The sequence below is a fragment of the Planotetraspora thailandica genome, from assembly GCF_016863335.1.
GTDB lineage: Bacteria > Actinomycetota > Actinomycetes > Streptosporangiales > Streptosporangiaceae > Planotetraspora > Planotetraspora thailandica.
In genome coordinates this window covers 281,478-393,218 of the sequence record NZ_BOOR01000004.1, presented here as the reverse complement: position 1 = coordinate 393,218, position 111,741 = coordinate 281,478, and the positions used below count along the sequence as shown (strand labels likewise).

Here is a 111,741-nt window from a genome sequence, read left to right as displayed (position 1 = left end):
TGCGCGCGCGCTACGTCGTTGGCTGCGACGGCGGCCGCAGCACGGTGCGCAAGCTGCTCGGCGTCGGCTTCCCCGGCGAGCCCACCAGGGTCGACACGCTGCTGGGCGAAATGGAGCTGACCGCGCCGCCGGAGGAACTGGCCGCCGTGGTGGCCGAAGTGCGCAAGACCCAGAAGCGGTTCGGCGCCGGGCCACTCGGGGATGGGGTGTATCGCGTGCTCGTGCCCGCCGCGGGGGTGACAGAGGACCGCACGATCCCGCCGACCCTCGAGGAGTTCAAGCAACAGCTGCGGGCGTTCGCCGGCACCGACTTCGGCGTGCACTCACCGCGCTGGTTGTCCCGCTTCGGCGACGCCACCCGGCTGGCCGAGCGCTACCGGGTCGGCCGGGTCCTGCTGGCCGGCGACGCGGCGCACATCCACCCGCCGACCGGTGGGCAGGGGCTCAACCTCGGCATCCAGGACGCGTTCAACCTCGGCTGGAAATTGGTCGCCGAGGTCCGCGGCTGGGCACCGGAGGGGCTGCTGGACACCTACCACGCCGAACGGCACCCGGTGGCCGCCGACGTGCTGGCCAACACCCGCGCGCAGATGGAACTGCTGTCCACCGAGCCGGGCCCCCAGGCAGTGCGCCGGCTGGTGTCGGAACTGATGGACTTCGAGGACGTGAACCGGTACCTGATCGAGAAGATCACTGCGATCGGGGTCCGCTACGACTTCGGGGAGGGGCATGAACTGCTCGGCCGGAGGATGCGGGACGTGGAGCTGAAGCGGGGGCGCCTCTACGCGCTGATGCACGGCGGCCGCGGACTGCTGCTCGACCAGACCGGCCGGCTTTCGGTCGCCGGATGGGCGGATCGGGTCGACCACGTCGTCGACGTCAGCGAGGAACTGGACGTGCCCGCCGTGCTGCTGCGACCGGACGGCCACGTGGCGTGGGTCGGCGAAGATCAGCAGGATCTGCTCGGCCGGATGCCCAAGTGGTTCGGCGCGCCCATCGACTGAAGCGCGATCTGGCCCCAAGCCCAGGGCACCGGGAAGACCGTGGTGACGCTGCGCCGCGTCATTCTGTCAGGAGTCCTTAGCGGGGCAGCCCTCGGCCGCTTGGGTGATTTTGAACATGATCCGGTGAAGCACGGCCATTTCGTCGGGGCCGACATGTTCCATGACGCGCGCCCGCACGCTGGCGAGATGGCTCGGGTACGCCTCTTCGAGCCGCTGGAACCCGGCGTCGGTCAGAACGGCGAAGGACACCCGGCCGTCCTCCGCGCACTTGGTGCGCTCGACGAGCCCTTCGGCGACCAGGCGGTCGACGAGCCTGGTCATGCCGGCGGGGGTCAGATTGCGCCCCGATGCCAGCTCACTCATCCGCAGGCGGCGGCCGGGCGCCTCGGAGAGGTTGGTCAGCACGCCGTACTCGTTGATGGTCATGCGCTGGGCATGCACCAGGTCGGCGTCCAGTGCGCGGGGCAGGACGATCAAGGCGCGGGCCAGTGCCCGCCAGGCGGCTTCTTCCAGTGGCGAGAGCGGCTGGAGATCGGTGGCTCCCATGACGCCCACTCTACTTCTTTGACGAAGCAAGTACCGTGCTACGGTTTACTTAGCTAAGCAACTAGTTGGAGTTCCGGTCGTTCGGCTTCCCTCGAACCCCGAATCGGGAACGCCGGGCCGGGTGACGCTCCAGCCCGAAAGAAAGCGCACATCCCGTGACCAAGATTGCGATCATCCTTGGCAGCACGCGCCCCGGCCGCAACGGCGAGGCAGTGGCCAAGTGGGTTCTTGAGCAGGTCAGCACCCGCACGGATGCGGAGTTCGAGCTGGTCGACCTGCTGGACTACAAGCTGCCCCACCTCGACGAGGCGATTCCGCCGTCGATGGGCCAGTACTCGCAGCCGCACACCAAGGAGTGGTCCGCCAAGATTGCGTCGTTCGACGGCTACATCTTCGTGACGCCGGAGTACAACCACTCCACCTCGGGCGCCCTGAAGAACGCCATCGACTTCCTCTACAGCGAGTGGAACAACAAGGCGGCCGGCTTCGTCAGCTACGGCAGCGTCGGCGGCACTCGGGCGGTTGAGCACCTCCGCCTGATCGCGGGCGAGCTCCAGATCGCCGACGTGCGCGCGCAGGTCTCCTTCACGTTCATGCACGACTTCGAGAACTGGTCGGTCTTCAAGCCGTCCGCCCACCACGCCGACACCCTGCAGACCATGCTCGACCAGCTGGTCTCCTGGAGCACCGCGCTGGCGGGCGTGCGGAACGCCAACGTCGCCGTCTGACCGTAGTTCCCTGCCGACGCCCTGCCCCGGTGTTCCGGAGCAGGGCGCCGTCATCTGAGGAATCGGCCGGGGTGCTCATCGCCCGGCACCTCCGCCTCTGCGGGCCAGCCGGTCTGCCAGGGCGTCGGCGTCGTCGACGAACCAGGTCTGCCTGCCCGCATTGCTTTCACGGACGAAATCCCGCAAGGCATCGCTGTCCCCGATAAATCCAGAAATGTCGCCGAGTACGGCCAGGCCCAGCCGGTAGTTGGCGAACTTCTGGACGATCTCGCCCGCGACCCGCGTGCGCAGGCGGAAGAAGTCGCCGGCGAGCCGGTTCGCCGGAACGGCGACCCACTCGGCCCCGGCCCACGACGCCTGGCCGATGAGATCCAGAGCGTCCCGTTCGCTCCGCAGCGGCTCGCCGTACGGTTCGACCATGAGGACGGGCACGCCGCCGAGGTGCTGCACCGAGTCAGGCATGCCGGCGGGCCCCTTCCTCAACCTGGAGGAACGCCAGAATGCGCTCGGTCTGGCTCGGGAGCAGATGGCCGGCCTCCGGCAGAAGGTCGACGGTCGCGTGGGGCACGTCCTCCCGCATGCGGCGGCTCGTGCCGTACGAGTCGAGCATGACGTCCCGGCCGCCGACGATGACCAGGACGGGCATGGCCAGCCGTCGCAACGCGTCGTCGCCGAAGACGGGCAGCCGCTCCTTCCTGGGGCGGAAACTCCGGTCGATGAGCGCCACGTAGTCGGCGAAGGCCTGCCTGGCCGGGTCGGCATGCGCCATCGCGGACGCGGGAATCCCCAGCACGTGCCTCATCAGGGTGCGGCGGCCCCTCTTCCCGAAGGGGAGGAGCAGCAGTGCGACGAAGAGGAACCCCGTCTTCTGACGTCCGATGCCGCCGGGGCACATCAGGGCCATGCGGTCGACGCGATCGGGGCGCCGGGTCGCGTAGTCGACGGCCAGCCATCCGCCCAGAGAGGTCCCGACCAGCGACACGTTCCGGGCGCCGATGCCGTCCAGCAGGTCGTCGAGCCACAGGGCGTAGGAGTCGGACGCCAGATCGGGCCGTGATGGCGCGCTGAGCCCGGGTTCGCCGATCATGTCGACGGCGTAGACGCGGAAGTGCCGCGACCACACGGCGGCGTCGTCCGCCCACATCACGGTGTTCGCCATCGAGCCGTGCAGGAGCACCAGTGGCGGGGCGTCTTTCGGTCCGCAGGCCACGACGAACGTCTCGCCCTCACGGGTGGGGAGACGCAGGTGCTCGCTGGGAACCGGCCATGCGTCCAGGTATTCGCGGTAACGCGACTCGACCGCGCGTGCGCCCTCGGCCGAGGTGTAGATCCCGGTCATGGCCGCTCCTCCGCGAGGACGTTGATGATCTTCAGCATCTCGGCCGAGGCGTCGAGCGCGCCCAGCAGGATGATCTTCATACTGGCCCTCTCCTCGTCATAGACGATCTCTACGTGAAGGCGCTCGCCCCCGTGGGCGATCGCCGCCGTGATCAGGTTGCTCAGGCGGGACATGGTCGCCGGGTCCACCGCGTCGACCTGGACGATGCTCGACACCTCGGCGCGACGACGGCGGGGGGTCGTCTCGCGGGCGGTGCCCGCCACCGGGTGCCCGGCGAACGCCTCGAGGTCGTCGCGGGTGATCCGGTATCGCTTGCCGATGCGAACCGCCTTGAGCCGGCCGTCGCGCACGTAACCACGCACGGTCTTCACATGGAGGCCCAGCAGGTCGGCGACCTGGTCTACCGAATAGAACTGCTCCGGCACTTTCACTCCCTCATCTTCCCTTTGAATGGGAACTATAGAGGACGATAGGGAGTGATACGGAAGTCCTGAGGATCGCGAAGTGATAAACCACTCGACGATCACTTACGGTTTTTGGTAGACCCCTGAGGGCGAAGGCCGGTCACCGGCACGACCGTCGATCACAGTTGACTCTCCCGTCGCGGGAGGGTCGAGACTGTCCGAGCCGGATCTCCCGGACGCGAACCACCGCACCATTTCCGCTCGTCAACGCAGGCTCTCGAAGCCGTCTGAACGGAGAATCTCAGTGATCATCGAGGCGCACGGGCTGCGCAAGACGTTCACCGCCAAACGCGGCCGCGGCAAGACCGAGCAGGTGGAGGCCGTCAGAGGCGTCGACCTGGAGGTCGAGACCGGTCAGATCTTCGCCGTGCTCGGGCCGAACGGTGCGGGCAAGACCACCACCATCAGGATGCTCGCCACCCTCATTCCGCCGACTTCGGGCACCGCGAAGGTCGCCGGCCACGACATCACCACGAATCCCGACAAGGTACGGGAGAACATCGGGTACGTCGGCCAGGCGGGCGGCGTGGACGAGAACTCCCCGGGACGCGACGGAATGATCCTCGCCGCCCGGCTCGGCGGAATGTCACGCAAGCAGGCGGAGACCCGCACCGAGGAGCTGCTCACCGCCTTCGCCCTCACCGAGTTCGCGGACCGCCCGATCCGGACGTTGTCCGGCGGCCAGAAGCGGCGGTTCTCCCTCGCGATCGGGCTGGTCAACCGGCCTCCGCTGTTCTTCCTGGACGAACCGACCACCGGCCTGGACCCGCAGAACCGGGCCAACCTCTGGGACGAGGTGCGCGCCCTCCGCAAGCAGGGCACCAGCGTGCTGCTGACCACCCACTACCTGGAGGAGGCCGACGCCCTCTGCGACCGGCTGGTCATCATCGACCACGGCCAGGTCGTCGCCGAGGGCCGCCCCGACGACCTGAAGAAGGAGGTCGCGGGCGACGTCATCACCGTCAGGGTGGGGGATGACGCCACCGGGGAGGCGCGGACGCTCCTGTCGGCCGAGCCGTACGTCAAGGAGGTGCGGCCGGAGGACGAGAAGTTGCGCGTCTACGTCGACGACGGCGAGCACAACCTGCCGCATCTGCTGCGCGCCATCGAGGCGGGCGGCCTCGCCATCCAGTCGATCGCCCTGGAGCGGGCCACGCTCGACGACGTCTTCCTGCGCCACACCGGGCGATCGCTGCGCGACGCCGACTAGAAAGACGCCGACTAGAAACCCGCGCCCTCTTCCGGACTCGATAGGACCCTCAATGCTCCGACACACGTTGCTCTTCCTCGGCTACGAGCTCAAGAACACGCTGCGCAACCCCATATGGCCGTTCTTCGGGCTCTTGCAGCCCGTGCTCTACCTGCTGCTTTTCGCCCCGCTCGTGGCCAACACGACGGTCGGCGGAAACCTCGGCGACACCCTCGAGATGTTCACACCCGGCGTGATGATCATGATCGCGCTGTTCGGCTCGCTGTTCGTGGGCTTCGGCATGATCAACGAGATCCGCAACGGGTACCTCGAGCGACTGGCGGTCAGTCCCGCCTGGCGGCCCGCCATCGTGCTCGGCAGGACGATGCGGGACATGATTGTGCTGGTCGTGCAGGCCGTGCTCATCGTCGGCCTGGCCGCGCTGATGGGCATGCGGGCCAGCGTCGGCGGGGTCGCCTTGATGCTGGTGCTCATGGCCGCGACCGGGCTGCTCGCCTCCGGGCTGTCGTACGGCCTGGCCCTGGCGCTGCGGGACGAGAACGGCATGAGCCAGATCATGCAGTTCTTCGCCCTGCCGCTGATTCTGCTCACCGGCATCATGCTGCCCATGTCGCTCGCGCCCCAGTGGATGCAGACGGTCGCCCATTTCAACCCGCTGTATCACGCGGTCGAGGCCGGCAGGTCCCTGTTCAACGGCGACTTCTCCAACATCTCGATTCCCCTGGCCTTCGGCCTCACCCTGGCCCTGGGGGCCTTGACACTGACCTGGTCCGTCAACTCGATGAAGAAGCTCGCCAATTAGCCTGCCCCGCCCCACCCCCTTGGTGGTGATCACCGCCAAGGGGGACCACCCAGCGTTCCCGCATTCCCGCCCTGGTGAGCCGCCCCGTCGTCCTGCTCGCGCGGCGTTTGCCGTACGTGCGGATGCAAGATACCGTCGCCATCAAGATGGTGACGTCATCTGAATGACACCCGCATGACGCTGCCATTTCTGCGGAGCACGCAGACGACACGGAGCGTCGAGGCGCCAGGCGCGATCCCTTGCCGCACCGGATCCGGCTCGCACAACGTGGTGAGGAGACGTTTTCCGAGTGGCACGCATCGGTGACAGCGGCTTTCTACTGAAGTGTTCGTTCTGCGCGAAGAGCCAGAAGCAGGTACGCAAGCTCATCGCAGGCCCGCAGGGCGTCTACATCTGCGACGAGTGCGTCGAGCTCTGCAACGAGCTCATCGAGGAGGATCTCGTCGAGGTCGCCGAGGAGGCGCAGCCGAGCCTGCCGAAACCGCGGGAGATCTTCGCGTTCCTCGAGCAGTACGTGATCGGGCAGGAGAACGCCAAGAGGGCGTTGTCGGTGGCGGTCTACAACCACTACAAGCGGGTCCGGGCCGACGCGGCCGCCCCCAAGCGCAAGCTCCCCACGGGCGAGGAGCAGGTCGAGCTCGGCAAGTCCAACATCCTGCTGATCGGCCCGACCGGCTCCGGCAAGACCTACCTCGCGCAGACGCTGGCCAGGATGCTGAACGTGCCGTTCGTGATCGCCGACGCGACCGCGCTGACGGAGGCGGGTTATGTCGGGGAGGACGTCGAGAACATCCTGCTGAAGTTGATCCAGGCCGCCGACTACGACGTCAAGAAGGCCGAGACGGGGATCATCTACATCGACGAGGTCGACAAGATCGCCCGTAAGAGCGAGAACCCGTCGATCACGCGGGACGTCTCGGGCGAGGGTGTGCAGCAGGCGTTGCTGAAGATCCTGGAGGGGACGACGGCGAGTGTGCCGCCGCAGGGCGGGCGTAAGCATCCGCACCAGGAGTTCATCCAGATCGACACCACCAATGTGCTGTTCATCGTCGGCGGCGCGTTCGCCGGTCTGGAGCAGGTGATCGAGCAGCGTACGGGGGCGAGGGTGGCCGGGTTCGGCGGCACGATCGGTGATCTGGACGCGGACCGGCAGCAGGACGTCCTGTCCCGGGTCATGCCGGAGGACCTGCTGAAGTTCGGCCTCATCCCGGAGCTCGTCGGCCGGCTGCCGGTGCTGTCGACGTTCCGGCAGCTCGACAAGGAGGCGCTGACGCGCATCATCACCGAGCCCCGCAACGCGCTCATCAAGCAGTACCAGCGGCTCTTCGAGCTCGACGGGGTGGAGCTGGAGTTCACCGACGGCGCCGTCGAGGCGATCGCCGAGCAGGCGCTGCTTCGCCGTACGGGGGCCAGGGCGACCCGCGCGATCCTCGAAGAGGTCCTGCTCAACGTGATGTACGAGGTGCCGAGCCGCGAAGACGTGGAGAGGGTCGTGGTCGACCGCGACACCGTGCTCGAAAACGTCAACCCGACGCTCGTGCCGCGCGACCAGAACGGCCGCGGGCACAAGCGCCGGGAGAAGTCCGCCTGAGCCTCAGCGCGGGGCCGAGGCCGCCCTGCGCTTGGTCCACACGTCGAACGCCACTGCGGCCAGCAGCACGACGCCCTTGACGAGCATGACTCGCTCGCTCGGCGAGCCGATCAGGGACATGCCGTTGTTGATGACGCCCATGATGAGACCGCCGGTGACCGCGCCGACCACCTTGCCCACCCCGCCCTGTACGGCGGCGCCGCCGATGAACGCGGCCGCGATCGCGTCGAGCTCGAAGGAGTTGCCCGCGGTGGGCCCGGCCTGGTTGAGACGTCCGGCGAAGATGATGCCGGCGATGGCCGACAACACGCCCATGTTGACAAAAATCCAGAAGATGACCGACTTGACCTTAATGCCGGACAGGAGAGCGGCCTGCAGGTTGCCGCCGATGGCGTAGATCCGGCGGCCGAACACGGCCCGGTTGGTCAGCAGCGAATAGCCGAGCACGAGGGCGGCCAGCAGCACGAGCACCCACGGCAGGTTCTTGAACCGGGCGAGCTGGACGACCACGAAGAGGATGACCGCGGCGGCCAAGACGATCTTCAGGAGGAAGACGGGCAGCGGGTCGACGGTCTGGCGGTAGCCGAGCCGGGCGGCGCGGGTGCGCCACTGCGTGAGCGCCATGCCCGCGATCGCGATGATGCCGATCAGCAGGCTGAACAGGTCGGCTCCGCCGAGGGGGCCGAGCCCGATGTTGCCGAAATAGCCGTCGGTGAACCCGTTCGACAGGGTCCGCACCGCGTCGGGGAAGGGGCCGATGCCCTGGTTGCCCAGCACGGTCAGGGTCAGCGCGCGGAAGAGCAACATGCCGGCGAGCGTGACGATGAACGCCGGGATGCCGAAGTAGGCGATCCAGTACCCCTGCCAGGCCCCGATCAGGCCGCCGGCGATCAGCGTGATGAGCAGCGCCAGCGGCCAGGGCACGCCGTAGTTGACCATCAGGACGGCGGCGATGGCGCCGGTGACGGCGACGACCGAGCCGACGGACAGGTCGATGTGCCCGGCGATGATGATGAGGATCATCCCGATCGACAGGATCAGGATGTAGGAGTTCTGGACGATGATGTTCGAGATGTTCTGCGGCTGGAGCAGCGCCCCGTCCGTCAGAATCGTGAACAGCAGGACGATCAGCGCGAACGCGATGTAGATGCCGCTCTGCCGTATGTTGATCGACAGGCCTGTCGACCTCGCGGGCGCGTCCGTGGCGCCGGCCGCCGGCGCGACGTCGGTCGGTGAGGTGCTGCTCATCAGGTCTCGTCCAGTCCCTTCGTCATGTACTGCATGATCCGCTCCTGTGTGGCTTCGCTTCGCTGGACTTCGCCGGTGATCCGGCCGGCCGAGAGCGCGTAGATGCGGTCACACAGGCCCAGGAGTTCCGGCAGCTCCGAGGAGATGACGAGGATGGCCTTTCCCGCGTCCGCGAGCCGGTTGATGATCGAATAGATCTCGTATTTGGCGCCGACGTCGATGCCCCGCGTCGGTTCGTCGAGGATGAGGACGTCGGCGTCCGTGAAGATCCACTTGGCCAGCACGACCTTCTGCTGGTTGCCGCCGCTGAGCTTGCCGGTGATGCTCGACACGCCCGGAGCCTTGATGTTCATGCTCGCGCGGTACTCGTCGGCGACGCGGTATTCCTCGTTGTCGTTGACCCAGCCGCGGCGGGCCAGCTTGGACAGAGCCGCCGCCGAGACGTTGCGCTTGATGTCCTCGATCAGGTTGAGGCCGTAGCGCTTGCGGTCCTCCGTGGCGTAGGCGATGCCGTTGCGGATCGCCTCCCGCACGGTCCGCGCCTCGATCGGCTTGCCGTTCTTGTAGAGCTTGCCGGTGATGTCGGTGCCGTAACTGCGGCCGAAGACGCTCATCGCGAGCTCGGTGCGGCCGGCGCCCATGAGCCCGGCCAGGCCGACGATCTCGCCCTTCCTCAGCGTGAGGTTCGCGTTGGAGACCACCTCGCGCCCGCGCTGCGTGGGGCTGTGCACCGTCCAGTTCTCGATGCGCAGCGCCTCCTCGCCGATGTTGGGCTCGTGCGGCGGGAAGCGGTTCTCCAGCGCGCGGCCCACCATGCCCGAGATGATCCGGTCCTCGGTCACCTCGCCGGTCGCCATGTCCAGCGACTCGATGGAGCGGCCGTCGCGCAGGATGCTGATCGAGTCGGCGATCGCCATGACCTCGTTCAGCTTGTGCGAGATGATCACGCAGGTGATGCCCTCGTCACGCAGGCCGCGCAGCAGGTCGAGCAGGTGCGCGGAGTCCTCGTCGTTGAGCGCGGCCGTGGGCTCGTCGAGGATGAGCAGCCGCACCTTCTTCGCGAGGGCCTTGGCGATCTCGACGAGCTGCTGCTTGCCCACTCCGATGTCGGAGATCGTCGTCACCGGGTTCTCGTGCAGGCCCACGCGGTTCAGCAGCTCGGCCGCCTCGGCGTTGGTCCTGTTCCAGTCGATCAGTCCCCGGGCGGACTGCTCGTTGCCGAGGAAGATGTTCTCGGCGATCGACAGCTGCGGGCACAGCGCCAGCTCCTGGTGGATGATGACGATCCCGCGGTGCTCGCTGTCGCGGATGTCGCCGAACCGGCACAACTCGCCGTCGAAGAAGATCTCACCCTCGTACGACCCGTGCGGGTAGACGCCGGACAGCACCTTCATCAAGGTCGACTTGCCGGCGCCGTTCTCGCCGCAGATCGCGTGGATCCCGCCCCGTCGCACGGAGAGGTTCACGTCCTGGAGCGCCTTGACTCCGGGGAACGTCTTGGTGATCCCACGCATCCGCAGGATGTCATCGGTCATTGTCGCTCATGGCCTCTCGGTGAGCTGTGAAGGAGGTGCGGCCCCCGTCCAGGGCCGCACCTCGTTGCGGGTCAGCCGCCGAGCTGGGCCTGGGTGTAGTAACCGGTGTCGACGACTTCCTTCTGGTAGTTCGTTTTGTTCACGATCACCGGGTCCAGCAGGTACGACGGGACGACCTTGTTGCCGTTGTCGTAGTCCTTGGTGTTGTTGACTTCGGGCTGTCCACCCTTGAGTACGGTATCCGCCATCTTGACCGTGATGTCCGCCAGCTGACGGGTGTCCTTGTAAATGGTGGAGTACTGCTCACCGGCGATGATCGACTTGACCGACGCGAGCTCGGCGTCCTGGCCGGTCACGATCGGGTACGGCTGGTCGGCCGTGCCGTAGCCGTTGCTCTTGAGCGCCGACAGGATGCCGATCGAAAGGCCGTCGTAGGGCGACAGGACGCCGTCGACCTTCGTGCCGCCGCTGTAGGTCTTGGTCAGCAGGTCCTCCATGCGCTTCTGCGCCGTGGCGGGGTCCCACCGGAGGATGGCGACGGTCTTGAAGTCCGTCTGACCGCTCTTCACGACGAGCGTCTTGTTGTCGATGTACGGCTGGAGCACCGACATGGCGCCGTTGAAGAAGAACGTCGCGTTGTTGTCGTCGGGGGAGCCGCCGAACAGCTCGATGTTGAACGGCCCCTTGGCGGTGCCGTCGGTGCCGTCCTCGTTCTTGAGCTTCAGGCCGACCAGCAGCGAGGTGGCCTGCTGGACGCCGACCTTGAAGTTGTCGAACGTGGCGTAGTAGTCGACGTTGGGGCTGTTGCGGATCAACCGGTCGTAGGCGATGACCGGGATCTTCTTGTCCGCGGCCTCCTGCAGCTGCGTGGTGATCGCGGTGCCGTCGATCGAAGCGATGATCAGGAGCTTGGCGCCCCGGGTGATCTGGTTCTCGATCTGGTTGACCTGGGTGGGGATGTCGTTCTCCGCGTACTGGAGGTCGACCTTGTACCCCAGCTTCTCCAGACCGGCCTTGACGTTGTCGCCGTCGTGGATCCACCGCTCCGACGACTTGGTCGGCATGGTGACGCCCACAAGGGCTCCGTTGTTGTTGCCCGACGTGGTCTGCACGTCGACCGTCTTCTCGCTCGAACCGCACGCCGCGGCGAGCACGGCAATGGCGACGGCGGGAACCACCGCTGCCAATCGTCGGAATCTCATTTTCTCTCCTTGCCCATGGGGGTGGCCGGATGCGGCACGGGGCGACGGTCTGGCCCGAGATAGGTCGCCAGCTGCGAAGGCTCGGGCTGTCGTCTGATCCTGGGATCGGTAGTGTTATCGCTAACATTCCTACTGTCAATAGACCGCGATAACGTCGCCGTAACAAGGGGGCAATCATTCACTACCCCTCTTCGTAACCTGAACGTAATCAACGTCCCGCTTGACTCGACAGGTTGTTAACGCTCACAGTCGTGGTCTAGCGACCGCGGTTTATTGACGGGCGCCGGCCGGTGGACACTGTTCAGTGGGCGTTCGTCTCCCCGGCGGGCGCGCTTCGGTGATCATGGATCATCGGGCGGGGGGCCAGGTGGTCGATCGGGCGCGAAAGGAGCCGGTGTTGGGATCGAGTGCGGGAGGTCGCCCGCCGGTCATGGCCGATGTGGCCAAGGCCGCAGGTGTGTCGCACCAGACGGTCTCGCGGGTGCTCAACGAGCATCCGAACGTCCGCGCCGAGACCCGCGATCGGGTCCTCAAGGCGATCGACCGGCTCGGGTACCGCCGCAACATGGTCGCGCGCGCCCTCGTGACCCGCCACTCGCGCACGCTGGGCGTGGTCAGCTTCGACACCATCCTGTACGGCCCGGCCAGCACCGTCTACGGCATCGAGCAGGCCGCCAGAGACGCCGGCTACTTCGTCAGCATCGTCAGCCTGCGCACCATCGACAGGGCCGGCGTGCGTGACGCCATCGACTATCTGACCGAGCAGGGCGTCGACGGCATCGTGGTCGTCGCGCCGCAGCGGTCGGCGGCCAGCGCGCTGGAGGACCTGCCCCGGGGCATTCCCGTGGTCGCCGTCGAAGGCGGTCACGGAGGCGCGGCCCCGGTGATCTGCGTCGATCAGGCCGAGGGAGCGAGACTCGCCACCGCCCACCTGCTCGACTTCGGGCACGAGACGGTCTGGCATGTAAGGGGTCCGCAGGACTGGCTGGAGGCCGAGGGCCGCATCGAGGGGTGGGAGGCCGCGCTGACCGCCGCCGGGCGGGAGATCCCCGACGTGTTGTCCGGCGACTGGAGCCCGCGCTCGGGCTACGAGGCGGGCAAGCGGCTTGCCGCGATGGCCGACGAGGTGAGCGCGGTGTTCGTCGCCAACGACCAGATGGCGCTCGGTGTGCTTCGCGCCTTCACCGAGGAGGGGGTGCGGGTGCCCGACCAGATCAGCGTGGTCGGCTTCGACGACATCCCCGAGTCGGAGTTCTTCTCCCCGCCGCTGACCACCGTGCGCCAGGATTTCGGCGCCGTCGGCCGGCACAGCATCGACGTGCTCCTCAAGCAGATCGAGGCCGAGGGGCGGGGCGAGACGGAGCGTTTCGTCGTGCCCCCCGATCTCGTGGTCCGGGCCAGCAGCGCTCCCCGGAACTCCTAGCACCGCAGACGTGACCCGGCAAGCAGTCCCCGTCCCCGTTGGAGTAAATGTGAGCGATAACAACGAGCGCTATGTGATCGGTGTCGATTTCGGCACGCTTTCCGGCCGCGCCGTCGTCGTGCGGGTGAGCGACGGGGCCGAGTTGGGCAGCGCGGTCCACGAATACACCCACGGAGTCATCGAAGACGTCCTTCCCGGCACCACGGTCAGGCTGGGGCCCGACTGGGCGCTGCAGTCGCCGGAGGACTGGCGCGACGTGCTGCGCATCGCCGTCCCCAAGGCGCTGGCGGTCGCCGGAGTCGCCCCGGCCGACGTGATCGGCATCGGCACCGACTTCACCGCCTGCACGATGTTGCCCACCACGGCCGACGGCGCGCCCCTCAGCGAACTGCACCCCGACCGGCCGCACGCCTGGCCCAAGCTGTGGAAACACCACGCGGCTCAGGCGCAGGCCGACCGCATCAACGCCCTCGCCGCCGAGCGCGGAGAGCCGTGGCTGCCGCGCTACGGCGGAAAGATCTCCTCCGAGTGGGAGTTCGCCAAAGGTCTGCAGGCGCTCGAAGAAGACCCGGAGATCTACGGACTGGCCGAGCGCTGGATCGAGGCCGCCGACTGGATCATCTGGCAGCTCACCGGAGTGGAGACCCGCAACATCTGCACGGCGGGATACAAGGGCATCCACCAGGACGGCCGCTATCCGAGTCAGGACTTCCTCGGCGCGCTCAATGCGGGCTTCGCCGGATTCACCGCCACGCTCGGGCGGGAGCTCGCCCGCCTCGGCGGGCTCGCCGGACGGCTGACCGCGCAGGCCGCGCAGTGGACCAGGCTGCCCGAAGGCATCGCGGTCGCCGTGGGCAACGTCGACGCGCACGTCACGGCCGCCGCCGCCGACGCCGTACGGCCAGGCCAGATGGTCGCCATCATGGGCACCTCGACCTGCCACATCATGTCCTCCGGCGAGCTGGCCGAGGTCCCCGGCATGTGCGGCGTGGTCCGCGATGGGATCGTGCCCGGCCTGTGGGGCTACGAGGCCGGGCAGTCGGCGGTCGGGGACATCTTCGCCTGGTTCGTCGAGACCTCGGTGCCCGCCGCCTACAGCGAGCGCGCCGCCGAGCTCGGCATCAGCGTGCACGACCACCTGACGGCGCTCGCCGAGCGGCAGGAGGTGGGCGCGCACGGGCTCGTCGCGCTCGACTGGCACGGCGGCAACCGGTCGGTGCTCGTCGACCACAACCTGTCCGGGGTGATCGTCGGCCAGACGCTCGCGACGGCACCCGAGGACGTCTACCGCGCGCTCATCGAGGCCACCGCGTTCGGCGCCCGCGTCATCGTGGAGACCTTCGAGGCGTCCGGCGTGCCCGTCGAGGAGTTCATCGTCGCGGGCGGCCTGCTGAAGAACCGGTTCCTCATGCAGGTCTACAGCGACGTGCTGCGCCGCCCGCTGTCGGTGATCGGGTCCGACCAGGGCCCCGCCCTCGGCTCGGCCATCCACGCGGCCGTCGCGGCCGGCGCCTACGCCGACATCACCGAGGCCTCCGCCGCGATGGGCAAGCGCACATCCGGCGCCTATGTCCCCGACCCGCGTCGAGCCGACGCCTACGACCGGCTCTACGCCGAATATCGCCACCTGCACGACCATTTCGCGGACGGCGGGCTGCTGCACCGGCTCCGCGCGATCAGAAACGAGGCCACGGCATGATCGAGCAGCTCCGGGAGGCCGTGTGCGGCCTGCACGCCGAGCTGGTGCGCTACAACCTCGTCGCCTGGACGGCGGGCAACGTCTCCGGCCGCGTGCCGGGCGAGGACCTGTTCGTCATCAAGCCGAGCGGTGTCTCCTACGACGACCTCACCCCGGCGTCGATGGTGGTCTGCGACCTCGACGGCGAGGTCGTCGAGGGCGACTACGCGCCGTCAAGCGACACCGCGGCGCACGCCTACGTCTACCGCCACATGCCCGAGGTCGGCGGCGTCGTGCACACCCATTCGACCTACGCCTCGGCGTGGGCGGCGCGGGCCGAGCCGATCCCCTGCGTGCTCACCGCGATGGCCGACGAGTTCGGCGGCGAGATCCCCGTTGGGCCGTTCGCGCTGATCGGCGGCGACGACATCGGCAGGGGAGTGGTCGAGGTGCTCTCCGGTCACCGCTCGCCCGCCGTCCTCATGCAGAATCACGGCGTCTTCAGCATCGGCGACTCCCCGAAGGCCGCGGTGAAGGCCGCGGTGATGTGCGAGGACGTCGCCCGGACCGTGCACGTCTCACGCCAGCTCGGCGACCCCGTGCCGATCAAGCAGGACGACATCGACCGTCTCTACGACCGCTACCAGAACGTTTATGGGCAGAGGAGCTCGCGTTGAAGATCTGGTTTCTGACCGGCAGCCAGGGCTTGTACGGCGAGGACACGCTCAACCAGGTGGCCGAGCAGTCCCGCGAGATCGCGCGCGAACTCGGGGAGGCGCTGCCGTTCGAGCTGGTCTGGCTGCCCGTGCTCACCGACGCCGCCGCGATTCGCCGGGTGTGCCTGGAGGCCAACTCCGACGACGAGTGCATCGGGCTGATCGCGTGGATGCACACGTTCTCGCCCGCGAAGATGTGGATCGCCGGCCTCGACGCGCTGCGCAAGCCGCTGGTGCATCTGCACACGCAGGCCAACCGTGAGCTGCCATGGAGCACCATCGACATGGACTTCATGAACCTCAACCAGGCGGCGCACGGCGACCGTGAGTTCGGCTACATCCAGACGCGCCTCGGGGTCGCGCGCAAGACCGTCGCCGGTCACGTCAGCGACCCGTCGGTGGCCGCGCGCATCTCGGTCTGGGCACACGCGGCGGCCGGGCGCGCCGAGGTCGCCTCGCTCAAGCTCGCACGCTTCGGCGACAACATGCGCGACGTGGCCGTCACCGAAGGCGACAAGGTCGAGGCCCAGCTCAAGTTCGGCGTTTCCGTGAACACGTACGGCGTCAACGACCTCGTCGAGGCCGTGGACGCCGCCGCGGACGCGGATGTGACGGCGTTGGTCAAGGAGTACGAGGAGCTCTACCAGGTGGCGCCCGAGCTGCGGGCGGGCGGCGACCGGCACGACTCGCTGCGCTACGCGGCCCGCATCGAGCTGGGACTGCGGGGCTTCCTGGAAGCGGGCGGCTTCAAGGCGTTCACCACCAACTTCGAGGACCTCGGCGGCTTGCGGCAACTGCCCGGCCTGGCCGTACAACGCCTGATGGCCGACGGCTACGGCTTCGGCGGCGAAGGCGACTGGAAGACCTCGGTGCTGCTGCGCACCCTGAAGAAGACGGCCGAGGGACTGCCCGGCGGCACCTCCTTCATGGAGGACTACACCTACAACCTCACGCCAGGGGAGGAGCTGATCCTCGGTGCTCACATGCTGGAGGTCTGCCCGACCATCTCCGGCGGCACCCCGTCGTGCGAGATCCACCCGCTGGGCATCGGCGGCAGGGAGGACCCGGTGCGCCTGGTCTTCGACGCCGCCCCCGGCCCCGCCGTCGTGGTGGGCCTGGCCGACATGGGGGACAGGTTCCGCCTGGTCGCCAACGAGATCGACGTGGTGGCGCCGCCGGAGCCGCTGCCGAAGCTCCCCGTCGCCCGCGCGGTCTGGAAGCCCCGGCCCGACATGCGCACCTCCACCGAGTCGTGGCTGACCGCCGGAGGCCCGCACCACACCGTGTTGTCGGCCGCCGTCGGAGCGGACGAGCTCACCGACCTGGCCGACATGCTCGGCGTGGAGCTGGTCGTCATCGACGCAGAGACCACCGCGCGCGGCTTCGCCAAGGAGCTGCGCTGGAACCAGGCCTACTACCGCCTCGCGCGCGGCCTGTAACGCATTTCCCTCGTACGGCCGGCTGAGCCGGCCCAGCCGTACCCGCCGGGCGGGGCCATCGTGGATGGGTCCCGCCCGGCGTCATTCGTCCGGCCGATCAATCGGCTGTCACGGAGCGCCGGCGCCGCTCCTGAAGGAAACGGACGACGACGAAGCCGATGCTCGCGGCGGCCCCTGTCCACACGATCGTCTTCCCTATGGTCTCGACCACCTCGTTCCTGCCGGGTGGGAGCACGACCATCTGTACGGCGGCGCCGACCGGCACGGTCAGTCTCGCGAACAAGCCGATCGCTCCCGGTCGCCTGACGCATGCACCGACGGCGCCCAAGGGTGCTCCGAAGATGACGCCGGCGACCCACCACACGGGCTGTTGGGACTCGTACCAGGGGCCGCCGCTGCGGATGGTGTCGGCGACGCTGTAGGCGGCCGTGGCCGCGAGCAGGGCCAGCACACCGGCGGCAGCACCCTGCGCCGGCGCCGCGCGACGGCTCCCCTCGGCGCGGGTGAGCAGCCACCCCGCTGCGACCGCCAATCCCGCCCAAGCCCAGCCGGAGTCGAGCAGCACGCTCACGATTTCCGCGGCCGACCACCCGCTGGTGGTATAGGCACTGCTTTCAAGGTCGGCGGAGTTGTGGGAGACGGCGTTCACGAGGGAGGTCGCCGCACCGAATCCCGCTCCGACCGCCAGGGCCTGTACCAGGATCACCACGAGGCGGGTCACAGGCGAGCGGGCCTGCCGTCGACCGCCATGTCGCTGGTCGTCAGTCACGATGCCTTCAGGTCTGCGGGCGCCTCCGGGAGGCCCGCCGGCGCCGTGGGGAACAAGAGAAAGCGGGTCGCCATCCCGTCTCCAACCGGGCATGGAATGCGCGAACCATCCCGAACCGTAGCAGTGATGATCAATACCAGGCGGCGGAACCCGCGTAATCGCAGGCCGGACGAAAATCCGCTGGCGTCCGCGGCGACGGCAGAGACTGAGTGGCGGGGTGCCGGCACCTGCCCGGCATGTCAGGCGGCGCCGGTTCGCTCCGCGGTGACCACCAGCGTGGCGAAGGGCATCGTGAAGCCGCCGCCCATCGCGTCGATCGCGGCCCCGACGCGCTCCAGCACCTCCGCCAGCTTGTCCGGCGGAAGCAGGGTGAGGGCGCCGGACGTGGGCAACTGGTCCAGCCATTCATCGCGGGTGTAGGTCCGCTCCCCGTCGAATCGCCACTGTTCGGGGTCGCCGAACCCGCCCACTTCTCGGATCCCGTCGGCGGCCTTGGTGAGCAGCGACTGATGGGAGTCCAGGGCCGACCTCGTCGCCCGGAAGGTGAACGGCGAGTTGGGCATCACCCGCCGGTAGACCGCGGCGAAGGCCTCCGACACGGCGGGCGGGGGCTCGGACACGTGCCAGAACGCCGCCAGCCGGCCGCCGGGACGCAGCACCTGTGCCGCCTTGGCCGCTCCGGCGAGCGGATCGACCCAGTGCCATGGCGTCCCCGCGATGACCGCGTCGAATTCCCGGCCGGCGGGATCCCAGGCTTCGAACGTCGCGACCTCGACCTCGAGCCCGCCGCGCCGAGCGAACTCGGCCATCCGTTCGTCGGGTTCGACGCCCAGCACATTGCAGCCCGCTGCGTGGAACTGCCGGGCTGCTATGCCCGTGCCGCAGCCCACGTCGAGCACGTCCGGTCCGGGGGAGGCGGCGACGATCCGCTCCACCATGGCGCCGGGATAGCGGGGCCGGACGCGATCGTAGCGTTCGGCGTCCACGCCGAACGACTCCGCCATCTGCCTGGCCTTATGAGGCTCGTTCTCGGAGGGGTGTGATTGGTCCGACCGTATAGTGGTCATGCGCCCACCATAGTGGGCGCTCGCCCACTATCCAATGGGTTTCGCCGAGCGAAGAAGGGCAGGACGCGCAGTGCCGACAGGGGTAGCGCTCCGCGACGTGCGCGAGCAGTTGTTCGATGCCGCCGAGCGCATACTGCTCAGGGACGGGCCGAGTGCGCTGACCAGCCGGGCGGTCACCATGGAGGCAGGCTGCGCCAAGGGCGTCCTGCACCGGCACTTCGACGACTTCGACGCGTTCCTCGCCGAGTTCGTGTTCGACCGCATCCACCGGATGGACGCCCACGCCGCCGCCCTGCGCGACCTCGCCGGGACCGGCACCGTCGCCGACAACCTCACCGACGCGCTGACGGCCCTGTTCGGGTCGGTCGCCGTGGCGATCGTCCCCCTCCTCACCTTCCGGGACGAGGTGCGCGCCCGGCTGCGCCGGGCATGGCCGGCCGGCGTCCCGGTCCTGACGGAGGCCTGCACCATGATCGCCTCCTACCTCGCCGCGGAGCGCGACCTCGGCCGCATCGCGGCCGAGGCCGACATCGAGACGCTCGCCCCCACGCTGATCGGGGCCGGCCACCTGCTGTTCGCCGACCGCAAGGGCGCCCCACCGGAGGCCGGCGCCGTACGCAAGATGGTGTCCACGGTCCTCGCCGGCGTCGTCGTGCAGGAACCGCTGTTCTGACCGGCGACCTCAGGGCACGTCGCTGTCGCCGCCCAGGTTGGCGATCATCCGGCGAAGGACGCCGAGCGCGGCCACGTACTCGTCCGTCGTGATGCCGTCATGGATCTGCCGGTTGACCTCGGCCAGCCTGGCGTGGGAGCGGAGCCGTCCCTCCTCCCCGGCGTCGGTGATCGTCAAGGCTTCGCCCTGCTCCGTCACCCATCCTCGCGCCATCAGGTCGTCGAAGACCGTCGCGAAGTCGATCCCGAGGTCGTCGTAGGGTGCCAGGCGCTCGGTGAGCCGGGCGCGGCTCCATTCGCCGGGCGCTCCCGCGATGTGGTTGAGCGTCCACCAGTGCGGCTGGGTGAGCTGCTCGACGGCCAACTCCGAGCGGATACGCCCCACCACCGCCCGATAGGCCGCCCCGCTCCAGTAACCGATGGGCTGGGCGGCCAGTTGCTCCTTGGGGTAGTCGCGAATGGTGACGATGACTGCCTCCCACGTGTGACGACGCGAACACCGTAAAACGTGAACCTTGGTTGAGGTCAAGGACGTCCCGGTCTCCGCCAGGGGGCGTCAGAGCGACAGGGCGTTCTTGGCCCGCTCGACCGACTCCCCGGCGGGCGGGCCGCCGGGGTTCTCCGTGGCCAGCGCCTGGTTGAGCTCGACGAACGGCCGCATGCGGTCCTCGTAGCGGCCCTCCCGAAGGCTGGCGGAGCCGCCTGGAACTGGGCGCGCAGAAGCTGTGGACCGTCTTCCGCAGGCACCCGTGGCTGGCCCAGCTCGGCTCGCTCACCCGCCCCCTGCTGCTGCCCAACCTGATGACCCACGCGGAGTGGGCGCTGAGCGCGCTGGAAGGCCACGGCCTCGACCCCGTGACCATGCTGGACGTGCACGCGCTGCTGTACTGCTACGTCGAGGGCGTCGCGGTCAACCTGGAGCGGGAGACGCAGGCGGCGGCCGCGACCGGGTTGTCGGGCGACGAGTGGATCGAGCAGCAGGCCGCCGCCTTCCCCGTCGCCGTCGACGAGACCCGGCGTCCGGCCCTCTTCAAGGTGTTCAAGGCCGTGGAGTCCGCCGACGGCTACGACCTGCGCCTGGACGCGTTGTTCACGCTCGGCCTGACCTCGCTGCTCGACGGCCTGGCCGCCGTCGTCGAACGACCGGCGTCCTGATCCTCCCGCTCGCCCTTGGACGTCAGGTTTCGTCCTTCGCGTCGCGGACACGGTCCTCTTCGGCGCCGATCGATGATCGGCGTGTAGATCGGCCAAGGGGGTTTTCGATGGTCGACATCCATCACCGCACGACGAAGGTCGGCGGCCACGAGGTCTTCTACCGGGAGGCGGGCCTGCACGACGCGTTCCCCGTGGTCCTGCTGCACGGCTTTCCGGCCAGCTCGCACATGTTCCGGCGGCTCATCCCCGCGCTCGCCGACCGTTACCGGGTGATCGCGCCCGACTACCTCGGGTTCGGCTATTCCGCCGCCCCGTCGCCGAAGGAGTTTCCGTACACCTTCGACGCGCTCACGGAGGTCACGCACGGCCTGCTCGAACAGCTCGGCCTGCACGGTTACGCGATCTACGTGCAGGACTACGGGGCCCCGGTCGGGTGGCGGCTGGCCCTGGAACCGTCGGCTCCGGTGCGCGCGATCGTCACTCAGAACGGCAACGGTTACACCGAGGGTTTCGTCGAGCCGTTCTGGGCTCCGATCTGGGCCTACGCCGACGACCCCGGCCCGGACAACGAGGAGCCCGTACGGCAGGCCTTCACGCTGGAGGCGATCCGCTGGCAGTACGAGCACGGCGTGCCCGACCCGTCGCTGATCAGCCCGGACGCCTGGACGCACGACCACACGCGGATCAGCCGCCCGGGCAACGACGAGATCCAGCTCGCCCTGTTCCGCGACTACGTCAGCAACCTGGAGGTGTACCCGAGGCTCCATGAGTACTTCCGCACGAGCCAGGTGCCGCTGCTCGCCGTGTGGGGGGCGGGCGACGGGATCTTCGGCCCGGACGGCGCGCGGGCGTTCGCCCGTGACCTGTCCGACGCTGAGATCCACCTTCTCGACGCGGGGCACTTCGCTCTGGAAAGCGAGCTGGACACGATCGCGGGCTACATGAGGGGATTCCTCGGCAGGGTCGTCGGCTGATCACCGGTCCCGAGCGCGGCGGCGAGCATGGTCACCCGGCCGGACACGGCGGGTGAGCGACTCGTTCCTCATCACCGGCGGGATGCCCAAGCCGAAGAGGCGGTACGTCAGTCTCTCCCTCGGCAAGGCAGGGGTGCGCACGCTGGTCACCCTGCTCGACCGTTGTGAGAACGCTAGCTGCGTACCGCAGCCAGGCCCTCGTCGTACAGGTCAAGAATGTCGCCCTGCCCGTTGCCCTCGAGCCACGTCGCAGTGGCGGCGTCGAAGCACGCGAACGCTGTCGCAACGATGGCGCGGGCTTGCCCTCTGTCCGTCCCCGAGGGCGCCAGTCTGGCTTCGAGCAGTGGCAGTAGCTCCTCCTGGCAGCGCACGCGCTTCCCAAGATAGGCGGCGCGCAGCGAGTCGGTGTGGTGCACCAAGCGGAAGCGCTCTAGCGCCTGCTCGGGACTTGTATGGAGGGAGAGCGCGGCCTTGAATGCGGCACGCAACGCCTCCCACGCGCCGGCATCGACGGGCTGCTTGCGGACGGTTTCCGTCAGGAGGGTGACGAACCCCTCCTCGCTGCCGCCGATGAGGTCTTCCTTGGTGCCGAAGTAACGGAAGAGGGTGCGCTGGGAGACGCCGGCCTCGCGGGCGATCTGCGCGATGGTCGTCTCGTCGTACCCCTGCTGCGTGAACAGGCGCAACGCGGTTTGGAGGATCTCTTGGGCGGCCAGTTGCCGCGTCCGATCCCACAGCGTGGACGTAGTCGCCCCTTTGCCTTGTGTTCCCTGCGTCATGTCATCAGCTTAGCCTTGCCTGCCAATCTGGCATTCGCAAGCGGTTTGGCAGTCGCTGCCAACCGGGCGTACGCTGTCGTGGAAGCGGCACCGGGCACCTGCACGGCGCTTTGCCTACCAGTTCCTTTCCGACTACGGCGACAGGGCTGGAGGCGCCCCCGCGCGATCAGCAAGGAGAACAACCGTGACAGCAAAGACAGCACTCATCACCGGCGGAACCAGCGGGATCGGCAAGGCCACCGCAGAACTCCTCCACTCGCGCGGCTATCGCGTCATGGTCACCGGCCTCGGCGACATCGATGGCGCCGGCCTTCCCGGAGACGTCATCGCTGTCGAGGCCGACGCCGGCTCCCTGACCGACATCGACCAGGCCGTGGACCAGGCGCGCGAGCACCTGGGCTCCCTCGACCTGCTCTACCTCAACGCGGGCATCTCTCGGCCCGGCCCGATCGAGTCCATCGACGAGGCCGCCTTCGACGCCCTGTTCAACATCAACGTCAAGGGCAACTTCTTCACACTTCAAAAGGCGCTCCCCCTGCTGAACGAAGGCGCGTCCGTGGTGTTCACCGTCGGCGCCGGCGAGGGACTCGGCGCCGCCATGACCGCTGCCAAGGGAGCTCTGCTGCCTCTCGTGCGCTCCATGGCCATCGAACTCGCACCACGCCGCATCCGGGTCAACGCGGTAAGCCCCGGCCTGGTCAACACCCCCGCGTACAGCAAGATGGGTATCTCCCAGGACACGATCGCCTCCTGGGGCGAAGGCGTTCCCCTCGGCCGCGTCGGAGCCCCTGCCGACATTGCCGAAGCCGTCGCCTTCCTCGCATCCGACGGCGCCAGCCTCATAACGGGCGACAATCTGATCGTCTCCGGCGGCATCGGCGTCCACACCCGCCCTATGTAGGTGATGGCGGCGGCCGCGAGCCGATCAGCGCCCTCGTGAGCTTCTGACGCTCCGCCGTCGTCCTCGTCCAGCTCCGATGCGTCCGGATCCCGCAAGGGACGTAAGGCGGAGGCGGAGGCGGTGAAGCTGTAGCGGCCGAGCAGGTTGAGGTCGCGGAGTGGATCGCGAAGGACCGAACCCGCACTCAGACCCTGCGCCAGACCCCCGGTTACGGCTTCGGAAGAACAGGGCCGGGACCGGGAGGCTACGGCGGCTGACGGTTTTTTGTCGGTCGCCTGTGTCAGCATCACGCGATGGGCCAATCACTGAAAGGGAAGATCGCACTCGTCGCCGGTGCCACACGCGGCGCGGGCCGGGCCATCGCGGTGCAACTCGGGGCGGCGGGAGCGACCGTCTACGTCACCGGGCGCAGCGTTCGCGGGCGCCGCTCGGAGATCGACCGGCCGGAGACGATCGAGGAGACGGCCGAGATGGTGAACGCCGCCGGCGGCGAGGGGATCGCCGTCCAGGTCGACCACCTCGAGTCCGAGCAGGTCCGTGCCCTGGTGGAGCGCGTCGACCGCGATCACGGCCGTCTCGACGTGCTGGTGAACAACATCTGGGGCGGCGAACTGATGTTCAGCTGGGACAAGCCCCTGTGGGAGCACGACCTGGAGACGGGTCTGCGGATCCTGCGTCTGGCCGTCGACACGCACATCATCACCAGCCACCACGCGCTGCCGCTGCTCATCAGGAACCCGGGCGGCCTCGTCGTCGAGATCAACGACGGCACCGCCGACTACAACGCGGAGCACTACCGCGTCTCCTTCTTCTACGACCTGGCCAAGACGTCGGTGAACCGGCTGGCGTTCGCCCAGGCCACAGAACTGGCCTCACACGGCGCGACCGCGGTGTCGCTGACGCCGGGCTGGATGCGCTCCGAGATCATGCTGGATGCCTACGGCGTCACCGAGGACAACTGGCGGGACGCGCTGACGGCGCAGCCGCACTTCGCCATCTCGGAGTCGCCCTCCTACGTCGGGCGTGCCGTCGTGGCGCTCGCCGCCGACCCCGGCGTGCACCGCTGGAACGGGCAGTCGTTGTCCAGCGGGCAACTCGCCAAGGTCTACGGCTTCACCGACATCGACGGCAGCCGGCCTGACGCGTGGCGTTACATGGTCGAGGTCCAGGACGCGGGCAAGCCCGCCGACGTGACGGGCTACCGCTGAGCCCGGACACGCCGGCGGGTGGTGCGGAACCGCTTACAGCCGCCGTGCGCCCGGCGTGCCGTTGTTGGTCACGAATGTGGCGAGGGTGTACAGCGGAGCATCCGGGACCGAGACGCTGTCGGACACGCGGAACTCGGCCCGCCACTGCTCCGGCGTGACCTCGACCCGGATGTAACCGCGCTGCCCGTTCTGGAGCATCATGTGCGGGTTGTCCGTGGTGGGGCCGTACACGGTCGAGTTGGGGTTGCCGTCGCCGCCGCTGCTGATCGACGTGCCGAGGTACTCGGTGGCCACGGTCTCGGAGTTCGGGTCGTTGAAGTCGGCCTTGAGGTTGAACACCCAGTTCTTGTGCGCGTCGCCGGTGATGATGACCGGGTTGGACGGCCGGTGCGCGGCGATGTACTGGAGCAGTTGGTCGCGGTCGGCGACGTAGCCTTCTCCCCAGTTGTCCGTGCCGCTGTAGTCCAGGCCGGGTCCGACTCTGCGGTCGTACGGCGCGAACTTCGTCTGGTTTCCGAGGATGTTCCAGCGGGCGGTCGACGTGGCCAGACCCTCCTGGAGCCACTGCTCCTGCGCGTCGCCGAGGATCGTGCGGTTCGGGTCGAGTTCACCGGGGGAGTAGCCGTTGACGGCGGTGGCGGCGCTCCACTTGGCCTGCACGGACCGGTACTGCCGGGTGTCGAGCATGTGGAACAGGGCGAGGTCGCCGAAGCGTACGCGCCGGTAGAGCCGGATGTCCGGACCGACCGGCAGCGACGAGCGCCGCAGCGGCATGTTCTCGTAATACGCCTGATAGGCCGCCGCGCGTCGGGCGAGGAACTCCTCGCCCGACTGGCCGCCGCCGGTGTCGCCGGCGTAGTTGTTGGTCACCTCATGGTCGTCGGGGACGACGAGGAAGGGCAACGTGCTGTGGGCGGCCTGCAGCAGCGGGTCGGCCTTGTACTGCGCGTGCCGGATCCGGTAGTCGGCCAGCGTCGTGATCGTCTTGGCCGGCACGTGAGAGCGGCCGATGGTGCTGGGGCCGGGGCCCTCATAGATGTAGTCGCCAAGGAAAACGACCAGGTCCAGGTCTGAGGCGACGATGTCGCGATAGCTGGGGAAGTAGCCATTCGAGTAGTTCTGGCAGCTCGTGACGGCGAGCCGTAGCCGTTCGACGGACGCGTCGAAGGCGGGTGCCGTCTTCGTACGGCCGACCGGGCTGATCGTCGGCCCGAACCGGAACCGGTAGAAGTACTCCCGGGCTGGCTTCAGCCCGGACAGTTCCACGTGTACCGAGTGACCGAGTTCCGGCGTGGCCTCGACCGCACCGCGGCGGACGATCCGGGCGAACTTCTCGTCCTCGGCGACCTCGTAGCGGACCCCGAACGTCTCCGCGGGCATGCCGCCGTTGCCGTCCTCGGCGAGTGGATCAGGGGCGAGGCGGGTCCAGAGGACGACGCCGTCCGGCAGGGGGTCGCCGGAGGCCACGCCTAGGCTGAACGGGTGGTCGAAGAAGGGCGGGCTGGCCGCTGCCCGCTGCGGCCTGGTGGCCGCGTCGCCGACGATCGCGGCTGCTGTCAGGCCTCCCAGGGCCAGAACGTGACGTCGGTTCAGCCGGCCCGAGGTGGGGTGTGAGGCATCGGGATTACTCATGGTCTTTGAGGGCTCTTTCCGGTCATGTCCGAAATGGCGGACATGACCGTGTCACCCGACCATGCATATTCGATCAATGGGATGCCACGAGGGGGGGAACTTTGGCTTGAGAAGGATCTTTATGCGCTCGCCGGCGTGCACCTGCGATTCACGTTGCGGTGAACCTTGACTGATCGAGCGGTGACGTGTCCGCGGTGATCTGTCCTGAAAGGGGCGATGATCAGTTGCTGGCCGAGCGGTCGCCGCCGGTCGTGCCACGCCGTGCCGATCATCGGGTCCGGAATCGCCGGCGGCGCGATGGTGATCAGCGCATCGGCGACAAATCTCCCGCGCCATTTTCGTTGATCACGTCACCTGCCCGGCTGTCGGCGGCCCTGGCAGCGTTGACGTGGGGCGCATCGACGGCGCCTTCACCGACGAAAAAGGGGGACGGCATGACGACGGGTGCTTCGGTCACCGGGCTGGGAGCCACCACGCCGCTGGGCGGAGATGTGGCCTCCACGTGGGCCGCCATGCTCGAGGGGCGATCCGGCATCAGCCTGATCGAGGACGATTGGGCACACGATCTGCCCGTACGCATCGCGGGGCGCATGCGTGTCGATCCCGCCGAGGTGCTCGGCCGGGTCAAGGCCAGGAGGCTGGACCGCTGCCAGCAGGCCGCCCTCGTCGCGGCGCAGCAGGCGTGGGCGGACGCGGGCGCGCCCGAGGTCGAGCCCGAACGCCTCGCGGTGGTCATCGGCACGGGGGTGGGCGGCATGCTGACCACGCTCGCTCAGGACGACCTGATGGAGGCGGACGGGCCGAAGAAGGTGTCACCGTACACGGTGCCGATGCTCATGCCGAACGGCCCCGCAGCCACAGTCAGCATCGAATTCGGCGCCAAGGGTGGCGCGCACACGCCGGTGAGCGCGTGCGCGTCCGGCGCCGAGGCGATCGCGATGGGCCTGGACCTCATCCGGCTCGGCCGCGCCGACGTGGTGATCGCCGGTGGGGCGGAGGCGTGCGTGCACCCGCTGACGCTGGCCGGCTTCGCGCAGGCCAGGGCGCTGTCCAGGCGCAACGACGCCCCGCAGGAGGCTTCCCGGCCGTTCGACGCCGGGCGTGACGGATTCGTGCTCGGCGAGGGAGCCGCGGTGGTCGTGCTGGAACGCGAGGGCTTCGCCGCGGCTCGTGTCGGCCAGGGTGGCGCCCGGGTGCACGCCACGCTGGCCGGCGCGGGCACCACGTCCGACGCCCACCACATCACGGCGGCCGACTCGGCCGGGCAGGTGCGCGCGATGAGGCTCGCCCTGGCCTCGGCGGAGCTCAGCCCGCTCGAGGTCGGGCACGTCAACGCGCATGCCACCTCCACCCCGAGCGGCGATCTGACGGAGACCCTGTCGATCACCAAGGCGCTCGGCACGCATCCGGCGGTCACCGCCACCAAGTCGATGACCGGGCACATGTGCGGGGCCGCGGGGGCGATGGGCGCGATCGCGACGATCCTCGCCCTCCGCGACGGCGTCGTCCCCGCCACCGTCAACGTGGACGACCTCGACCCTGAGGTGAAGCTCGATGTCGTCATCGGAGGGCCGCGTCAGGGCGGGTGGACGGCGGCGATGACCAATTCGTTCGGCTTCGGCGGGCACAACGCGTCGCTGGCCTTCATTCGCTGATCTGGTTCGACGGATCGGAGACCGGCGAAATCACGGCCACTGGTGACATGCGCGACAAATCGCTTTACGATCACCAACCGTGTGGGGCCGATGATCCGCGCTTCACCATCAACGGTCGCAAAATCCCCTACCGAACCGCCCTGCCGCAGGGTCGCATCCGCACCATAGCCGTCATCAGCCTCCACCGCTGAAATCACCCCCCAAATTCCGCGGAGCTGTGATGTCCCAAACCGAACTACGGGCGAGTGCCGGATCGACGGCCCTCGCCGGGAACCGCCTCGGCGTTCCCTCCGTCGTCTTCTTCGTCATCTCGGCAGCGGCGCCGCTGACCGTCGTCGCGGGCGTGGTGACCACCGCCTACGCCGCGACCGGTGTCACCGGTGTGCCGCTGGCCTTCATCCTGCTCGGCGCGATCCTCGCCGTGTTCTCCGTCGGGTACGTGACGATGGCCCGGCATGTCGTCAACGCCGGGGCGTTCTACGCCTACACGGCCAAAGGGCTCGGCCGCCCGGTCGGCGTGGCCACCGCCTGGGTCGCGCTTCTCGCCTACAACGCCCTGCAGGTCGGCCTGTACGGCGTGATCGGCTCGGCGGCCCAGCCCCTGCTCGCCGACTGGTTCGGCATCAACCCCGACTGGTGGGTGATCGCGCTGGTCGTCTGGGCGCTCACCGGGGTGCTCGGCCTCATGCGGGTCGACGTGAACGGGAAAGTGCTGTCGGTCCTTCTCGTGACCGAGATCGCGGTCGTCGTGGTGTTCGACGTGGCCGACCTGCTCCACCCGGCGGCGTCCGGCTACAGCCTCGACGTCTTCAGCCCGTCGAGCCTGTTCGTTCCCGGCATCGGCGGAGTGATCGCGATCTGCGTGGCCGCCTTCTCGGGCTTCGAGTCGTCGGTGGTCTTCTCCGAGGAGACCAGGGACCCGAAGCGTACGGTGCCGGTCGCGACCTTCGCCGCGCTGGCCATCATCGCCGGTCTGTACGCGTTGTCGTCGTGGGCGCTGACGGTGCCGGTCGGATCGGACAAGGTCGCGGCGGCCTCACGGGAGCAGGGGCCGGGACTGCTGTTCGGGCTGGCAGGCGAGTACCTCGGCTCGACGGTGGCGACGATCGGCTCGGTGCTGTTCGTGACCAGCATCGTCGCGGCGCTGATCGCCTTCCACAACACGACCTCCCGCTACATCTTCGCCCTGGGCAGGGAGCGGGTGCTGCCCGCCGTCTTCGGCCGCACGGCGCAGCCCACCGGAGCCCCGGCCGCCGGCTCGATCGCTCAGAGCGTGGTCGGGCTGGCCGTCATCGTCCTGTACGCGGCCACCGGCATGGATCCCCTCGTCCAGCTCTTCTTCACCGTCGGGGCCTTCGGCGGTCTGGGCATCCTGCTGCTGCTGGCGGCCACGTCGGTCGCCGTGTTCGCCTTCTTCGCCAGGAACCCCGGCGGCGAGAGCACGTGGCGGACCAAGGCCGCCCCCGCCATCTCCGCCGTGCTGCTGGTCGTCGTGCTGGCACTGGCCCTGGTCAACTTCGACACCGTGCTGGGCGTGGCCCCCGACTCTCCGCTCCGCTGGGTGCTGCCCGGGGTCTACTTCGTCGCCATCGCGCTGGGCGTCGTGTGGGGCCTGGTTCTGCGGGCCGGTCGGCCGGAGATCTACGCCAAGATCGGTACGGGCGCCGCGGCGGAGGGGGAGAAGGAATGACGACCGGCATCGCCCGCGTCGAGAACGCCGCCGGAGCGGCCGAGAAGGTCGGCGCGGTCATCGCCGAGTCCTTCCATGACCTGGCGGTCTCGACCTGGCTCGTCCCGCCGGACGAGGACCGGCGGCGCGTCCTGCCGGCCCAGTTCTCGATGCTCACCGAGCACGCCCTCGCACACGGTGAGGTCTACGCGACGGACGACATGTCGGCGGTGGCCGTGTGGTTCCACAACGACGGGACACCGCCGCCAGAGATCCCCGGCGAGGCGGAGCGCGTGGCCGCGTTCGCCGGACGGCACTCGAGACGTCTCGCCCAGCTCGATACGGAGATGGCCAAGCACCATCCTCATGATCCGCATCACTACCTGGCGTTCCTCGCCGTGGTGCCGGAACGGCAGGGACAGGGTCTGGGCACCCGACTGCTGGCCGAGCACCACGCCGCGCTCGACGGGTCGGGTGTGGCGGCGTACCTGGAGGCGAGCAACGCCCGCAGCCGCGAGTTCTACCTGCGTCACGGGTACAGCGACCTGGGCACGCCGCTGATCCTGCCGGACGGCCCGCCCATGTTCCCGATGTGGCGCCCACCGGGTTCCTGAGCGCGAAATCCGAGATCCGCCGCCGTCACACCTGGTGACGGCGGCGGATATCTTGGACGAGATGGATGAGAACCGGGCACGACGCGTCGTCGACGCGCTGCGGGAACGTGGCATCAACGGCCATCTGGCCAGGGTCGGCGTGGATCAGTTCGGCATACGGGTGACCCTGCCCGACGGCCGTGAAGCGGATTGGGACACCGACGGCACGGCCGGTCTGGAAGCGCAGGTGATGCGCAACGGCATGCTGGTCGGCTATGTGCCCCAGATCGAGGGGTCGGAGGACTTCGACGAGCGGCAGGTCGTCGACGCCATCGCGCGGACCGACTATGACCAGCCCATCGCCCGGCAACGCGCGGTCGCGCCGCCGCCCGGCGAACCCCTGCCCCGGGTCGGCGGCCTCTTCCGCCGCTTTCTGGACGGCTTCCGCTACCGCTGACGGGTTCCTACCGGGCCGGTGTGAGGCCGTCGAGGAGCCCTGATCGATTCGCGGCTAGGGCAGGTAGGGAAGCCGGGCGTCGTACAGCCAGGTCCAGAAGAACGTGTCGAGCGGCCGGTGGGCGTAACGCTGAGCGTGCCCGATGAACTCGCGCGTCGTCACCACGCCGTACCGTTTCGCGGCCGTCCATTCGCGGACCATCGCGAAGAACGCGGCGTCGCCGAGCGTGCCCCGCAGGGCGTGCAGGGCCAGGGCTCCCCGCTTGTAGACCCGGTCGTCGAAGATGTTCTCCGGGCCGGGATCGGCGAGCACGAGATCCTGGGGGAGCGACGCGAGCCTGCGGTGCCACCGCCGCGCGTGCTCGCCCGCGGGTTCGTCGCCGGAGGCCTCCGACCACACCCATTCCGCGTAGGCGGAGAACCCTTCGTGCAGCCAGATGTCGCGCCAGTCGGCCAGGGTCAGGCTGTTGCCGAACCACTGGTGGGCGAGCTCGTGGGCGACGAGCCGTTCGCTGCGCCTGCGGCCGTCCACGTGGTTCCTGCCGAAGATCGACATGCCCTGCGCCTCGATCGGGATCTCCAGTTCGTCGTCGACCACGACGACGTTGTACGCGTCGAACGGGTAGGGCCCGAACCGCTCCGCGAAGACGGCCAGCATGTGCTCCTGGCGGCCGAAGTCGTGTTTCACCTGGGCGGCGAGCCGCCCCGGGAAGGCCAGCGACTGGGGGACCGTACCCGGCAGCTCGGCCCTCTGGTAGCGCCCGATCTGGACGCTCGCCAGATAGGTCGCCATCGGCTCGTCCTGCTCGTATACCCAGGTGGTCCCCGACGCGGCCCTGCTCTTGGAGACCAGACGCCCGTTGGCGATCACCTGATAGGCCGAGGCGGCGGTGACCGAGATCCTGTAGGAGGCCTTGTTCCCCGGCCTGTCGTTGCACGGGAACCACGACGGCGCGCCGATCGGCTGGCTGGCCACGATGACGCCGTCGGTCAGCTCCTCCCATCCGAGGTCACCCCAGTGGCTGCGCACCGGGCGGGGGCTTCCCGAATACCTGACCTCGGCGACGACCGCCTCGCCCGGCTCCAGTGGCCGCCCGGCCGAGAGCGTCAGCTTGTTCTCCCGGTGCGTGTACGGCACACGCTCTCCGTCGACGAGCACCTGGGAGACCCGGAAGGCACCGAGATCCAGCCTGAGCAGACTGAGCGGCTCAACGGCCACCAGGGTCAGCCGGGCGACCCCGTCCAGGCGGTTGGGGCCGATCCGGTAGTCCAGCGTCAGGTCGTAATGATCGACCCGGTGGTTCTCGTCGCCGTGCCTGGCGAAGTAGCGGTCGTGCACGCTCACGTTCCGTTTGGTTTCCAGCATCAGTCGGCAGCATCAGTCGGGCGGTATCAGTCGGGCAGCGTCATTCCGAGGGAGCCCACGCCACGATCGGGTTGCCGAACCAGCGGGTCTGGGGCGGCACGGACTCGCCGCGCATCACCAGGGACGCCGGCCCGACCGTGGTGTCCGCCCCGACCGTGGCCGCAGGCAGGACGACCCCGTGCGGACCGAGCGTCGCTCCCTTGTGGAGAACCACCGTATCGATGCTCATGACCCGGTCATGGAACAGATGGGTTTGTAACACGCAGCCGCGGTTGACGCTCGCGCCGTCGCCGAGCGTGATCAGATCCGCCTCGGGCAGCCAGTAGGTGGCGCAGGTCACCCCGCGGCCGATCCGCGCGCCCAGAGAGCGCAGCCACAGGTTGAGGGGCGCGGTGCCCAGCCACGCTTCGGCGAACCACGGTGCGGCGAGCACCTCGACGAAGTTGTCCGCCAGCTCGTTGCGCCACACGAACGAGCTCCACAGGGGGCGGTTGCCTGCGCGGATGCGGCCGATGATCGCCCACTTGGCCAGACTGGCGACCGCCGCGGCCACCACGCCCGCGCCGAGCAGGACCACCCCGCCGAGGAGCCCCGCGACGGCGAAGCCGTACGTGATGGAGAGCCGTTCGAAGGCCGCCAGGACGAGCACGGCGAGGGCCACGGTGGCCATGGCGGGGACTACGCGGCACAGCTCGACCGCCGCACGCGCGACCTTCAACCGCAGCGGCGGATCATAGGTGCGGGCCCGGTCGCCGCCCTCGACCGTACGGCGCAGCCTGACCGGGGGCATGCCGAGATAGGACGAGCCGACCTTGGCCTTCTTCGGCGTCGCCGACAAGACGCCGACCAGGCCGTCCTTGGGCACCTTGCGGCCGGGGGCGGTCATCCCGGAGTTGCCGAGGAAGGCCCGCTTGCCGATGCGCGCGTTCGCGATCCGCAGGCGGCCGCCCTCGAGTTCGTACGGCGCGACCATGGTGTCGTCGGCGAGGAACGCGCCGTCCCCGACCGAGGTCATCGACGGCAACGCCAGCACGGTCGACAACTCGACGTCACGGCCGACCTTCATGCCGAGAGCACGTAGCCATGACGGCGTAAGCACACTCGCGTAGAGCGGGAACAGCCACACGCGGGCCATGGCCATGAGATGGCCGCTCGCCCATGCCTGCCACGCCTGGCGGCTGTGGACGGGGTGACTTCCCTCGCGCAGCCCGAGGGCGAGCAGCCGGACGCACAGGAAGATCGCCAGGGCGAACGCCGCCATCGAGGCGAGCGTCGCGAGCGGCACGCCGTACATCGCGGAGACCAGCGGCGAGGAGCTGCCGCGCAGGAAGGCGACCAGCACCGCGATGCCGGGGACGGCGGCGGCCACCGGCAGGAGGCTCAGCACCAGCGCCGACACGCCGTAAACGGCCAGCCAGCGGCCGGTGCGCGCCGGGCGGTCTTCAGGCTTGCGCGCCTTGCCCTGCCGTACGGCGGGTGCCCCCGCCCACCGCTCACCGGCGGGCACGGTCCCCGCGACCGCGGATCCGGGGGCGACCTGGGCGTTCTTGCCGATCTTCACGCCGGGGAGCAGGGTCGAGCGCGAACCCACCCGGGCGCCGGAGCCGATGCGGATCTCACCGACGTGGACGCGGTCGCCGTCGTACCAGTAGCCGCTCAGATCCACCTCGGGTTCGACCGCGGCGTTGGCGCCCAGCCGCAACATCCCGGTGATCGGAGGCAGGGAGTGCAGGTCGGCGTCTTGGCCGATGCGCGCCCCGAGCGCCCGTGCGTAGTAGGTCACCCACGGGGCGCCGGACAGGCCGGGGACGCCCAGGCGGGCGGCGAGCTGCTCGGCGAACCACAGCCGCAGGTGCACGTGGCCCCCGCGGGGATGGCTTCCCGGCTTCAGCCCGCGCAGCAGCACCCGGGCACCGCAGGCCGCGATGGCCATGCGCCCGGCGGGGGAGAAGAACAGCAGCCACCCGGCCAGCACCCAGCCCCAGGAGACCGTCGGCGCCCAGGGCAGGGAGATGAGGTTGTTCAGCGTGGCGAGCGCGGTCAGCCAGCGCAGCCCGCCGACGGTGAGAAGCGGCAGCATCAGCGCCGCCTGGCCGACGGACGCCCGCCGGGGCATGGGGGCGACGACCCGGTCGGTGGTGGCGACCTTCATGGCCTGTGAAGCGGACAGGCGGGCCGCGAGCCCGCCGAGCGTCGGATGGTCGTAGATGTCGGCGACGGCGGCGGCCGGATACTCGGCGCGCAGCGCGGACGCCAGCCGTGCCGCCGCCAGGCTGGTGCCGCCCTCGGAGAAGAAGTCGGCGCCGGGCTCGGCCGGGGTGACGCCGAGGACCTGTTCCCAGCGCCCGGCCAGCCACCGCTCGGTCGCGGTCAGCTCGGCGTCCGGCGCGCCGGACGGCTCCGCGGTGGGCAGCGGCCAGGGCAGCGCGTCCCGGTCGATCTTGCCGGAGGTACGGGTCGGCAGGCCCTCCACCAGCGCCAGGCGGGGCACGAGCGCGGCGGGCAGCGACTCCCGCAGCAGGCCCGTCGCGGTCTCCTGGTCGAAGTCGTCGGTCGCGACGACGTAGCCGATGAGGAGCTGGTTGCCCGCGCCTGCCGTACGGACCGCCGCGGCGGCGCCGGAGACGCCGGGAAGCGCCTGCAGCGCGGCGTCGACCTCGCCCAGCTCGATGCGCCGGCCGCCGAGCTTGATCTGCTCGTCCGCCCGGCCGTTGAAGATCAGCCCTTCCGCCTCGGCGCGGACCAGGTCGCCGCTGCGGTAGGCCCGCTCCCAGCCGAGCGACGGCAGGGGGGCGTACTTCTCCGCGTCCTTGGCCGGGTCGAGGTAACGCGCCAGGCCCACGCCGCCGATGACGAGCTCGCCGGTCTCGCCCATGGCGACGGGCTCGCCGCCGGGGCCGACGACGGCGAGGTCCCACCCGTCGAGCGGAAGTCCGATGCGCACCGGCCCTTCACCCGACATCCGTGCGGCGCAGGCCACGACGGTCGCCTCGGTGGGGCCGTAGGTGTTCCAGACCTCCCGGCTTGGTACGGCGAGGCGCTCGGCGAGCTCGGGCGGGCACGCCTCACCACCGAAGATCAGCAGGCGGACCCGGTCGAGCGAGTCCGCCGGCCACAGAGCCGCCAGTGTCGGCACTGTGGACACGATCGTGATGCCCTTGTCCACCAGCCAGGGGCCGAGATCCATGCCGGTCCGCACCAGCGCACGAGGAGCGGCCACCAGGCAGGCGCCGTGCCTCCAGGCCAGCCACATCTCCTCGCAGGAGGCGTCGAACGCGACGGAGAGGCCGGCGAGCACCCGGTCGCCCGGGCCGATGGGGTCGCCGGCCAGGAACAGCCGGGCCTCGGCGTCCACGAACGCGGCCGCGCTCCGGTGGGTGACCGCGACGCCCTTGGGCTTGCCGGTCGACCCGGAGGTGAAGATGATCCAGGCGTCGTCGTCCAGGCCGGGAGGTCCCGTGCGGCCGTGGGGAGTGCCCGAGACGGTGATCGTCTCCCCGATGACGGCGCACACGCCCGCCTCGGAGAAGACCAGCTCGGCCCGCTCGTCCGGGTCGTCGGCGTCGACGGGGACGTAGGCGGCCCCGGCCGTCAGGACGGCCAGGATCGCGACGTAGAGGCCGGCGGTGCCGGACGGGCGGCGCACCCCGACGCGGTCGCCGGGGCCGATTCCCGCCGCGCGCAGCTCGTCGGCCATGCGGTCGACCTCGGCCCGCAGACCGAGGTAGTCGAGCCGCGTGTGGCCGTCGTCGAGTGCGAGCGCATGGGGGTGACGCCGTGCCGTACGGTCCAGGACGTCCACGAGGGTCCTCGGCGGGGCGGCCGCTTCGCCCGACAGGAACACGGCGCGCGTGTCCCAGACGACATCAGTGACGTGATCGGTGATGGAAGGACGCAAAAGGGACTCTCCTCGATGTCCGCGTGCCTGGCAGTGGCTCCCCGGAGGGGGATCGCGCGTACCGCGCGGGCATCAAGCCCTTCGCCGTGATCGTTCCGTGTGATCAGAACGGCCAACAATATGCATCTATTCCATGAACGATATCCAAATCCACGGAAACATCGGAGCGTGGCCGGCCGTATGCGGCTCGACCCCACCGTGACGGGCGCGGTGGGCCACCCCTGGTCGGGGTCGCGACACGGAAGCCCGGGGCGTGGACATCGCGCGCGTTCACCACAACTTGCGACGTGCTTCTACGGATCGCCGTGTCCGATTCATTCATGAACGACATCTTTGTCAGGTTTTGTACCACGAGGATGGAGGAGCATGATGAGCCCGGTATCACGGCGCGATCTGTTGAAGGCCACGGCGGCGGTCACCGCCCTCGGAGCCGGGCGTCTCGCGCTGGGGCCTCAGCCCGCGCTTGCTGCCGACATCACGAACGGCTTCGTTGCTCGCCCGATCTCGATGGCGATGCACATTCACGCCTCCTGGAGCGAGGGCGCCGGCAGCATGCAGGGCCACCTCGAACAGGCCACCCGCACCGGTATCGACGTGATGTGGTGGACCGAGCACGACTTCCGCATGGCCGAGCACGGTTACCCCGGCGTGCTCCACATGAATGGCCCGTCAGAGCAGGTGAACGGCGTGGCCTGCTCGTGGACGGAGAAGCGCGAAGGAACCCTCGCCTCATCACAGGTCCTCTGGGACAAGGCGATGGCATCTCCTGCCGACGCGTCCACGCCTGGTTCGGTGCGGCTCTCGGCGACCTCCGCCGGTCGTGACGCGGCGGCGGTGCGCATCTCGGGTGACGCCACGAACACGGTGCTGCAGCGGTCGCTGTACGACCAGACCATCGAGGTCGACGTCTTCCCCGCCGAGGTGTCGCCGCACGCCTACCTCGCCGTGGTGGTCACCACCAGCTGGCGGCCGGCGACGGCGGGCCGGCCCGCGGGCCAGTACACGCTGACCTACATCGTGAACGGCACCGAGGGCAAGTCCCGCACGTGCACCGGGTTGAACGCCGTGGTGCACCTGCCGGCCAGGCAAGGGGAGTGGACCACGCTGCGGATGTCTCCGGCCGAGGACATCGCGCGCTTCTGGCCGGATCTGGAAAGCGGCGACGCCGCGATGCTGGCCCTGACCCTGGGAGCGGTCAGCGAGAAGGAGCGTCTCGCCGACGGATGGTTCGACTTGCTTCGCATCTCCCGCCCGGCGCGCTCGGACGACGCCGTCCTGCAGGTTCAGGCTGCGCTGATGGCCGGCTACTCCGCGAAGTTCCCGGCGGTGCGCCAGTACCAGGGCCTGGAGGTCTCCCTCGTCAAGCCCACGCACGTCAACTGGTTCGGCCCCAAGATCACCATGCCGACCTTCGCCAAGCCTACGCCGACCGCCGACCCCGATCCCGCCGCCGGGCTCGCCATCGTCTCGATGATCCAGTCGATGGGTGGCCTCGCCTCCTACAACCACCCCTTCGGCACCTCCACCCCGGCCAACCTCCCGCCCGCCCAGCAGGACGCGATGCGCGCCTCGGTCGCCAAGACCGTTCTCGCCGACCGGGCCATGGGTTGCGACATCCTCGAGGTCGGCTACCCCAGCCGCGGCGGGGTCGACCTCGACCGGCACTCGCAGCTGTGGGACGTCTGCTCCCGCAACGGGATGTTCCTCACCGGCACCGGCGTGAGCGACGACCATTCCGGACAGGACTGGCTCGGCCAGAAGTCCAACTTCGTCACGTGGGCGCATGCGCCCAGCCGAGAACTCGCCGACCTGCTCGGCAGCCTGTCGGCGGGGCGGGTCTACTTCGGCGACCCCGCGCGCTTCTCCGGCGTCATCGACCTCCAGGTCGACGGAGCCGCCCCCATGGGGTCCGTCACCGTCTCGACCGCCGCGACCCGCACCGTCCGTGCCATCCTCACCGGCCTTCCGGCCGACAGCGTCGTGCGCATCGTGCAGGGTACGGTCGACCTCGCCGGGCCGTCGAAGCCCGAACCCGGCACCACCTTCACCGAGATGCCGTCGGCCGCGTGGGCCGTCCAGGGGTTCGTCGACCTGCCCATCAACACCACCGCACCCCGGTTCGTCCGAGTCGAGGTGCGGGATCGCGCGGGGACCGTCCTCGCCCTCTCCAACCCCGTCTGGCTGCTCCGCGACACCCCAGAAGGAGGAATCCCCGCAGCACGGCGTGTGGGCTGACGGGCCGGCCGTAAGGCGGTGCTGTGGGGTTCGTTCACCGGGGCCGCGCCCGCGGCCCCGGCCGATCAGTCGACCTTGAACGGGTCGTGCTCCGCCAGCAGCTTGTCGAGCCTGGCCTGGTCGACCCGGCCGACCAGGCTGTCCTCCTCCTGCCGGTCCCGCACGCACTTGGCGAGCGTGAACGCGGAGGTCACGACATAGAGCAACCCGATGCTCAGGAAAGCGCGGACCCAGCCTGTCACCGGAAGCCACGCGATTCCGAGCCCGAGTGCGGTGATGGAGATGCCGAAGGAGAGGATGGCCTGCACGTAGAACGCGGTCGTGGTGGTACGGGCAGGCTGTACGTTTCGTGTCATATACCCATGCTCGGCAGGGCCGTAGGGCGGGTCGTGAGCGCGACTACTCAATCGCGCATGAGTAATCACCCCTGAGGCCGCGGCCTATCGGGCCTTGCGGGCGCCCGGGACGACCAGCCCGCTCTCGTAGGCGGCGACGACCGCCTGCGTCCTGTCCCGCAGCCCGAGCTTGCCGAGGACCCGGCTCACGTGGGTCTTCACCGTTTCCTCTGTGACCGTCAGCCGGGCCGCGATCTCCGGGTTGGACAGGCCCTCGGCGACCAGGAGCAGCACCTGCGTCTCGCGCGGGGTGAGCGCGGCCAGCGCCGCCGAGGAGGCGGCGTCGGGCCGGGGGTGCTGCCTGGCGAACTCGCTGATGAGGCGGCGCGTGACCGCCGGCGCGAGCAGCGCCTCTCCGGCGGCGATGACGCGCACCGCGTCGAAGAGCCGTTCGGCGGTGACGTCCTTCAGCAGGAACCCGCTGGCTCCCGCGCGCAGCGCGTCGTAGACGTACTCGTCGAGGTCGAAGGTCGTCAGGATGAGCACGCGTGGCCCGGGAGAGCCGGAGAGCCGTCGGGTGGCCTCGATGCCGTCCATGCCGGGCATGCGCACGTCCATGAGCACGACGTCGGGCGACAACGCACCGCAGACCCGTACGGCCTCGGCCCCGTCGGCGACGGTCGCGACGACGTCGAAGTCGGGCTGGGTGCCGAGCAACTCGGCGAAACCCGTGCGGACCACCTGATGATCGTCGGCGACGACGACGCGGACCACGGGGGCGCTCACATCGCGTCCTTCCCCGGCAGGCGGGCCTCGACGAGGAATCCGCCGCCCTCCGCGGGACCCGTGCGGAGCTCGCCCCCGACGGCCGCGGCGCGTTCACGCATGCCGGAAAGCCCGTGACCCGCGGGAGCCGCGGATGGGCCGGGCCCGTTGTCGTGCACGATCAGGCGCAGGGCGCCGGCCGTGTAATGCAGCTCCACGTCGACGGCTGCGCCCGGCGCGTGCCGCCGGGCGTTGGTGAGCGCCTCCTGGACGATGCGGTAGGCCGCGAGCTCGACCCCGGGGTCGAGCGTGACCGGCGAGCCGCGGAGGATGAGCCGGGTCGCCGTCCCCGACGCCTCCCGCGACTCGTCGAGCAGCTCGTTGAGCTCGCGCAGCCGCAGGCCGGGCTGCGGCCGCCGCGCGGGGCCCGCCACCGCACCGTTGACCGAGACCGGCTCCGCGTCCTCACGCAGCACGCCGAGCAGCCGCCGCATCTCGGTCAGCGCGGCCCGGGCGGTGTCGCCGATCGCCGAAAGCCGCTCGGCGCCCGCGGGCGGCATGCCCGGGGTCGTCAGCCGGGCCGTCTCCGCCTGCACCGCCACCATGGAGATGTGGTGGGCGACGACGTCGTGCAGCTCGCGGGCGATCCGCGCCCGCTCCCCGCGCAAGGTGTGCTCCAGCAGGGTGTCGGCGACGACCTGCTGGGCCGCCCGGTTCTCCATGGCCTCGGCCCGCGCCCGCGAGGCGATCCCGGCCAGGCCCACCGCCGGGGCGAGGGAGGCCAGGAGCAGGATGAGGACGTGCGGAGAGCCGATCAGGGCCAGCGCCGGGTACGGCACGGCGAGCAGGACCGCGAGTGCCGAGCCGCCGGACCTCCCGAGCCGATATCCGGCGATCAGCTGCGCTGCGGCACCGGCCACGGTCAGGGTCTGCACGACCACGAGGGATGCCGTCACCGCCACGCACACGGCGACGGCGGAGGCGGCCGGATGCGACCACAGGAAGGCCAGCGGCAGTGTGGTGGCCAGCCCGACCAGGCAGAACGCCACGAAATAGAGCGGAGTGGGCGCGCTCCCCGGCGGCAGCCGGCTCCCCGCATGGACGATCGACTCGATCACCGCGAGCAGCCCCGCCGTCGCAGCGACCACGACGGGTGCGGAGGGAGCCGCGGCGAGGCGCCACGCTCCGGCGGCCCGCCCACCGTGCCGGTCGTGCGCTCGGTTCACGGACCCATTCTGGCGACATGTGGACATTGCACGCATCCCTCGTGTGGGGGACGGGAGGTCACCTGCGCCCGCGACGGCGAAGATGGCTCCATGGGGTGACGACCCGCCCGGTGTCCGGTGCCTAGCCTGCCTCGCATGGAAGCGACCATCGACGTCATCGGCGTGCGTAAACGATTCGGCCGAACCATGGCCCTGGACGGGATGACCTTCGCCGTGAGACCGGGGCGGGTCACCGGCTTCGTCGGACCCAACGGAGCGGGAAAGTCGACGACGATGCGGGTCGTCCTCGGTCTCGACACGGCCGACGAGGGCAGCGCGCTCGTCGGCGGCCGGCCGTACGCGAGCCTGCGGCGCCCGCTTAGCCACGTCGGGGCGCTGCTGGACGCCGCCGCGCTGCAGCCCAGCCGTACGGCACGCGACCATCTGCTGTGGCTGGCCCATTCGCAGGGGCTGACCGGCCGCCGGGCCGACGAGGTGATGGAGCAGGTCGGGCTGGGTTCGGTGGCCCGGCGCAGAGCGGGAGGGTTCTCGCTCGGGATGCGGCAGCGGCTCGGGATCGCCGCCGCACTCATCGGCGATCCGCCGGTGCTTATGCTCGACGAGCCGTTCAACGGTCTCGACCCCGAGGGCATCGTGTGGATCCGCGGTTTCCTGCGGTCGCTGGCCGCCGAGGGCCGTGCCGTCCTGGTGTCCAGCCATCTGATGAGTGAGCTTCAGGACACCGCGGGCCATCTCGTGGTGGTGGGACGCGGCAGGGTCGTCGCGGACGCCGGTGTGGCCGAGCTGATCGCGGCGGCGTCCCGTGACCGGGTCACCCTGCGTACGACCGCCCGGCCGGAGGCGATGACGGTGCTGGCGGGCACGGGCGCCACCGTGGCCGCGGTCGACCGTGACACGCTCACCGTCTCCGGTCTTGCGGCCGGACGCATCGTGGAGCTGCTCAACGGGCACGCGGTGCCGTTCTCCGAGGTCGCCGCTCATCGCGCGACGCTGGAGGAGGCCTATATGGAGCTCACCCGTGACGCGGTCGAGTTCCGCGCCGCCATGACGCCTCTGGAGCCCGGCACGGATCGGGAGGGGGCGCGATGACCGTCGTCACGCCGTACCGCTCGGCCGTACGCGGGGCACGCGACGGTTTCGCGCAACTTCTGCACGCGGAATGGACCAAGTTCCGCACCGTCCGCGGGTGGGTGGCCGCGATGGCGGTCGTGGCACCGGTCGTCATCGCGCTCGGCCTGTTCTCCGCGGCGGGCAACTCTTCGTCGTGCAGCGACGGCCCCAAGGTCGTCCCGTGCCCCGCCGTACCGCTGGGGCCGGGCGGGGAGGCGGTGAGTGACAGCTTCACCTTCATGCACCGGCCACTGGGCGAGGGGGGCGGCATCACCGCCCGCGTCACCGGGATGACCGGCATCATCACCTACCCGCCGCCCAACCACGACCAGATCGTCAACGGTCTCGTGCCATGGGCGAAGGCCGGAATCATCATCAAGGAGAGCACCCGGCAGGGCTCCGCGTACGCCGCCGTGATGGTCACCGGGCATCACGGGGTGCGGATGCAGCACGACTTCACCCACGACGTGGCAGGAAGACCGGCCTCGGCCGCGTCCCCGACGTGGTTGCGGCTGACCCGCTCCGGCGACACGATCACCGGCTACGAGTCGGCGGACGGCGTCCACTGGAGCACGATCGGCAGTGTCCGCTTGCCGGGGCTGCCGGCCACGGTGCAGGCAGGGCTCTTCGTCACCTCTCCCGCCGATCTGACGGTCAAGCCCAACGCTGTGGGCGGCAGCATCGCGCAGGCCCGATTCACCCAGGCCACCGCCGTCTTCGACAACGTCGACCTGCGGGGCGCACCGCCCGGCACCGTGTGGAGCGACGACCAGATCGGGCAGAGCGGCACGACCCAATGGGAGCAGGAACACAAACCCGCCGGGGTGGTCTCGTCAGGCGGAACGTTCACCGTGACCGGCTCCGGAGACATCGCGCCGATCGGGCAGGAGGCGGGTCAGAGCATCGAGCACACGCTCACCGGCGGCCTGGTCGCCCTGATCGTGGTCATGATCGTGGCGGTCATGTTCGTGACCGCCGAATACCGGCGAGGCCTGATCCGGACCACGCTGCTCGCCAGCCCGCGGCGCGGCCGGGCGCTCGCGGCCAAGGCCCTCGTGATCGGTGTGCTCGCCTTCGCCGCAGGGCTGGTCGCGGCTGTCGTCACGGTTCCTCCGGCCACGCGGATACTGCGCTCGAACGGCAACTACGTGCTCCCCGTGAGTCTCCTGACCGAGTTACGCGTCATGGTCGGCACCGCGGCGTTGTTCGCCGTCGCCGCTGTCGGCGCGCTGGCCCTGGGCGCCCTGTTCCGGCGCGGGGTCGCGGCCGCCGTCACCGCGATGGTCGTGGTCGTGGTGCCCGCCGTCCTCGCGACCGCGTCCGTGCTGCCCCTGGAGGTGTCCCGGTGGCTGCTGCGGCTGACCCCGGCCGCCGGGTTCGCCGTCCAGCAGAGCATCCCGGACTACCCGCAGGTGATCGGCGACTACTCGCCCCAGGCGGGCTACTACCCGCTCCCGCCGTGGGCAGGGTTCGCCGTGTTGTGCGGTTATGCCGCGCTCGCGCTCGCCCTTGCCGTCCTCCGCATGCGCAGGAGGGACGCATGAGACGGGAACTGCACGCGGAGTGGACGAAGCTGCGCGGCCTGCCCGGGCTCGGCTGGTGGGCGCCCGCACTCGTCGTCGTGACGGTGATGACGGGCGTCGCGGCGAGCGCCGCCGTGACCTGCCCCTGGGCGGGTTGCGGCAGCGACGCCGCCAAGCTCAGCCTCGCCGGGGTCCAGGTCGGGCAGGCCGTGGTCGCGCTCCTGGCCGTGCCGGCGATCACCGGCGAATACGGCACCGGCATGATCCGCACCAGTCTCGCGGCGATGCCGCGCCGTCTCGTCTTCCTGGCCGCCAAGGCGGCCGTCGTCATCGGCCTCACCTTGGCCGCGGGAACCGTCGCCGTGCTCGCGTCCGTGCTTGCCGGGCGGCTCATCCTGCCCGGCAACGGATTCACCGCCGCGCACGGCTACTCGGCGCTGTCGCTCGCCGACGGGCCCACGCTGCGCGCGGCCGCCGGTTCCGTGCTCTATCTCGCGCTGGTCGCCGCGCTCAGCCTCGGCGTCGGCGTCGCCGTACGGGAAGGGGTGGCGGCCGTCGGCATCGTGCTCGGGCTGCTCTATCTGCCGCAGGTCGTGACCCTCATGACGAACGATCCGGACTGGCAGCGGTTCCTGTTGCAGGTGTCACCGGCGAGCGCCGGACTGTCCATCCAGGCCACCGTCGGCATTCCGAGCCTGCCCATCGGTCCGTGGCCGGGGCTGGGCGTGCTCGCCGCATGGGCGGGCGCCGCACTGCTGGGTGGCGGCCTGCTGCTCCGGCGACGCGACGCGTGAACGATCAGCCGGGCAGCTGCCGTGCCGGGGTTAATGTGGTGGTTTCGCCGCTCGTGTCAGTGCGAGAGTAGCGGCCATGAACAGCCGCCTCATCCGCAACGTTTTCCGGGACCCGCTGGTAGACGGAGAGATTCCCTATGTCGTTCTCACCCCGGACGGGTGGACGGGCGACGAGACGTTGCCGCTCATCGTGGTGCTGCACGGCGCGAACTCCTCCAGCGAGTTCCTCGCCATGATGCAGCCGATCGTCGAAGGCATGTGGAACGACGGATCGCTCCCTCCCTGCCTGATCGCCGGGGCATCCACCCCCACGACCGGGGGGTTCTACATCGACCGGCCCGGCAACGCCTGGGAGAGCCTGATCGCCACGGCCTTCCCCCGCCTGCTGGAGAAGGAGTACGGCGCCGACCCGGCCCGCATCTCACTGATGGGCGCCTCGATGGGCGGCTACGGCGCCCTGAAAATCGCCTTCGCGGAGCCGGCGCGATGGCTCGCGGTCGCGGCGGTCGCTCCCGCGTTGCTGCCCGCGTCGGCCCCGGAGGACCTGCGACCGCGCAACACCCTCGATGTGCTCGCTCAACTGGGCAGCGAGATGGCCGGCGAAGGCGGCGGGTTCGCGGCCAACAGCGTCCTCCACCGGCTGCGGAACAACGCCGACGCGATCCGGGCCGGCGGTTTGCCGATCTTCCTCCGCTGCGGCGACCATGACACGTTCGCCATGCACGACGGCACCGAGCAACTCCATCGGACGCTCTGGGATCTCGACATCGGCCACGAGTACCACCTCGTCTACGACGCCGATCACCTCGGGCCCGAGGCGGTCGCCGCCCAACGTGCCGCGTTGGCGTTCATCGGCGCGGCCCAGCGCAGAGCCGCGGGCGAGGACCGCACCGCGGCTGATCGTGAGCTGGAAGCCGCGTGGCGGGACTGGGCCGCCGGTGGCCGGCAGGGAGCCCCGCCCAAGCTCGACGCCTTCGGCGTCAGCGCTTCGGTGGCCCTGCGCGCGATGCTCGAGCCGGAACTGGCCGAAGCGGCTCGTCGGGACGAGACGACCCTGCGCCGGTACGGAGTCCTTCCGCAGGAATGAGAGGCAGCGGCGACCAATAGGGTGCGTGCGTGGACCTCGATGCCGTGCGCACCTTCGTCGCCGTCGCGGAGGCGGAACAGTTCCAGCAGGCCGCCGCCGACCTGTCGATCACCCAGCAGGCCGTCTCCAAGCGCATCGCCGCGCTGGAGAAGGACCTCGGTGTGCGGCTGTTCACCCGCACCACGCGCGGAGCCCAGCTCACCATCGACGGGCAGGCGTTCCTGCCGCACGCCTTCGACCTGCTCCGGGCGGAAGAGCGGGCGGCCGCCTCCGTACGGCCCGGCCGCCGCGCATTTCGCGTCGACGTGATCGGCCGGCGGCTCGCGCCCGCGGCTCTGCTGCGCGGCTTCCACCGCGCGTATCCCGAGATCGAGCTCGACGTCGTGACCCTCTACGACGCCGACGCGGCCGTCGACGCCGTCGTCAGCGGGACGATCGACGCATCCTTCCGGGCCGTCACCATGCCCGGGCGGCAACTCCCCGACGGCATCGAGGCCGTTCGGGTGCTCGACGAGCCCATCCAGCTCCTCGTCGGACCGGCCCACGAGTTCGCCGCCGTCCGCGCGGTCGCACCCGCCCACCTCGCCGGGCACAGAATCTGGATGCCCGGCATGGCCCCCGGCACCGAGTGGGCCGCGTACTACGACGACCTCGCCGCCGAGTTCGGGCTCACCATCGACGCGATCGGTCCCAACTTCGGCACCGAACCGCTGCTCGACGCGATCGCCGAATCCCCGGCTGTGGCCACCTTCGTCGGCGACCAGACCGGCTTCGTCTGGCCCGGCCACTACGACCTGCGGCGCGTCTCCCTGCACAGCCCGACACCGGTCTATCCGCACTCGCTGATCTGGCACCGGGACAATCCGCACCCCGCACTCACCGCGTTCCGCACCCACCTCGGATCCGTACGGCGGGGCCGTGGCGACGCGGAGACCTGGACACCGAAATGGGTCCAGCCGCCCCTGACGCGCGAGGCACATCCCTAGGACGGCGGTCGGAGATAAAGGGGATGAACCTTTTCAGGTGCGGTGCCAGGCTGGGCTCGTGATCGACACGCGAACCGTCGTCCTGGTCGAGGGGGCCAGTGACAAGTCGGCCATCGAAGCGCTGGCCGGGCGCCGTGGCCGGAACCTGGCGGCCGAAGGCATCTCCCTTGAGGCCATGGGCGGTGCCACGAACATCGGGACGTATGCCGGCAGGTTCGGCCCTCCCGGTCGCAATCTCCGGCTGGCCGGCCTGTACGACGTCGGGGAGGAAGACGACTTCCTGAGGGGTCTCGAGCGCGCCGGCCTCGGATCCGATCTCCGCCGAAACGATCTGGAGGCGCTCGGATTCTTCGTGTGCGTCGCCGACCTGGAAGATGAGCTGATCCGCGCCCTCGGCACCGCCACGGTTGAGCGGGTCGTCGATGCCGAGGGCGAGCTCCGTTCGTTTCGCACGCTCCAAAAGCAACCCGCATGGCGCGGGGGCACCACTCATGACCAGTTGCGCCGGTTCATGGGAGCAGGCAGTGGCCGCAAGATCCGCTACGCTGCTCCGCTCGTCGCGGCACTCGATCTCGATCGTGTGCCGCGGCCACTGGACATGCTGCTGGACCACCTATCAGGCAGTCGGAGCCGGTGATTTCAGCCCGGCGGGGTCGCTGCCCAGCTCGCCAGCAGGGTGAGCCGCATCCTGGCTCAGCGTCAATCTGTGCGCCACTGAAAATCTCGGTACAACCGCTCGTTGTGTGACGTGTCCCGTCGGTTGTTTGTGCGCTGCTCACTCGGAGGTGTTTGATCTGCGTCCTACAGCGAACGGTTGTCGGACGGGGGACGAGTGGCACGCCTGGGGCGAGACTTCGCATGGTTGTGGGGGGCCTACACCGTCAGCGCGCTGGGCACGTGGCTCGCCCTGGACGCCTTCCCCCTGATCGCCATCCTGGCCCTCCACGTCGGGCCCGGGCAGGTGTCTCTGATCTCGGCGGCCAGCGGAGCGGTCGGCGCGCTGCTCGCCGTGCCGCTGGGGCCGTGGATGGAGTTCCGCCACAAACGACGGCTGATGATCCGGGCGGACCTCGTACGTTTCGCCGTGCTGCTGACCGTGCCGGTCGCGTACGCCATGGGGGCGCTCAGCTACCTGCACCTGCTCGTCGTGGCCGTGGTGGTCGCCCTGGCCGACATCGTCTTCACCGCCGCAAGCGGGGCACATCTCAAAGCCCTCGTCCCGCGGCGGCATCTGATGGAGGCCGGCGGCCGGTTCGAGACCGTCAGCTGGATCTCGACGGCGATCGGCCCCCCGGCGGGCGGAGCCCTCATCGGGGTCTTCGGCCCTGTCGTCACCGTCGTCCTCAACGCGATCAGTTATCTGTTGTCCGCGCTGGGCATCCGTGCGATCTCGGCGCCCGAGGCGGCTCCACCCACCCGGATCGGGGGCACGCGACGTCTGGCCGAGATCGCCGAAGGCTGGCGTACGATCGCCGCGCACCGCGGGCTGCGCCTCCTGTTCGCCAACACCGTGCTCGTCTCGGCGCTCATCATGGCCACCGCTCCGCCGCTGGCCTATCTGATGCTCCACGAGCTCGCCTTCACGCCGTTGCAGTACGGGCTCGCATTCGGCGTCCCCTGCGTCGGCGGCATCGTGGGCGCCCGCCTGTCCCGGAGGCTCGTGGACCGTTTCGGGCGGCGCGGCGTCATGCTGGTCTTCGGCGCGGCGCGCGTTCCCTGGCTGATCGGTCTCGCGCTGGTGGGCCACGGCCCGGGCGGCCTGCTGCTGATCATGGGCCTCGAGCTCGGGCTGATCACCTGCATGGGTGTCTTCAACCTCGTCTACGTGACCTACCGTCTCGAACACGTCGACGACGGCAAGGTCGCGCGGGTGCTGACCGCCTGGACCATCACCTCGCGTACGGCCACCGCCGCCGCCACGGCTCTGTGGGGGGTGCTGGCCGCGATCGCCGGCGCCCGCGCGGCCATCGCGGTCGCCGGCGTGCTGATCCTCGCGACGCCCGTGTTCCTCCCGTGGCGACGACCGATTCAGGACTCGGGCTCGTCGGGCCGGTTGCCGATGATGATCAGCCGGGAGACCTCGTCGCCGTCGAGCGAAAAGTAGAAGGTGAGCACGAGCGGGTCCGGCAGGCCGGTCTTGTCGTACTCGCCGTCGACCTCGACGTCGGCGATCCAGTCGCCGTGGTGCGCCCTCGCCTGCACGAACCGCGTCACGACGACCTTGGCGGCGACGCTCTCCTCTTCGGCCCAGCGCCTGATCGCGTCCCGCCCCAGGAATTCGCGCCGAATGTCGTTGACCATGCCGTCCTCAGCGAACGCCGCGGCCATCGCGTCGCCGTCCAGCGCGTTCATGCCGGTGAAATAGCGGGCGACAGGCGTGGGCATCTCTGTGCGGGTCGTGGTGTTCACGGTCGTCTCCGTTCTTGTCGACTGACGAGAGCACGACGATGAACCCTCCCCTAAGGGGAACGTCAATCCGTCAACGCGTGGCCGTACGGAAGATCGGCCAGCAGATCTCGGTCGACTGCTCGGCGAACGGACCGTCGCCGGTGACCAGATAGTTCTCCCGGATGGGCCCCTCGACGCCGAGCAACCGCTCGGCCACATAACCGCCGAGCGCTCCGTACGTGCGGTCGACGTCGGCATGGCTGCCGTGATGCACGGCGACCGCGAGCTCGGCCGGCGGAATCTCGACGACACGCACCCGGCCCGTCGCTCCTGACGTCGCCGAACTCGGGATGAAGACGGTCGCCTCGCCGATCTCGTCGCCGAACAGCTCAGGCGCGTACAGGCCGCCGGGCGGTCCCGAGGTCGTGCCGTGGCCCGCGCTGAGCGCGGACCGGATTTCGCGCATCGCCTCGCGGTACCAGTCACCGAACGCGGGGATCGCCACGGTCTCGGTGATCGCCCACACCCGCGTCGCCGAGACCGAACGGAACTCGACGTCGACGGGGCGGCCGCCGGGTTCGAGCAGTTCGCGCAGGGCTCCGACGGCCTCCCGCGTCTCGCTCAGCTGCTCCTCCATGCGCCGCAGGTGTGCGCCGATGATCTGGTTGCGCCGGTCGACGTCGTCGGTGGCCATAATCGCCCTGATGTCCGGCACCGACACCCCCAGCGCACGAAAGCGCCTGATGATCTGGGCCGTCCGCAGCTGGCTCGTGTCGTAGAGCCGGTAGCCGTTGAAGGCGTCGACATGGGCGGGCTCCAGCAGCCCGAGCTCGTGGTAGTGCCGCAGCGCCTTCTTGCTCAGCTGGGACATTACGGAGAACTCGCCGATGGTCAGCTGCGCCGTCATTCCCTCTCCTCGGTCGCCGTGCGGGGTGGCCGGGGTGCCATCCGACGATACGCCCGGCCCGCTCACCCACCGAGGCTTGACCTTCCCCCAGCGGCAAGGTCAAGCCTCCTCCCGACGGCCGCGCACGTCGCGGGATCACGAAGTGAGTGGAGGAATCGTGGACGAGAACCTGAAGGGCAAGAAGGCGCTGGTCACCGGGGGAACCAAGGGCATCGGCGAGGCGATCGCCGTACGGCTGGCCGCCGCCGGAGCACGCGTCGTCATCACGGCCCGCACGCTGCCGCCGGCAGGCGTTCCCGACCATGTCGAACGGTTCGTCGCGGCGGACCTGGACACCCGGGAGGGGGCCGGCACGGTGGCGGAGGCGGTGCTGGACACGCTGGGCGGAATCGACATCGTGGTCCACAACGCCGGCGGGACGGATGCGACGGCAGGCCCGGTGACCTCCTTCAGCGAAAGCGACTGGGAGCAGGCGCTCGCACTGAACCTGCTCGCTCCGATGCGGTTGGACCGCCGGCTCGTGCCGCTCATGGCCGAGCAGGGCGGGGGAGCGGTGGTGCACGTGACCTCGATCGCCGGCCCTTTGCCCAGGAGCGCGCCGATGCCGTACTCCGCGGCGAAGGCGGCGCTGAGCAATTACAGCAAGGGCTTGGCGGCGGAGACGGCTCCGTACGGTGTGCGGGTCAACCGGGTGCTGCCGGGTTTCATCGAGACGAGGGGAGCCGAGCATCTGATCGACGAAACCGCCGCGGCCATGGGCACCGACCGGGACGGAGCCCGGCAGGCCATCATGGCGGCGCTCGGCGGCATTCCGCTGGGCCGGACCGGCCGTCCCGAGGAGGTGGCGGAGCTGGTCGCCTTCCTGGTCTCCGACCGCGCCGAATGGGTCACCGGCGCCGAGTACGTCATCGACGGGGGCACCAAGCCCACGGCCTGAGGCCCACGGTTTGAGGCTCAGCGCAGCTCGCCCTCCAGCAGTCCCATGAGGATCATGTCGTGCCACTTGCCGTCGCGCCGGAACGCCTCTCGCAGGCGTCCCTCCTCGACGAATCCGACCTTCTGGTAAACGTGGCGGGCCGCGGCGTTCTCCGCGACGGCGGTCAGTGAGATCCGGTGCAGGCGCATCTTCTCGAAGCCGTAGCGGCAGATCACGCGCATGGCGTCGGTCGCGTAGCCCTGACCCCAGGTGTCCCGCTCACCGAGGTAGATGTCCAGCTCGGCGGCGCCGGTCTCGGGTTGCGCGCCCCTCAGGGCGACGACGCCGATCGTGCGCTCGGCGAGCGTCTCGATCATCAGGACCAGGTTGTCGTACGTGCCGGCATCGCGCTCCCCGATGTCCTTGGCGATGCGGGCGAGCGACGGGGGATAGGGGTCGTCCATCCACCGCATCACCTCGGGGTCGTTGTGCCAGCGCCACAGGAACTCGGCGTCCGACGGTTCGATGGCGCGAAGCCGCACACGATCTCCAGTGAGCATGCCCCGTTCCTAGCGCGGGTGCTCTCCCGAACGCAACTCAGCGCCCCTCGCCCAGCCCGTCGGGGACGGCGGCGCGCAGCGCCTCGGCGATCGCGGCGACGGCCGGATGCCCGCCCGCGCCGCCACGGTAGGCGATCTTGGTTCTTCTGCGGATGGGGAGCCGGGTCAGCGTCACCGCGGGCGGCAGGTCCGCCAGGCCCAGATGCGGCACCATGGCCACACCCTGCCCGGCCGCCACCAGGGCCAGCACCGTGGCGAACTCGTCCACCTGGTGCCGGACGCGTGGGGTGAAGCCAGCCGCCTCGCACGCCCGGACGGTCATCGCGTGACAGAGCGTTCCCGGGGTCGCCGTGATCCAGGGCGCGTCCTTCCAGCGTGCGATGTTCGTCTCTTCCCCACCTGAAGGGGTGCCGGGCGAGGCGAGGTACATCTGCTCGCTGCACAGCGGCTCGGCCGCCAGGCCCGGCTCGGCGGGGAGCGGCACGAAGTCGTATTCGTGGATCAGCGCGACATCGAGCTCGCCCGCCCGCAGGGCGTCCGCGACGCCCGCCGGATCGATTTCCGAAACCATGGGCTCCAGGCCGGGGTGACGGCGCGCCAGCACGGTCAGGGCGGCGGGGACGATCGCCCGGGTCGCAGTCGGGAAGGTGCCGATCCGCAGCGGCCCCGCGAGGCCGTGCCGTGCGTCGACGAGTTCGGCGGCGGCCTGCTCCAGACGCTCCAGGACCGCTTCGGCGTGACGGACCAGGTTGCGCCCCGCGGGGGTGAGCGTGACCCGCCGCCCGGTCCGTTCCAGCAGGGGAACCCCCGCCTCGCGTTCGAGGACGCTGAGTTGCTGGGAGACCGCCGAAGGGGTGAAGGCCAGGGCTTCGGCGACGGCGGCGATGGTGCCGCGCAGCGAGAGTTCCCGCAGCAGGCGCAGGCGTCGGACGTCGAGCATCAGCTGAGCTTACGCTTCTGTTGAGAAAAGCGAACTGGACCTGCACGATGGCCCGGGGCCACCCTCGTTCCCATGACGCACCACACATCCCCGTACGGGGTCCACGTACCGCTTGTCACGCCGTTCACCGCCGCCGGCGACGTGGCGGAAGACGCCCTCGAAGAGCTCGCCCAGGCCGTGCTCGACGCCGGTGCCACCGGCCTCGTCGCACTCGGTACCACCGCCGAGGCGTCCACGCTCGACCGCGACGAGAAGCGCATCGTCGTCGAGACATGCGTCCGGGTCTGCCGGGAGCGCGGCGCCACACTCACGATCGGCGCCGGCACCAACGACACCCGGGCCAGCGCCGCCGCCCTCTCCGAGCTCGCGCAGTGGCCCGAGGCGGCGTACGCCCTGGTGCCCGTGCCGTACTACACCCGCCCGTCGCAGGCCGGCGTCGTCGCGCATTTCCGGCAGCTCGCGGCGTCGAGCCCCATACCGCTGATCGTCTACCACATCCCCTACCGCACCGGGCAGGCTCTCGACGCGGACACCCTGCACACGCTCGGCCGTATGCCGGGGATCGCCGGGGTCAAGTACGCGGCGGGCGGCGTCGACCAGGAGACCGTGGACCTGCTCGGCGAGCTCCCGGACGGCTTCGCCGTGCTGGCTGGAGACGACGTCTTCCTGTCCCCGCTGCTGGCGCTCGGCGCGGCGGGCGGCATCGTCGCCTCCGCGCACCTGGCCACCGGGCGGTTCGCCGGCCTCGCCGCCGCATGGCGTGACGGAGACGTGGCGCGGGCCCGTGTGCTCGGGCACGGCTTGGCCCGGCTGTCGGCGGCCGCGTTCCGCGAGCCCAACCCCACCGTCATCAAGGGAGTGCTGCACGCGCAGGGCCGGATTCCCACCCCCGGCGTACGGCTCCCGCTGCTGCCCGCAGGCCGCGGCTCGGTCGAGGCGACCCTGAAGGTGCTGGCCGACCTGGGGGAGTGACCGGCTGAGCGGATGTCACGTGGACCGGTCGGATGTGAGCCGTCCGAGCAGTTCGGTGAGGCGCGCGAGGTCGTCTTCGGACCAGTCCTGGATGCGGGCGTAGAACTCCTTGCCTCGTTCCTCCAGAGTCGCCGCGACCCGACGGCGGCCCTGCTCGCTGAGCCCGACGATGATGCTGCGCCGGTCGTCTGGGGCGGGCGAGCTGTCCAGCAGGTCGAGCGATCGCATCTTGCCGATCAGGGTGCTGGTGGAGCTGCGGTCCATGCCGACGGCTTCGGCGATGGCGCTGGGCCGTGCGGGCCCGAAGGCGTACAGCCAGCGCGCGATGTGGAACGCGGCCGGTTGCAGGTCCGCGTGGAAGTGCGCGGCGCTGAGTTCGCTCAGCGCCCGGGTCGCGCTCAGCAGGGCGTTGATCTGCTCGCCCAGCGCGAGTTCGAGCTCGAGCCGGCTGCTCTTACCGCCCTCCGAGGTAGTTTGCATATCCAAACTATAGCTGCCTAAGGTGATGGGCATATGCAAACTACTTTGAAGGCTGGACCGTCATGAAGTCCGTCATCGTCATCACCGGCGCGACCAGCGGCCTGGGCCGTCTGGCCGCCCTCGACCTCGCCCGGCGGGGCGCCCACCTCGCGGTCACCGCCCGCGACCCGGACAAGGCCGAACAGGCCCGTGAGCAGATCCGCGCCCACGCCCCTCAGGCGGGGATCGAGGTGTTCTTGGCCGACTTCACCCGCCTGGCCGACGTGCGGCGCATCGGCCGCGAGATCACCGAGCGGTACGACCACGTCGACGTGCTCATCAACAACGCGGGCATCCACGCCTTCACACCCCGCACCACGCCTGACGGCCACCCCGAGATGATCGCCGTCAACTACCTCGCCCCCTGGCTCCTCACCCGCGAACTCCTGCCGGCCCTGCGCCGGGCCCCGGCCGCCAGGATCGTCAACGTCGCCTCCCAGGCATCCCGCCGCCACGGCACCCTCCGGCTCCCGCAGGACCTCGTCGAGACGGTCCCGTTCACCGGACGCGGATCATCGCAGCACTACGGCAAGTCCAAGCTGCTCGACATCATGTTCACGCTCGAACTCGCCCGCCGCCTGGCCGGCACCACCGTCACCGCCAACTGCCTGGACCCCGGCTTCAACACCACCGGCCTGGGCCGCGAGCTCCGCTTCGCCGCCGCCCTGGAGAAGATCCTCACCCGGTTGTCGATCGGCGACCCGGCCCGCGGCGCCGGCCTGATCGTCGCCCTCGCCACCGACCCCGCCTTCGCCGGCCGCACCGGCGGCTACTACACCGTCCGCGGAACCCGCCAAATCCAGCCCGCCCCGCCCGGCGACGATCCCGAACTCCGGGCCCGGCTGTGGCGCGAAACCGAACGACTCCTCAACGCCCGAAGCTTCGCGTGATCAGTTCGGCTGTCCGGCGGGTGATCGCGAGCCGTACGGACGCGGCCATCCGCGATTTCCGTCAGGGCGTCGCCGGTCGGGCCGGACCTGACGGCGGTGCCGGGCTTGACGGAGGCGCGGGGGTCGACGGCGGGGCCGGTGCAGGCGGAGTCGGGCCTTTTGGCGGCGGCGGTTGTGGCGGGGCGGTGGCGGGGGCGTGTCCTTGCCGGGAGCGGATGACCGCCACGATGACCGAGGCCACAGGCGCGGCGAGGAAGGCCCCGATGATGCCGGCGACGACGCTGCCGACGGCGATGGCGACGAGGATGACCGCTCCAGGCAGTTCGAGGGCCCGGCCGTAGATCTGAGGAGCCAGCACGTGCCCTTCGAGTTGCTGGACCAGAACGGTGACGGCGACCACGATCAGCGCCACCAGCCAGCCCTTGGCGACGAACGCCACCACGGCCGCGAGTAGCCCGGCCACGAACGCGCCGACGACAGGGAGGAAGGCCCCGACGAAGGTCAGTACGGCAAGCGGCAGCGCGATGGGCACGCCCAGGATCCAGAGTGAGCTACCGATGAAGAAGGCGTCGACGAAACCGACGATCGCCACACCGCGGATGTAGCGGCCCACCACGTCGAAGACCACATGGCCCGTGGACATGATGTGCTCCCGGTGCCGGGGGAAGAGGTCGGTGATCCATCCGGCCAGCCGGTCGCCGCCGTGGACCAGGTAGATGGCCAGGATGAAGGCCAAGACCACGCCGACGATGATCTCACCGACCGTGCGCGCCCCGGCGAGGGCACCTGAGGCGATCTGACCGCCCTGCTGGCTGATGTGCTCGCGGATCTGGTCGATCATCTGCGCGAGCCTGGCCTCGTCGAGGCCGATGGACGCGGCCAGCGACTGCAGGTTGGCGGTCACCTTGCCGATGCTGGCTCCGAGCTCGGACAGACCGCTCACCGTGGGCGGCACGACAAGGGCGAACAGCCCGGCGACGAAGGCGAGGCCGCCGAAACACGCGATGGCGGTGGACAGCGCATGGTTGAGCCCGCGCGACCTGAGCCAGCGAGCCGGAGGCAGCAGCACCGCGGAGATGAACACGGCGAACACGACGGGTATGACCACCGCCCGGACGACGTAGAGCAACCACAGGATCACCCCGGCGAACGCGATCACCACGAGCATCCGCCCGGCGGTGATGCTCGCCCGGCGCAGCGTTCCGCCGTCCTCGTCGTGCGGCACGAGATTCGAACCCATCCGCGCTCCTCCTGTCGGCGATCTCCCTCACCGATGATCGCAGAGTCGCTCACAGCCCTACCGGCACCGGCGAATCGCCGAACCGGGCGCGGTGAGGAGTCCTCGCCGCCAGTGCATTATCCATGCGGGGCGGTGAGGCCGAGCGCGCCCGGACCACCCTCGTGGCGGACGCGCACGCCGACGTGGTCATTCGGAGCGCAGCACGGCCACCATGTCGATCTCGACGAGTTTGTGGTCCAGGGTCGAGCCGACCGTGGTCCGCGCCGGATACGGAGCGGACAACGTTCGCTCGTAGACGGCGTTGTAGGCCTCGTAGTCGCGGTGCAGGTCCTGGAGATGCGCCGTCACCTTGACGACGTCGGAGAAGTCGAGCCCGCGCGCGGCGAGCAGGGCGCCGAGGTTGCGCAGCACCTGTCGCGTCTGCTCGGCGACGGTGTCGCCGACGACCTCCCCCGTGGCGGGATCGTGTGGTCCCGTGCCGGCGGTGTAGAGGAAGCCGCCCGCGACGACGGCCTGTGAGTATGCGCCCCCGGGTGCGGGTGCGTCGCTGGTGTGGATGTGTTCCCTGGTCATGACTGCCTGTCCAGAATCGGTTTCGTGTACGGCGGTGCCTTGATCGGGACCGGCGAGACGTCAGTTCCAGTTGTCGATCTTGACATCGTGGGGATCGGGAGCGCCCTTCCCGGTCTCGATCAGCGACTTGAGGCTCATCAGAAAGACTCCCCACTTGGTGCTGCAGTGGTGCATGAATTCCACCGGCTCCTTCCAGCCTTCGTGCTTGAAGAGAACGATGGTGTAGTCGTCGACCTGATCGAGGTTCCAGTCCACGTGCGTGCCGATCCATTCCTCGGGTCCGTCGACCACCTCCCACAGCACGCGCCTGCCTGGGTGAAGCTCAAGGACCTTCATGTCGAATCCGCCGGCATCGAACCGGAATCGGAGCACGCCGCCGAGGTCGTCGCCTTCGCCTTGCGTGTTGGTCGCCCACCAGCCGGCGAGACCCTCGGTGGTGGTCAAGGCCGCGTAGACGTCGGTCACCGACGACTTGATTCCCACCCTGTGCAGAATGTCCACCATCTTCGATTCCTCCTTCTCGTCTGAATTCACTGTTGGGTGCCGTGCTGGTCTTTGCCGCGCTGAATCGCCTCGGCGATCTGCTTGATGCGCCGGAGTCTGGCGTCCCACGCCGCCCCCACGGAGGACAACTGAGCGACCGCGCGAGCAAGTTGCGCCTCGTCCACCCGGTACCTCCTCTCTCGCCCGGCCGGTGACGCGTGCACCAGGCCGACGCGGTCGAGTACGGCGAGATGTTTCGCGATTGCCTGCCGTGTCACGGGCAGCTGCTCGCTGAGGCTGGTGGCGGTGCCATCGCCGTTCGCCAGGAGGAGGTCGAGCATCCGCCGCCGGGTCGGGTCCCCGACCGCGGACCACAGGTCGTCGTCGACGGCGGCGGTCACGGGGTCGACACCAGCCGCGCGACGTACTCCCCGAGCCGGGGAACGAAGGTGTCCCAGCCGACACTGTGGTCGCGGTACTGCTCCTCCAACTTCGCGGCCTCCCAGCCCATCTCCCGGAATCCGGTCTCGGTGAGCCGAATCCTTGTGCCCGTGCCCGACGGGGTGAGCTCGAAGGTGACCAGCAGTGAGTCGGCGGAGTCGTCGACCTTGCCGTCGGGATGGCACCAGCGGAACGAGAACAATCGAGGCGGCTCGGCCTTCACCACGGCGATCGGGACGACCTCTGCCCTGTCGCCCCAGACAAGCTCACCGACGGCGCCAGGGGTCGCTTCGACGTCGGCGTCGTCGGTCCACCATTGCGAGATGTGCTCAGGGCGGCTGACGACCTCGAAGACCACCTCGGGCGAGGCGTCGACGTGGATCTCGCGTTCGATGCTGCCGTACTCCATGTTCTGCGCTCTTCTCCATGTGCAATGTTTGGTTGCGCATCACGCTAGTGCGAAATCAGTGGTTGTGCAACCATCGGTTGCGGGACGGTGTGGCCGGCGACAGCCCTCAGGTGCGGCGATAGATGGTGCCGCCCGGCGCGTACCAGCCGGACTTCTTGCGTACGGCGGTAGACGGGTCGGCCTGGCGGGCTCGCATGAGAGCGGCCTCAGCCTCCACGCTTGTGTGCACGAAGCGCCCGACCAGTTCCACCGCCATGGCCCGCACGTGGGCATCAGGGTCGTGACGCAGCAGGCGTAGGCCCGGCGCCAACACCAAGGCCTCAGCGGGCCGGCACGCATCGGTCTTGCAGCGGTCACAGGACAGCGCGTGCACCGCAGCCACCCGGACCGACGGGACCGGGTCGTCCAGCATGGCGATCATTTCGTCGACCGCGTCCTCCACCAGGAGGTGGTCGAGCAGCTTGCAGCACTGCTCGCGGACCACAGGGTCGAGGTGGCGCAGACCCGCCCGGATCGCCGGGACGGCCGCTGGGCCGCGGTTGAGCAGGTGGCGGTAGGCCGAACTGGTCCGAGGCGCGCTGCCAAGAGCTTCCACCACGCGTTCGTCACTGAGATCCGCCAAACCCAGCATGGAAACCATGCGATCACTGCCGGCCGCGCCGGGCAACCGAATAAGCGGCCGGACGACCACCTGATGTTGCAGGGCGGCCCGGTGTGATCGCCATGCGACCACACCGGGCTGCTGCCTGGCTATCGCGCTGAGAGAGCCGGGTACAGGGCGGTGACGGGCTGGGCGAGAAGGTCGGCTCTACGCCGCGTGGGCCTTTCGGCGCCGCGCCGTGTGCGTGCCGGTGACGACCACACCGACCATGGCCACGATCGCGATGACGATCCCGAAGCCGACTGCCATGGACGTCACTCCGACGCTTCCGACGAACTGGCCCGCGATGATCGCGGGGACACCCATGGCGAGATAACCCGTGAGGTAGATCGCCGCGAACAGCCCTGCGCGGTCGTGGGCTTTCACCTCGGGCACGAGTCCTCGGGTCGTGCCCGCGAATGACGCACCGAGCCCGGCCCCGCCGAACACGGCGGCAGCCCACAGGAGAGGCAGCGCTCCGGCACCGACACTCCCGATGAACAGGATCGCCCCGAGGGTTACCGCACCGGCCCCGAGAAGCCTCAAGCGGTGAGGCCGCACCCCGGTCGTGACTGCCGATGCCACGGTTCCGACTCCGAAGGTGACGAACGCGGCCAAAGCGCCGACGATTGGGCTTCTTACCGCGAACACGGCACCCAGCACGATGGGGACGAGGCTCAGGAACAGCGCCATCGTCATGAACGCACTGATCGTCCCGGGCAGGGTCGATGCGAAGAGGCCGCGCACCTGGGGCGGCACCGAGACGCGCGGGACCAGTGACGCCAACGCGCCCGGCTTGCGAGACGACGTCTCCGGGGTGAACACGGTGAAGACGGTTCCGATGGCCATGACGACGACGAGAACGAGCCAGACCGTGAACGCGGGGTCGGAGACGAGCTGGGCGAGGATGCCCGCGAAGAGCGATCCGATGCCCAGGCCCGCCAAGGGCGCCATGCTGGTCATCAGGGCGCCGAGCTTCTTGTGACGCTCGGGAGCGAGTTCCACGACCGCTGCGCTGAGCGAGCTGGAGGCCGTTCCCGTGGCGACTCCTTGGACGATGCGGGCGGCGATGAGCCAGCCGATCGAGGACGCGAACAGGAACACCAGCATCGCCGTCAGATCGAGCGCGAGCGCTGCGATCATGAGCGGGCGCCGGCCGATGTGGTCAGACAGCGATCCGATCACGAGGATCGCGACCAAGAGCGCGATGGCGTAGACGCCGAACGCGAGGGTCAGTTCCCACGGTGCGAGGCCCCAGTTCTTCTCGTAGATCGGGAGGAGCGGCGTCGGCGCGCCGGCTGCGACGAGGATCGCCACCATCGCTGCCGAGATGCCGACGAAGCCGACGGTGCGCGGCAGGTGCGGCGAGCGTGCGGACGAGCTTCGCGCTCGCCGGCCATCGGAGGCGGAAAGCACCCCGCGCATATTTGGACCGGTCACGGACCCACCAGGTCAGACCTGACGCCGTTGAGGAGGTCGGCGTGGGCGCGGGCGTACTCACCGACGGTCATCGAGCGTCGGCCGGTGAGCTTTTCGATGTTGTCGTCGGCGCCCGACATACGGCCGTTCTGGTAGTCGAGCATTGCGCCGGCGATGTGTTGGACGCCGTAGGTGGGAACGCCGACGTTCTTGAGGTATGCGACGAACTCCTCCATGGGCGGGTTCTGGTAGACGATCTTCCTGCCCAGGGCCTCGGAGAGTTCGGCCGCCATCTGCTGGTGATCCATCTCGACAGGGCCGGAGAGGGGGATGGTCGTGCCGATGTGTTCCTCGGGGTGCAGGAGCAGCGCGGCGATGGCGCGCCCCTGGTCCTCGGCGGCGACGGGGGAACTGGTGCCCTTGCCCACCGGCATCCACAGGACGCCCTCCCGCAGCTTGGGCAGTATCCAGAAGTACTGGAACCACTCGAGGAAGAGGGTCGGGCGGAGGTGGATGACGTTCAGTCCGGACCAGTTGAGCACCTGTTCGGAGATGAAGGTGTCGCGGCACGACGGGCTGGTGGACTCACGGTTCGCGGACCTTTGGGAGCAGTTGAGGACCGTCTCGACGCCCGTCTCCTTGGCGGCCTGGGCGAAGTTGACGGTCGCGTGGATGAGCCCCGGCCGAACCGGATAGCACAGATATGCCGCGTCAATGCCCTCCATGGCCGGGCGAAGGGTGTTGGGGTCGTGGAAGTCTCCGACGACAACCTCGGCTCCCTGGTCGGCAAGGGCCTGGGAGCGGGCGTCGATGCTGTGCACGAGGGCCCTGACATTGAGGCCGAGGGCGATGGACTCCCGGACGGTCGCTCGCCCGGTGTCACCGGTCGCTCCTGAGACGAGGACGGTCTTGCTTCTGGCTGACGAGGACATGTGATCCTCTTCCTTTCGTTGTCGTCTTCAGCGGGATCGCGGTGACGTGCAGCCCGGTACGGCCGCCACCCCAGGGGCCACCGCGCACAGGAGGCCGGCCGGCGTGAACATCCGCTTGCAGCCGACCTTGTCGGCGAGACGGCCGAACGGCACCAACTGCGTAGACATCAACATCACGTACGCGTTGAGCACCCGGCTTCGTCCGGGTCTGTTCGGCCATGGCAGCGACCATAGGAGGCATACTTCATTTTTACAAGTTAACTGGTTATAGCGAATCAAGCAGTGTGTTTAAAATTTTGCTATGGTCGACGCATGAGGCGTCGTGATTACGGGCAGTACTGCGGCCTGGCCCGGGCGCTGGAGCTCGTGGGTGAACGATGGGCGCTGCTGATCGTGCGCGATCTCGCGGTGCGGCCGCACCGCTACACCGACCTGCTCGACGGGTTGCCGGGCATTCCCACGAACGTGCTCTCCACCCGGCTCAAGGAACTCGAGCAGTCGGGCATCATCGAACGCCGCATCGCGCCGGCGCCGCAGCGCGGCGTCCTCTACGCGCTGACCTCCGTCGGCCACGAACTCGAACCGGCCATGCTCGCCCTCGGGCGCTGGGGAGCCGTCCACATGGGCGAGCCGCGGCCAGGCGAGATCGTCACGCCCGAGTCGGTGATCACGAACCTGCGGGCGGTGTTCAACGCCGAAGCCGCGGCCGGGCTGACCGCGAGCTGGGAGATCCACGCACCTGACCTCGCGCTGCACCTCAGGGTCACCGACGGGAAGCTCGAAGCCGACGTGGGACCGGCTCCGGGCAAGCCCGATCTCGTGATCACCTTCCGGCCGGAGGAACTGGCCTCCTACCGGGAGCTCATGCAGGCGGCCAAGTGCGGGTTGGTCGAACTGTCCGGGCGCCGCGAACTGCTGGACACCTTCCTGCGTCTGTTCGCCATTCCTCAACCGGCCTGAAGCAGGCTTTGCGGCGCCGGTTCGGCCCCAGGGGTGGTCGGTGCCGGAACGGCGACCGCGATGTGCCGGCCGCGTTCGAGTCCGTCTTGATGAAGGTCGTACCTCTCAGCGGACGGAGCAGATCGCCGATCCGATGACGGACGTCACCGCGTCCGGATGCGAGATCAGGGTCAGGTGGGATCCCCCCTGGAATTGAGTGATCTTCGAACGCGCCCGGTGGGCCATGGACAGCTCCGAGGCCGGCGTGATGATCCGGTCGCCGGTGCTGATGAAGTACCAGGACGGAATCGTCTTCCAGGCCGCCGCCTTCGACGGCGTCGTGAACGCGCTGGTGGAGGCCGCCCGCTGTGAGGCCCACAGGCGTACGGCGGTGTCCTGCGGCAGATCCGAGGCGAACGAGTGCACGAAGACGTTCTGCTTGAGATACAGGTCGGCGGCTCCCTGGGGCGCCCCCGGGTAGGGCACCTTGTCATAGAGGGAGTCCGGATTCGCGTTGAGGGCGGAGCCTGGTCCGCTGAGCTGTCCGGTGGTCTCCCCGACGTCCGGCGCCGCCGCGTCGACATAGACGAGAGCCTTGACGTTGGGAAGGCCCGCGGCGGCGTTGGTGATCACCGAGCCTCCGTAGGAATGCCCGACGAGCACGATCGGGCCGGGAACGGTCTTCAGGAAGTCGGCGACGGTCGCCGCGTCGCTGGTCAGGTTCCTTAAGGGGTTGGCCACGGCCCGGGCGACGTACCCGGCCCGGCGCAGTGCGTCCACCTCGCCGTTCCAGCTCGACGTGTCGGCCCACGCGCCGTGGACCAGCACGACCGTCGGCTTCGGCCCGCCCGGAGACGGGCAGGGCAGCGGCCCAGGAGTGGGGGAGGACCGCATCGGCGCGGCCGGCGACGCCCACGCCGACGTGGCTCCCGCGGTGAACGCCGCCACGAGTAGGAGCATTGTCCGCCGTGATCGTTTCATTCTCTTCCCCTTACTGGTGGCGTCCCCGACGGCGCCCGGGCGCGCCGGGCCAGCAGCGCCGCGTCGGCGATGCCGGTCTCGGCCAGCGTGATGACGCGGGCGTGCGGGTGGGCGGCCCGGGCCATCCGGGCGAGCACGTCCCCCGGAGGCGTCTGGATGAACAGCGTCGTGCCGAGCTCTCCGAGCAGGGCGGTGGCGTCGCGCCACCTCATCGGGGTGGCGACGCTGCGCGCGAGATCGTCGAGGACGGCGTCGGCGTCGCGGAGCAGGCGACCGGTGGAGTCGCCGACGTAGGGAACGGTGAGGTGACGCCGGGGAACCGTGCCGAGGTGGGCCGCCATGGCGTCGGCGACGCCGCGGAGCAACGCGCAGTGTGAGGGAACGCCGATGTCGAGGCCCTTCACGCGCCGGGCGCCTGCCCGCTCGGCCGCCACGGTGAGGCGTTTCAATGCGAGGGTGCTGCCCGCGACCACGACCTGCTGGTCGGTGTCGACGACGGCCAGGTAGGCCGGGTCGTGGCCGGTCGTGATCGATTCGATCACCCGCCTGGCCTGGGACTCGCTCAGACCGAGCACGGCCGCCATGCCGTAGCCGGACGGGTACGCGTCACGCATGAGCTCGCCGCGGCGGCGCACGGCCATGAGGGCTTCTGCGAAGGTCAGCGCCCCGGCGGCGACGGCGGCGGGGAACGCCCCCGCGGAGTGTCCGGCCACGGCGTCGGGAGTGACGCCTTCCGCGGCGAGGGCGTTGGTCGCGGCGACTCCGGCGACGCAGAGCGCGACCTGTGCGGTGACGGTCGACCGCAGCGCCCGTGCGCCATCGTGCTGGGACGAGCCGGGCAGGATGCGTTCGGCCTCGGCGAGCGTGGCGGCGACGGCCGGGTGGCCGGGAAGGTCGTGGAGCATCCCGGGCCGCTGGGTGCCCTGGCCGGGGTAGAGGAAGGCGACTCTCATCCGCGGGCCCACGGGTCGTCCACCAGTTCCGGACCGTCGCAGGTGCGCGCCATAACGGGACGCCGGCCGCCGGCCCATTCGTTGAGGCTGATCCCGCCGCAGGGTGTCTCCAGCTGACAGTCCACCACGCTCGGCAGAGCGGTGAGGGCCGCCGCCAGCCGCGCGGCTGTGGCCGGCTCGATCCTGTGCGGCGCCCGTATCAGCAGGTCCAGGTCGCTTTCCGGGTGGGTGGCCGGATGCCCGGTGGCGAGTTCGAAGCCGACGCTGCCGACCGGGCCCCACACCGCTTCGCCTCCCATCTCATCGGCCAGCCGTACGGCGACCGCGGACACGGTGGCGGCCAGCCGGGACAGGCGAGGGCGGCGCCCGGCCAGCTCTTCGGGTGACACGCGCAGGACCACCGATCCGGCGGGGACGAACATCGCGTGCCGCCGCGATCGGCCGGGTCCGCGCACACCGACCGGGATGAGTCCGGGCGGATGCGGGGCCCTTCGTACGACGACCCAGGGGCAGGCGGTGAGCGACGCGCGGGCCCAGTGGGGGAGCACGGTGGTGAGCACGGTGCCGAGCGCCGCGCTCCCGGTGAGGCGCAGCAGGTCGTGCGGGCGCGTGGTCGCTTTCATGGTCACCGCCATGGTCACCGCCATGGTCACTGCCATGGTCGCTGCCATTGGGCGGTGAGCGCCTCGTGGATGCGACGGGAGGCCGTCCGGGTCTGCCGCGCGCCGGGGGAGGTGAGCCGGTTGCTCAGGTCGCGGGGTCCCTGGCGGGCCCGTGCGACGGTGGCGGTGAGCGCGTCCTTCACCGTCCGCGTGTCCCTCGCGGTCGGCTCGTCGGCGTTCTCCACGTGCAGGAGGTCGTCGCACAGGCCGAGCTTCGCCCAGTCGGTGACGTCGTACGACAGGGGCGGGATGCGCCTGGCCAGCTCGTCGAGTTCGGCGACGGTTCGCAGGGTCACCTTCGCCGCGGCCTGCTTGTGCATGGCGTGGATCACCACACCGGGGTCGTCGAGCGCGAGGATCTGGTCGGCCTGCATGCCGTGTGCGAGCACCCCGCCGGACAACGCGGTTCCGACGATCAGCGTGATCACGGGGTGCCCGGCGACGCGGGCCGACACGTAGGCGTCCACGGCCGCCGCCAGCGCCTGGTGGATGCCGAGCATCTCCTCGACCCGCCCGTACGCCTGGCTGGGGACGTCGACGACGGCGACCACCGGACGCCGCCGGTCGCCGGGCAGCTGCCCGTCCTCGGTGACGACGCGGGTCAGCGCCTCGGCCAGGGCGAGCCCTTCACGCAGGCCGACCTCACCCCTGCGCGCACGGTGGTAGGGGCTCCCGGGGTCCGGCACGACGGCCACCAGGCGGCCGGTGTCGTCGCCGAGCACGGCGTCGGCGGTGATCACCGATGGGACGGCGCCGCTCACGGCGCCGTCGGCGAGCGCGTGCGTCCAGTTCCGCCCCCGGCTCATCGCAGGCCTCCCTTCGGCGGTACGGCGTCCGCCCACACGGCCGCGAGCTTGGACGGCTCGGGCGGATCGGCCGGGTCGACCGCTTCGATGCGGGCCCGCAGTTCGCCGATCCGCTGCGACCGGTGCTCGTCAGGCACGCCCTGCGCGACGGCGTCGCGCACGGCGGAGCGCAGCGCGGCGACGTCGTCGAGAACCAGCATGTCCGCGAGCGCGGTCCTGGTGCGTTGGGCGCCGCCGGTGACACCCCAGATCAGCGTGTGGTCGGACGCGTCAAATTCAGCGACGCCGGCCTCCGACTCGATCACCTCGGGACCGTTGAGCCCGAGACGGCCCTCCTCCGTCATGATCAGTTTGGTGCACAGCCCGGCGGCGATGCTCATGCCGCCGAAACAGCCCAGTGCTCCGGCGACGACGCCGACGACGGGTTGAAGGGCGCGCAACTCCAGCAGGGCGGAGCACACCTCGGCGACCGTGGCCAGGCCCAGGTTGGCCTCCTGCAGGCGTACGCCTCCGGTCTCCAGCAGCAGGACGGCGGCGGTCGGGGTGCCGTCGCGGCTGTCCCGGGCGGCGAGGGACAGCGCGGTGGCGATCTTCACGCCGGAGACCTCACCGATTCCGCCGCCCTGGAAGGCCTGTTCGACGCCGATCACGACCGCCGGTCGTCCGTCGATCCCGCCCTTGACCACGACGACGCCGTCGTCGGACTCCGGGACGACGCCCTGAGGCTCCAACCAGGGCGACTCGATGCGGTCGAAGGGGCCGCACAGCTCGCGGGCCGTGCCGTCGTCGAGCAGCGCCACGGCCCGCGCCCGGGCCTCCAGTTCGATGAAGCTGGTACGGCCCAGCATCGCGGCCCAGTCCCGAGGGGCGGGCGACGTCATGTTTGGCTCTCCTCGATCGCCTGCCGCAGGCGCAGGGTGACGACGCCGGGCGTGGCTCCGAAGTCGTTCAGCTCGAAGCTCGCGGCGACACGGTGACGGGCGAAGAACCGCTCCAGCACGATCCGCCACACCGTGTCGAACCCGTCGACGCTGGTCCGCACGCGCACGCGGGCCGTGCCGGTCGGCTCTGGAGTCATCAGGACCTCCAGGTCGCCGGAGCCGACCACCCCGACGTGGGCCCGCCGCGCAGGCGGGTGATCGGCGGGGAATTCATAGTTCAGCGTCTGCATGCGACCACCTCCCGTGCGGCAGGGTGAACGGCGCCCTGTTGAGGAAGACCCGGTTGAGAAGACCCGGTTGAGAAGACGCTGTTGAGAAGACGCTGTCGAGGAAGAGGGCGGCGGCCAGCAGGTCGCCGCTCCCGCCCGGTGACAGCCGCAGCCTCCGGAGCCGCCCGTCCAGGTCCATGAGCGCGGCGCGGCCGCGGTCGGTGCCCGCGCCGCCCTCGGCGAGGACACGCTCGGCACCGAGCCGTACGACGCGGAGGCCTTCGAGGCCGCCCCGGTGCAGGACGCAGGTGTCGTCGAGAAAGCTCATCAGCTCAAGCAACGCGTCCAGCCGCGCCGCATCCTCGGTGAGCCCGGCGGCCCTGGCCCGGCGCAGCCGCGGCAGGGCGATTTCGATGACGTGGGGGAAAGCGGCCTCGGCCTCACTCCGGGCGCCACCTCCGCCGTAGCGCCGGCGGGCCCGTTCACCATGGGACGCCGCTGCCGCCGGAGCCCACCGGTCGGGAAGGGCGGCGAGCCGGGCCGCACCGTGCGCCGCCTCCCGTTCGTCGCGTGCGACGCAGGCGGCCGCGGCGAGCAGCCCGAGGGCCCAGAGCGCCCCGCGGTGCGTGTTGACCCCCCGGGTGACCCGCAGCATCGCGCGTTCGCCCGCGCGGCCGAGCCGCCCCAGTTCCTCCCGCAGCCCGACGCCGGCGGCCGTCCGCCGCGCAGCGGCCGCGACCGACAGGAACGTCGGACGCAACGCCTCGGCGGAGGCCAGCAGCAGGGGCAGGTCCATGTCGTCGTGCGCGCCGCCGCCGCGGCGGTCGACCAGTCCGGGCTTGGGGCTCAACCGCGCCTCCTCGCGCAGCGCCCGTACGGCCATGCCGGCCAGTTCGGCCGGGGCCGGCACGGGGCAGACGGCGTCACCACGTGCGGAAGCGGGCGGGCGGGTCATACAGTCCTCCAGACCAGGCCACGAGGTCTTCGACGCTGCGTGCCGCCAGCAGAGAGCGCTTGGCCCTGCGCACGTCGACCCTGAGGTCCTCGGGCAGCGCGACCAGGCCGTCTCTGCGGAGCGCGTCGACGCGCCGCTGATCGATGTGACGGCCGACCGGGGTGGCGCCCGCGATCGCGGCCACCGCTTCACGCCGTTCGGCCGGTCCTGCCGCCTTGTAGAGGTAGGCCACCCCTTCCTCGGTGACCACGTGGGTGACGTCGTCGCCGTAGATCATGATCGGCGGGACGGGCATGCCGGCGTCCTTTCCCACCTGGATCGCGTCGAGCGACTCGACGAACGCGGGTGTGCCTCCTGCACGGAACGTCTGCGTGATCTGCACGACGAGCTTGCGTCCGCGCACCACGGGGGCCTCGCCGGTCAGCAGGTCCAGCCATGTGGGAGAGGGGTGCCTGCGGCCGCGTGCGTCATGCCCCATGTTGGGTGCTCCGCCGAATCCGGTCAGCCGGCCCTCGGTGACCGTGGAGGAGTTCGCGTCCGCGTCGATCTGCAACGACGATCCGATGAACATGTCCACGGCGTACTGGCCCGCGAGCTGGCACAGCACTCGATTGGAGCGGAGCGAGCCGTCGCCGCCGGTGAAGAAGACGTCGGGGCGGGCGGCGACATAGCGTTCGGTGCCCGGCTCCCCGCCGAAGCAGTGCACCGACTCGACCCAGCCGCTCTCGATGGCGGGGATGAGCGTCGGGTGCGGGTTGAGCGTCCAGTGTTTGCAGATCTTTCCGCGCAGGCCCAGTTCCTCGCCGTAGGTGGGCAGGATGAGCTCGATCGCCGCGGTGTCGTAGCCGATCCCGTGATTGAGCGTGGTCACCGCGTGCCGCTCGTAGATCCCGCGCAGGGCCATCATGGCCATGACGATCTCGACCTGGCCGATGTGGCGCGGATCGCGGGTGAACAGCGGCTCCATGGCGAACGGCCGGGGGCTTTCGACGATCAGGTCCACCCAGTCGCCGGGGATGTCCACCCGGGGCACCTTGTCCACGAGTTCGTTCACCTGGACCACGGTCACCCCGTCGGAGAAGGCCGCCGCCTCGGCGATGGTCGGGGTGTCCTCGGTGCTGGGCCCGGTGTACAGGTTGCCTTCGCGGTCGGCCTGCTCGGCGCAGAGCAGCGCCACGTTGGGAATGAGGTCGACGAACATCCGCGCGTACAGCTCGACATAGGTGTGGATCGCCCCGACCTCGACCTTGCCGTCGGCAAGCAACTGCGCCATCCGGACGCTCTGCGGGCCGGCGTAGGCGAAGTCGAGACGCCGCGCCACGCCGCGCTCGAAGACGTCCAGGTGCTCGGGCAGGCTGATGGAGGAGATCAGCAGATGCAGGCCGTGCACGGCGTCCGGATCGCATCCGGCCAGTGCCGCGGCGAGGAAATCCGCCTGCTTCTGGTTGTCGCCTTCCAGGGCGACCCGGTCACCCGGGCGTAACAACGCCTGCAGGGCCTCAGGCACTCGTCCGGGATCGAGCACCCGGCCGGAGGTGAAGGGGCGCACCGCCTCCAGCCGCTCCCGCTTGGCGGTTCGCCGCCGAGTCCAGTTCCGGGTGCCCGCCTGTGCCATCACCTGCCCCCGTCGTATGTTCACTCAGGAAATGCCTCGAAGGCAGAGAAACTAACTCAAGAGGAGACAAAACCGGTGTTCATGTCACGTCCAAGACGGCCTTGCCGGCGACGCGCCGGTCCAGCAGCGCTCGGGCGGCCTCCGTGACGTGCTCCCAGGAGTACGCCGACCCGAGCTATCGGTTCTGGCACCGGCACCTCGGCTCCCTGTTCGCCACCGGGCGTCCCGATCTCGACGCCGACTTCGTGGCGCACGCCCTGCTCGCCGTCTTCGACGGCGACCTGATCCGTCGTACGACCCCGCCCGACGACCCCCGCCGCTTCACCCGTTCCGTCCAGAGCATGGCCATGGCCCTGCTCGACGCCCCGCCAGGAGGGCACGCGTGACCGGCTGCGCACCCGAAACCAATCGGCTTGATCACGTTCACGCATGATCGAGACAATGGGGCCATGGAGTTCTTCAACTACCACCGCGACCGGCCCGGCTCGTCGGCATTGCGCGACGAATTGCTGGAAGAACACTGGTCCTACATGGACCGGTTCGCGACGGAGATGATCGCCCGCGGCCCGACCTTGGCCGCCGACGGCGACACGGCCACCGGCAGCGTGCACATCCTCGACCTGCCCGATCCTGCCACCGCCCGCGCGTTCGCCTTCGACGAGCCCAACTACCAGGCCGGCGTATACCGGGACGTGCTGCTACGCCGGTGGCGCAACACGTTGGGGCGCACCATGTGGGACTTCTCCGGCGGCCGGACCGGCGGCAACCGGTATCTGGTGCTCGGCCTCGGTTCGGGACAGGCCGCCGACCTCGCCGTGCCGGCCAACGGGGACGACCTGATCGCGTACGGGCCGCTGCTGTCCGACGACGGCGCCACCTGGCTGGGTACGGCGGCGCTGGTCCGGGCGGCGGACCCGGACGCGGCACGCGCCATCTTGACTCCGGACCGGTACGCCGACATCGAGGTGCACGACTGGCAGTTCGGCGGGCGGCCGTCATGAACAGGCCGGGGGAGCGGCCTCCCGGTCCGTAGGGCCGCACCATCGGGTGACGGCGGCGCGGAGCGCGTCCTCGTCGGCGGGGCCCGGCCCAGCAGACATATCCGTCGGGGCGGATCGGCACCGCCTCGGCTTCGCCGTCCGGACCGCCGGTTCCGTGGTCGAGGCGGTCTCGCTGCGCCGCAACGCCGTACGGACCTCCTCGTGGGGTCAGTCGCGCCGCTCGCCCTCTTCCGCGACGATCAACTCGGTGAACAGTTCGGCCGCGGCGTCGACGGCGGCGCGGTCGCCCGTGGCGAGAAGATCCAGAAGCAGCCCGCGGCCGACGGCGAGGGAAAGGCGGGCCCTGCGGGCGGCCTCACCGGGGGAGACGCCGTGCCGGATGAGGATCTGGGCGATCGCCTCGGTCCATGTGGTGACGACCGACTCGCGGAACGTGGCCGTCCAGGGGCGCCCGTTGAGGGCGTGGGCGTAGATCTCGAAGAACAGCCGCTCGACGGGTGCGAGCGTGGGGTCGCTGATGCGTTTCCAGAAGGCGCGGGACAGTTCGGCGAGATCGCCCGTCTCGGCTTCGAGCGTCTCGAGGGCGGCCCGTTGACGTGCCTCCACAAAGCTGACGATCTCGACCAGCAAACCGTCGCGCGATCCGAAGTGGTAGTGCAGCATGCGGTGGCTCGTGCCGATCGCGGCGGCGAGCTCGCGCATGCTCAGGTCGCTGAACCCGACTTTCTGCAGGTGCTCGACGCAGCGCTCGAGCAGCGCGTCCTTCGCGGAGGCCGATATGGCAGCCCTTGTAGCCATGTTCCAGATGGTACATGTACCGTTCGGTACGCCAAATGCTCTCCTGGAGGTCCAAATGCGTACGTCAACCACCATCGCGGCTCCGGCTTCCACGATCTGGGCGGCCCTGCTCGACATCGAGCGCTGGCCCGACTGGACCGGCACCGTGACCGCGGCTGCGTGGCTCGACGCGGGACCGACGCGGACCGGTCGGCGCGCACGCCTGACCCAGCCGCGTCTGGGAACCGCCGAATGGGAGATCACCGAACACGATCCGGAGAGGTCCTTCAGCTGGGCTCGCCGCTCGGCCGGCGTGGTCACGGTCGGAGGGCACGTTCTGTCTCCGAGCCCCGGCGGCGGAACGACCCTCACCCTGAGCATCGACCACTCCGGTCCCCTGGCCGGCATGGTCCGGTTGCTCACCGACAGGCTCACGCGGCGATACATCGACACCGAGGCGCGCGGTCTCAAGGCCCACTGCGAACGGTGACCTGACGCGAACCTTGCCGCCGCGACGGCCTAAATATGCAAAGGAAGGCGGACGACGAAGCGAGCGCCCCGCTCACTGTCCTGGATGGTCAGCGTGCCGCCGTGACTCTCGGCGATCTGCCGGGCGATGGGCAGGCCGAGCCCGATGCCTCCGGTATCCCTGCTGCGCGCGGTGTCCAGCCGGGTGAACCGCTGGAACACCGTTTCCCGCTGGTCTGCGGCGATTCCGATGCCGTCGTCGAGGACCTCGAGTTCCGCGACACCCCGCAGAAATCTCGGGTCGGCGAGCGTGGCGCCGTCGCCACGCCGAAGGGTGACCGTGACCGTGGAAGACGCGTATCGCTGCGCGTTCTGGACCAGGTTGCGGACCAGTTGGCCCAGCCGTGACCGGTCACCCAGCACCATGACGTCCGGGGTCAGGCACTGGACGACCTTCCTGCCGAGCTGGTGGTTCTTCAGCTCCTTGGCGACGAGTTCGGTCAGGTCGATCACCTGTCGCTCATACGGCACACCGGCGTCCAGTCGAGTGAGCATCAGCAGGTCGGACGCGATCGACTGGAGTCGCTCGACACTCGGGAGCACGGCGTTGCACAGCTTGGTCAGGTCGACGTCCTCCGGCGCCAGGAGGGCGTCCTCCACCTGAGCACGGATGGCGGTGATCGGCGTGCGCAGTTCGTGGGAGGCGTCGGAGCAGAACCGCCGCTGCTGTTCCAGTACGTCCTCCAGTCGGTCCAGGGTCTGGTTGACGCTCCGGGCCAGCCGGAAGATCTCGTCTTCGGCTACGGGGACCGGAACCCGGTTGCCCAGGTTGTTGCTCCGGATGTGGTCGAGTTGGGCTCGAATCGCATCGACGGGTCTGAGCGATCTGGTGACGGTGTGCCGCGCTCCGTAGGCCACGGCGATCGTGAAGATGATCGTTCCCGTGATCAAGATGGTCGTCACGCCCGGATAGACGTAGAACGGGAGCGCAGGCGCGGCACTGTAGATCGTCCAGTCCCCGTCGCGATACACGCGCTGCGCGACGACGATGTGGCATCCGCCGGATGTGAAGACGGAATGGCAGACGACGGCGCTGGCCACGCGTTGCGGACTCTTGGGTACGAAATGCGCCATGGCGGGCTTGTGCTGCAGATCCTTGGTGGCGGCGACCACCTGTCCGTGCGGATCGACCACCTGGACGGGGCGGATCAGGTTCGTCGGTATGGGGGGAAGCGGATTGACGAGCTCTCCCCGGTCGACGTAGTACGCGGTCAGCTCGCCCACGGCCGTCACCTCTTTGGTGAGGTTCTGTGTGGCCGTTCTGTCGAAGGCGAACAGCAGGAGGGTGGAGAACACGATGCACAGCGCACCCACCGCCACGCCAGTGAACAACGCGATGCGGCCCCTTATCGAGCACTGCTCAAGTCTCATGCCGGCCCCATTCCACGTGGCGGGACTCGGGGCAGCCGGAGAATGAAACACGCCCCGCCAGTGGCGCTCTCCTCGACGTTGAGGGTCCCGCTGTGCGCGTGGGCGATGTCACGGGCGATGGCCAGGCCAAGCCCCGTGCCGTTGTGGTCGAGCCGGCGGGCGTCCTCCAGCCGGGTGAAACGCTGAAACACCCGCTCCCGGTCGGCGACGGGTATCCCGGGCCCGTCGTCGCCGACCGCGAGTTCGACGGTGTCATGGGTGGCGTGCACCTCGACGCACACGAGATGCGTGGAGTGCCTCTGGGCGTTGTCCAGCAGGTTGGCGAGCAACCGGCTGATCTGGGACGGCACGGCGACGACGGTGGCGCCGTGACTCAGGTGGAGCCGGACCGGAAGCCGATCCGCCCGGTGGGCAATCTCGTCCTGGACGAGCGCCGCGAGATCGAATCGCCGGCGTTCTGCGGGTGTGCAGCCGCGCACGCGAGCCAGGCACAGGAGGTCATCGGTGATCTCTTGGAGCCGCTCCACCTGGTCGAGCGTCGTTCCGAGCAGATCGGGCAACAGGGCGTGGCCGGGATCCTGTTGCGCCTCTTCCAGGTGTGCCCGCAGTCCTGCGATGGGGTTGCGCAGTTCATGGGACACGTCGGAGGCGAACTGCCGCTGGCGGAAGGCGGTCTCCTTGAGTTCTTCCTTGGCCGTGTGAAGGCGTCCCAGAGCGTTGTTGATCGTCTGGCACAAACGAGTGATCTCCAGCGCGTTTCGCGGTTCGGAGACGCGAGCGGGCAGGTCGGTGAAGTCGATCAACGCGAGTTCGGCGCGGACGGCCTCCACGGGGTGCAGCAGCCTTCCGGTCACCTTCCAGGTGGCCCACCCCGCCAAGGCGATCAGCTCGGCGATCCCGAAGGTCATGATCAGATCGAGGGAGCCGGGCCAGGAGGGCCCCCGGAACGGTAGGCGCGCCCCGGCGACCACTCCGAATGCGGCTGCGGGACCCGCTGCGTATCGCGGCAGATCTCCTGCGCGTGACTCGCGGGTTCGAATGTCCGACCCGTGGTTGTCCCAGGGCGGCCGGACCGCTGCCACGCCCGTCCGGCCATGACCGGCGAGCGGCACGACGGGGATATGGCGGCCGGGCGCCGCGAGCGCGGCTCGGCCGACGTCGTGGGGAGGTGGTGGCAACCGTACGTGAGTCGTGCCCGGTTCGGTCCCAGTGGCGGCGACGGCGGCCCGTCCGAGATCGCCCCGCCACCGGGTGACGCCGGCCTGGGCCACCAGATAAGTCCCCACTCCTGCGGCGAAGAGGGTGAGGGCGGTCACAACGGTGGCAAGCAAGGTGATCTGTCCGCGAACCGAGTGCGGCCCGTGCCGTCTCCGCTTCGTCGGCTCCCTAGGAGCCGTACCTCGGGCCCCGGCCCCGCCAGGCGGCGATGCTCCGGCAGGGCCGGGGGGTTTTTCCGGTACGGCGCGGACCCGCCCGGGGAAGCTGATCACTGAGGCCCGGTGCTGCGACCGGCCGGATTCCGCGGGGCCCTCAGTGGCCCGGCGCCGGTATTCGTCCTCGTCGATCTCTCCGCGAGCGAACTGTCTGAATGCCGACATCTCCCGCGCCGCCAGGTCGTCCTGCCTGGCCGTCGATGATCTGCCGGAAAGGAGGCGCGCGAGGAATTCGGCGATCGCCATCCACGTGAGCAGCGTGACCAGAGGCCACACGAGTATCAGCCAGTCGCTGGACAGGTCCACCATCGCCCTCCTTTCGAAAGAGAAATTCGAGGGATGTCAGGCTCATCGCAGGCCGGGAGCGGCCGTCAGCCGAGGGGGGATCCTTCCGTGTCACCCCACAAAGAAGAGATGGGTGAACGGATAGAGCATGAATCGCGGAGAAGGCCGCCGTATCGCATGTTCATGCGACTTTCGAAACTTTCTTCGGGGTAATCACCGGCCTGACCCTGTGTTGTGGGGTCGCTTACGCCTGGTGTCTCATGGATATATGGGGGATACATCCCGCTATGCCCCGGAAACGGCAGATGGGCCCGATTCTAGGCGGTCATCGTGGCCTGGCTGGCGTGGCCGTACGCGTGAGTGGGAGCTCGTCGCCGATCTGCTCCGGGCGGCTCGAGCCGGCCGAGGCGGAGTCCTGCTGGTCGAGGGCCAGCCAGGAGTCGGAAAGACCCGGCTGCTCGACATGGCCGCAGCGGCGGCCACGGAGGCGGGGCTCGAGGTCGCCAGGGGCGTGGCGGACGAGCTGACCCAGCTGATACCGCTGGCTCCGCTGACGTCGGCGCTGGGGGAAGCCGGCTTCGCCCTCTCCACGGCCAGGGATATTCCGGGTCCGGCCGATCAGCGGTTGCTGCTGCTGGAGGACCTGCAGGAGCCCCTGGAACGCCGGGTGGCTCAGGGACCGATGCTGATCACGCTGGACGACGTGCAGTGGGCCGACCCCATGACTCTGCTGGCCGTGCGGTCACTGACGAGAGACCTCGCCTCGTCCCCGCTCGCGTGGATGCTGGCACGTACGAGCGGCAGCGGCGACGCTCCCCGCCTCGACCGCCTGTTCCGTCTGCTGGAGCGTGAGGGCGCGACGCGGATCAGGCTGGACCCTCTGGACGGGGGAGCGGTGGCCGAGGTGGTGGCCGATGTCCTCGGGGCGGCACCCGAGCCGGATGTGCTGGCGTTGGCCGAAATAGCGGATGCCAATCCCTTCCTCCTCGTCGACCTCCTCGAGAAGCTCAAGAGCGAGGGCGGAATCCAGGTCAGCGATGGCCGTGCGCGAATGGTTTCGACGCGATTGCCACGGGCTCAGGCGGTCACGCGAGCGCGCCTGGACGAATTGTCCGCACCGACCAGGCATCTGCTCCAGGTCGCCGGAGTGCTGGGCCGATCGTTCTCGGTGAAGGATCTGGCCGAAATGCTCGGCGAATCGACGGGCGATCTGCTGCCCATGCTGGAGGAGGCGACGTCGGCGGGCATCATCAAATCCGCCGGGTACGAGCTGGCCTTCCGGCACGACCTCCTGTGGGAGGCGGTGACGGGGACTCTGCCCACCGCCGTGCGACGGGCCTTGCACCATGAGGCGGGGGAGATGCTGCTCAAACGAGGCGGGTCGGCTGTTCCTGCCGCTGCGCACCTCATTCGCAGTGCCAGTCGCGGTGACGCGTGGGCACTGCTCGGACTGGACCAGGCGGCGCGGGAGGTGCTGCGGTCCTCACCCCAGACCGCCGCCGATCTCGCCAAGCGGGCGCTCGAGCTGACCGACCCCGCCGACCCTGACTGGGTCGGTCGTGCCGCCACGGCGGTCGACGCCCTGACGGCGATGGGGCGGCTGTCCGAGGCGGCCGACCTTGTCCGCCCCGCGCTCAGCAGGGCGTCCCCGAGGCTGGCGCATCGCCTGCGATGCGCACTGGCGTACATCCTGCTCCTGAGCGGACGACCGGCGGATGCGGTAGGTGAGGCCGAAAGCCTGCTCAGCGAGCAGGACCTCTCAGACGACCTTCGCGGCGTCGCCGAATGGACGGTGTTCTGGGGGCTCATCTCGCTGAACGACCTGACGAATGGGCAGCGGCGAGCAGAAGCCGTCCTCGCCGACCGTGACCGGCATTCCGACGCCGCCGTCGCCGGGGCCCTGCTGATGCTCTCCCGCTTCGCCATGGTCGACGGGCGGGTCGCCGACTCGTTCGCGCACCTGAACGAAGCCCTGCGGATCGCGAACAGCGGCACCGTTGAAGCCATCCAGCGTCCGTATGCGCGACTGCTGTTGAGCCTCAACTACCGGTGCCTGTGTCAGTTCGACGCGGCCGATATGGCGATTCAGACCGCCCAGGAGGACATCAAGACCCTCGGGGTGACCGTGCTCGCCGCACAACCGGCGTTGTTCCGCGCCCGTGTGAAATTGGCCGTCGGCCGATTCGACGATGCCGTGGCCGAGGCTCAGGCCGCAATGATGATCGCCGACGACATGGGGACTCAGGGCTTCATCCGCGTCGGGCTGTCGATACTCGCCTACATCGACGTACGACAGGGCCACATCGACGCCGCAGTCGGGCATATCGAGAGATATCTGTCCCAGCCTGGCGCGCCCGGAATGCTCTTCGGATCGGCGTGGGAAAGGTGGGTGGAGGCCGTGGTCGCCGAGGCCCGAGGTGATCTCGAAGGGGCGATGGACATTCTCCGCCCTACCTACACCGACAAGGAGAAACAACGCTGGACGCTCATCACCGTGCCCCTCGGGGCCGCCTGGATGACCCGGCTGGCGCTGGCCACGGGACACCGCCCCTACGCGGAGACCATCGTCGACACGGCCGAACACCTCGCCGGGAACAACCCTGACTACCCCGTCTTCGCCGCAGCGGCCGCCCACGCCCGAGGGCTTCTCCGCCAGGACCCCGCCGCTCTGGACTGCGCCGCCGCCAACCATCCCCAACCGTGGGAGCGCGCCTCTGCGGCCGAAGACCTCGGAGTTCTCCTGGCCGCCACGACCGGCGCCTCGGCCCGCAAGCAGGCCGTCGACAGACTCGATCAGGCGCTCGACGGCTACCAGCGCGTCGGTGCGCTCCGGGACGCGGCACGGGTGCGGGCGAGACTGCGCGCATTGGGAGTACGGCGCCGCCACTGGGTCCAACCGCAGCGGCCGGCGTTCGGATGGGACAGCCTCACTGATACGGAACGCGCAGTGGCCGGGCTGATCGCCCGTGGAATGACCAACCGTCAGGCGGCCGCGCGGATGTTCCTGTCTCCGCACACGGTGTCCACCCATCTTCGCCGGATCTTCGCCAAGCTCGACATCGCCTCGAGGGTCGAACTGGCCTGCATCGTCGCCGAGAAGTGTCCGGCTCTGCTCCGGGACTCGTAGTCCACCGCCCTCCCGCTTGAATGGAAGGAGGGGCCACTCGTCCGAGTGACCCCTCCGGTATGCGCCGACGAGCGGCTAGGCTTCGGGTTGGCAGTTCAACCGTGCTCTGCTGTAGCGGGCGCGGCCTCGGGAGGGTGTTCCAGCACCCTCTCGGGGGTCCGTCCACCTGGACGGCGCCTACTCGCAGAAGACACGCACTTTGGCATCGGGCGCGTCGACCTCCACGGTCATCTCGTCGAGGTGCTCCACGAGCGCCTCGAGCTGTTCGGGCTTGAGCTGGGTCAGGTCGAACGGCACGCCCGACTTGCTCAGTTCGGCGTTGGCCTTACCGAGCGCCTGCGGCGGGATCAGGGCCGCCAGCCGTACGCCGGCCCGCAGGAGCTGCAGCGGCACCCGCACGTTGACCCGCGTCGGCTCGTCGTTCTCAAGGGCGTCCACCATCACCCGCAGGTACTTCGCCTTGCCCTTCGGCCGGACGTCGAGACTCGACGCCGCCGGCGGCTGGTCCCGCTCGAGCGCGGCGATGAGCTGCTCCGCCTCCTCTGCGGTGATCTTGCCCTCGGCCAGCATGTCGAGGATGTCCTTGCGCTGTTCGTTCATCGGAACCTCTCCTATCGGATGGTTACGAGCACAGCCGTACGGCCCTGCTCGACGTCGAGCCACGTGCCGGGCAACGCGGAGACGATGCGCCAACCGGTGCCGAGTGCCTGCACCACGCTGACGGAGTACACGAGGCAGGCCACGGCTCCCCCCAGTACGGCCAGGACCACGACCGGCGAGAGCACGAGCACTACGGGGAGTACCGGGACCCAGATCCGGATGGGGCGTCGGTCCGGGCGTTTGACCCGTACGGTCACCAACTGCGGCATCATGTCCGACCCTCCAATTCGGACAATGCCTGCTGTGCGGTGATCTCACCGCGGCGCAACCGATCGATGATGTCGGCCCGCGACGGCGCCGGATCGGTCTCGACGAAGTCGAGCATCTGCGTGATCCGGTTCAGCCGCGATTTGATCGTCGGGTAGCTCACCCCGAAGATTCGCTCCATCTCCTTGATGGAACCGTGGCACCGCACGAACGCCGTGACGAAGACCTGATCCTCGACGTTGAGCTGAGCCAGTTGCGGTAGCTCGAACTCGCCCTCGATCGCGATGCCGCTGCCGGTAAGGCGCACCCGCTCGACGACGAACGGCTGGCCCCGGGTCAGGTTCGTGAGTTCCTGCCAGTCCATCGCCTGCTCTGTCATATCTAAAGATATACCTCCCGCATAATTAACTTTCAAGATGTTGATCTTAATTTTCTTGCACCGCGCCTAGTTTGGGCTCCTCGCTGGTACGCCGCAGATCGTCATCACGCACACACGCAGGCGTGTTCCACGGACCGCCCATCGCCAGGCGAGTCGCCGCACCATGACAGCTCACCCGTCGCGCCTGCAATGCAGCGGCATGCGGAGAAGCCCCAGGGGAGTCCGGCCAGCCGTCATCGGAGCCGCAGGCGGTGGCGGCGATCCATGGGTGCGTTGTGCGCAGTCCGTTTACGACGGCTTCCATGTCGAGCGGGCGGAGTGTGAGATCTGACCGCACTGTGTTGATCACCTCGCCTGACCGCAGGTGGACCAGCCGCCCCCGTGCCATCCACGTGGACCCGGGCCGGCGGTGGACTGTTGAGGAGCGGTGCGAGACAGGCACGCCCGTCTCGCGCCGCGTTCGGCTCGATGCCACCTTGCTGATCTACATTGTAAAGGCGCTGGGTCTGAGCAAAAATGATCTTCACTCAAAACAAGCCGGGAAATCACCGGGCGAGATGCGGCAGATCCGTGCGAAGGACTTCACGATGCCCGCGCCTGTGAGGCACCGCTCGACCGCCGCGGCGTACGACGGCGGGGCGGACCTGCTGCGGATGGCCGGGTCGCTGATGTACGGCCAGGCCACCGCCTTGCTGATCGTCGGCAAGTGGTCGGCCGCCTCCCGGCAGAACACCCTGGCCGCCGCGCTGAAGGAATGGGGCATGCGGCGCAAGACCGTGCACCTCGCGAAATACCTGTCGGACCCGGCCTTCAGAAGGAAGATCTCGCGGCAACTCAACAAGGGCGAGAGCCTGCACGCGCTGCGGCGCGACCTGCACTACGCGCAGCAGGGCACGATCACCCGGCCGCACCTGGAGCAGCAGACCGAGCAGGCGTGGTGCCTGACCCGGCTGGCCAACTTCGTGATCCCGTGGACGACGGAATATTATTCTCGCGCGGTGCCGGAGCTGCGCTCCCAGGGCCGGGACGTGCCGGATGAGATCCTTTCGCACATCTCGCCCGGCCACAGCGACAGCATCAACTTCTTCGGCGTCATCAATGTCGACGTCGAGGCGGAACTGGCCAAGCTCGACACCAGCGACTGGCGGCCGCTGCGGCCCGCGCAACTGCGCGAGCTGGGACTGACGCCCGCAGCCCGCTGCCCAGACGGGCTTCGGGCAGCGGTGCGCGCCCAGGGCGTGCTGGTGAAGGGACGAGGACGTGGCCCGGCTGTCTCTGCTGGGTCACGCCCCATCTCAGCTGCCTGGGGCCGCTATGTGATCGCCTCGTGGGCCCCGGAGCGGGGCCTGCGGCCGCTGGGGCTAGGCACCGCCGCTCGAGACGGTTCCGCCGACGTCGTGGGTGAGGACGGCGACGGAACGCTGACCGGTGATCATCGCTGGTGTACCGTGGGCGCGGGCCGGTCATGGCATCACGACGAGTCGCCTGCCTTTAAGGTCGGTTCGCTGCCAGGCGGTCTCGATGTCGCTCAGCGGGACCTTCTCCACGTCGAAGGTGAGCTCGCCGGACCGCGTCCACGTCACGATCTGCTGGTACACCTCGTCCATGGTCTGCGGGTCGAGCCCCTTGGCCGCGCCGTAGATCTCCACGCCGGAAGTGCGCAGGCTCGACCCGGCGAGGGCGAGCTCAGTGCCGGCCGACTCGCCGATCTGGACCACCCGGGTCGGCTTGCCGAACGCGAACGACCGCGGCACCAGCGCGCGCAGCAGGATCTCGCTGGGCCTGCCCCACAGGTAGTCCACGACGACGTCGTAGCCGTCCCCCCTGGCGTCGAGGTACGCCTGCGCCAGAGCCTCGTCGGAGACCGCGGTGTTGATCACCGTGTCGGCCCCGATGGCCTGTACCTCGCGCAACTGGTCGTCGTCGCGGCCGGTGGCGACGATCCGGCCGGCGCCCAGCAGCCGGGCCACCTTGACCGCGAGCCGCCCGGCCACCCCGGTGGCGCCCTGCACCAGCACCGTCTCCCCGGGAACGAACCCCGCGGCCGCTTTCATCGACATTGCGGTGATGGCCGAGGCCATCACGGTCACCACGGCCGGGTCGATGCCGTCGGGGATCGGCACGTAGGAGCCTTGGGGCACCACGGCCTTCTGGGCGAGCGCGCCGTAGGGCAGGCGGATGTTGCCGAACCCGACGAGCGTGCCGTCTGGGAGGGCGCCGATGCCGTCGAAGGCAGGGATCGCCGGAAGCTGGCCGATGTACTTCTCGCTGGCGTAGTGCGTGCCGGCCGCGATCGCCTTGTCGACGTTCTCGACGGCGACCGCCTTGACGTCGATGATCACCTCGCCGTGGCCGGCCACCGGATCGGGGAAGTCCTCATAGCGTGGGATGCCGCCGACCTCGTGGAGCACGGCTGCCTTCATCCCAGCTCTTGACCGAACAAGCGGGCGATCCGCGTCTGCCACGCCGCCAGGACGCGAGGCGGACGGGCCGGAGAGTGGTTGAACCCGTGGTGGTGCGAACGGTGGTGCGTGAGCGAGTGCCGCCACCCATGGCCGTGGCGGGCCTGGCCCTGGTGGCCGGTCGGCCGCTCGGTGTGCGCGGGAATCCCCGGAATGCGATGGGTCGCCCAGTGCAGCAGGTCGTGGAGCGAGTGCCGGTGTCTCATCGTTGCCTCCCCTGGTGCATAAGCCTCTATCACCGATAGAGTACTCTATCACTGATAGAGTGCGGAAGGGAGGTGCCGGAATTGGCTCTGGACAAGCAGCGGATCGTCACCGAGGCCGTCGCGCTACTGGACGCCGAGGGTCTCGACGGCGTGACCACGCGCAAACTGGCCGCCCGGCTCGGCGTACAGTCGCCGACCCTTTACTGGCACATCCCGAACAAGGCGGCGCTGGTCACCGCGATCGCCGAAGCGATTCTTGAGCAGCAGTTCCCCGAGCTGGCGTCGCCCGCGCCGGAGGAGCGCTGGCAGGACTGGCTGATCGGCCTGGCCGGGCGGCTGCGCCGCGCGTTGCTGGCCCACCCGGACGGAGCGCGGATCATCGCGGCCTCCCAACTGTCCCTCAAGATGGCCGCCATCTCCGAACTGGCGATGAGCACACTGGTCGGGCGGGGGATTCCCTTGCAGCAGGCTCGCCTGATCGTGTTGACGGTGTTGCGTTTCACCGTCGGCTACGTCCTGGAGGAACAGGCCGGCCGCCCCGACGCGGACGCCCTGGACGGCTTCGACATGGCCGCGTACGCCACGGCGTACCCCACCGTGATGGCCGGTGTGGCCGAGTACTTCCGGCCCGGCCGCACCGTCGACGATCTGTTCCGCGATTGTCTGGAACAGATCATCCATGGTCCTGCCGCGCAGTCCGGCCCCACGTCCTGACCGGTCAGCCGCTCCGCAGGCGAGTGAGCCCTGGCACGAGCGCCCCGAGTCGCTCAACACAGCAAGCCGACATCGTCGCTGTTTCATAGGCCCTCGCCTGTGAAACAGCCACCCCGGCCGGGAACATGCTGGACTTCCGCGCCCGTTCGATCGCCACTCGTCCGCACAGCTTCGGGAGTACAGGCACAAGAGGATGTGGAGGCTGTGGCTGGGACGATCAGCGGCGCCGCAGTGACGGGTCCAGCAGCGCGGGCGGGGCGTCGTTCTTCTCATGTGCGGCGAGGTCGGTGCCGGGGGAGACGATGGCGTCGATCGCGTCGAGTACGTCAGCGGAGAGCGTGGTGTCTGCGGCGGCGAGCTGCGAGTGCAGGTGGTCCAGCGTGCGGGGGCCGATGAGCGCGCTGGTCACGCCGGGGTGCGCGGTCACGAAGCCGAGTGCGAGCTGGATCATTGTCAGGCCGGCCTCATCGGCGACCTTGGCCAGTTGCTCGACGGCATCGAGCCTGGCCCGGTTGGAGGGGATGGTGGTGTCGAAGCGTTGCGGCATGAACGTTGAGCGGCTGGTGGTGATCTCCCTGCCCTCGCGAATCGCGCCCGACAGCCACCCTGAGGCCAGCGGGCTCCACACCATCACTCCGAGCCCGTACTGCTCGGTCACGGGCAGGACGTGGATCTCGATGCCGCGCTGGAGGATCGAGTAGCTGGGCTGTTCGGTGACGTAACGGCTCAAGTGATGCTCGCGGGCGGCCCACTGGGCTTGCACGATTCGGTAGGCCGGAAAGGTCGAGGAGCCGAAGTAGCGGATCTTTCCCGCGCGCTGCAGGTCGGTCAACGCCGACAGGGTCTCCTCGTCGCTGGTGTTCGGATCCCACCGGTGGATCTGGTAGAGGTCGACGTGGTCGACGCCGAGCCGACGCAGGCTGTCCTCCAGTGCGGTGACCAGCCAGCGGCGCGAGCTGCCCTGGCGGTTGTGCTTGTCGCCCATCGGCAAGGTCGCCTTCGTGGCCAGCACGAGGTCGTCGCGGCGGCCCGCGATGGCCTTGCCGACCATCTCCTCCGACTCGCCGCCGCTGTACGCGTCGGCAGTGTCGATCAGGTTGACCCCCGCCTCCAGGGCGGCGTCGACGATGGCGGTGACCTCGTCCCGGGTGGTGCGCCCGATCTTTCCGAAATTCATCGCGCCGAGCGCGAGGGTGCTGACCTGCACACCGGTGCGGCCCAAGGTGCGGTACTGCATGGCCGTGTCTCCTCATTGTCGTGAAACGTGGTGCACTGCATGGCTTGGTTGCGGGGCCCCTGCTCTGGCATCATGAGCAAAGCGGAACCTCGTTCCGGAACTATACGGAACACGGTTCCGATTTTGCAAGGCGGTTAGTGAAAGGAGCGGCGCGGTGAACGACAGCGGCGAGGGCGCAGGACAGGCGGCCCCGGCCAGACGGAAGGACGCCCGGCGCAACCAGCAGACCCTGCTCGATGCGGCCGCCGCGGTCTTCGTCACGTCGGGCGTGGACGCGCCGGTACGCGACATCGCGGCCAGGGCCGGCGTCGGGCTGGGCACGATCTACCGCCACTTTCCGACGCGGGCGGACCTCATCATCGCCGTCTACCGGCACCAGGTCGACGCCTGCGCCGATGCCGGGTCAGCCCTGCTGGCGACCAGCCCTTCTCCGCACGCCGCACTAGGGCAGTGGATCAACCTCTTCGTGGATTTCCTGGTCACCAAACACGGACTCGCCGCCGTGCTGCAGGCCGACAACGCCGGCTTTGAGGCGCTGCATGCCTACTTCCTCGACCGCCTCGTACCCGTCTGCACCGAACTGCTCGAAGCCGCAGCCGTCGCAGGCGAGATCCGCCCCGACATCGACGCGTACGAGCTCATGCGCGGCGTCGGTAACCTCTGCATCGGCGCGGACAGCGATCCCCGCTACGACGCACGCCGCATGGTCGAACTCCTCATAGCAGGGCTACGCCGGCCACACCACTGACCTCGGCGACATCGCGCGTGCGGCTCTGCCAAATCACCAGGCTCAGACGGCTTGGCCAAAGGCCGGCGGTGGACTGGACCTGCAACCGCACGGGCCCGTTTGGAGTCGTGATCACGTGGCTGGGAAAGGATTGGACGGGGTGATGATCGGGCTTGTAGCTTGCAGTTGACCGTGACACCGCCCGAGGAGGTGAGACCCATGAACGCTGTATCGATGTGGGTGCTCCCCCTTCCCGTCACGGCCGGGCGATTGACGTAGGTATCGCCGGGAGCGCCTGGACAACAAGGCACTCCCGAAAGGCAACACCTATGCACTCTCAGTTCACCGCCGAGTCGTCCTCGAACGGCATGGTCGAACGCGACTTCGTCGTGGGCGACGTCCCCGGACTCTGGTCGCCGACCTCCGGCGCCGATCGCGCGCCTCTCACGTTCGACGTGATCATTGCCGGGTGCGGGCCGACCGGTGCGATGCTGGCCGCCGAACTGCGGCTGCACGATGTGCGGGTACTCGTTCTGGAGAAGGAAACCGAGCCCAAGTCATTCGTCCGCATAGTCGGTCTGCATATTCGCAGTATCGAGCTGATGGCGATGCGCGGACTGCTGGATCGCATTCTCGAACACGGAAGACAGCGTCCGGCCGGCGGATTCTTCGCCGCCATCACCAAACCCGCGCCCAAGGGCCTGGATACCGCATACGCCTATCTGCTGGGCATCCCGCAGCCGGTCATTGAACGCCTGATCGAAGAACATGCGATCGAACTGGGTGCGCAGGTCCGGCGCGGTTGTGCGGTGGCCGATTTCGAGCAGGACGACGAGGGTGTGACCGTCAAGCTGGCCGACGGGGAACAGCTGCGTGCGCGCTATCTCATCGGCTGTGACGGCGGGCGCAGTACGGTGCGCAAACTGCTCGGTGTCGGCTTCCCCGGCGAGCCCTCGCGGACCGAGACGCTGATGGGCGAGATGGCAGTGGGTGTGCCGCAGGAAGAGATCGCCGCCAAGGTGGCCGAAGTCCACGAGACCCATAAGCGATTCTGGCTCAGGCCCTTCGGCGGAAGGGTCTATAGCGTCGTCGTCCCCGCCGCGGGAGTCAGCGATCGCGCGGAACCGCCCACCCTCGAGGATTTCAAACAACAGTTGCGCACCATCGCCGGAACCGATTTCGGCGTGCACTCCCCGCGCTGGTTGTCCCGCTTCGGGGATGCCACCCGGCTGGCCGAACGTTATCGGGTCGGGCGGGTGCTGCTTGCCGGCGATGCGGCACACATCCATCCACCCATCGGCGGACAGGGCCTCAACCTGGGCGTTCAGGACGCATTCAACCTCGGCTGGAAACTGGCCGCACAGATCCGCGGCTGGGCGCCGGAAACACTGCTGGACACCTACCAGGCCGAACGTCATCCGGTCGCCGAGGACGTGCTGGACAACACCCGCGCCCAGATGGAACTGCTGTCCACCGAACCGGGCCCGCAGGCCGTGCGCAGGCTGCTCACCGAACTGATGGACTTCGACGAGGTGAACCGCCATCTGATCGAGAAGATCACCGCGATCGGCATCCGCTACGACTTCGGCGAAGGCCCCGACCTGCTCGGCCGCCGCCTGCGCGACATCGACGTGAAACAGGGCCACCTCTACGGTCTGCTGCATCGCGGCCGCGGCCTGCTGCTGGACCGCACCGAACGCCTGACCGTCGGCGGCTGGTCAGACCGGGTCGATTACCTCGCGGATCCCACTGCGGTACTGGATGTTCCGTGCGTCCTGCTACGCCCCGACGGCTACGTCGCCTGGATCGGCGACGATCAGCAGGACCTGGACGACCACCTCTCCCGCTGGTTCGGCAAACCCGCCAACTGATTTCGCCTGAGCAACCGAAAAGGCCCGTGAGGAGGATCGGAACGGCCAGTAGCGACTGACCATCGGAAGGCTGGAGGCAGCATCAGCCGTGGTGCCGCAAGCGCGATCAAGGACAGTCGCTCTGATCGGCCCCGGCGATCGTATGGTCCGTCCGACGTTCTGAGTTGGTGATCGCGGGACGTATGGCAACCTATGGGAGGATTATTCCGTGGGAGCATCAGTGAGGCAGATTCAAGTCACCTTCGACTGCGCATCACCTGAGCGCGTTGCTCGTTTCTGGTGCGAGGTGCTGGGGTACGTCGCACCGCCGCCACCGGAGGGGTTTGCCAGTTGGGACGACTTCAATCGCACGCTGCCGCCTGAGCAGCGGGATTCATGGTTCGCATGCAGTGATCCCTCGGGCGCGGGTCCGCGGCTGTACTTCCAGCGCGTTCCCGAAGGCAAGGTCGTCAAGAATCGGCTGCACCTTGACGTGCGGGTCGGCACCGGGCTGGTGGGGGAGAAGCGCTTGGCGGCCCTTGAGGCCGAATGCGCGCGGCTGATCCCGCTCGGCGCGGTACGCGTGCGGCTCCTTCCTGCCGATGAGGAGAACGAGTCGTGCCTGGTCATGCAGGACGTTGAGGGCAACGAGTTCTGCCTCGACTAATCACGCTGTGCCGCTACCTGCGGCAAAACCCTGAACCACCGCGATGACCTGCAACGGTTGTCTCGGTGGTTCTCAACATTTCGCAGTCGATCCAGTGAACGTCTCGTCACTTTGATGCCAATCTCTGATGGCGACATCCTTGAAGGGTTCACAGCTGCGGTGACCAAGTACAACAGCTTGGTTCATGGAGATCCTTAGGCTGCGCTGCAGAGGCTTATGCAAGTGTCGGAGCGCGACATGCGTCATGTGTTGGATCGGGACTACGCAACCCCTGGCCGCGCTCATCACATCGCTTTTGAAACAGCGCTCGCCGTCGCGTTCCTAATGGCGACGGTTGATGCCGTTTTGCCTTCACGCGATCGCCCGGTCTTTGTCGGACTGTCCTGGCATCATGCACGCATGCTTCCCGACAACGGCGAAAAGACCCTTGATGCCGACGAGCAGCTCGCCGCCCTCCGTGCCCAGACCGACGGCACCATCGGTGTGGGTGGCGCGGCGCTGGCAACACAGCCGCTCCGCGCCAAGCTGCTCGACGAGCTGCTGCTCTGCACCCATCCCGCGATCCTCGGCTTCGGCAGGCCGCTGTGCGACGAATACGACGTGCCGATCGAGCTTGCCCTGCTCGAGCAGCGCTCGTTCGAGCAGGGCGTCACGATGCACCGCTACGCGATCCGCAATGAGCTCGAGGCCGGCCAATGCTGAGGCAGGTCGCACAGGGTGTGTGGGTCCATGAGAGCGAGTTCTGCCAGAGCAACGCCGTTGTCGTGCTGGGCCGGGATGGCGTGTTGCTCATCGACGCCGGGATCCACGGCGATGAGATGGCGTGCCTCGTGAACGACCTGTCCGATGTGGGTCAGGCCGTGGTGGCTGGCTTCTCGACGCATTCGCATTGGGATCACCTGCTCTGGCACGCGAGCCTCGGCGGAGCGCCGCGTTACGGCACCGCGCTTTGCGCGACTACTGCCCGAGACCGGCTGGCGGGCGGGATCGATCCGGTCCGGCTCGGCATCCCCGAGGACGTGCCGCTGGAACTGCTCGGGAACATTACCGGCCTGCCCGAGGCAACTGCACGAATTCCGTGGGATGGCCCGGTGGTGCGGATCCTCGAGCATCAGGCCCATGCACCCGGCCACGCGGCGCTGCTGATTGAGGAACACCGGGTTCTCGTCGCCGGCGACATGTTGTCCGACGTGTTGATTCCGATGCTCGACGTGAACGGCACCGTTGACCCGGTCGAGGACTATCTCGCCGCGCTGCGGTTGCTCGAGAGCGTGGCGGGCAGCGTCGATACTGTCGTCCCCGGCCACGGGTCCGTCGGCGGATCCGGCCAGGTGCAGGCACGGATCGACCAGGATCGGGCGTACGTACTCGCGTTGCGGAACGGCCAAGTCCCCGCCGACCCACGGGTCGGCCCATCGGCCAAGCCTGGCTGGGAGTGGGTGAGCGACGTGCACGAAGGGCAACTCCAACGCCTCGCCCAAAGAAGCTAGCGCGACGGGACGCCCCGCCAGCGATCGGTGTGCGACACAACCCCGCCGGACTACCGCCAAAATCCAGTTCGATCCTCCTCGCGGGCCGAGGGGAGGACGCGACGCGGAGCGGCCCCGTGACGACGACGGCCGGGCGGAGGTGGAAGGACCCTGGAGGGGTTTCGGATGGGCAGGTTCCGACGGTCGGCGCGGTTCGGCTTAGATCATTACTGATCTACATTGTAAAGGCGCTGGGTTTGGGGCAAAATGATCTTCACCCTAAAACCAACCCAGCACCCACAGCCGCGGCCCGCCCCTCCGAACTGGCCGCGGCTGTTCCGACGCTAGGAGCAGGGCATGTTTGACCGCCCGGGGTGGCACGCGGCTCAGTTGTGCGGCCCCATGGCCTCGGTGTACTTGCTGAAGGCCGAGTCCAGATGCCGGTGCTTCACCTGCTCCAGGAGCACACTGACCTCGCGCAGCTTCTTGCGGAGCTTCTTCGTGTCATGCGCGTCGAGGGCACCGGTGGCCTGAGCGTTCTTGCTGGTGAGGACACCTGTGGGCTCCTGTTTGGCGGAGTCCGTCGCCGTGGTGGGCGGCGTCTGGGGGAGGCTCGGCGGGAGCGGTTCGAGTGATGAGACCGAGACCTGGCGGATCCCAGGTTGAGGGGCCGCACCCGCCTGCCCGGCGACAAGTCCGGAAACCGTGACGGCGGTGGAGGCGGCGGCGAGAGCGACAACCAAGCGCATGGGGCGCTGAACCATCCGAAGATCCTTCCGGTGAGGGCGCCGTGCGAGCGGGCCGATGCAATGACCCACACGGGCCGACTGCGAGACGGCGACCGTGCACGGCTGTCACGTGACACCTACGGAAGGCATACGAGCATTCACGGACCTGATCAGCCAGGCTCGGCTTCGAGGGTTGCCGAGGCTTTGCCGCACAACACCCGATTCCACGACGACGCCCCGAAGGTGAAGGGTCGTCGTTCGCCGGCGACGGCTCCGCCGAGCCGCATCGCGACTCGGCGGAGAACCCTTGCGGGCCGAAACGCCAGGCTAGAAGCCGACGGACTGCCGGATCAGGATGACGTGGATGCGGCCGGGGAGTTCCTGGTGGATCTCCAGGATCTTCCCGACGCTGCTGTGTTGTCCGTACGCGGCCTGCGCTCGGGCGTCCTCGAGCTTCAGGCTGTGCTGGTAGACCCGCTCGCGCGCCGCATCCAGCGTGGGGACGAGTTTCTGCGCTCCGACGACGAAGATGACATTGGCCGCGCCCCAGGCGTACGACGCGAACTGGCTCCCCGAGGCTGAGGCGATGACGAGCGTTCCGTCGCGGGTGACCGCGTGGACGCTGCCCAGGGCATAGTCGGGCTGGCCGGCGATCGCCTTCATGTCCTGCGCCTGTGTCTGGAAGTCGAGCGCCATCATCTTGTTGCGCGCCGATTCGTACGGCCCGCCGTCGTTGATCGCATCGTCGATGCCGGTCTCCAGCAACGTCACCGACGTGTTGGTCATCACCGAGGAGCCCTGCGGGATGCGGGCCAGGGCCGCGCGGCGCGCGGCGTCGAGGTCGTCGACGACCTCGACGGTGAACCCATGCTCTTCGAGTGCGACGACCGTCGCGTCGAGCGTCTTGTCATCAGGAAGCGCGGTGAAGCGCTCCGAGGCATCGGTCATGGTCATTGCTGCTCCTTGATAGTGGGGTTGTCAGGCGGCGGGGCCGCCTGTTTCTTCCGGTCGTGGGGCGGGTGGCAGGCGCCGGCGCACGAGTGCCCGCGACACGATAACCGGACTTTACCCCGCTTAGTATGGTGCCGATAAGGTGGGCCCGTGGAGATGTCGTGGGGGACGCCGCCCACTGAGCGCGCCGATGCGGCGCGCAACCGGATGCACCTGGTGGCCACGGCCCGCGAGATGCTCGCCGAACTGGGCGCAGACAGGCTGACCATGGACGCGCTCGCCGAACGGTCGGGACTGGGCAAGGGAACGGTGTTCCGCCGCTTCGGCACCCGCGCGGGGATCTTCCAGGCGTTGATGGACGACGCGGAGCGCGCCTTCCAGGAGCAGGTGCTTTCCGGCCCGCCACCCCTGGGCCCGGGCGCGCCGCCGATGGAGCGCCTTATCGCCTACGGCCGGGCCCGGGTCGGTTTCCTGATCGAGCATCGCGAGATCGGCCGCGGCACGCTGGACGGCCGGCAGTCGGTGCCGGTGGGCGTGCAGATGCCCGTGTCCCGGATGCACATCCGAATGCTGCTCGGGCAGATCAGCCTCGGCTCGGCCAATCTCGACATCCTGGCCATTCAGCTCACCGCTGCCCTGGACGGGCCTCTTCTGCTCTACCTGTCGGCGGCCGATCTCAGCCAAGCCGCCGCGGAGGCGGAGCGGCAACTTGCGGAGAGCTGGCAGGACCTCGTGCGGCGCGTCTGCCGGCCCTGACCGAATACCCGCATTACCGGGGGCTGACGAACATCGGAACGAAAAGTCCCGCTGAGCGGCTGGCGGGCGATGTCTTACCGCTACATTTCGTTCTGATGTCTCTCGATGGGGAGTATGCGCAGGTCAGATGCCTACGCCGGGTCTTGTCCGGCACCGTGGATGATGCGGTGGATGGTGGAGCGTCCGACGCTGTACTCGGTGGCCAGGTCGGCGAGGGACACCTCGCCTTGGGCGTAGCGGCGGCGAATGGAGCGTCGCGCGGGTTCGGGCAGCTTGGGCTGCTTGCCCTTGAGCTTGCCGTTCTTCTTGGCCAGGGCCATGCCCTCGCGGGTACGCATGTGCCCGAGGTTGGCCTCGAATTCCGCGACCATGGCCAGGGTCTGCAGGAACAGGCGGCCGAATGGGTCGCTCCAGTCGTAGACCGAGGCGCCCAGGCCGAACAGGACACCGCGCTCAGACAGGTCGGTGAGGATCTGGTTGGCCTCGGCCATGTTGGGTCCCGGTATTCCTGGCCGAAAAAACAACGGATATCGCTGACCTGTAGTGATGCGGGGTCAGTGTCGGGCGTTCTGATCACCTCCGTTACGGTTCGTACCGTTTACCTGGTACGTCGTGGAGGTGGTCGGTGTCGACGCGGTTGTTCTCCGAGGATCAACTGGAGCAGCTGCGGTCGTTCCCCGACATCGGCCGGGATGAGCTGCGGTTTCTCGTGTTTCGCGGTTCATGTTGATCATCTCCGCCATGGGGCTTGAGCGGGAGCGCCGGCCGCTCCACGGTCGGTATGGCAATGCGCTCCTGGGGATGCACATCGTGGCTGATGTGAATCTCCAGGAGCTTCTTCGACTTACACGGCGAACACGTCGCCCGCGATCACCCTGCGTCCGGCCACATCAGGGGGAAAGAGGCTCACTGATGAGAGGCTCTCCACCACTGATGGGTCGAGTTGGGGATGCCGTAGGCCAAGTCAGTGCTCTCATTGGAGGAGTAGACCGTGGTGTACCCCGGAGAGACCCGCAGACTATCCGCGAACCCGAACCGGTCATCGGCGAAAAGGTAGTCCGGAAAGTCGTTGTCCCAGTACTGGCCCAGAGCGCCGGTCTGGCACGTGCTCAGCCAGACGGTGTTCCGGTCTGACTTGTGGTCGGTCGTGAGGCACAGAGCCCTCGTCCGGCTCATGAGCATGTGCTGTCCGTTGTACGTGCTGCCGATCCAGTCCCAGTCCTGCGACAGCCACCCCTGGCAGGGGGCTATGAAAACGCTGCCATCAGAAGCCGAGGCTGTCAGGCAGCCGCCGTTGTACTGGCTCTCGTAGACCCAGTAGGTGGGAGTGGCGGCCGACGCGGGAGACAGGGCGCCGACAGTGGCGAACAGGGAGGCGGCGAACGCCGCGATCACAGCGGAACGCCTCCTCCAGGATGTCGCCCCATGCGACGGCCGCACCGCCGCTGACGAGACGGGCCCCACGATGGTGGTCTGCGCTGTGACAGCGGACAAACCCCCCGCCCGCCTGAACAGCGAACCCAACGTCCTTGCCAAGTAGTGCTTCACTTGCCCCTCCAATAGTGCGATGCGTTCCACGAGGGGATGACCCGGCTGATCGACCTTGATCCCCTGGCATATAGAGGCAACTGGCCCTCCGAATGTGGCTCTTCGGCGATGTGATATGCGCCACATCGCGCCGGGTGTGAATCACCCGCGGTGGGCGTTCAGGCCACGAGCACGGACGCCCCGTACAGCGCGGCCCCGGTCACGGGAATCCCGGCGGGCCGAAGCGGTGACCGCGCACGTCGGTGACCAGGGCGGGGTTCGGATAGCCGAAGTCCTCGATGGCGGCGGCCGACTGGCGCAGGGCGAGGGCGGGATAGCGGTCCATCTCGCCCGCCTAGATGCCGACCCGTCCGAGCACGAGCGCGTTCATCGGTCCTGTTCGGCGGTGTCCTGAGCGGCCAGGAAGCCGGCGATCTGGGCTGCTCCCGTCCGCTGCAGCCAGGTGCGCAGGTCCATCAGGCCGGGGTGTAGGGCGCGGGTGAAGGCGACGTCGGCGCGGTAGCCGCGGTCGTTGAGCCAGGTGTAGGCGTAGGCGAATTCCGCGCCGGCCTGGGCAATCGCCTCGATCGGGATCTGGATGTACGGCAGTGGCCGGTCGATGGACGCGGAGATGTCGGCGGCGATCTGGCGTGGGGTCAGTTCATCCCCGGCCAGGTCGACCGCGCGGCCGATCCACTCATCAGGGCGGGAGAAGGCCAGGGCGGCGAAGGCGCCGACGTCGTCGACGGCCATGATCTGCTGGGGTACGTCGGCCGAGAATGCGGTGGCCACGGTGCCGTCGTGCAGGTGGTAGGCGCCGGTGTAGTTCTCCATGAAGGAGACCGGGCGCAGGAAGGTCGCGGGCAGGCCCAGCCGGGTGATGTGTTGTTCGATCCGCCACTTGTTGATCGTGTTCTGCGGCAGTTTCTCGGTGTTGTGGCGGCCGGCGCCGGCGAGCGAGGCGTAGACCAGGTGCCGCACACCGGCGGCGTGTGCTGCGTCGGCGACGTTGCGGCCCCAGCGGACCTCGTCCTGGGCGGAAAAGCCCGCCGGGGTGCCGGGGGAGCCGACGGTGGGCTGCACGCTGAACAGGCCGTAGGCGCCTTCGGCCGCGCCGATGAGTGAGGCGACGTCGTCCATCTCGGCGCGGGCGAGCTCGGCGCCCGCCTGCGCCAGCGCCCGGGCCGCCGGGGCGTCCGGATTGCGCGTTATCGCCCGTACCTGCCAGCCGTCGGCGAGCAGTTGCGCTGTCACGGCTCGGCCCTGCAGGCCGGTCGCTCCCACCACCACGATGGTCTTCACGATGTGTCTCCAAACGGTAGGCATGCCGACGGCCACCTACCTAACTGGGGTGGCCCTCCGGTTCTGGGTGAGTACGATATGGAGGGCCACCCCGTTTTGCAAGCCCGCCGGAGATCCCATGCCGCTAGACAGCCGTACAACCTCGCCCGCGCGGCCGATGCGCGCGGACGCGCGCCGCAACTACGACCGCATCCTGGCCGCGGCCGCCGAAGCTATTGCCGAGCACGGAGCCGAGGCGTCCCTGGAGGAGATCGCCCGGCGCGCCGGCGTCGGCTCGGCCACGCTGCACCGGCACTTTCCCTCCCGGCAGCGGCTGCTGGAGGCGGTCTTCCGCGACAAGGTCGAGGCCCTGTGTGCCGCCGCCGCCGACCTGGCCGTCGACCCCGATCCGTGGCACGCGCTGGTGACCTGGCTGGGAGCCGTCGCCAGGCACGCCGTGTCCAACCGGGGCCTGGCCGCCTCGCTGATGCGGGGGGCGCACGACGGCGATCCCGCGCTGGGCGACACCTGTCACACGATGATCATCAACGCCGGAGCGGACCTGCTGGCCCGCGCCTGCCGGGCGAACGCTGCGCGGCCCGACGTCTCGATCACGGACCTGCTCAAACTCGTCAACGCCATCTGCCTGGCCGTTGAGCAGGAACCCGACGGCGCGGCCCAGGCCGACCGGCTGCTCACCCTTGCGCTGGCCGGAGTGCACCCTGCAGGAGAATCTGCGGGCCGAAAGATGTGACACAGAAGAGGTACGCGCAGGTGTGTCTCCCTAACCGTGGAGACGCTGAAGGCCACCATCGACTCGATGGTGGCCTTCAGCCCGAGGCGTCCTGGCGGGCGGGTACCGGGGGCACAACCGGTAGACCGCGAACTTGTGGCCCGGGCGCGGGCCGAGCTCGCCGGGCGCGATCTCGTGTGCTGGTGTGGAGCAGATCAGCCGTGCCAGCTTACGAAGATCGCCGACCATGGTGATCAGGTCTTGCAGAGAGCGGCCGTAGCGGGCTAGTTCCGGCACGACGAGGGTGTCGCCGGCGGCCAGGAAGGCGTGGCAGGCGGCCAACTCGGGGCGATCGGCATTCTTGCCGGCATTCTTGTCGGCGAAGATGCGCCGGCATCCGGCGGTCTTGAGCGCGTCAATCTGGCGCTCGAGCTTTTGCCCCGCAGTGGAGACGTGGAGACGCGGGCGTAGCCGATGCGGATCTCGGTGCGGTGGGCGGGGAAGGCAGCGAGCGGGTCCGATGGGAGCTCCAGAGCGTCGGTCACGCTCACGTTCCTCGAAGGCTGCCTCCGTGACGCTGAGCAGGTCGCGTTGGGCGCGCGCGGGCACAGCGGACACTGGCAGAAGGAGGCTCCTCACGACGGGCCGAAGACGCCGCTCGTACGGAGCGCCCGGGGCGAGCTCATCACCGACAACATCTCTCCGGAGTGTGCCGATCACATCTCATTCTGGGATCCGGACTGGGCGTTGGCCGACATCGCGTCCAAGCGCAAGATCCTGGAGAGAGCGGCGGCCGTCGTCGATCAGTCGGAGCGGGAACCCGCGGCCCGGGCCGTATGGGCTGCTTATCGGAGTGTGCTTCGAGACATCGCGCTGCCATTCGCGGACCGGCCGGATTGCCCGGCCGAGCTGCGACCAGCATCTCCCGGCTGATCGGAGGGCCACGAGTCGCTGCCGGTCAGTTGCCGCAATCCGTTCTCCAGCAGCGCGAACGCATGTTCCGCGTCGGCCACCGCTCCCGCATAGCGTGCGTCGGCCGACTCTCCGTACGTGAGGCGTTCGGCGTTGTCACCTGCCAGCGCCCATTGGACCGCGACGATCTGGACGGCTGCCAGCCGCGCCGTGAGTTCCGGAGTGTCTGCCGTTTCCTGCAAGGCCTGGGCGAGTGCGCGTTCGGCGCCGGTCTTGAACCGATCCATCCGGGCCACCAATGATGGTGTGTCGAGGATCATCCGGGTGAGCCGGAGCACCTGGGGATGGTCGTTGAGGCCGGTGATCGGGTCGCGCTCGCGCAGCCTTTGGAGGAAGTGCTCGCGCAGTGTGGTCAGCGGGGCGGTGCCGGGCGGACCGGCCTTCACGACGCGAGCGAGTTCGGTCTCGTGGTCGGCGAGGCGATGCGCCACGAGGTCTTCCTTCGCCGGGAAGTAGGCGAAGAGCGTGCGCTTCGACACCTCGGCCGCCTCAGCCACCTGGGCTACCGAGACCTGGTTGAAGCCGTGCTCGAGGAACAGCGTGATCGCCGCCTCGGAGATCGCCGCGTGGGTCCGCTGCTTCTTTCGTTCCCGTAGCCCTGGCTTGCCGTCCACGACGCCCACCGTAGCAGAATGCTGCCCTGAGGATATTTCTGCACCTGGTATACATTTACTCCGAGGCGAGAGGGAGTGAAGGTGTTGGCCGAGATCGAGACCGAGGTCGTCATCGCGGGCGCCGGCCCGACCGGACTGATGCTGGCGTGCGAACTGGCCCTGGTAGGGGTCGAGACCCTGGTGCTGGAGAAGCAGACCGAGCGCATCGAGCAGGTGAAGGGCGGTTCGATCCAGCCCCGCACCGCTGAGCTGCTGGAGTTGCGCGGACTGCTGGAACCGTTGCTGCGCCGGGCAACGCCGCGTGATCCGATCGGCGGGCACTTCGCGGCCCTGCCCGTGCCCCTGGACTGCACCCCCTGGCAGACCAGGCATCCTTTCCCGATCGCGTTCCCTCAGTGGGGGATCGAGGAAGTGCTCGAAGAGCGGGCGATCGCCGCCGGCGCGCGGGTTCTGCGCGGCGCTGCCGTCTCAGAGGTTGCGTCGGGCAACGACGGTGTGGTCGTGACGGCGGACGGTCTGCAGGTGCGGGCGCGCTATATGGCGGCGTGCGACGGCGGCCACAGTACGGTGCGGAAACTGCTCGGGCTGCCGTTCCCCGGTAGGCCCGGGACCCATCAGGCGGTGTTGGCCGACATCCGCCTGTCCACCGTTTCGTCGCTGGTGCCGCAGCAGATAGGACATATGAGCACGCTGATCCGTCAAGCGGGCGGTTACTGGGCCATGCTGGCCCCTCTCGGCGGCGACCGGTACCGGTTCACCTTCGGGCGTGCGGACCAGGCGAACATCATCCATGACCTCCCCATCACCCACGAGGAGATCGCGGCCGCGCTCCAGGCCGTGTACGGCGATGAGACCACCCTCGGCGCCGTGGACAACTCGTCGCGGTTCAGCGATGCCACTCGGCAACTGGAGCACTACCGCGCGGGTCGCGTTCTGTTCGCGGGCGACGCCGCGCACATCCACCCGCCGCTGGGCGGCCAGGGGCTCAACCTCGGCATACAGGACGCGTTCAACCTCGGTTGGAAACTGGCCGCAACCGTCCAGGACCGGGCGCCGGGCGGCCTCCTGGACAGTTACCACGCCGAACGGCATCCGGCCGGAGCCCAGGTCCTGCATCACACGTCGGCGCAGCGCGTCCTGGCAGATCCGAAACCGAGCGAGGACGTGGCCGCCCTGCGTGACATCTTCATCGACTTGCTGCGCCTGCCCGATGCCAACCGCCACCTCGCGGGACTGATGTCCGGCCTTTCGCTGCGCTACCCGCTGCCCGGCGATCATCCGCTCACCGGGCAGCGCATGCCGGACGCCGACCTCGTCACTGAAGCCGGCTCCACCCGGCTGTCGAGGCTGTTCGGCTCAGGGCATGCCGTCCTGCTCGATCTGGCCGGAACCGTCCCGGCCGGCCTCCGGCTCCCGCCGCGAGTCGACCTCGTCCGCGCCACGTGCGCCGACGATCTGGGCGCTGCCGCCCTGCTCATCCGTCCCGACGGCTACGTGTGCTGGGCTGCGGACGGCTCCGCGGTCCACGGCGATATCGTGCTCGCCGCAATCGCCAGTTACCTGGTGAAGGTGCACTAACCGGGCCTGCCCGGCGCGACCGCGTCAGCAAACCGGTGCGGAGCTTTAGATCGGGGGCGGCCTGGCGAGCGCCTCGGCGGTGCGTAACGATCAAACCCTCGCATTTTCAAGCTATACCAGGAGGGGGTACTTGCCACAAGCCCCCGGTGATGGCGCATACTCCCAGGTCCGCGGGCCGTACAGGCTCACGGACACGATGAGGAGATTCGATGCGTGTGCTGCTGTCGACGATCGGGTCGCGCGGGGATGTTCAGCCGTTGCTGGCCCTCGCGCTGGAGTTGCGGGCCCTCGGTCACGAGCCTCGGCTGTGCGCGCCACCCGACTTCCGCGACCTGATCGACGGCTACGGGCTGTCCTTCGTGCCGATCGGACCCGAGGTGCGCAACACCGCGAAATCCCCACGGCCCTCCCCGGCGCCCTCACCCGAGGCCCTCCGTCAGATAGCGGCGGCCACGGTCGCCGGTCAGTTCGAGACGGTCGGCGCGGCGGCCGAGGACTGCGACGCCATCGTGGGAGCCGGATCGCTGCAGATAGCCACTCGCTCGATCGCCGAGCTGAGAGGCATCCGTTACTTCTTCGCCGCCTATTGCCCGATCACCCTGCCGTCCGCCCGCCACGCGCCTCCCCATCTGTCGCGGCTGGGGGAGACCCCGGCGGGGGAGTCGGCCGACTACGGCGCCCTGTGGGAGCAGGAGGCGCGGCGCTGGAACGACACCTTCGGTGCCGCGCTCAACGAGCAGCGGACGGCGGCCGGTCTGAACCCGGTCGCCGACGTGCAAAGCCACATCTTCACCGATCACCCGCTGCTGGCCGCCGACGCGACGCTGGGACCCTGGCCGACGCCTGCGGACCTGGAGGTGCTGCAGACCGGCGCCTGGATCCTGCGGGATGAGCGTCCGCTGCCTGCCGACCTGGAGGCGTTCCTTGAGGCGGACAAGCCGCCCGTCTACTTCGGCTTCGGCAGCATGCGCGCCACCCAGGAGACCGGCCGCGCGATGGTAGAGGCGGCGAGGGAGCTGGGATTTCGCGCGATCGTGTCCAAAGGCTGGGCCGACCTGGCCCCGGTGGAGGAAATCGACTGCCTGCCCATCGCGGAGGTCAACCAGCAGGCGCTCTTTCCCCGCGTCGCCGCCGTCGTGCATCACGGCGGGGCAGGCACCACGACCGCGGCCACGCGAGCCGGCGTCCCCCAGGTCGTCGTGCCCCAGCTGTACGACCAGCACTACTGGGCGCAGAGGATCCACGACCTCGGGATCGGCCAGGCCCACCCACCTGTTGAGCCGACCGCCGGTTCGCTCGTCACCGCCCTCCGCCATGCCCTGCGACCTGACGTGGCGGACCGCGCCCGAACCGTGGCCGGCGCCATACGCAGCGACGGCGCCACCGTGGCGGCGCAGCACCTGACCGCCTGAGGCCGCCGATCGCCGCGTCGGACGTGCTTACTCCACAGACCGTGGTCGAACACGCACGTGCTCCCAGGGGGTCGTTGTACTTCCACTTTCCTGAGGGGAAGGAGACGCTCGGCGAGAAGGCCGTCGAGCTTGCGGCCGTGCCGGTGAACGCCGACACCTGGTCTCCCGTAAGCGAGGCATTGCGCGACGCACGCGTCGTGGACCTTCCCGGCCTGGGGATGAGCCGTGGACGCCCCGGCGACTGGCCGAGCTGGCTGGCCGCGCTCGTGACGGAGACAGGCGCTCGCCACCTGGTGGGCCACTCCGTAGGCGCGGCGGCCGCCCTGGAGATGGCGGTGGGCCGCCCCGACCTGGTCGGCCGGCTCACACTCGTGTCTCCGTTCTTCCTCCAGGCGCGAGCCGGGCTCATCTCACGGTGGGCGCCCCTGGCCCGTTGGCACCTGCGCCGGATCCGTTCGACGGCGCTGGCGAAGAGGCTCACCGGTGACGCGGCACAAGCGGCGGCACTCCAGTCGAGCGTCGCGGACCTTCGGTACGGCGGCACCGCGGCCAACGTCGCCCGGCTCCTGGCCGACTCGGGCAGACGCCAGTGGCGAAGGGACCTTCAAGCCAAGCTGCGGCAGTACACCGGCCGCCTGCATGTCGTCGTGGGAGCCGATGACCCGCTCACCCCCGACGGGCGCATGCTGCTGGACGCGCTTCCGCATGTCACCCTCACCGTCATCGCCGGCGCGGGACACCATCCCCAGCTGACGCACCCGCGCGAAGTCGCCCAGGCCATTCAGCCCGCGCGCCGGACGGATCAGGCCCGTACGTAGAACGGTGGGACGGAGGACAGGAGATTCCCCTCGGCCGTGGCCGGCGTGAGGATGTGGATCTCCTCTCCGCCGGGCAGCCGGTACGGCGTGGTGTCGACGCTGCCGGGATCCCGGGCGAGGACGACCATGGTGAGTTGCTGCGGGCCCGGCGGGTAGTAGATCCAGCCCACGTGTGCGGACAGCACCCCCGGTGTGGCGTCCAGCCTCCGGGCCAGTTCCGTGAGGATCTCGCCGGGAAGCGTCACGTCGCCTGTGCGCAACACGGTCACGGTGTCGTCGACGGCGTCGATGAGGCGGTCGACCATGCCGGGTTCGAAGGTCAGGCTGTCGGGCGAATGCGGGTTGAGGACGACCCCTCGACCCCACGTCGAGCCGAGGAAGGCCCGGGTCTCCACCTCGCCCACCTCGTAGGCGGCTGCCACGTCGGGGAGCGCGGCGCGGGTGTCACGGGTTTTGGCCCATGAGGTGAAGCAGGGCATGAAATCCCCGTCTTCCGATCCCAACATGAGCAGGGCGATCGGTGGTTCCCCCTGTTGCCCCGGTCGTGCGAGCACGAACACGGTGCCGTCGAGCAAGAGGGCGAAGAATTCAAGCAAGGTGTCGTCGTCGTGCACACGTCGTAACGCCGCTTCGACACGCCGCCGCGTTGATCTGCGCATGATGCGGTCAGCATAACTCGCGTTTCCGCATATCAGCGGAGCTCGGTGTCGTTTCAGCTCGACAAATTCGCCCGGTGAAATCCGACCTGTATTCGCCTTGCGAAAACGAGGCCGTCGAAAAAACACCGGAGGAACTCCTCATTTACTCCTGCAACCATTCGTCGCGCCTCTGCTGCCGCCTGCCGCGGGCGACCCCCCACAGGCAGACGAGGCGCGGCCGTTCACCGCACCCACGCGCGGCCCCCATTCCCGACCGGGCAAACGGCTCATACGTTCACAAAAGATCACATCCACCCGGAACGCCGACAACCGGAAGAGGAAACCACAGTGGTGAGAAGACGTCGGAACCAGAAGGGCTCGTCCATCGCCGCACGCTGCGCGGTGGTGGTGATGGCGGTGGCCGGCCTGGCCCTGTCGCCCCACGCCGCCGCCGCGGTCGACCAGAAGAACCCCAAGCCCACGGGCCAGCCACTGCACGAAGTCGGAACATGGGGGGCCAGCGCCGACCGGACCCCCGTCACGATGACCGAGCAGACGGTGCGGAACATCGTGCACACCAGCGTCGGCGGAAGCGGGCTGCGGATCTCGCTGTCGAACGCCTTCGGCACCCAGCCGGTCGTGTTCGGCGGCGCGTACGTCGGCCTGCAGCAGACCGGTGCGGCGGTCGTGCCCGGTACGAACCGTCAACTGACCTTCGGCGGCAGCACGTCGGTGACAGTGCCGGCCGGCGCCCAGGTTCTGAGCGACCCCCTGCCGGGCACGTACGCACCCCAGCAGACCCTCGCGGTCAGCCTGTACGTTCGCGGCGCGAGCGGCACGGTCACCGGGCACAACCTCGCCACGCAGACCTCGTACGTGTCGTCGGAGGGCGACCATTCCGCAGAGGAGGACGGCGCCGCGTTCACGACGACGATCAGCCGCTGGTACTGGGTCGACAGCGTCGTCGTGAGTGCGCCGAAGACGGTCGGCACGGTGGTCGCCCTCGGCGACTCCATCACCGACGGCCTGCGATCGACGCCGGGCGCCAACCGCCGCTGGCCGGACGTGCTCGCCGGCCGTCTCCTGGACGGCCCCCGGCCCAAGCAGATGGGCGTGCTCAACGAGGGCATCTCCGGGAACAGAGTGCTGGCCGACGGCGCCGGGGTGAGCGTGCAGGCCCGGTTCGACCGGGACGTGCTCGCCAAGCCAGGGGTCCGGACGGTGATCCTGATGGAGGGCATCAACGACATCAACGGCGGCCAGGCCACCTCCGGCGATCAGCTGATCGCCGCCTACCGGCAGCTGATCGCCCGGGCGCACGCCGAAGGCACCTGCATCCTGGGTGCCACGATGACCCCCTTCAAGGGACTGGGCTCGTACACGGACCAGAAAGAGGCCATCCGCACCGCGGCCAACGAGTTCATCCGCCACAGCCGTGAGTTCGACGGCGTGGTCGACTTCGACAAAGTGACGCGTGACCCCGCCGACCCGCAGCGATTCCTTCCGCTCTACGACAGCGGCGACCACCTTCACCCCAGCGACGCCGGATACGCGGCGATGGGCGACGCCGTCAACCTCAAGGCCCTGGAGTGCAAGCGCTGACTGCTCACCGGTAGCGGCGTCCGGCTGACAAGCCGGACGCCGCTACCGCTCACGTCAAGCCGGCGAGGTGACCGCTCGGCCGAAGTGCCGGGCGAAGAACCGGACCGCGCTGTCGGCCTCGAACCTGGGCAGTTCCGCTACTCGTGCCCGCCGGAGGCGTCCGCCGGTGCGGCGCGGGAGCTTCGGCCGGTGACGACCCGCGGATGAACCGGCCTGCGGAGGGCGAGGAACGCCGCGACACCGGCGATCGCGCACGCCGCCACGAACAGGCTCATGCTGCGGCTGTCCTTGGGGCTGATGCTGACGATGAGCGACGCCACGGTTCCGCCACCCATCTGACACGCCCCGAGCAGGCCGGATGCCGCACCCGGGAAAGCGGGAAAACCGGTCACTCCGCCTGCCACCGACAACGGGAAGATGAATCCGTTGCCGACGTTGACCACCGCCATGAGGATGAGCATCGGCCACAGGTTCAGCGGACTCTGCAGCGAGAACACCAGAAAAGCCAGCGCCCCTCCCGCGAAAATGAGGTGCGCACGTGTCAGCAGCTCGTCGATGGGAGTGCTTTTCACCAACCGGCGAGAAACCAGGTTGCCGGATATGAAAGCGACCGACATCAAGATGTAGCAATAGCCGTTGGCCGCGGCACTGAGACCCATTCTGTGGAAGATCGCCGGCGAGCCGACGAGGTAGCCCGTATATACGGCGTATCCCATGGCCAGGTTCACGCCGTAACGCCAGAAACCGGGGTTGTCGATCAGCTTCCGGTAGTTCCCGGCGGTCTCCCGCAGACGACTGGTTCGCGCCGCGTGCGGCCGGGACTCGGGCAGCCGCAAAAACGCCGCGACCACGGTCAGTGCGGCCAAGGCGGCGGTGAACAGGAATGGTGCTCGCCATGAGAACCACTCCGTCAAGTAGCCGCCGATGAACGGCGCGAAGGCCGGCGAAGCGCCCAACCACGGCATGATCAGACCCAGAACCCGCGCCGCGGTCTCCCGGTCGTACAGGTCGCCGATCATCGCTCTGGCGACGACCAGGCCGGCGCCGGCGCCGAGTGCCTGAAGCAGCCTGGCCGCCGTGAAGACGGTGATGTCCGCGGGGAAGGCGCACGCCAGCGACGCCAGCGCGTAGACCGAGAATCCAATCAAAATCGGCCGCCGGCGGCCGTGCACGTCGGACAGCGGCCCGTAGAGCAACTGGGCGACCAGCAACCCGATCAGATAGGGCCCGAACGACGCCTGTACGGCGGACACCGGCACGCCCAAGGACATCGCCGTCGCGTTCATCCCCGGCAGGTTGATGTCCGACGACATCAGGCCGCCGATGGTGAGCGAGATGAGGATCGCCAGCATCATCGGCGACGGCTTGGTCCGTGAAGGCGTCGGCGACGTCATGAACGGGCGAATTCGGCGGCGATGGACAGGACGATGTCATTCGCGGGTTCGGCCCCGACCGTGATCCGGACCCCCTCGCCGGGGAACGCCCGGACGAGCACGCCCGCGCGCTGGCATGCCTCGTCGAATTCGGCCGACCGTTCTCCCGTGCACAGCCAGAGGAAGTTCGCCTCGCTCTGGGCCACCGGCCATCCCTGTGCGCGGAGAGCGCCGCGCATACGCTCTCGCTCCTTCACGATCGCCTCCACCCGCGCGGAGAGCTCGTCCGCCGCCCGCAAGGAGGCCAGGGCGGCGCGCTCGGCCAGCCGGGTGACGCCGAACGGCAGTGCCGTCTTGCGTACGGCTCGCGCGACCGCCGGATGCGCCACCGTGAAAGCAACCCGCAGGCCGGCGAGGCCGTACGCCTTGGAAAAGGTGCGCAGCACGGCGACGTTCGGCCGGTCGCGATATCGCCTGATGCCGTCCGGGATCTCGGGAGCCCGCACGAAGTCCCGATAGGCCTCGTCGAGAACGATCAATACGTGTTCCGGGGCACGGTCGATGAAGGCGTCCAGGGCCGTGTGATCGACCGCGGTGCCTGTCGGGTTGTTCGGGTTGCAGACGAACACCAGACGCGTCCGGTCGGTGATCGCATCGAGCATCGCCTCGAGGTCCTGGTCGGCGCCCGAGAGCGGCACGCGGATCTGCCGGGCTCCGGTGACAGAGCTCAAGATCGGATAGGCCTCGAACGAACGCCACGCGAACACGACCTCGTCGCCTTGGTCCACCACGGCGAGAAGGAGTTGCTGGAGCACCGCTGCTCCGCCGCCGCCGACCGCGACGTTCTCAGGCGCCACGTCGAAATGCTCGGCGATGCCTTCGACGAGTTCGTTGTTCAGCATGTCCGGGTAGCGGTTGAAACTCGCCGCGGTCTCCCGTACGACGTCGAGCACGCTCGGCAAGGGCGCGAAATGGTTCTCATTGAAGTTCATATGGTGGCTGACCGCCCCCAGCCGGGTGACGCCCGGTTCGAATACCGGCACCGCGTCCAGCGAGCTCCGCATTCGCGGCGCGTTTCCGCTCATGATTCCTGCCTTTCTTCGAGTCAAAGCTTCACCGTCGGCCGCGTTCGGCGAAACGGGGATACGGCTCACGCCAGACCACCGGGCAGTAATCCGGGTCGGAATAGTCGGGACGGTCGTCGCCGGTTCGGCGGACCAGTTCGTCGTGGCTGTAGCGGGCTTTTTCTCCGTCGGGCCTGCGGAACTCTCGGTATTCGTTGTCCCTGTCTTGGAGACGAACCGTCACGACGCGCCGCGGTTCGCCGCTGAGATTCGGCCCGCTGCCGTGGTAGGTCTTGCAGTGATGGAAGCTGACCCTGCCCTTCTCGACGGCCAGCGAGATCTTCCTGAGTTCGGCGTTGTTGTATTCCGCGTTTCGCTCGAGAGTTCGCTCCAGCGTTTCCGGGTCTCGGTTCGCGAAATGCTGGGTCTCGTCGTCGCCGGCTTCGAGGGGGAGCGCCTTCCAGTTATGGCTTCCGTCGATGACTTGGAGCGTTCCGTGCTCCTCGCGGCAGTCGTGCAGCGGAACGAACGCGGTGACGAGATTCTCTGATGTGCAGACACTCCAGTGATGGAGGTCGATGTGCCAGGGGACGACATTGCTCGGCTCGTCGCGCCGCCCCGGCTTGTGGATGAGCGTGCTGCTCCAGAGCCTCGCCTCGGGCGTCTCCATCAGCAGAGCCGCAACGGCGCCGACGAGGGGCTTGCACAGGATCCGGTGTACCGTGGCGTTTTCATACGCGATGTAATCGTTGTGCCGCTGCACGTCGCCGTATTGGGGCTCCCAGTACGCCACTGCCGGCGGTTTGCTCGGGAGGCGTCGATCTCGATGACCCGCGTAGAACCGCTCGGTGCTTTCCCTGACTTCGTCGATCTCTTTGTCGGTGAACAACCGATTGGACAGATACCAGCCGTGCTCCCGGTAGAAATGAACGTCCTCCTCCGTGGGAAGCAGTTCCATCTCGTCGTCGGTGAGCATGAATTCCCTGTTCGAAGCCACGGCGAACCGCCTCTTCCAACTCGAGTCACGTCCGGCGGGATCGCTCGCCGGCGACTGCACGTCCGACAGCGCGGCGAACCCTCCCGGCCGGATCCGGCCAGGTGCAGGCGACTTCGGCAGGAAAAGCCGGCCGCCAGGTGGCGACGCAGGGAATCCCTCGCACCCACCGAACGGGCAATGGATCCTCAGGGAGTCCCGGTGTCGTCGCGGTCAGGGCATACCGCTCACATCGACGCCTGGCGTGCTACGGCTTCAGTTCGAGGTGGCGTTACATCCGTATATTTCGACCGATCCGGGCATACCCGCCGAATAGGCGGGCTCGACCATAGGTATGGGAAATTTTCCGTCTAGAGCCGTTACCGCATGGTATTGGGATCTCCCGTGGAGATGTTTACGGCAACCCCGAGAAGGACATCCGTAATCAACGCGCGACCCCCGGCCCGCTCTTCGGTCGAATTAAGCGTCACCGAATCGATGAACGACATCACATCATTCGCCGATTGATTCCAGACGTCCATGGCGTGACCGTTGCCGGGATAGACCTTCACCGTGCACGGCACACCGTAGCGTGCCAGCGCCGCGCACAATTGCTCCGAATGTTTCGACGGGACCCATTCCTCGGCCGAGTGGATGAGCAACATCGGCGGATCGCCTGCGCCGGCGCCCGTTTTCGACGCCATCGACCGCCACTTATTCGGGCATGCCACCGGTTCACATTCACCGGCGAGAATGAATGCCGCATCGCGAAGCACCTTGTCGTGATCGGATGCGTCGGGCTTCATGCCGTCCTCGTACGCCATCCGGGGGTCGGCCACCGGTGACATGCCGACGACTCCCCGGAACACGTATCCCGCCTGTCCCAATGTCCCGAGGTTGGTGACCAACTGACCCCCAGCCGACTCGCCGAACAGCACGACATCGGACATGTCGGCGGCGAAGTATCCGGCCCTGGCCGCGATCCAGTCGTACGCGGCCGCGACGTCGTCTCGGGGGGCGGGCCACGGCACTTTCAGCCGATAGTCCAGGTTGAACACCTGATATCCGCGATCGGCCATGAATCTCGCGTGGCCGCTCAACGACTCTCGTGTGCCCCTACGCCAACCGCCGCCGTGGACCATGATGACCACAGGTCGCCTGCCGGAGGAAAGTGGATGCCAAATCGCCGTGAGCTCCGCGGGCCCATAGTTGAACGAACGTTCGTAACGTGACGTCGAGGCCGTGACAGAATCGGCCGGCACCATGATGAACGCCATTATGACGGCACCAAAAATGGCCGTGATTCGCTTGTACATTTTCAAAACTCTCATGTATCCGTTCCGCATAATGATCCGGCGAGCCGCATGGTATGCCGCACCGAAGGCGGGAACCGGCCATTACGTCGAGAGCTGGAACGGCTTATTGAAGTCTTTGCCGCCGGATGAGCACGGGGGAGAAGCGGATGGGTTTCAGGAGGACGAGACCGGTCCCTGGCCTGTCCCCGGGCCGAATCGGTGGCGGTACTCCAATGGAGTGAGCCCGATCTTGCGGCGCATCAGCGCACGCAAATTGGCGGCGGTGCCCAGCCCACTGTGCCGCGCGACCGTCTCCAAGCGCGACTCGCCCCGCTCGATCAGCCGGCACGCCAAGGCAAGCCGTTCCCCGGTGAGCCACGCCAGCGGTGTGGTGCCCAGTTGCGCCTGGAAACGGCGATGCAGTGTCGCCGGACTGACCGAGGCGCGCGCTGCGAGGTCGGAGACCGTGAGCGGGGTGTCCAGCCGCTCCTGAGCCCAGGCGAGGACAGGCGCCAAGGACTCATCCGGCACATCGGGCACGGGCCGCTCCACGAACTGCCGCTGCCCGCCGTCGCGGTGCGCGGCGAAGACGAGCCGTCGGCTCACGGAGTTGGCGACCTCAGCACCGTGGTCACGGCCGACGATGTACAGGCCGAGGTCGAGCGCGGCGGCGCTCCCCGCGGCCGTGAGGATGTCACCGTCGTCCACGAACAGCACGTCTGGTTCGAGCCGGACGGTAGGAAAGCGGGCCCGGAAGGAATCCGCCCACTGCCAGTGCGCGGTGGCCCGCCGCCCGTCGAGGACTCCTGCCTCGGCCAGGGTGAAAGCGCCGCTGCAGAAGCCGACCAGGCGGGCGCCGCGCGCATGCGCCCGCCGGATGGCGTCGAGTACGGCGGGGCGGCGGGGGACCTCGACGTCGGGACGGTTGGGGACGATCAACGTGTCCGCCGATTCGGCCGCCTCCAGGTCGGCGACGCCTGCGAGCGTGAAGAACCCGTCCCGCATCAGGGTGCGCGGCTCGGGGGAACACAGGCGGAAGTCGTAGAGATCGCGCCCGAGCTCGGGTCTGGGCAGGCCGAAGATCTCGATCGCGCAGCTCAGCTCGAAGGGGTTGGAGTTCTCGTCCACGATCACGACGACCCGGTGCAGACCCGAGGCATGAGCGGCGTGCGAGGATTCTTGCGCCATGTGCTATTCCTAGCACTCACGCCGCCTATGCCCGATGGGCCAGGATCCACTCGTGAGCAACGAACCCATCGCCCTCAGCAATGCCCTGGCCTCCTTCGACGCCCTGTGGAGCCCCCGCATCGTCACGCGCGTCAACGACTACGACGTCCGCGTCGCCAAGGTCGAGGGCGAGCATATTTGGCACGTCCACGACGACACCGACGAGTTCTTCCTGGTGCTCGACGGGGAGCTGCACATCTCCTTGCGCGAGCCCGGCGGGGAGCGCACGGTCCGGCTCCCTCAGGGCGCGGTGTTCACCGTCCCCCGCGGCACCGAGCACAAGCCGTCCGCTCCCACCGGAGCCGCGATCCTCATGTTCGAGCCCACCGGGACACCCTCGGTCGGCGACCGCCACGCCGAGATCCCTGACCACGTCGACGCGACGACAGGGCACGCGCTCGGCTCCTGAGGGCGAGCGGGGGAGCGTCAGCGACGTCCTGTGCGTACGGTCTGCCTGGTTGAGGCGGGATCCAGAGGTCAGGCCCGCCCGTCATCAGGCGGAGTGCCGACGCATGGGAGATCCCGTCAGTTTCTCGCGTATGGCGTGTCGTGCGACGCGGTGACGACGTGGAAGCTCGCCTCTCCGACGGTGATCACTCCGTCGGACAGCGGTGTGCACCGGACACCGCCCTTTCCCTGCAGGGCGCGCTGGGCGCCCGGACCGACGGTGGCATTCATCCACGCACAGGGCCTCGCTGCGCGGTTCACCGCGAGCGTGACGGGGCCCTCGCCGCTGTCGAGGGTTATCGTCTCCCCGACAAGGGAGTCGATGTCGACGCCTCGGAGCAGGATGTTCCGGCGCGTCTGCCGGAGGTCCACTTCCGGGTTGATGTCCACTGGCAGGTTCTCCGCGGCCATGATGGTGATCGCCGCGTCCCGGTGGGCAGGCCGTGCGAAGTATCGGTCCCCGACGATTCCGAGGTTCCGCCGTACATCCACGCGCTGGACCAGTTCGTCGTCCGGGCCTGCGGCAGGTCCGTCGGCCGGCCGTCCGGCGTACCGGTGTGTCGGCGACACCAGCAGCTGGACCACCTGCACCAGAGTCATGCGGACTACTGTAGGGCGCGTCCAGCGATCGCCCGCTGGGCGTCCAGCAGGCGATCGCAAGCGTCCCCCGTTCCCCCAGGGATGGCTTTCACTCGAGCGGCGCGACCGTGGCGAAGGCCGGGCGGCCGGCGGCCTGATAGGTCTGCAGCATGACCCCGGTGCTGGTGGCCTTGGAGTCGAGGAGCGTCAACCCGGTCGGGATGATGTCGCCGAACAGCCGCTTGCCGGTGCCGAGCACGACGGGGAAGACCAGCAGGCGGAACTCGTCGACGAGGTCGGCCTTGATGAGGGTCTGGATCAGGGTCAGGCTGCCGTGCACCTGGAGTTCACGCCCCGGCTCGGCCTTCAGCTTGGCGACGGTCTCCGCGACGTCGTCGCGCAGCACCGTGGTGCCCGCCCAGTCGGCCTTCTCGAGTGTGCGGGACGCGACGTACTTGGGGAGCGTGTTGAGCTTGGTCGCGACGATGTTGTCCTCGTCGGTGACCTTGCCCCAGGTCGCGGCGAAGACCTCGTAGGTCTTGCGGCCGAGCAGGAACGCGTCTGCCGGAACGAACCAGTCGTTCATCGCGCGCCCGAAATCCTCATCGACGTGGGGGACGAGCCAGCCGCCGTGCTCGAACCCGCCGCTGCGGTCCTCTTCCGGACCTCCGGGTCCCTGCGCGATGCCGTCGAGGGTCATGAAAGTCGTGACGGTGAGCTTCAAGAGTTCTCCTTCTTGTTCAAGGGGGTGTCGTGCCGTCTAAGGCGCGGGTGGGATGAGGCCGGCGGCGCGCAGGGCGGCGGCCAGTGCGTCCGGGTGGCCGGTGCGGGTGTAGACCTCGGCGGCGGTATCGGTGAACTTGATGACGTGCTCGTCGGCGTGGGCGACCGCACGGTCCAGCACCTCGGCTACGGCACCGGAGCCGGAGGGAGGGGTGGGCAGGGCCGAGCGCGGAGCGCTCTCGGGCGGGGCGTAGGCGGAGTGGATCGCCGCGGTGGTCGTCCAGATCGCGTTCAGACTCGGCGCCCAGAGCTCGCGCGGCAGAGCGGGCAGCGTGTGCAGCACCGCATTGGGCGCCGTGGCGGTGTGCACCAGCAGGACCGGCTGTCCGTGGCCGTACGCCAGATAGCCCAGCGTCGCCGCCGCCACCAGGTCTGCCAGCCGGGTGAGCACCTCGTCCGGCGTGGCGGCGGGGGACAACCCGGCCACCGCCGCCCCCCAGCCGCGCAGGCTGGGCAACTGGCCGAACCGGCCGGCCACGTTGCCCCGCTGGTCGGGGATCCGGGGGATGGTGTCGAGCGCCCCCTGCGGGCTGAGCCGTCCGGCGGGTGGACCCGCCGGCGGCACCGGCCGAGACCTGGCCGCCCAGAACGCAAGGCCATGGGCGAGCTCGTCGAGGGTGGCCGGGTTCTCCGCGCCGGCGAGCAGCGCGCGCACCACGTGCCCGACCCTGATCACCCCGTGCGTGGTGCCCGCCACGATTCCCGGTAGCAGCCGTGCCCACCAGGTGGCCAGCACCTCGCGCCACGGCCGTTCCCGCAATGCCCGGCTGAAGTACGTCGTCCAGTCGCCGATCCGCCGTCCGTCGCCCAGCGCCTCCGCCCAGTCGGCGTCGGTGATGTCGGCGGTGCGGGAGGGCAGCTCGTCGAGCCGGTCAAGGTAGGACCGCACCCAGCGGTCCACGCTGTCCGCCCGCCCTCGGCGCACCAGCACCTCGACGGCCATCGGGCCGTGGTTGGTCAGTTGGTCCTCGCCCCATTCGGGACCGGTGCGGTGAAACCGTTCGTAGGCCTCGTTCAGCACTCCGCCGCTCACAGCCGTCACCCCATTTCGCATCGCCATGTCGGCCGGACGTAAGCCAGTCTGCGTGGCCACCCCGAGGTGAGCATCCGTGGCGGCCACCTATCGGCCACGCAGAGCCCACCTACGCGCGGGGGACGCTCAATCGGGTTTCGAAATGCCGAAGTTTGCGATCAGATAGGGGGAATGAGCCCGGAATCGGTGTCGCGGCGTGAGGCGGAGGTGCTGACCCTCCTCGGCGAGCACCTGCCGAACGCTCAGATCGCGAGACGCCTGCACATCTCCGTGCGCACCGTTGAGAACCACGTGTCCTCGCTGCTGCGCAAGTACGGCGTCGCCGACCGGCGGGCGCTGGCCGCCATCGCCGGAAAGGACGCCGACCCCGCACCCCTCGGCACGATCGCCGGATCACCCACCTGGCGTACCGGTTTCACCGGGCGGGCCCACGAACGCGACGCCGTACTCGACCTGTTGCGGCCCGGCCGGCTCGTCACCCTGGCCGGGCCGGGCGGGGTCGGCAAGACCCGGCTGGCAGCCGTCGTCGCTGAGGCCGCCGCTCCGGAGTTCCCGCTGGGCGGGGCGTTCGTGGACCTCGTCCCGGTGCGGGACGGACAGGTCGCCGGGGCGGTGGCCAGAGCGCTCGGCATGAGCGAGTCGCCGGGCCGGTCGCTGGAGGAGTCCGTGTTCGACGCGCTCGGCCGGGACCGGCGGCTGCTGATCCTCGACAACTGCGAGCATCTGCTCGACGCGGTGGCCGGCCTCGCCGACCGGATGCTGGGCGCGTGCCCGGGCACGACGATGCTGGTCACGAGCCGGGAACGGCTCGGCGTGCCGGGCGAGCAGGTGGTGCCCATCTCGCCGCTGCCGCTGGCCTCCGACGCCGAGGCGCTGTTCGTGGACCGGGCCGCCGCGGTCGATCCCGGCTTCGCGGCCGAACCGGCGCTCGTCGCCGAGATCTGCGCCCGGCTGGACGGCATGCCGCTCGCGATCGAGCTGGCCGCCGCCCGCTGCGCGTCGCTGGGTGCGGACGGTGTGCTGGCCGCGCTGGACGACACACTGCGGCTGCTGGCGGGCAGCCGCCACCCGGACGAGCGGCACCGCTCCCTGAGCGCGGTGATCGGCTGGAGCCACGACCTGCTCGGCGACGAGGAACGAGCCCTGTTCCCCCGGCTGGCCGTCTTCGCCGGCGCGTTCGACCTCGACGCAGCCTGCCGCGTCGCGCTCTTCGCCTCCCGGGGCGCCGTCGCCGACCTCCTGGGCAGACTGGTCGACAAGAGCCTGCTCGTCCGGAGCGGCCAGGCGGGTTCCTGGCGGCTGCTGGAGACCGTCCGCGCGTACGCCCTGGACCGCCTGGAGGCGAGCGGCGACCTGGACAAGGTCCAGGAGCTGCACCTGCGGTGGGCGGCCGAGACCGCGCACGAACTGGCGGAGCACTCAGGCGGCGGCCAGTGGCGGGATCGCTTCGACGCCGTGTGCGACGACCTGCGCGCGGCGCTGCGGAACGCCCCACCTGGTCCCGCCGAGTTGCCGCACCGGCTCGCCCGCGCGCTCGGCCACCTCACCTACGCCCGTCGTCTGGCCAGCGAATCCCTCGAGCATTTCAAGGAGGCGGCCCGCCGCGCCCCCACCGCCTCGGCCGCCGCCGCGGACCTGCGTACCGCCGCCCAGGTGGTGTACGCGGTGGGGCTCGCCCACGGGGCGTTCGACCTGCTCGTGGAGTCGGCCGCACATGCGGAGGCCGCGGGTGACCGCGACGCCCAGGCGATCGCGCTCGCCCACGCGGTGGTCACGGCGCACAGATTCACCTCCGGCTTCCCCGACCCGGTCCCCGGCCCGCGGCTGCGCGAGCTGCTGGACCAGGCGGCCGCGATCGGTGACACGGACGATCCCGGGGTGACCGCCCATCTGGCCGCCGCCACAGCCTGGTGCCCACGCTCGCCCCAGACGTCCCCCGATCCGTCGCTCGCCGGAGCCGCCGTGGCGGCGGCACGCGTCACCGGCGATCCCGTCCTCGTCAGCGCCGCCCTGGACGCGCCCGGCACACTGGCGATCCGCGCGCGCCGGTTCCGTCAGGCGTACGGCATCGCCCGGGAACGGCTGGCACTGGTCGACGTGATGGACCGCCGCCGACCGGCCTCCGCGGCGGAGATTCTCGACGCCTTCCACAATGCCTGGCTCAGCGCGTTCGCCTCCGGTGACCTG

115 protein-coding genes and 1 pseudogene (2 of these 116 running past the window's edge) are annotated in these 111,741 nt (G+C 69.1%); 50 read left to right on the top strand and 66 right to left on the bottom strand.

Annotated features, from left to right (window positions below; all coding sequences use genetic code 11):
• Positions 1–1,004, top strand: partial view of a rifampin monooxygenase gene (gene rox / locus Pth03_RS02790; RefSeq protein ID WP_203942459.1) — the 3' portion only. It extends 421 nt beyond the left edge of the window; 1,004 of the gene's 1,425 nt are visible here — the last part of the coding sequence; its start codon lies beyond the left edge, outside the window; it ends in the stop codon at positions 1,002–1,004.
• A gap of 66 nt (positions 1,005–1,070) precedes the next feature.
• On the opposite strand, the gene Pth03_RS02785 is transcribed toward rox (Pth03_RS02790), so the two are convergent.
• Entirely contained in the window at positions 1,071–1,550 is a 480-nt protein-coding gene (locus tag Pth03_RS02785) for a MarR family winged helix-turn-helix transcriptional regulator (RefSeq protein WP_203942458.1), read from the bottom strand.
• A 155-nt stretch (positions 1,551–1,705) separates the two neighbouring features.
• Between Pth03_RS02785 and Pth03_RS02780 the strand changes: the two genes are divergently transcribed.
• Positions 1,706–2,278, top strand: coding sequence for an NADPH-dependent FMN reductase (locus Pth03_RS02780; protein ID WP_203942457.1), 573 nt, complete (start codon positions 1,706–1,708; stop codon positions 2,276–2,278).
• A 75-nt stretch (positions 2,279–2,353) separates the two neighbouring features.
• On the opposite strand, the gene Pth03_RS02775 is transcribed toward Pth03_RS02780, so the two are convergent.
• From Pth03_RS02775 to Pth03_RS02765, 3 genes are read right to left on the bottom strand one after another with little or no spacing between them, the layout of a single operon-like run.
• Positions 2,354–2,740 (bottom strand): DUF4180 domain-containing protein, encoded by a 387-nt coding sequence (locus Pth03_RS02775; protein WP_203942456.1) that lies wholly within the window; start codon positions 2,738–2,740, stop codon positions 2,354–2,356.
• Positions 2,733–3,617, bottom strand: coding sequence for an alpha/beta fold hydrolase (locus Pth03_RS02770; RefSeq protein WP_203942455.1), 885 nt, complete (start codon positions 3,615–3,617; stop codon positions 2,733–2,735). Before Pth03_RS02770 ends, Pth03_RS02775 begins: the two co-directional genes overlap by 8 nt.
• On the bottom strand, positions 3,614–4,042 hold the full coding sequence (locus Pth03_RS02765; protein WP_203942454.1) for a helix-turn-helix domain-containing protein: 429 nt from the start codon (positions 4,040–4,042) through the stop codon (positions 3,614–3,616). Before Pth03_RS02765 ends, Pth03_RS02770 begins: the two co-directional genes overlap by 4 nt.
• Before the next feature lie 283 nt (positions 4,043–4,325).
• Between Pth03_RS02765 and Pth03_RS02760 the strand changes: the two genes are divergently transcribed.
• From Pth03_RS02760 to clpX, 3 genes are all read left to right on the top strand, one after another.
• Positions 4,326–5,291: an ATP-binding cassette domain-containing protein gene (locus tag Pth03_RS02760; protein ID WP_203942453.1), complete on the top strand. Its 966-nt coding sequence runs from the start codon at positions 4,326–4,328 to the stop codon at positions 5,289–5,291.
• A gap of 52 nt (positions 5,292–5,343) precedes the next feature.
• Positions 5,344–6,093: an ABC transporter permease gene (locus Pth03_RS02755; RefSeq protein WP_203942452.1), complete on the top strand. Its 750-nt coding sequence runs from the start codon at positions 5,344–5,346 to the stop codon at positions 6,091–6,093.
• 289 nt (positions 6,094–6,382) lie between these two features.
• Complete coding sequence (gene clpX / locus Pth03_RS02750) at positions 6,383–7,684, top strand: ATP-dependent Clp protease ATP-binding subunit ClpX (protein WP_203942451.1); 1,302 nt, start codon at positions 6,383–6,385, stop codon at positions 7,682–7,684.
• Positions 7,685–7,687: 3 nt separating this feature from the next.
• On the opposite strand, the gene mmsB is transcribed toward clpX, so the two are convergent.
• From mmsB to chvE, 3 genes are all read right to left on the bottom strand, one after another.
• A complete protein-coding gene (mmsB, locus tag Pth03_RS02745; RefSeq protein ID WP_203942450.1) occupies positions 7,688–8,932 on the bottom strand; it encodes a multiple monosaccharide ABC transporter permease in 1,245 nt (414 codons plus the stop codon).
• Positions 8,932–10,467 carry a multiple monosaccharide ABC transporter ATP-binding protein gene (gene mmsA / locus Pth03_RS02740; protein WP_203942449.1) on the bottom strand — a complete coding sequence of 512 codons (1,536 nt, stop codon included), beginning with the start codon at positions 10,465–10,467 and terminating at the stop codon, positions 8,932–8,934. The genes mmsB and mmsA overlap by 1 nt, the downstream gene beginning before the upstream one ends.
• A 71-nt stretch (positions 10,468–10,538) precedes the next feature.
• Positions 10,539–11,669: a multiple monosaccharide ABC transporter substrate-binding protein gene (gene chvE, locus Pth03_RS02735; RefSeq protein ID WP_203942448.1), complete on the bottom strand. Its 1,131-nt coding sequence runs from the start codon at positions 11,667–11,669 to the stop codon at positions 10,539–10,541.
• A gap of 430 nt (positions 11,670–12,099) precedes the next feature.
• Here chvE and Pth03_RS02730 point away from each other — a divergent pair, with 430 nt between their 5' ends.
• The 4 genes from Pth03_RS02730 to araA are packed head-to-tail and all read left to right on the top strand — an operon-like array spanning position 12,100 to position 16,925.
• Complete coding sequence (locus tag Pth03_RS02730; protein ID WP_203942505.1) at positions 12,100–13,092, top strand: LacI family DNA-binding transcriptional regulator; 993 nt, start codon at positions 12,100–12,102, stop codon at positions 13,090–13,092.
• A gap of 49 nt (positions 13,093–13,141) precedes the next feature.
• The gene (araB, locus tag Pth03_RS02725) at positions 13,142–14,791 is read left to right on the top strand and encodes a ribulokinase (protein ID WP_239118710.1); all 1,650 of its coding nucleotides are present in this window, start codon (positions 13,142–13,144) and stop codon (positions 14,789–14,791) included.
• Positions 14,788–15,447 (top strand): L-ribulose-5-phosphate 4-epimerase, encoded by a 660-nt coding sequence (locus Pth03_RS02720; RefSeq protein ID WP_203942447.1) that lies wholly within the window; start codon positions 14,788–14,790, stop codon positions 15,445–15,447. The genes araB and Pth03_RS02720 overlap by 4 nt, the downstream gene beginning before the upstream one ends.
• Positions 15,444–16,925: an L-arabinose isomerase gene (gene araA / locus Pth03_RS02715; RefSeq protein ID WP_203942446.1), complete on the top strand. Its 1,482-nt coding sequence runs from the start codon at positions 15,444–15,446 to the stop codon at positions 16,923–16,925. The genes Pth03_RS02720 and araA overlap by 4 nt, the downstream gene beginning before the upstream one ends.
• Positions 16,926–17,022: 97 nt before the next feature.
• On the opposite strand, the gene Pth03_RS02710 is transcribed toward araA, so the two are convergent.
• Positions 17,023–17,694: a hypothetical protein gene (locus tag Pth03_RS02710; protein WP_203942445.1), complete on the bottom strand. Its 672-nt coding sequence runs from the start codon at positions 17,692–17,694 to the stop codon at positions 17,023–17,025.
• A 239-nt stretch (positions 17,695–17,933) separates the two neighbouring features.
• Positions 17,934–18,761 carry a class I SAM-dependent methyltransferase gene (locus Pth03_RS02705; RefSeq protein ID WP_239118709.1) on the bottom strand — a complete coding sequence of 276 codons (828 nt, stop codon included), beginning with the start codon at positions 18,759–18,761 and terminating at the stop codon, positions 17,934–17,936.
• Positions 18,762–18,831: 70 nt separating this feature from the next.
• On the opposite strand from Pth03_RS02705, the gene Pth03_RS02700 reads away from it, so the two are divergent.
• A complete protein-coding gene (locus Pth03_RS02700; RefSeq protein WP_203942444.1) occupies positions 18,832–19,434 on the top strand; it encodes a TetR family transcriptional regulator in 603 nt (200 codons plus the stop codon).
• A gap of 9 nt (positions 19,435–19,443) precedes the next feature.
• Here Pth03_RS02700 and Pth03_RS02695 read toward each other — a convergent pair whose 3' ends face one another.
• Positions 19,444–19,962, bottom strand: a complete 519-nt coding sequence (locus Pth03_RS02695) for a MarR family winged helix-turn-helix transcriptional regulator (RefSeq protein WP_239118708.1) — start codon at positions 19,960–19,962, stop codon at positions 19,444–19,446.
• A gap of 173 nt (positions 19,963–20,135) precedes the next feature.
• On the opposite strand from Pth03_RS02695, the gene Pth03_RS02690 reads away from it, so the two are divergent.
• Entirely contained in the window at positions 20,136–20,588 is a 453-nt protein-coding gene (locus tag Pth03_RS02690; RefSeq protein WP_203942501.1) for a TetR/AcrR family transcriptional regulator C-terminal domain-containing protein, read from the top strand.
• A 107-nt stretch (positions 20,589–20,695) separates the two neighbouring features.
• Entirely contained in the window at positions 20,696–21,562 is an 867-nt protein-coding gene (locus Pth03_RS02685) for an alpha/beta fold hydrolase (RefSeq protein WP_203942443.1), read from the top strand.
• 173 nt (positions 21,563–21,735) lie between these two features.
• Here Pth03_RS02685 and Pth03_RS02680 read toward each other — a convergent pair whose 3' ends face one another.
• A complete protein-coding gene (locus Pth03_RS02680; RefSeq protein WP_203942442.1) occupies positions 21,736–22,341 on the bottom strand; it encodes a TetR/AcrR family transcriptional regulator in 606 nt (201 codons plus the stop codon).
• Between the two features lie 184 nt (positions 22,342–22,525).
• On the opposite strand from Pth03_RS02680, the gene Pth03_RS02675 reads away from it, so the two are divergent.
• A complete protein-coding gene (locus Pth03_RS02675) occupies positions 22,526–23,242 on the top strand; it encodes an SDR family NAD(P)-dependent oxidoreductase (protein WP_203942441.1) in 717 nt (238 codons plus the stop codon).
• 293 nt (positions 23,243–23,535) lie between these two features.
• A complete protein-coding gene (locus Pth03_RS02670) occupies positions 23,536–24,450 on the top strand; it encodes an SDR family oxidoreductase (RefSeq protein ID WP_203942440.1) in 915 nt (304 codons plus the stop codon).
• A 33-nt stretch (positions 24,451–24,483) separates the two neighbouring features.
• Here the strand turns inward: Pth03_RS02670 and Pth03_RS02665 are convergent, their stop codons facing one another.
• Positions 24,484–26,082: an alkaline phosphatase D family protein gene (locus Pth03_RS02665; protein ID WP_203942439.1), complete on the bottom strand. Its 1,599-nt coding sequence runs from the start codon at positions 26,080–26,082 to the stop codon at positions 24,484–24,486.
• A 434-nt stretch (positions 26,083–26,516) separates the two neighbouring features.
• Here Pth03_RS02665 and Pth03_RS02660 point away from each other — a divergent pair, with 434 nt between their 5' ends.
• From Pth03_RS02660 to Pth03_RS02645, 4 genes are all read left to right on the top strand, one after another.
• Complete coding sequence (locus tag Pth03_RS02660) at positions 26,517–27,737, top strand: beta-ketoacyl-[acyl-carrier-protein] synthase family protein (RefSeq protein ID WP_203942438.1); 1,221 nt, start codon at positions 26,517–26,519, stop codon at positions 27,735–27,737.
• 220 nt (positions 27,738–27,957) lie between these two features.
• Positions 27,958–29,427, top strand: a complete 1,470-nt coding sequence (locus Pth03_RS02655) for an APC family permease (RefSeq protein WP_203942437.1) — start codon at positions 27,958–27,960, stop codon at positions 29,425–29,427.
• A complete protein-coding gene (locus tag Pth03_RS02650; RefSeq protein ID WP_203942436.1) occupies positions 29,424–30,020 on the top strand; it encodes a GNAT family N-acetyltransferase in 597 nt (198 codons plus the stop codon). Before Pth03_RS02655 ends, Pth03_RS02650 begins: the two co-directional genes overlap by 4 nt.
• A 61-nt stretch (positions 30,021–30,081) precedes the next feature.
• Positions 30,082–30,456, top strand: a complete 375-nt coding sequence (locus tag Pth03_RS02645; RefSeq protein ID WP_203942435.1) for a hypothetical protein — start codon at positions 30,082–30,084, stop codon at positions 30,454–30,456.
• 54 nt (positions 30,457–30,510) lie between these two features.
• Here Pth03_RS02645 and Pth03_RS02640 read toward each other — a convergent pair whose 3' ends face one another.
• Together Pth03_RS02640 and Pth03_RS02635 are read right to left on the bottom strand one after the other, a co-directional pair.
• Entirely contained in the window at positions 30,511–31,821 is a 1,311-nt protein-coding gene (locus Pth03_RS02640) for a M1 family metallopeptidase (protein ID WP_203942434.1), read from the bottom strand.
• 40 nt (positions 31,822–31,861) lie between these two features.
• The gene (locus Pth03_RS02635; protein WP_239118707.1) at positions 31,862–35,719 is read right to left on the bottom strand and encodes a Pls/PosA family non-ribosomal peptide synthetase; all 3,858 of its coding nucleotides are present in this window, start codon (positions 35,717–35,719) and stop codon (positions 31,862–31,864) included.
• Positions 35,720–36,085: 366 nt separating this feature from the next.
• Here Pth03_RS02635 and Pth03_RS02630 point away from each other — a divergent pair, with 366 nt between their 5' ends.
• Positions 36,086–37,954, top strand: coding sequence for a twin-arginine translocation signal domain-containing protein (locus Pth03_RS02630; protein ID WP_203942433.1), 1,869 nt, complete (start codon positions 36,086–36,088; stop codon positions 37,952–37,954).
• Between the two features lie 65 nt (positions 37,955–38,019).
• Here Pth03_RS02630 and Pth03_RS02625 read toward each other — a convergent pair whose 3' ends face one another.
• The 3 genes from Pth03_RS02625 to Pth03_RS02615 all read right to left on the bottom strand — a co-directional run bounded on the left by Pth03_RS02625 (position 38,020) and on the right by Pth03_RS02615 (position 40,280).
• Complete coding sequence (locus Pth03_RS02625; RefSeq protein WP_203942432.1) at positions 38,020–38,310, bottom strand: YiaA/YiaB family inner membrane protein; 291 nt, start codon at positions 38,308–38,310, stop codon at positions 38,020–38,022.
• An 84-nt stretch (positions 38,311–38,394) separates the two neighbouring features.
• The gene (locus tag Pth03_RS02620; RefSeq protein ID WP_239118706.1) at positions 38,395–39,075 is read right to left on the bottom strand and encodes a response regulator; all 681 of its coding nucleotides are present in this window, start codon (positions 39,073–39,075) and stop codon (positions 38,395–38,397) included.
• Positions 39,072–40,280, bottom strand: coding sequence for a sensor histidine kinase (locus Pth03_RS02615; RefSeq protein WP_203942431.1), 1,209 nt, complete (start codon positions 40,278–40,280; stop codon positions 39,072–39,074). The genes Pth03_RS02620 and Pth03_RS02615 overlap by 4 nt, the downstream gene beginning before the upstream one ends.
• Positions 40,281–40,415: 135 nt before the next feature.
• On the opposite strand from Pth03_RS02615, the gene Pth03_RS02610 reads away from it, so the two are divergent.
• The 7 genes from Pth03_RS02610 (at position 40,416) to Pth03_RS02580 (ending at position 47,884) form a co-directional block, all read left to right on the top strand.
• A complete protein-coding gene (locus Pth03_RS02610; RefSeq protein WP_203942430.1) occupies positions 40,416–41,369 on the top strand; it encodes an ABC transporter ATP-binding protein in 954 nt (317 codons plus the stop codon).
• Positions 41,366–42,934 carry a DUF1349 domain-containing protein gene (locus Pth03_RS02605; protein WP_203942429.1) on the top strand — a complete coding sequence of 523 codons (1,569 nt, stop codon included), beginning with the start codon at positions 41,366–41,368 and terminating at the stop codon, positions 42,932–42,934. The genes Pth03_RS02610 and Pth03_RS02605 overlap by 4 nt, the downstream gene beginning before the upstream one ends.
• Complete coding sequence (locus Pth03_RS02600) at positions 42,931–43,707, top strand: ABC-2 transporter permease (protein WP_203942428.1); 777 nt, start codon at positions 42,931–42,933, stop codon at positions 43,705–43,707. Before Pth03_RS02605 ends, Pth03_RS02600 begins: the two co-directional genes overlap by 4 nt.
• A 76-nt stretch (positions 43,708–43,783) precedes the next feature.
• Complete coding sequence (locus Pth03_RS02595) at positions 43,784–44,794, top strand: alpha/beta hydrolase-fold protein (RefSeq protein WP_203942427.1); 1,011 nt, start codon at positions 43,784–43,786, stop codon at positions 44,792–44,794.
• Positions 44,795–44,823: 29 nt separating this feature from the next.
• Positions 44,824–45,780, top strand: a complete 957-nt coding sequence (locus tag Pth03_RS02590) for a LysR family transcriptional regulator (RefSeq protein ID WP_239118705.1) — start codon at positions 44,824–44,826, stop codon at positions 45,778–45,780.
• 58 nt (positions 45,781–45,838) lie between these two features.
• Complete coding sequence (locus Pth03_RS02585; protein ID WP_203942426.1) at positions 45,839–46,417, top strand: TOPRIM nucleotidyl transferase/hydrolase domain-containing protein; 579 nt, start codon at positions 45,839–45,841, stop codon at positions 46,415–46,417.
• A gap of 195 nt (positions 46,418–46,612) precedes the next feature.
• Positions 46,613–47,884 (top strand): MFS transporter, encoded by a 1,272-nt coding sequence (locus Pth03_RS02580; protein ID WP_239118704.1) that lies wholly within the window; start codon positions 46,613–46,615, stop codon positions 47,882–47,884.
• On the opposite strand, the gene Pth03_RS02575 is transcribed toward Pth03_RS02580, so the two are convergent.
• Positions 47,809–48,189, bottom strand: coding sequence for a nuclear transport factor 2 family protein (locus Pth03_RS02575; RefSeq protein ID WP_203942425.1), 381 nt, complete (start codon positions 48,187–48,189; stop codon positions 47,809–47,811). The two genes, Pth03_RS02580 and Pth03_RS02575, sit on opposite strands and share 76 nt — an antisense overlap.
• A gap of 70 nt (positions 48,190–48,259) precedes the next feature.
• Positions 48,260–49,075 (bottom strand): MerR family transcriptional regulator, encoded by an 816-nt coding sequence (locus Pth03_RS02570; protein WP_203942424.1) that lies wholly within the window; start codon positions 49,073–49,075, stop codon positions 48,260–48,262.
• A gap of 157 nt (positions 49,076–49,232) precedes the next feature.
• Between Pth03_RS02570 and Pth03_RS02565 the strand changes: the two genes are divergently transcribed.
• Positions 49,233–50,012, top strand: coding sequence for an SDR family oxidoreductase (locus tag Pth03_RS02565; protein WP_203942423.1), 780 nt, complete (start codon positions 49,233–49,235; stop codon positions 50,010–50,012).
• Between the two features lie 17 nt (positions 50,013–50,029).
• Here the strand turns inward: Pth03_RS02565 and Pth03_RS02560 are convergent, their stop codons facing one another.
• Positions 50,030–50,551 carry a GNAT family N-acetyltransferase gene (locus Pth03_RS02560; protein WP_203942422.1) on the bottom strand — a complete coding sequence of 174 codons (522 nt, stop codon included), beginning with the start codon at positions 50,549–50,551 and terminating at the stop codon, positions 50,030–50,032.
• A 37-nt stretch (positions 50,552–50,588) separates the two neighbouring features.
• Positions 50,589–51,491: a LysR family transcriptional regulator gene (locus Pth03_RS02555; RefSeq protein ID WP_203942421.1), complete on the bottom strand. Its 903-nt coding sequence runs from the start codon at positions 51,489–51,491 to the stop codon at positions 50,589–50,591.
• A 72-nt stretch (positions 51,492–51,563) separates the two neighbouring features.
• On the opposite strand from Pth03_RS02555, the gene Pth03_RS02550 reads away from it, so the two are divergent.
• Positions 51,564–52,463, top strand: coding sequence for a 4-hydroxy-tetrahydrodipicolinate synthase family protein (locus tag Pth03_RS02550; RefSeq protein ID WP_203942420.1), 900 nt, complete (start codon positions 51,564–51,566; stop codon positions 52,461–52,463).
• A 15-nt stretch (positions 52,464–52,478) separates the two neighbouring features.
• Here Pth03_RS02550 and Pth03_RS02545 read toward each other — a convergent pair whose 3' ends face one another.
• On the bottom strand, positions 52,479–52,943 hold the full coding sequence (locus Pth03_RS02545; RefSeq protein WP_203942419.1) for a MarR family winged helix-turn-helix transcriptional regulator: 465 nt from the start codon (positions 52,941–52,943) through the stop codon (positions 52,479–52,481).
• Between the two features lie 62 nt (positions 52,944–53,005).
• Between Pth03_RS02545 and Pth03_RS02540 the strand changes: the two genes are divergently transcribed.
• Positions 53,006–53,872, top strand: coding sequence for an SDR family NAD(P)-dependent oxidoreductase (locus Pth03_RS02540; protein WP_203942418.1), 867 nt, complete (start codon positions 53,006–53,008; stop codon positions 53,870–53,872).
• A gap of 61 nt (positions 53,873–53,933) precedes the next feature.
• On the opposite strand, the gene Pth03_RS02535 is transcribed toward Pth03_RS02540, so the two are convergent.
• From Pth03_RS02535 to Pth03_RS02495, 9 genes are all read right to left on the bottom strand, one after another.
• Positions 53,934–55,112, bottom strand: a complete 1,179-nt coding sequence (locus Pth03_RS02535; protein ID WP_203942417.1) for an AI-2E family transporter — start codon at positions 55,110–55,112, stop codon at positions 53,934–53,936.
• 186 nt (positions 55,113–55,298) lie between these two features.
• A complete protein-coding gene (locus tag Pth03_RS02530; RefSeq protein WP_203942416.1) occupies positions 55,299–55,685 on the bottom strand; it encodes a RidA family protein in 387 nt (128 codons plus the stop codon).
• Positions 55,686–55,745: 60 nt separating this feature from the next.
• A complete protein-coding gene (locus Pth03_RS02525; protein ID WP_203942415.1) occupies positions 55,746–56,189 on the bottom strand; it encodes an SRPBCC family protein in 444 nt (147 codons plus the stop codon).
• A gap of 26 nt (positions 56,190–56,215) precedes the next feature.
• Positions 56,216–56,569: an ArsR/SmtB family transcription factor gene (locus Pth03_RS02520; RefSeq protein WP_239118703.1), complete on the bottom strand. Its 354-nt coding sequence runs from the start codon at positions 56,567–56,569 to the stop codon at positions 56,216–56,218.
• The gene (locus tag Pth03_RS02515; RefSeq protein WP_203942414.1) at positions 56,566–57,018 is read right to left on the bottom strand and encodes an SRPBCC family protein; all 453 of its coding nucleotides are present in this window, start codon (positions 57,016–57,018) and stop codon (positions 56,566–56,568) included. The genes Pth03_RS02520 and Pth03_RS02515 overlap by 4 nt, the downstream gene beginning before the upstream one ends.
• 106 nt (positions 57,019–57,124) lie before the next feature.
• Positions 57,125–57,649, bottom strand: coding sequence for a HEAT repeat domain-containing protein (locus Pth03_RS02510; protein WP_203942413.1), 525 nt, complete (start codon positions 57,647–57,649; stop codon positions 57,125–57,127).
• 177 nt (positions 57,650–57,826) lie between these two features.
• On the bottom strand, positions 57,827–59,098 hold the full coding sequence (locus tag Pth03_RS02505) for an MFS transporter (protein ID WP_203942412.1): 1,272 nt from the start codon (positions 59,096–59,098) through the stop codon (positions 57,827–57,829).
• On the bottom strand, positions 59,095–60,009 hold the full coding sequence (locus Pth03_RS02500) for an NmrA family NAD(P)-binding protein (protein WP_203942411.1): 915 nt from the start codon (positions 60,007–60,009) through the stop codon (positions 59,095–59,097). Before Pth03_RS02500 ends, Pth03_RS02505 begins: the two co-directional genes overlap by 4 nt.
• A 27-nt stretch (positions 60,010–60,036) precedes the next feature.
• The gene (locus tag Pth03_RS02495) at positions 60,037–60,177 is read right to left on the bottom strand and encodes a hypothetical protein (RefSeq protein ID WP_203942410.1); all 141 of its coding nucleotides are present in this window, start codon (positions 60,175–60,177) and stop codon (positions 60,037–60,039) included.
• A gap of 144 nt (positions 60,178–60,321) precedes the next feature.
• Between Pth03_RS02495 and Pth03_RS02490 the strand changes: the two genes are divergently transcribed.
• Entirely contained in the window at positions 60,322–60,969 is a 648-nt protein-coding gene (locus tag Pth03_RS02490; RefSeq protein ID WP_203942409.1) for a winged helix-turn-helix transcriptional regulator, read from the top strand.
• A 105-nt stretch (positions 60,970–61,074) separates the two neighbouring features.
• On the opposite strand, the gene Pth03_RS02485 is transcribed toward Pth03_RS02490, so the two are convergent.
• Genes Pth03_RS02485 through mdcA form a run of 8 tightly spaced genes read right to left on the bottom strand, consistent with a single transcriptional unit; the run spans position 61,075 to position 68,094 of the window.
• On the bottom strand, positions 61,075–61,929 hold the full coding sequence (locus Pth03_RS02485; RefSeq protein ID WP_203942408.1) for an alpha/beta hydrolase: 855 nt from the start codon (positions 61,927–61,929) through the stop codon (positions 61,075–61,077).
• Positions 61,926–62,882: an acyltransferase domain-containing protein gene (locus tag Pth03_RS02480; RefSeq protein ID WP_203942407.1), complete on the bottom strand. Its 957-nt coding sequence runs from the start codon at positions 62,880–62,882 to the stop codon at positions 61,926–61,928. Before Pth03_RS02480 ends, Pth03_RS02485 begins: the two co-directional genes overlap by 4 nt.
• Positions 62,879–63,541: a malonate decarboxylase holo-ACP synthase gene (locus Pth03_RS02475; protein WP_203942406.1), complete on the bottom strand. Its 663-nt coding sequence runs from the start codon at positions 63,539–63,541 to the stop codon at positions 62,879–62,881. The genes Pth03_RS02480 and Pth03_RS02475 overlap by 4 nt, the downstream gene beginning before the upstream one ends.
• The gene (gene mdcE, locus Pth03_RS02470; protein ID WP_203942405.1) at positions 63,532–64,350 is read right to left on the bottom strand and encodes a biotin-independent malonate decarboxylase subunit gamma; all 819 of its coding nucleotides are present in this window, start codon (positions 64,348–64,350) and stop codon (positions 63,532–63,534) included. The genes Pth03_RS02475 and mdcE overlap by 10 nt, the downstream gene beginning before the upstream one ends.
• A complete protein-coding gene (locus Pth03_RS02465; protein WP_203942404.1) occupies positions 64,347–65,231 on the bottom strand; it encodes a biotin-independent malonate decarboxylase subunit beta in 885 nt (294 codons plus the stop codon). Before Pth03_RS02465 ends, mdcE begins: the two co-directional genes overlap by 4 nt.
• Complete coding sequence (locus tag Pth03_RS02460) at positions 65,228–65,521, bottom strand: malonate decarboxylase subunit delta (protein ID WP_203942403.1); 294 nt, start codon at positions 65,519–65,521, stop codon at positions 65,228–65,230. Before Pth03_RS02460 ends, Pth03_RS02465 begins: the two co-directional genes overlap by 4 nt.
• A complete protein-coding gene (locus Pth03_RS02455) occupies positions 65,502–66,455 on the bottom strand; it encodes a triphosphoribosyl-dephospho-CoA synthase (protein WP_203942402.1) in 954 nt (317 codons plus the stop codon). The genes Pth03_RS02460 and Pth03_RS02455 overlap by 20 nt, the downstream gene beginning before the upstream one ends.
• On the bottom strand, positions 66,424–68,094 hold the full coding sequence (gene mdcA / locus Pth03_RS02450; RefSeq protein ID WP_239118702.1) for a malonate decarboxylase subunit alpha: 1,671 nt from the start codon (positions 68,092–68,094) through the stop codon (positions 66,424–66,426). The genes Pth03_RS02455 and mdcA overlap by 32 nt, the downstream gene beginning before the upstream one ends.
• 119 nt (positions 68,095–68,213) lie before the next feature.
• On the opposite strand from mdcA, the gene Pth03_RS02445 reads away from it, so the two are divergent.
• Positions 68,214–68,456, top strand: a complete 243-nt coding sequence (locus Pth03_RS02445; RefSeq protein WP_239118701.1) for a TetR family transcriptional regulator C-terminal domain-containing protein — start codon at positions 68,214–68,216, stop codon at positions 68,454–68,456.
• A gap of 63 nt (positions 68,457–68,519) precedes the next feature.
• Complete coding sequence (locus tag Pth03_RS02440; RefSeq protein ID WP_203942401.1) at positions 68,520–69,071, top strand: YciI family protein; 552 nt, start codon at positions 68,520–68,522, stop codon at positions 69,069–69,071.
• A 207-nt stretch (positions 69,072–69,278) separates the two neighbouring features.
• Here Pth03_RS02440 and Pth03_RS02435 read toward each other — a convergent pair whose 3' ends face one another.
• Entirely contained in the window at positions 69,279–69,869 is a 591-nt protein-coding gene (locus tag Pth03_RS02435) for a TetR family transcriptional regulator (protein ID WP_203942400.1), read from the bottom strand.
• A 55-nt stretch (positions 69,870–69,924) separates the two neighbouring features.
• Between Pth03_RS02435 and Pth03_RS02430 the strand changes: the two genes are divergently transcribed.
• Positions 69,925–70,338 (top strand): SRPBCC family protein, encoded by a 414-nt coding sequence (locus Pth03_RS02430; protein WP_203942399.1) that lies wholly within the window; start codon positions 69,925–69,927, stop codon positions 70,336–70,338.
• Positions 70,339–70,367: 29 nt separating this feature from the next.
• Here the strand turns inward: Pth03_RS02430 and Pth03_RS02425 are convergent, their stop codons facing one another.
• Both Pth03_RS02425 and Pth03_RS02420 read right to left on the bottom strand, forming a co-directional pair.
• Positions 70,368–71,747, bottom strand: coding sequence for a sensor histidine kinase (locus Pth03_RS02425; protein ID WP_203942398.1), 1,380 nt, complete (start codon positions 71,745–71,747; stop codon positions 70,368–70,370).
• The gene (locus Pth03_RS02420) at positions 71,744–73,489 is read right to left on the bottom strand and encodes a sensor histidine kinase (RefSeq protein ID WP_203942397.1); all 1,746 of its coding nucleotides are present in this window, start codon (positions 73,487–73,489) and stop codon (positions 71,744–71,746) included. The genes Pth03_RS02425 and Pth03_RS02420 overlap by 4 nt, the downstream gene beginning before the upstream one ends.
• 124 nt (positions 73,490–73,613) lie before the next feature.
• On the opposite strand from Pth03_RS02420, the gene Pth03_RS02415 reads away from it, so the two are divergent.
• Positions 73,614–76,592 (top strand): helix-turn-helix transcriptional regulator, encoded by a 2,979-nt coding sequence (locus Pth03_RS02415; protein WP_308442329.1) that lies wholly within the window; start codon positions 73,614–73,616, stop codon positions 76,590–76,592.
• A 177-nt stretch (positions 76,593–76,769) separates the two neighbouring features.
• Here the strand turns inward: Pth03_RS02415 and Pth03_RS02410 are convergent, their stop codons facing one another.
• The 4 genes from Pth03_RS02410 to Pth03_RS41235 all read right to left on the bottom strand — a co-directional run bounded on the left by Pth03_RS02410 (position 76,770) and on the right by Pth03_RS41235 (position 78,601).
• Positions 76,770–77,192: an SHOCT-like domain-containing protein gene (locus Pth03_RS02410; protein WP_203942395.1), complete on the bottom strand. Its 423-nt coding sequence runs from the start codon at positions 77,190–77,192 to the stop codon at positions 76,770–76,772.
• Positions 77,193–77,203: 11 nt separating this feature from the next.
• Positions 77,204–77,464: a hypothetical protein gene (locus tag Pth03_RS02405; protein ID WP_203942394.1), complete on the bottom strand. Its 261-nt coding sequence runs from the start codon at positions 77,462–77,464 to the stop codon at positions 77,204–77,206.
• Complete coding sequence (locus tag Pth03_RS02400) at positions 77,461–77,838, bottom strand: DUF2089 domain-containing protein (protein WP_203942393.1); 378 nt, start codon at positions 77,836–77,838, stop codon at positions 77,461–77,463. The genes Pth03_RS02405 and Pth03_RS02400 overlap by 4 nt, the downstream gene beginning before the upstream one ends.
• Positions 77,839–78,361: 523 nt before the next feature.
• A complete protein-coding gene (locus tag Pth03_RS41235) occupies positions 78,362–78,601 on the bottom strand; it encodes a hypothetical protein (RefSeq protein WP_239118700.1) in 240 nt (79 codons plus the stop codon).
• On the opposite strand from Pth03_RS41235, the pseudogene Pth03_RS42415 reads away from it, so the two are divergent.
• Positions 78,492–78,869 (top strand): annotated as a pseudogene (locus Pth03_RS42415) (Tn3 family transposase); the annotation flags it as partial. The gene Pth03_RS41235 and the pseudogene Pth03_RS42415 overlap by 110 nt on opposite strands.
• A gap of 432 nt (positions 78,870–79,301) precedes the next feature.
• On the opposite strand, the gene Pth03_RS02390 reads toward Pth03_RS42415, so the two are convergent.
• Together Pth03_RS02390 and Pth03_RS02385 are read right to left on the bottom strand one after the other, a co-directional pair.
• Positions 79,302–80,261, bottom strand: coding sequence for a quinone oxidoreductase family protein (locus tag Pth03_RS02390; protein ID WP_203942392.1), 960 nt, complete (start codon positions 80,259–80,261; stop codon positions 79,302–79,304).
• On the bottom strand, positions 80,258–80,506 hold the full coding sequence (locus tag Pth03_RS02385) for a hypothetical protein (protein WP_203942391.1): 249 nt from the start codon (positions 80,504–80,506) through the stop codon (positions 80,258–80,260). The genes Pth03_RS02390 and Pth03_RS02385 overlap by 4 nt, the downstream gene beginning before the upstream one ends.
• A gap of 81 nt (positions 80,507–80,587) precedes the next feature.
• Between Pth03_RS02385 and Pth03_RS02380 the strand changes: the two genes are divergently transcribed.
• Positions 80,588–81,220, top strand: a complete 633-nt coding sequence (locus Pth03_RS02380; RefSeq protein WP_203942390.1) for a TetR/AcrR family transcriptional regulator C-terminal domain-containing protein — start codon at positions 80,588–80,590, stop codon at positions 81,218–81,220.
• 217 nt (positions 81,221–81,437) lie between these two features.
• Here the strand turns inward: Pth03_RS02380 and Pth03_RS02375 are convergent, their stop codons facing one another.
• Positions 81,438–82,457 carry an aldo/keto reductase gene (locus Pth03_RS02375; RefSeq protein ID WP_203942389.1) on the bottom strand — a complete coding sequence of 340 codons (1,020 nt, stop codon included), beginning with the start codon at positions 82,455–82,457 and terminating at the stop codon, positions 81,438–81,440.
• Positions 82,458–82,611: 154 nt separating this feature from the next.
• Between Pth03_RS02375 and Pth03_RS02370 the strand changes: the two genes are divergently transcribed.
• From Pth03_RS02370 to Pth03_RS02350, 5 genes are all read left to right on the top strand, one after another.
• The gene (locus tag Pth03_RS02370; protein ID WP_203942388.1) at positions 82,612–83,205 is read left to right on the top strand and encodes a TetR/AcrR family transcriptional regulator; all 594 of its coding nucleotides are present in this window, start codon (positions 82,612–82,614) and stop codon (positions 83,203–83,205) included.
• A gap of 308 nt (positions 83,206–83,513) precedes the next feature.
• Positions 83,514–85,055, top strand: coding sequence for a rifampin monooxygenase (gene rox / locus Pth03_RS02365; RefSeq protein WP_203942387.1), 1,542 nt, complete (start codon positions 83,514–83,516; stop codon positions 85,053–85,055).
• 208 nt (positions 85,056–85,263) lie between these two features.
• Positions 85,264–85,701, top strand: a complete 438-nt coding sequence (locus Pth03_RS02360) for a VOC family protein (RefSeq protein WP_203942386.1) — start codon at positions 85,264–85,266, stop codon at positions 85,699–85,701.
• Positions 85,702–85,923: 222 nt separating this feature from the next.
• Entirely contained in the window at positions 85,924–86,403 is a 480-nt protein-coding gene (locus tag Pth03_RS02355) for a dihydrofolate reductase family protein (RefSeq protein WP_239118699.1), read from the top strand.
• Entirely contained in the window at positions 86,397–87,191 is a 795-nt protein-coding gene (locus Pth03_RS02350) for an MBL fold metallo-hydrolase (RefSeq protein ID WP_203942384.1), read from the top strand. The genes Pth03_RS02355 and Pth03_RS02350 overlap by 7 nt, the downstream gene beginning before the upstream one ends.
• A gap of 365 nt (positions 87,192–87,556) precedes the next feature.
• On the opposite strand, the gene Pth03_RS02345 is transcribed toward Pth03_RS02350, so the two are convergent.
• The gene (locus Pth03_RS02345; protein WP_203942383.1) at positions 87,557–87,919 is read right to left on the bottom strand and encodes a hypothetical protein; all 363 of its coding nucleotides are present in this window, start codon (positions 87,917–87,919) and stop codon (positions 87,557–87,559) included.
• Positions 87,920–88,225: 306 nt separating this feature from the next.
• Entirely contained in the window at positions 88,226–88,852 is a 627-nt protein-coding gene (locus tag Pth03_RS02340) for an LUD domain-containing protein (protein ID WP_203942382.1), read from the bottom strand.
• Between the two features lie 153 nt (positions 88,853–89,005).
• Here Pth03_RS02340 and Pth03_RS02335 point away from each other — a divergent pair, with 153 nt between their 5' ends.
• On the top strand, positions 89,006–89,605 hold the full coding sequence (locus Pth03_RS02335; RefSeq protein ID WP_203942494.1) for a TetR/AcrR family transcriptional regulator: 600 nt from the start codon (positions 89,006–89,008) through the stop codon (positions 89,603–89,605).
• 131 nt (positions 89,606–89,736) lie between these two features.
• Here Pth03_RS02335 and Pth03_RS02330 read toward each other — a convergent pair whose 3' ends face one another.
• The 4 genes from Pth03_RS02330 to Pth03_RS02320 all read right to left on the bottom strand — a co-directional run bounded on the left by Pth03_RS02330 (position 89,737) and on the right by Pth03_RS02320 (position 92,434).
• On the bottom strand, positions 89,737–90,096 hold the full coding sequence (locus Pth03_RS02330) for a recombinase family protein (RefSeq protein ID WP_239118698.1): 360 nt from the start codon (positions 90,094–90,096) through the stop codon (positions 89,737–89,739).
• 415 nt (positions 90,097–90,511) lie between these two features.
• Positions 90,512–91,000 carry an RICIN domain-containing protein gene (locus Pth03_RS02325; RefSeq protein WP_203942381.1) on the bottom strand — a complete coding sequence of 163 codons (489 nt, stop codon included), beginning with the start codon at positions 90,998–91,000 and terminating at the stop codon, positions 90,512–90,514.
• Positions 91,001–91,352: 352 nt separating this feature from the next.
• A complete protein-coding gene (locus Pth03_RS41965; protein ID WP_275413013.1) occupies positions 91,353–91,478 on the bottom strand; it encodes a hypothetical protein in 126 nt (41 codons plus the stop codon).
• A 41-nt stretch (positions 91,479–91,519) separates the two neighbouring features.
• A complete protein-coding gene (locus Pth03_RS02320) occupies positions 91,520–92,434 on the bottom strand; it encodes an NmrA/HSCARG family protein (protein WP_203942380.1) in 915 nt (304 codons plus the stop codon).
• Between the two features lie 118 nt (positions 92,435–92,552).
• Between Pth03_RS02320 and Pth03_RS02315 the strand changes: the two genes are divergently transcribed.
• Entirely contained in the window at positions 92,553–93,167 is a 615-nt protein-coding gene (locus Pth03_RS02315; RefSeq protein WP_239118697.1) for a TetR/AcrR family transcriptional regulator, read from the top strand.
• 30 nt (positions 93,168–93,197) lie between these two features.
• Here the strand turns inward: Pth03_RS02315 and Pth03_RS41230 are convergent, their stop codons facing one another.
• Positions 93,198–93,764 (bottom strand): recombinase family protein, encoded by a 567-nt coding sequence (locus Pth03_RS41230; RefSeq protein ID WP_239118696.1) that lies wholly within the window; start codon positions 93,762–93,764, stop codon positions 93,198–93,200.
• On the opposite strand from Pth03_RS41230, the gene Pth03_RS42410 reads away from it, so the two are divergent.
• Positions 93,738–94,079 carry a DUF6221 family protein gene (locus tag Pth03_RS42410; protein ID WP_373318476.1) on the top strand — a complete coding sequence of 114 codons (342 nt, stop codon included), beginning with the start codon at positions 93,738–93,740 and terminating at the stop codon, positions 94,077–94,079. The two genes, Pth03_RS41230 and Pth03_RS42410, sit on opposite strands and share 27 nt — an antisense overlap.
• On the opposite strand, the gene Pth03_RS02300 is transcribed toward Pth03_RS42410, so the two are convergent.
• Positions 93,992–94,732, bottom strand: coding sequence for a TetR/AcrR family transcriptional regulator (locus Pth03_RS02300; RefSeq protein WP_203942379.1), 741 nt, complete (start codon positions 94,730–94,732; stop codon positions 93,992–93,994). The two genes, Pth03_RS42410 and Pth03_RS02300, sit on opposite strands and share 88 nt — an antisense overlap.
• 81 nt (positions 94,733–94,813) lie before the next feature.
• Between Pth03_RS02300 and Pth03_RS02295 the strand changes: the two genes are divergently transcribed.
• From Pth03_RS02295 to Pth03_RS02285, 3 genes are all read left to right on the top strand, one after another.
• Entirely contained in the window at positions 94,814–96,310 is a 1,497-nt protein-coding gene (locus tag Pth03_RS02295; RefSeq protein ID WP_239118695.1) for an FAD-dependent monooxygenase, read from the top strand.
• Between the two features lie 209 nt (positions 96,311–96,519).
• On the top strand, positions 96,520–97,722 hold the full coding sequence (locus Pth03_RS02290) for a glycosyltransferase (protein ID WP_203942378.1): 1,203 nt from the start codon (positions 96,520–96,522) through the stop codon (positions 97,720–97,722).
• Between the two features lie 41 nt (positions 97,723–97,763).
• Entirely contained in the window at positions 97,764–98,540 is a 777-nt protein-coding gene (locus tag Pth03_RS02285; RefSeq protein WP_203942377.1) for an alpha/beta fold hydrolase, read from the top strand.
• Here the strand turns inward: Pth03_RS02285 and Pth03_RS02280 are convergent.
• Positions 98,525–99,199 carry an SseB family protein gene (locus Pth03_RS02280; protein ID WP_203942376.1) on the bottom strand — a complete coding sequence of 225 codons (675 nt, stop codon included), beginning with the start codon at positions 99,197–99,199 and terminating at the stop codon, positions 98,525–98,527. The genes Pth03_RS02285 and Pth03_RS02280 overlap by 16 nt on opposite strands.
• Before the next feature lie 330 nt (positions 99,200–99,529).
• On the opposite strand from Pth03_RS02280, the gene Pth03_RS02275 reads away from it, so the two are divergent.
• On the top strand, positions 99,530–100,780 hold the full coding sequence (locus tag Pth03_RS02275; protein WP_203942375.1) for an SGNH/GDSL hydrolase family protein: 1,251 nt from the start codon (positions 99,530–99,532) through the stop codon (positions 100,778–100,780).
• Between the two features lie 137 nt (positions 100,781–100,917).
• Here the strand turns inward: Pth03_RS02275 and Pth03_RS02270 are convergent, their stop codons facing one another.
• From Pth03_RS02270 to Pth03_RS02250, 5 genes are all read right to left on the bottom strand, one after another.
• Positions 100,918–102,174 carry a multidrug effflux MFS transporter gene (locus Pth03_RS02270; RefSeq protein WP_203942374.1) on the bottom strand — a complete coding sequence of 419 codons (1,257 nt, stop codon included), beginning with the start codon at positions 102,172–102,174 and terminating at the stop codon, positions 100,918–100,920.
• Entirely contained in the window at positions 102,171–103,238 is a 1,068-nt protein-coding gene (locus Pth03_RS02265) for a histidinol-phosphate transaminase (protein WP_203942373.1), read from the bottom strand. The genes Pth03_RS02270 and Pth03_RS02265 overlap by 4 nt, the downstream gene beginning before the upstream one ends.
• Positions 103,239–103,266: 28 nt before the next feature.
• Positions 103,267–104,193 (bottom strand): phytanoyl-CoA dioxygenase family protein, encoded by a 927-nt coding sequence (locus tag Pth03_RS02260; protein WP_203942372.1) that lies wholly within the window; start codon positions 104,191–104,193, stop codon positions 103,267–103,269.
• 377 nt (positions 104,194–104,570) lie between these two features.
• Positions 104,571–105,506, bottom strand: a complete 936-nt coding sequence (locus tag Pth03_RS02255) for an alpha/beta hydrolase (protein WP_203942371.1) — start codon at positions 105,504–105,506, stop codon at positions 104,571–104,573.
• A gap of 153 nt (positions 105,507–105,659) precedes the next feature.
• Positions 105,660–106,673, bottom strand: coding sequence for a GlxA family transcriptional regulator (locus Pth03_RS02250; RefSeq protein WP_203942370.1), 1,014 nt, complete (start codon positions 106,671–106,673; stop codon positions 105,660–105,662).
• A gap of 52 nt (positions 106,674–106,725) precedes the next feature.
• Here Pth03_RS02250 and Pth03_RS02245 point away from each other — a divergent pair, with 52 nt between their 5' ends.
• On the top strand, positions 106,726–107,121 hold the full coding sequence (locus tag Pth03_RS02245; RefSeq protein ID WP_203942369.1) for a cupin domain-containing protein: 396 nt from the start codon (positions 106,726–106,728) through the stop codon (positions 107,119–107,121).
• A gap of 116 nt (positions 107,122–107,237) precedes the next feature.
• Here Pth03_RS02245 and Pth03_RS02240 read toward each other — a convergent pair whose 3' ends face one another.
• From Pth03_RS02240 to Pth03_RS02230, 3 genes are all read right to left on the bottom strand, one after another.
• Positions 107,238–107,759: a hypothetical protein gene (locus Pth03_RS02240; RefSeq protein ID WP_203942368.1), complete on the bottom strand. Its 522-nt coding sequence runs from the start codon at positions 107,757–107,759 to the stop codon at positions 107,238–107,240.
• 88 nt (positions 107,760–107,847) lie between these two features.
• Entirely contained in the window at positions 107,848–108,462 is a 615-nt protein-coding gene (locus Pth03_RS02235) for a dihydrofolate reductase family protein (protein ID WP_203942367.1), read from the bottom strand.
• Between the two features lie 36 nt (positions 108,463–108,498).
• Entirely contained in the window at positions 108,499–109,554 is a 1,056-nt protein-coding gene (locus Pth03_RS02230) for a questin oxidase family protein (RefSeq protein WP_203942366.1), read from the bottom strand.
• A gap of 171 nt (positions 109,555–109,725) precedes the next feature.
• Here Pth03_RS02230 and Pth03_RS02225 point away from each other — a divergent pair, with 171 nt between their 5' ends.
• Positions 109,726–111,741, top strand: the 5' portion of a protein-coding gene (locus Pth03_RS02225) for an ATP-binding protein (protein WP_203942365.1). It continues 663 nt past the right edge of the window; 2,016 of the gene's 2,679 nt are visible here — the first part of the coding sequence; the start codon lies at positions 109,726–109,728; the stop codon falls past the right edge of the window.

Bases quoted from the DNA above. Each gene is read 5' to 3' on its own strand.
- Pth03_RS02265 (WP_203942373.1), bottom strand. From the start codon at position 103,238: ATGAGCGGAAACGCGCCGCGAATGCGGAGCTCGCTGGACGCGGTGCCG.
- Pth03_RS02465 (WP_203942404.1), bottom strand. From the start codon at position 65,231: ATGACGTCGCCCGCCCCTCGGGACTGGGCCGCGATGCTGGGCCGTACC.
- Pth03_RS02255 (WP_203942371.1), bottom strand. From the start codon at position 105,506: ATGTACAAGCGAATCACGGCCATTTTTGGTGCCGTCATAATGGCGTTC.
- Pth03_RS02655 (WP_203942437.1), top strand. From the start codon at position 27,958: ATGTCCCAAACCGAACTACGGGCGAGTGCCGGATCGACGGCCCTCGCC.
- Pth03_RS02645 (WP_203942435.1), top strand. From the start codon at position 30,082: ATGGATGAGAACCGGGCACGACGCGTCGTCGACGCGCTGCGGGAACGT.
- mmsA (WP_203942449.1), bottom strand. From the start codon at position 10,467: ATGACCGATGACATCCTGCGGATGCGTGGGATCACCAAGACGTTCCCC.
- Pth03_RS02340 (WP_203942382.1), bottom strand. From the start codon at position 88,852: ATGACCATGACCGATGCCTCGGAGCGCTTCACCGCGCTTCCTGATGAC.
- Pth03_RS02345 (WP_203942383.1), bottom strand. From the start codon at position 87,919: ATGCGCTTGGTTGTCGCTCTCGCCGCCGCCTCCACCGCCGTCACGGTT.
- Pth03_RS02665 (WP_203942439.1), bottom strand. From the start codon at position 26,082: ATGAGTAATCCCGATGCCTCACACCCCACCTCGGGCCGGCTGAACCGA.
- Pth03_RS02495 (WP_203942410.1), bottom strand. From the start codon at position 60,177: ATGTCTACGCAGTTGGTGCCGTTCGGCCGTCTCGCCGACAAGGTCGGC.
- Pth03_RS02755 (WP_203942452.1), top strand. From the start codon at position 5,344: ATGCTCCGACACACGTTGCTCTTCCTCGGCTACGAGCTCAAGAACACG.
- Pth03_RS02350 (WP_203942384.1), top strand. From the start codon at position 86,397: ATGCTGAGGCAGGTCGCACAGGGTGTGTGGGTCCATGAGAGCGAGTTC.
- Pth03_RS02540 (WP_203942418.1), top strand. From the start codon at position 53,006: ATGAAGTCCGTCATCGTCATCACCGGCGCGACCAGCGGCCTGGGCCGT.
- Pth03_RS02785 (WP_203942458.1), bottom strand. From the start codon at position 1,550: ATGGGAGCCACCGATCTCCAGCCGCTCTCGCCACTGGAAGAAGCCGCC.
- Pth03_RS02730 (WP_203942505.1), top strand. From the start codon at position 12,100: ATGGCCGATGTGGCCAAGGCCGCAGGTGTGTCGCACCAGACGGTCTCG.
- Pth03_RS02290 (WP_203942378.1), top strand. From the start codon at position 96,520: ATGCGTGTGCTGCTGTCGACGATCGGGTCGCGCGGGGATGTTCAGCCG.
- Pth03_RS02435 (WP_203942400.1), bottom strand. From the start codon at position 69,869: ATGGCTACAAGGGCTGCCATATCGGCCTCCGCGAAGGACGCGCTGCTC.
- Pth03_RS02570 (WP_203942424.1), bottom strand. From the start codon at position 49,075: ATGACGGCGCAGCTGACCATCGGCGAGTTCTCCGTAATGTCCCAGCTG.
- Pth03_RS02480 (WP_203942407.1), bottom strand. From the start codon at position 62,882: ATGAGAGTCGCCTTCCTCTACCCCGGCCAGGGCACCCAGCGGCCCGGG.
- Pth03_RS02630 (WP_203942433.1), top strand. From the start codon at position 36,086: ATGATGAGCCCGGTATCACGGCGCGATCTGTTGAAGGCCACGGCGGCG.
- mdcE (WP_203942405.1), bottom strand. From the start codon at position 64,350: ATGAGCCGGGGGCGGAACTGGACGCACGCGCTCGCCGACGGCGCCGTG.
- Pth03_RS02555 (WP_203942421.1), bottom strand. From the start codon at position 51,491: ATGCTCGACGTCCGACGCCTGCGCCTGCTGCGGGAACTCTCGCTGCGC.
- Pth03_RS02545 (WP_203942419.1), bottom strand. From the start codon at position 52,943: ATGCAAACTACCTCGGAGGGCGGTAAGAGCAGCCGGCTCGAGCTCGAA.
- Pth03_RS02610 (WP_203942430.1), top strand. From the start codon at position 40,416: ATGGAAGCGACCATCGACGTCATCGGCGTGCGTAAACGATTCGGCCGA.
- Pth03_RS02475 (WP_203942406.1), bottom strand. From the start codon at position 63,541: ATGGCAGTGACCATGGCGGTGACCATGGCGGTGACCATGAAAGCGACC.
- Pth03_RS02660 (WP_203942438.1), top strand. From the start codon at position 26,517: ATGACGACGGGTGCTTCGGTCACCGGGCTGGGAGCCACCACGCCGCTG.
- Pth03_RS02415 (WP_308442329.1), top strand. From the start codon at position 73,614: ATGAATCGCGGAGAAGGCCGCCGTATCGCATGTTCATGCGACTTTCGA.
- Pth03_RS02510 (WP_203942413.1), bottom strand. From the start codon at position 57,649: ATGCTGGGTTTGGCGGATCTCAGTGACGAACGCGTGGTGGAAGCTCTT.
- Pth03_RS02525 (WP_203942415.1), bottom strand. From the start codon at position 56,189: ATGGTGGACATTCTGCACAGGGTGGGAATCAAGTCGTCGGTGACCGAC.
- Pth03_RS02650 (WP_203942436.1), top strand. From the start codon at position 29,424: ATGACGACCGGCATCGCCCGCGTCGAGAACGCCGCCGGAGCGGCCGAG.
- Pth03_RS02685 (WP_203942443.1), top strand. From the start codon at position 20,696: ATGGTCGACATCCATCACCGCACGACGAAGGTCGGCGGCCACGAGGTC.
- Pth03_RS02330 (WP_239118698.1), bottom strand. From the start codon at position 90,096: ATGGCCGAGGCCAACCAGATCCTCACCGACCTGTCTGAGCGCGGTGTC.
- Pth03_RS41965 (WP_275413013.1), bottom strand. From the start codon at position 91,478: ATGGACCGCTATCCCGCCCTCGCCCTGCGCCAGTCGGCCGCCGCCATC.
- Pth03_RS02260 (WP_203942372.1), bottom strand. From the start codon at position 104,193: ATGCTCACCGACGACGAGATGGAACTGCTTCCCACGGAGGAGGACGTT.
- Pth03_RS02550 (WP_203942420.1), top strand. From the start codon at position 51,564: ATGACGCACCACACATCCCCGTACGGGGTCCACGTACCGCTTGTCACG.
- rox (WP_203942387.1), top strand. From the start codon at position 83,514: ATGCACTCTCAGTTCACCGCCGAGTCGTCCTCGAACGGCATGGTCGAA.
- Pth03_RS02560 (WP_203942422.1), bottom strand. From the start codon at position 50,551: ATGCTCACTGGAGATCGTGTGCGGCTTCGCGCCATCGAACCGTCGGAC.
- mmsB (WP_203942450.1), bottom strand. From the start codon at position 8,932: ATGAGCAGCACCTCACCGACCGACGTCGCGCCGGCGGCCGGCGCCACG.
- Pth03_RS02315 (WP_239118697.1), top strand. From the start codon at position 92,553: ATGCCGCTAGACAGCCGTACAACCTCGCCCGCGCGGCCGATGCGCGCG.
- Pth03_RS02605 (WP_203942429.1), top strand. From the start codon at position 41,366: ATGACCGTCGTCACGCCGTACCGCTCGGCCGTACGCGGGGCACGCGAC.
- Pth03_RS02460 (WP_203942403.1), bottom strand. From the start codon at position 65,521: ATGCAGACGCTGAACTATGAATTCCCCGCCGATCACCCGCCTGCGCGG.
- Pth03_RS02775 (WP_203942456.1), bottom strand. From the start codon at position 2,740: ATGCCTGACTCGGTGCAGCACCTCGGCGGCGTGCCCGTCCTCATGGTC.
- Pth03_RS02625 (WP_203942432.1), bottom strand. From the start codon at position 38,310: ATGACACGAAACGTACAGCCTGCCCGTACCACCACGACCGCGTTCTAC.
- chvE (WP_203942448.1), bottom strand. From the start codon at position 11,669: ATGAGATTCCGACGATTGGCAGCGGTGGTTCCCGCCGTCGCCATTGCC.
- Pth03_RS02500 (WP_203942411.1), bottom strand. From the start codon at position 60,009: ATGTCCTCGTCAGCCAGAAGCAAGACCGTCCTCGTCTCAGGAGCGACC.
- Pth03_RS02405 (WP_203942394.1), bottom strand. From the start codon at position 77,464: ATGATGCCGCAGTTGGTGACCGTACGGGTCAAACGCCCGGACCGACGC.
- Pth03_RS02515 (WP_203942414.1), bottom strand. From the start codon at position 57,018: ATGGAGTACGGCAGCATCGAACGCGAGATCCACGTCGACGCCTCGCCC.
- Pth03_RS02430 (WP_203942399.1), top strand. From the start codon at position 69,925: ATGCGTACGTCAACCACCATCGCGGCTCCGGCTTCCACGATCTGGGCG.
- Pth03_RS02420 (WP_203942397.1), bottom strand. From the start codon at position 73,489: ATGGTGGACCTGTCCAGCGACTGGCTGATACTCGTGTGGCCTCTGGTC.
- Pth03_RS02240 (WP_203942368.1), bottom strand. From the start codon at position 107,759: ATGACTCTGGTGCAGGTGGTCCAGCTGCTGGTGTCGCCGACACACCGG.
- Pth03_RS02335 (WP_203942494.1), top strand. From the start codon at position 89,006: ATGTCGTGGGGGACGCCGCCCACTGAGCGCGCCGATGCGGCGCGCAAC.
- Pth03_RS02270 (WP_203942374.1), bottom strand. From the start codon at position 102,174: ATGACGTCGCCGACGCCTTCACGGACCAAGCCGTCGCCGATGATGCTG.
- Pth03_RS02400 (WP_203942393.1), bottom strand. From the start codon at position 77,838: ATGACAGAGCAGGCGATGGACTGGCAGGAACTCACGAACCTGACCCGG.
- Pth03_RS02770 (WP_203942455.1), bottom strand. From the start codon at position 3,617: ATGACCGGGATCTACACCTCGGCCGAGGGCGCACGCGCGGTCGAGTCG.
- Pth03_RS02250 (WP_203942370.1), bottom strand. From the start codon at position 106,673: ATGGCGCAAGAATCCTCGCACGCCGCTCATGCCTCGGGTCTGCACCGG.
- Pth03_RS02485 (WP_203942408.1), bottom strand. From the start codon at position 61,929: ATGAAACGATCACGGCGGACAATGCTCCTACTCGTGGCGGCGTTCACC.
- Pth03_RS02600 (WP_203942428.1), top strand. From the start codon at position 42,931: ATGAGACGGGAACTGCACGCGGAGTGGACGAAGCTGCGCGGCCTGCCC.
- Pth03_RS02425 (WP_203942398.1), bottom strand. From the start codon at position 71,747: ATGAGACTTGAGCAGTGCTCGATAAGGGGCCGCATCGCGTTGTTCACT.
- Pth03_RS02455 (WP_203942402.1), bottom strand. From the start codon at position 66,455: ATGACCCGCCCGCCCGCTTCCGCACGTGGTGACGCCGTCTGCCCCGTG.
- Pth03_RS02440 (WP_203942401.1), top strand. From the start codon at position 68,520: ATGGAGTTCTTCAACTACCACCGCGACCGGCCCGGCTCGTCGGCATTG.
- Pth03_RS02705 (WP_239118709.1), bottom strand. From the start codon at position 18,761: ATGACCACTATACGGTCGGACCAATCACACCCCTCCGAGAACGAGCCT.
- Pth03_RS02720 (WP_203942447.1), top strand. From the start codon at position 14,788: ATGATCGAGCAGCTCCGGGAGGCCGTGTGCGGCCTGCACGCCGAGCTG.
- Pth03_RS02280 (WP_203942376.1), bottom strand. From the start codon at position 99,199: ATGCGCAGATCAACGCGGCGGCGTGTCGAAGCGGCGTTACGACGTGTG.
- Pth03_RS02385 (WP_203942391.1), bottom strand. From the start codon at position 80,506: ATGAGACACCGGCACTCGCTCCACGACCTGCTGCACTGGGCGACCCAT.
- Pth03_RS02680 (WP_203942442.1), bottom strand. From the start codon at position 22,341: ATGACGCAGGGAACACAAGGCAAAGGGGCGACTACGTCCACGCTGTGG.
- Pth03_RS02595 (WP_203942427.1), top strand. From the start codon at position 43,784: ATGAACAGCCGCCTCATCCGCAACGTTTTCCGGGACCCGCTGGTAGAC.
- Pth03_RS02390 (WP_203942392.1), bottom strand. From the start codon at position 80,261: ATGAAGGCAGCCGTGCTCCACGAGGTCGGCGGCATCCCACGCTATGAG.
- Pth03_RS02640 (WP_203942434.1), bottom strand. From the start codon at position 31,821: ATGCTGGAAACCAAACGGAACGTGAGCGTGCACGACCGCTACTTCGCC.
- Pth03_RS02490 (WP_203942409.1), top strand. From the start codon at position 60,322: ATGAGGCGTCGTGATTACGGGCAGTACTGCGGCCTGGCCCGGGCGCTG.
- Pth03_RS02535 (WP_203942417.1), bottom strand. From the start codon at position 55,112: ATGGGTTCGAATCTCGTGCCGCACGACGAGGACGGCGGAACGCTGCGC.
- Pth03_RS02410 (WP_203942395.1), bottom strand. From the start codon at position 77,192: ATGAACGAACAGCGCAAGGACATCCTCGACATGCTGGCCGAGGGCAAG.
- Pth03_RS02530 (WP_203942416.1), bottom strand. From the start codon at position 55,685: ATGACCAGGGAACACATCCACACCAGCGACGCACCCGCACCCGGGGGC.
- Pth03_RS41235 (WP_239118700.1), bottom strand. From the start codon at position 78,601: ATGCCCCATTCCTTCAGCGCGGCGGCCAGGGTGTTCTGCCGGGAGGCG.
- Pth03_RS02375 (WP_203942389.1), bottom strand. From the start codon at position 82,457: ATGCAGTACCGCACCTTGGGCCGCACCGGTGTGCAGGTCAGCACCCTC.
- Pth03_RS02670 (WP_203942440.1), top strand. From the start codon at position 23,536: ATGGGCCAATCACTGAAAGGGAAGATCGCACTCGTCGCCGGTGCCACA.